This window comes from Hyphomonas chukchiensis, assembly GCF_000682695.1.
In the GTDB taxonomy this organism is placed as follows: domain Bacteria; phylum Pseudomonadota; class Alphaproteobacteria; order Caulobacterales; family Hyphomonadaceae; genus Hyphomonas; species Hyphomonas chukchiensis.
This window is the reverse complement of the sequence record NZ_AWFG01000019.1, coordinates 114,730-226,862: the sequence shown is the minus strand read 5'-3', so window position 1 is coordinate 226,862 and position 112,133 is coordinate 114,730. Positions and strand designations below refer to the sequence as shown.

At 62.4% G+C, this 112,133-nt stretch carries 114 protein-coding genes, 2 tRNA genes and 2 pseudogenes (2 of these 118 only partly in view); 57 read left to right on the top strand and 61 right to left on the bottom strand.

What is annotated here, in order from left to right:
• Window positions 1-1,303, top strand: partial view of a bifunctional diguanylate cyclase/phosphodiesterase gene (locus HY30_RS08425; protein WP_034738969.1) — the 3' portion only. It extends 1,052 nt beyond the left edge of the window; 1,303 of the gene's 2,355 nt are visible here — the last part of the coding sequence; the start codon falls outside the window, past its left edge; it ends in the stop codon at window positions 1,301-1,303.
• A gap of 11 nt (window positions 1,304-1,314) precedes the next feature.
• Here the strand turns inward: HY30_RS08425 and HY30_RS08420 are convergent, their stop codons facing one another.
• A complete protein-coding gene (locus HY30_RS08420) occupies window positions 1,315-2,211 on the bottom strand; it encodes a DnaJ C-terminal domain-containing protein (RefSeq protein WP_034738967.1) in 897 nt (298 codons plus the stop codon).
• A gap of 6 nt (window positions 2,212-2,217) precedes the next feature.
• On the bottom strand, window positions 2,218-2,538 hold the full coding sequence (locus tag HY30_RS08415) for a hypothetical protein (protein ID WP_034738966.1): 321 nt from the start codon (window positions 2,536-2,538) through the stop codon (window positions 2,218-2,220).
• A 279-nt stretch (window positions 2,539-2,817) separates the two neighbouring features.
• Between HY30_RS08415 and HY30_RS08410 the strand changes: the two genes are divergently transcribed.
• The gene (locus HY30_RS08410) at window positions 2,818-3,261 is read left to right on the top strand and encodes a hypothetical protein (protein WP_034738964.1); all 444 of its coding nucleotides are present in this window, start codon (window positions 2,818-2,820) and stop codon (window positions 3,259-3,261) included.
• Window positions 3,262-3,419: 158 nt separating this feature from the next.
• Here the strand turns inward: HY30_RS08410 and HY30_RS19985 are convergent.
• Window positions 3,420-3,587: pseudogene (locus HY30_RS19985) on the bottom strand (IS481-like element ISHne2 family transposase); the annotation flags it as partial.
• A gap of 311 nt (window positions 3,588-3,898) precedes the next feature.
• On the opposite strand from HY30_RS19985, the gene HY30_RS08400 reads away from it, so the two are divergent.
• A complete protein-coding gene (locus HY30_RS08400) occupies window positions 3,899-4,783 on the top strand; it encodes a ParA family protein (protein WP_051615123.1) in 885 nt (294 codons plus the stop codon).
• Window positions 4,780-5,256, top strand: coding sequence for a hypothetical protein (locus tag HY30_RS08395; RefSeq protein ID WP_034738959.1), 477 nt, complete (start codon window positions 4,780-4,782; stop codon window positions 5,254-5,256). Before HY30_RS08400 ends, HY30_RS08395 begins: the two co-directional genes overlap by 4 nt.
• On the opposite strand, the gene map is transcribed toward HY30_RS08395, so the two are convergent.
• The 4 genes from map to HY30_RS08375 form a co-directional block, all read right to left on the bottom strand.
• The gene (gene map, locus HY30_RS08390; protein WP_034738958.1) at window positions 5,253-6,029 is read right to left on the bottom strand and encodes a type I methionyl aminopeptidase; all 777 of its coding nucleotides are present in this window, start codon (window positions 6,027-6,029) and stop codon (window positions 5,253-5,255) included. The genes HY30_RS08395 and map overlap by 4 nt on opposite strands.
• Window positions 6,013-6,237: a ParD-like family protein gene (locus tag HY30_RS08385; RefSeq protein ID WP_034738956.1), complete on the bottom strand. Its 225-nt coding sequence runs from the start codon at window positions 6,235-6,237 to the stop codon at window positions 6,013-6,015. The genes map and HY30_RS08385 overlap by 17 nt, the downstream gene beginning before the upstream one ends.
• A gap of 83 nt (window positions 6,238-6,320) precedes the next feature.
• Window positions 6,321-7,439 (bottom strand): FAD-dependent oxidoreductase, encoded by a 1,119-nt coding sequence (locus tag HY30_RS08380; RefSeq protein ID WP_051615121.1) that lies wholly within the window; start codon window positions 7,437-7,439, stop codon window positions 6,321-6,323.
• A 96-nt stretch (window positions 7,440-7,535) separates the two neighbouring features.
• Window positions 7,536-8,210, bottom strand: a complete 675-nt coding sequence (locus HY30_RS08375; protein WP_034738954.1) for a glutathione S-transferase family protein — start codon at window positions 8,208-8,210, stop codon at window positions 7,536-7,538.
• A 60-nt stretch (window positions 8,211-8,270) separates the two neighbouring features.
• Between HY30_RS08375 and HY30_RS08370 the strand changes: the two genes are divergently transcribed.
• Window positions 8,271-8,717 (top strand): MarR family winged helix-turn-helix transcriptional regulator, encoded by a 447-nt coding sequence (locus HY30_RS08370; protein WP_034738952.1) that lies wholly within the window; start codon window positions 8,271-8,273, stop codon window positions 8,715-8,717.
• Window positions 8,718-8,801: 84 nt separating this feature from the next.
• On the opposite strand, the gene HY30_RS08365 is transcribed toward HY30_RS08370, so the two are convergent.
• Window positions 8,802-9,488 carry a helix-turn-helix domain-containing protein gene (locus HY30_RS08365; RefSeq protein WP_034738950.1) on the bottom strand — a complete coding sequence of 229 codons (687 nt, stop codon included), beginning with the start codon at window positions 9,486-9,488 and terminating at the stop codon, window positions 8,802-8,804.
• 318 nt (window positions 9,489-9,806) lie between these two features.
• Between HY30_RS08365 and HY30_RS08360 the strand changes: the two genes are divergently transcribed.
• Window positions 9,807-12,383 (top strand): TonB-dependent receptor, encoded by a 2,577-nt coding sequence (locus HY30_RS08360; RefSeq protein WP_051615119.1) that lies wholly within the window; start codon window positions 9,807-9,809, stop codon window positions 12,381-12,383.
• Window positions 12,384-12,574: 191 nt separating this feature from the next.
• Complete coding sequence (locus tag HY30_RS08355) at window positions 12,575-14,803, top strand: marine proteobacterial sortase target protein (protein WP_051615117.1); 2,229 nt, start codon at window positions 12,575-12,577, stop codon at window positions 14,801-14,803.
• 182 nt (window positions 14,804-14,985) lie between these two features.
• Here HY30_RS08355 and HY30_RS20670 read toward each other — a convergent pair.
• A pseudogene (locus HY30_RS20670) lies at window positions 14,986-15,309 on the bottom strand (endonuclease domain-containing protein); the annotation flags it as partial.
• Window positions 15,310-15,437: 128 nt separating this feature from the next.
• Here HY30_RS20670 and HY30_RS08350 point away from each other — a divergent pair.
• Together HY30_RS08350 and HY30_RS08345 are read left to right on the top strand one after the other, a co-directional pair.
• A complete protein-coding gene (locus HY30_RS08350; protein WP_081812129.1) occupies window positions 15,438-16,025 on the top strand; it encodes a class GN sortase in 588 nt (195 codons plus the stop codon).
• Window positions 16,026-16,052: 27 nt separating this feature from the next.
• The gene (locus HY30_RS08345) at window positions 16,053-16,898 is read left to right on the top strand and encodes an SMP-30/gluconolactonase/LRE family protein (RefSeq protein ID WP_034738947.1); all 846 of its coding nucleotides are present in this window, start codon (window positions 16,053-16,055) and stop codon (window positions 16,896-16,898) included.
• Between the two features lie 61 nt (window positions 16,899-16,959).
• Here the strand turns inward: HY30_RS08345 and HY30_RS08340 are convergent, their stop codons facing one another.
• The 3 genes from HY30_RS08340 to HY30_RS08330 all read right to left on the bottom strand — a co-directional run bounded on the left by HY30_RS08340 (window position 16,960) and on the right by HY30_RS08330 (window position 19,397).
• Window positions 16,960-19,029, bottom strand: a complete 2,070-nt coding sequence (locus tag HY30_RS08340) for a catalase (RefSeq protein WP_034739166.1) — start codon at window positions 19,027-19,029, stop codon at window positions 16,960-16,962.
• Window positions 19,030-19,205: 176 nt separating this feature from the next.
• Window positions 19,206-19,279: transfer RNA gene (locus HY30_RS08335), tRNA-Gly, on the bottom strand.
• Window positions 19,280-19,312: 33 nt separating this feature from the next.
• Window positions 19,313-19,397: transfer RNA gene (locus tag HY30_RS08330), tRNA-Tyr, on the bottom strand.
• 112 nt (window positions 19,398-19,509) lie between these two features.
• On the opposite strand from HY30_RS08330, the gene HY30_RS08325 reads away from it, so the two are divergent.
• The gene (locus HY30_RS08325; RefSeq protein WP_034738945.1) at window positions 19,510-20,328 is read left to right on the top strand and encodes a TrmH family RNA methyltransferase; all 819 of its coding nucleotides are present in this window, start codon (window positions 19,510-19,512) and stop codon (window positions 20,326-20,328) included.
• 46 nt (window positions 20,329-20,374) lie between these two features.
• Window positions 20,375-21,397: a hypothetical protein gene (locus HY30_RS08320; protein WP_034738943.1), complete on the top strand. Its 1,023-nt coding sequence runs from the start codon at window positions 20,375-20,377 to the stop codon at window positions 21,395-21,397.
• Window positions 21,398-21,401: 4 nt separating this feature from the next.
• Here the strand turns inward: HY30_RS08320 and HY30_RS08315 are convergent, their stop codons facing one another.
• Entirely contained in the window at window positions 21,402-21,815 is a 414-nt protein-coding gene (locus HY30_RS08315) for a hypothetical protein (protein WP_034738941.1), read from the bottom strand.
• Between the two features lie 171 nt (window positions 21,816-21,986).
• Between HY30_RS08315 and HY30_RS08310 the strand changes: the two genes are divergently transcribed.
• The 6 genes from HY30_RS08310 to HY30_RS08285 all read left to right on the top strand — a co-directional run bounded on the left by HY30_RS08310 (window position 21,987) and on the right by HY30_RS08285 (window position 30,745).
• A complete protein-coding gene (locus tag HY30_RS08310) occupies window positions 21,987-24,809 on the top strand; it encodes a phosphoenolpyruvate carboxylase (RefSeq protein ID WP_034738939.1) in 2,823 nt (940 codons plus the stop codon).
• A gap of 95 nt (window positions 24,810-24,904) precedes the next feature.
• On the top strand, window positions 24,905-25,279 hold the full coding sequence (locus HY30_RS08305; protein WP_034738938.1) for a hypothetical protein: 375 nt from the start codon (window positions 24,905-24,907) through the stop codon (window positions 25,277-25,279).
• 217 nt (window positions 25,280-25,496) lie between these two features.
• Window positions 25,497-26,741, top strand: a complete 1,245-nt coding sequence (locus HY30_RS08300; protein WP_034738935.1) for an acetyl-CoA C-acetyltransferase — start codon at window positions 25,497-25,499, stop codon at window positions 26,739-26,741.
• Window positions 26,742-26,878: 137 nt separating this feature from the next.
• Window positions 26,879-27,814 (top strand): hypothetical protein, encoded by a 936-nt coding sequence (locus tag HY30_RS08295; protein WP_155839280.1) that lies wholly within the window; start codon window positions 26,879-26,881, stop codon window positions 27,812-27,814.
• The gene (locus tag HY30_RS08290; protein ID WP_034738932.1) at window positions 27,811-29,805 is read left to right on the top strand and encodes a hypothetical protein; all 1,995 of its coding nucleotides are present in this window, start codon (window positions 27,811-27,813) and stop codon (window positions 29,803-29,805) included. The genes HY30_RS08295 and HY30_RS08290 overlap by 4 nt, the downstream gene beginning before the upstream one ends.
• 58 nt (window positions 29,806-29,863) lie before the next feature.
• Complete coding sequence (locus HY30_RS08285; protein ID WP_051615113.1) at window positions 29,864-30,745, top strand: alpha/beta hydrolase family protein; 882 nt, start codon at window positions 29,864-29,866, stop codon at window positions 30,743-30,745.
• Window positions 30,746-30,748: 3 nt separating this feature from the next.
• On the opposite strand, the gene dnaJ is transcribed toward HY30_RS08285, so the two are convergent.
• Both dnaJ and HY30_RS08275 read right to left on the bottom strand, forming a co-directional pair.
• Window positions 30,749-31,906: a molecular chaperone DnaJ gene (gene dnaJ / locus HY30_RS08280; RefSeq protein WP_034738930.1), complete on the bottom strand. Its 1,158-nt coding sequence runs from the start codon at window positions 31,904-31,906 to the stop codon at window positions 30,749-30,751.
• Window positions 31,907-32,000: 94 nt separating this feature from the next.
• Window positions 32,001-33,299 (bottom strand): penicillin-binding protein activator, encoded by a 1,299-nt coding sequence (locus HY30_RS08275; RefSeq protein ID WP_081812128.1) that lies wholly within the window; start codon window positions 33,297-33,299, stop codon window positions 32,001-32,003.
• Between HY30_RS08275 and rsmI the strand changes: the two genes are divergently transcribed.
• A complete protein-coding gene (gene rsmI / locus HY30_RS08270; RefSeq protein ID WP_199286281.1) occupies window positions 33,293-34,216 on the top strand; it encodes a 16S rRNA (cytidine(1402)-2'-O)-methyltransferase in 924 nt (307 codons plus the stop codon). The genes HY30_RS08275 and rsmI overlap by 7 nt on opposite strands.
• On the top strand, window positions 34,209-34,385 hold the full coding sequence (locus HY30_RS20180; protein ID WP_162176907.1) for a PDDEXK family nuclease: 177 nt from the start codon (window positions 34,209-34,211) through the stop codon (window positions 34,383-34,385). Before rsmI ends, HY30_RS20180 begins: the two co-directional genes overlap by 8 nt.
• Before the next feature lie 28 nt (window positions 34,386-34,413).
• Here the strand turns inward: HY30_RS20180 and HY30_RS19210 are convergent, their stop codons facing one another.
• Window positions 34,414-34,836, bottom strand: a complete 423-nt coding sequence (locus HY30_RS19210; RefSeq protein ID WP_051615110.1) for a c-type cytochrome — start codon at window positions 34,834-34,836, stop codon at window positions 34,414-34,416.
• A gap of 193 nt (window positions 34,837-35,029) precedes the next feature.
• On the opposite strand from HY30_RS19210, the gene HY30_RS08260 reads away from it, so the two are divergent.
• The 3 genes from HY30_RS08260 to HY30_RS08250 are packed head-to-tail and all read left to right on the top strand — an operon-like array spanning window position 35,030 to window position 38,805.
• Window positions 35,030-37,021: a transglycosylase domain-containing protein gene (locus HY30_RS08260; RefSeq protein WP_081812127.1), complete on the top strand. Its 1,992-nt coding sequence runs from the start codon at window positions 35,030-35,032 to the stop codon at window positions 37,019-37,021.
• Between the two features lie 45 nt (window positions 37,022-37,066).
• Window positions 37,067-38,107, top strand: a complete 1,041-nt coding sequence (locus HY30_RS08255) for a class I SAM-dependent methyltransferase (RefSeq protein ID WP_034738922.1) — start codon at window positions 37,067-37,069, stop codon at window positions 38,105-38,107.
• Entirely contained in the window at window positions 38,104-38,805 is a 702-nt protein-coding gene (locus HY30_RS08250; protein WP_034738921.1) for a pseudouridine synthase, read from the top strand. The genes HY30_RS08255 and HY30_RS08250 overlap by 4 nt, the downstream gene beginning before the upstream one ends.
• On the opposite strand, the gene HY30_RS08245 is transcribed toward HY30_RS08250, so the two are convergent.
• A complete protein-coding gene (locus HY30_RS08245) occupies window positions 38,797-39,288 on the bottom strand; it encodes a winged helix-turn-helix transcriptional regulator (RefSeq protein ID WP_034738919.1) in 492 nt (163 codons plus the stop codon). The genes HY30_RS08250 and HY30_RS08245 overlap by 9 nt on opposite strands.
• 99 nt (window positions 39,289-39,387) lie before the next feature.
• Here HY30_RS08245 and HY30_RS08240 point away from each other — a divergent pair, with 99 nt between their 5' ends.
• The 6 genes from HY30_RS08240 to HY30_RS08215 all read left to right on the top strand — a co-directional run bounded on the left by HY30_RS08240 (window position 39,388) and on the right by HY30_RS08215 (window position 45,447).
• Window positions 39,388-40,122: an SDR family oxidoreductase gene (locus HY30_RS08240; RefSeq protein ID WP_034738917.1), complete on the top strand. Its 735-nt coding sequence runs from the start codon at window positions 39,388-39,390 to the stop codon at window positions 40,120-40,122.
• 11 nt (window positions 40,123-40,133) lie between these two features.
• Window positions 40,134-40,736 (top strand): 2-hydroxychromene-2-carboxylate isomerase, encoded by a 603-nt coding sequence (locus tag HY30_RS08235; RefSeq protein ID WP_034738915.1) that lies wholly within the window; start codon window positions 40,134-40,136, stop codon window positions 40,734-40,736.
• A gap of 175 nt (window positions 40,737-40,911) precedes the next feature.
• A complete protein-coding gene (locus HY30_RS08230) occupies window positions 40,912-41,589 on the top strand; it encodes a type 1 glutamine amidotransferase domain-containing protein (RefSeq protein WP_034738913.1) in 678 nt (225 codons plus the stop codon).
• 47 nt (window positions 41,590-41,636) lie between these two features.
• On the top strand, window positions 41,637-43,013 hold the full coding sequence (locus HY30_RS08225) for an NAD-dependent succinate-semialdehyde dehydrogenase (protein ID WP_034738911.1): 1,377 nt from the start codon (window positions 41,637-41,639) through the stop codon (window positions 43,011-43,013).
• A gap of 96 nt (window positions 43,014-43,109) precedes the next feature.
• Window positions 43,110-44,936, top strand: a complete 1,827-nt coding sequence (locus HY30_RS08220) for an ABC-F family ATP-binding cassette domain-containing protein (RefSeq protein ID WP_034739157.1) — start codon at window positions 43,110-43,112, stop codon at window positions 44,934-44,936.
• A 64-nt stretch (window positions 44,937-45,000) separates the two neighbouring features.
• Entirely contained in the window at window positions 45,001-45,447 is a 447-nt protein-coding gene (locus HY30_RS08215) for a PAN domain-containing protein (protein ID WP_034738909.1), read from the top strand.
• Here the strand turns inward: HY30_RS08215 and HY30_RS19980 are convergent.
• Complete coding sequence (locus HY30_RS19980) at window positions 45,444-47,042, bottom strand: peptide chain release factor 3 (RefSeq protein ID WP_034738907.1); 1,599 nt, start codon at window positions 47,040-47,042, stop codon at window positions 45,444-45,446. The genes HY30_RS08215 and HY30_RS19980 overlap by 4 nt on opposite strands.
• Window positions 47,043-47,189: 147 nt before the next feature.
• Here HY30_RS19980 and HY30_RS19675 point away from each other — a divergent pair, with 147 nt between their 5' ends.
• The gene (locus HY30_RS19675) at window positions 47,190-49,397 is read left to right on the top strand and encodes a vWA domain-containing protein (protein WP_162176912.1); all 2,208 of its coding nucleotides are present in this window, start codon (window positions 47,190-47,192) and stop codon (window positions 49,395-49,397) included.
• 5 nt (window positions 49,398-49,402) lie between these two features.
• Here HY30_RS19675 and HY30_RS08200 read toward each other — a convergent pair whose 3' ends face one another.
• The 3 genes from HY30_RS08200 to HY30_RS08190 all read right to left on the bottom strand — a co-directional run bounded on the left by HY30_RS08200 (window position 49,403) and on the right by HY30_RS08190 (window position 51,860).
• Window positions 49,403-49,777 carry a hypothetical protein gene (locus tag HY30_RS08200; protein WP_034738904.1) on the bottom strand — a complete coding sequence of 125 codons (375 nt, stop codon included), beginning with the start codon at window positions 49,775-49,777 and terminating at the stop codon, window positions 49,403-49,405.
• Between the two features lie 107 nt (window positions 49,778-49,884).
• The gene (locus tag HY30_RS08195) at window positions 49,885-50,223 is read right to left on the bottom strand and encodes a DUF1491 family protein (protein WP_034738901.1); all 339 of its coding nucleotides are present in this window, start codon (window positions 50,221-50,223) and stop codon (window positions 49,885-49,887) included.
• 50 nt (window positions 50,224-50,273) lie between these two features.
• Window positions 50,274-51,860, bottom strand: a complete 1,587-nt coding sequence (locus tag HY30_RS08190) for a sensor histidine kinase (protein ID WP_034738898.1) — start codon at window positions 51,858-51,860, stop codon at window positions 50,274-50,276.
• A 183-nt stretch (window positions 51,861-52,043) separates the two neighbouring features.
• Between HY30_RS08190 and HY30_RS08185 the strand changes: the two genes are divergently transcribed.
• Both HY30_RS08185 and HY30_RS08180 read left to right on the top strand, forming a co-directional pair.
• Complete coding sequence (locus HY30_RS08185; protein WP_155839278.1) at window positions 52,044-53,021, top strand: hypothetical protein; 978 nt, start codon at window positions 52,044-52,046, stop codon at window positions 53,019-53,021.
• Window positions 53,022-53,111: 90 nt separating this feature from the next.
• Window positions 53,112-53,531 (top strand): SufE family protein, encoded by a 420-nt coding sequence (locus HY30_RS08180; RefSeq protein ID WP_034739151.1) that lies wholly within the window; start codon window positions 53,112-53,114, stop codon window positions 53,529-53,531.
• Here the strand turns inward: HY30_RS08180 and HY30_RS08175 are convergent.
• From HY30_RS08175 to HY30_RS08105, 15 genes are all read right to left on the bottom strand, one after another.
• The gene (locus tag HY30_RS08175; protein WP_081812124.1) at window positions 53,521-53,886 is read right to left on the bottom strand and encodes a helix-turn-helix domain-containing protein; all 366 of its coding nucleotides are present in this window, start codon (window positions 53,884-53,886) and stop codon (window positions 53,521-53,523) included. The genes HY30_RS08180 and HY30_RS08175 overlap by 11 nt on opposite strands.
• A 101-nt stretch (window positions 53,887-53,987) precedes the next feature.
• Window positions 53,988-54,479 (bottom strand): PAS domain-containing protein, encoded by a 492-nt coding sequence (locus HY30_RS19200; RefSeq protein WP_081812123.1) that lies wholly within the window; start codon window positions 54,477-54,479, stop codon window positions 53,988-53,990.
• 145 nt (window positions 54,480-54,624) lie between these two features.
• A complete protein-coding gene (locus HY30_RS08165) occupies window positions 54,625-55,041 on the bottom strand; it encodes a Ros/MucR family transcriptional regulator (protein ID WP_034738894.1) in 417 nt (138 codons plus the stop codon).
• 130 nt (window positions 55,042-55,171) lie between these two features.
• A complete protein-coding gene (locus HY30_RS08160) occupies window positions 55,172-56,920 on the bottom strand; it encodes a Na(+)/H(+) antiporter subunit D (protein WP_034738893.1) in 1,749 nt (582 codons plus the stop codon).
• Window positions 56,920-57,357, bottom strand: coding sequence for a hypothetical protein (locus tag HY30_RS08155; protein ID WP_051615105.1), 438 nt, complete (start codon window positions 57,355-57,357; stop codon window positions 56,920-56,922). Before HY30_RS08155 ends, HY30_RS08160 begins: the two co-directional genes overlap by 1 nt.
• Window positions 57,354-58,862 (bottom strand): proton-conducting transporter transmembrane domain-containing protein, encoded by a 1,509-nt coding sequence (locus HY30_RS08150; RefSeq protein ID WP_051615104.1) that lies wholly within the window; start codon window positions 58,860-58,862, stop codon window positions 57,354-57,356. The genes HY30_RS08155 and HY30_RS08150 overlap by 4 nt, the downstream gene beginning before the upstream one ends.
• Window positions 58,859-60,394: a monovalent cation/H+ antiporter subunit D family protein gene (locus tag HY30_RS08145; protein WP_034738891.1), complete on the bottom strand. Its 1,536-nt coding sequence runs from the start codon at window positions 60,392-60,394 to the stop codon at window positions 58,859-58,861. Before HY30_RS08145 ends, HY30_RS08150 begins: the two co-directional genes overlap by 4 nt.
• Window positions 60,391-60,906, bottom strand: a complete 516-nt coding sequence (locus HY30_RS08140) for a cation:proton antiporter subunit C (RefSeq protein WP_034738889.1) — start codon at window positions 60,904-60,906, stop codon at window positions 60,391-60,393. Before HY30_RS08140 ends, HY30_RS08145 begins: the two co-directional genes overlap by 4 nt.
• Window positions 60,907-60,909: 3 nt before the next feature.
• Window positions 60,910-61,362 (bottom strand): Na(+)/H(+) antiporter subunit B, encoded by a 453-nt coding sequence (locus tag HY30_RS08135; RefSeq protein ID WP_034738888.1) that lies wholly within the window; start codon window positions 61,360-61,362, stop codon window positions 60,910-60,912.
• A complete protein-coding gene (locus HY30_RS08130) occupies window positions 61,359-62,003 on the bottom strand; it encodes a DUF4040 domain-containing protein (RefSeq protein WP_081812122.1) in 645 nt (214 codons plus the stop codon). Before HY30_RS08130 ends, HY30_RS08135 begins: the two co-directional genes overlap by 4 nt.
• Window positions 62,000-62,374 carry a monovalent cation/H(+) antiporter subunit G gene (gene mnhG, locus HY30_RS08125; RefSeq protein ID WP_034738885.1) on the bottom strand — a complete coding sequence of 125 codons (375 nt, stop codon included), beginning with the start codon at window positions 62,372-62,374 and terminating at the stop codon, window positions 62,000-62,002. The genes HY30_RS08130 and mnhG overlap by 4 nt, the downstream gene beginning before the upstream one ends.
• Window positions 62,374-62,670, bottom strand: coding sequence for an MrpF/PhaF family protein (locus tag HY30_RS08120; RefSeq protein WP_034738883.1), 297 nt, complete (start codon window positions 62,668-62,670; stop codon window positions 62,374-62,376). The genes mnhG and HY30_RS08120 overlap by 1 nt, the downstream gene beginning before the upstream one ends.
• Window positions 62,667-63,155, bottom strand: coding sequence for a Na+/H+ antiporter subunit E (locus HY30_RS08115; protein WP_034738881.1), 489 nt, complete (start codon window positions 63,153-63,155; stop codon window positions 62,667-62,669). The genes HY30_RS08120 and HY30_RS08115 overlap by 4 nt, the downstream gene beginning before the upstream one ends.
• 95 nt (window positions 63,156-63,250) lie before the next feature.
• A complete protein-coding gene (locus tag HY30_RS08110; RefSeq protein WP_241765678.1) occupies window positions 63,251-64,453 on the bottom strand; it encodes a DUF2336 domain-containing protein in 1,203 nt (400 codons plus the stop codon).
• 81 nt (window positions 64,454-64,534) lie between these two features.
• The gene (locus HY30_RS08105) at window positions 64,535-64,990 is read right to left on the bottom strand and encodes a DoxX family protein (RefSeq protein ID WP_034738879.1); all 456 of its coding nucleotides are present in this window, start codon (window positions 64,988-64,990) and stop codon (window positions 64,535-64,537) included.
• Between the two features lie 417 nt (window positions 64,991-65,407).
• Here HY30_RS08105 and HY30_RS08100 point away from each other — a divergent pair, with 417 nt between their 5' ends.
• From HY30_RS08100 to HY30_RS08035, 14 genes are all read left to right on the top strand, one after another.
• Window positions 65,408-65,707 (top strand): hypothetical protein, encoded by a 300-nt coding sequence (locus tag HY30_RS08100; protein ID WP_034738876.1) that lies wholly within the window; start codon window positions 65,408-65,410, stop codon window positions 65,705-65,707.
• Between the two features lie 175 nt (window positions 65,708-65,882).
• A complete protein-coding gene (locus HY30_RS08095; RefSeq protein WP_034738873.1) occupies window positions 65,883-66,074 on the top strand; it encodes a NepR family anti-sigma factor in 192 nt (63 codons plus the stop codon).
• An 89-nt stretch (window positions 66,075-66,163) separates the two neighbouring features.
• Window positions 66,164-67,615, top strand: coding sequence for an MFS transporter (locus tag HY30_RS08090; RefSeq protein ID WP_241765677.1), 1,452 nt, complete (start codon window positions 66,164-66,166; stop codon window positions 67,613-67,615).
• Window positions 67,616-67,646: 31 nt separating this feature from the next.
• Window positions 67,647-68,702, top strand: a complete 1,056-nt coding sequence (gene alr, locus HY30_RS08085) for an alanine racemase (RefSeq protein WP_034738870.1) — start codon at window positions 67,647-67,649, stop codon at window positions 68,700-68,702.
• Window positions 68,680-69,492 (top strand): MlaE family ABC transporter permease, encoded by an 813-nt coding sequence (locus HY30_RS08080; protein WP_051615103.1) that lies wholly within the window; start codon window positions 68,680-68,682, stop codon window positions 69,490-69,492. The genes alr and HY30_RS08080 overlap by 23 nt, the downstream gene beginning before the upstream one ends.
• A complete protein-coding gene (locus tag HY30_RS08075; RefSeq protein WP_034738864.1) occupies window positions 69,489-70,253 on the top strand; it encodes an ABC transporter ATP-binding protein in 765 nt (254 codons plus the stop codon). Before HY30_RS08080 ends, HY30_RS08075 begins: the two co-directional genes overlap by 4 nt.
• 5 nt (window positions 70,254-70,258) lie before the next feature.
• Window positions 70,259-70,459 carry a hypothetical protein gene (locus HY30_RS08070; RefSeq protein ID WP_034738861.1) on the top strand — a complete coding sequence of 67 codons (201 nt, stop codon included), beginning with the start codon at window positions 70,259-70,261 and terminating at the stop codon, window positions 70,457-70,459.
• 67 nt (window positions 70,460-70,526) lie between these two features.
• Window positions 70,527-70,889, top strand: coding sequence for a DMT family protein (locus HY30_RS08065; protein WP_034738859.1), 363 nt, complete (start codon window positions 70,527-70,529; stop codon window positions 70,887-70,889).
• A gap of 26 nt (window positions 70,890-70,915) precedes the next feature.
• Complete coding sequence (gene radA / locus HY30_RS08060) at window positions 70,916-72,298, top strand: DNA repair protein RadA (protein WP_034738857.1); 1,383 nt, start codon at window positions 70,916-70,918, stop codon at window positions 72,296-72,298.
• Window positions 72,291-72,860: a CvpA family protein gene (locus HY30_RS08055; protein WP_034738856.1), complete on the top strand. Its 570-nt coding sequence runs from the start codon at window positions 72,291-72,293 to the stop codon at window positions 72,858-72,860. The genes radA and HY30_RS08055 overlap by 8 nt, the downstream gene beginning before the upstream one ends.
• Before the next feature lie 42 nt (window positions 72,861-72,902).
• Window positions 72,903-74,354: an amidophosphoribosyltransferase gene (purF, locus tag HY30_RS08050; RefSeq protein WP_034738854.1), complete on the top strand. Its 1,452-nt coding sequence runs from the start codon at window positions 72,903-72,905 to the stop codon at window positions 74,352-74,354.
• Between the two features lie 21 nt (window positions 74,355-74,375).
• Window positions 74,376-75,098, top strand: coding sequence for an SDR family NAD(P)-dependent oxidoreductase (locus tag HY30_RS08045; RefSeq protein WP_034738852.1), 723 nt, complete (start codon window positions 74,376-74,378; stop codon window positions 75,096-75,098).
• 12 nt (window positions 75,099-75,110) lie between these two features.
• Window positions 75,111-75,569 (top strand): GNAT family N-acetyltransferase, encoded by a 459-nt coding sequence (locus HY30_RS08040; RefSeq protein ID WP_034738850.1) that lies wholly within the window; start codon window positions 75,111-75,113, stop codon window positions 75,567-75,569.
• Window positions 75,562-75,912 (top strand): DUF3088 domain-containing protein, encoded by a 351-nt coding sequence (locus HY30_RS08035; RefSeq protein WP_034738848.1) that lies wholly within the window; start codon window positions 75,562-75,564, stop codon window positions 75,910-75,912. The genes HY30_RS08040 and HY30_RS08035 overlap by 8 nt, the downstream gene beginning before the upstream one ends.
• 6 nt (window positions 75,913-75,918) lie before the next feature.
• Here HY30_RS08035 and HY30_RS08030 read toward each other — a convergent pair whose 3' ends face one another.
• The gene (locus tag HY30_RS08030) at window positions 75,919-76,764 is read right to left on the bottom strand and encodes a hypothetical protein (protein ID WP_034738846.1); all 846 of its coding nucleotides are present in this window, start codon (window positions 76,762-76,764) and stop codon (window positions 75,919-75,921) included.
• Window positions 76,765-76,840: 76 nt separating this feature from the next.
• Here HY30_RS08030 and HY30_RS08025 point away from each other — a divergent pair, with 76 nt between their 5' ends.
• Window positions 76,841-77,518, top strand: a complete 678-nt coding sequence (locus tag HY30_RS08025; RefSeq protein ID WP_034738843.1) for a Fe2+-dependent dioxygenase — start codon at window positions 76,841-76,843, stop codon at window positions 77,516-77,518.
• Here HY30_RS08025 and HY30_RS08020 read toward each other — a convergent pair.
• Window positions 77,515-78,531 carry a 2'-deoxycytidine 5'-triphosphate deaminase gene (locus HY30_RS08020; RefSeq protein ID WP_034738839.1) on the bottom strand — a complete coding sequence of 339 codons (1,017 nt, stop codon included), beginning with the start codon at window positions 78,529-78,531 and terminating at the stop codon, window positions 77,515-77,517. The genes HY30_RS08025 and HY30_RS08020 overlap by 4 nt on opposite strands.
• Before the next feature lie 64 nt (window positions 78,532-78,595).
• Between HY30_RS08020 and metZ the strand changes: the two genes are divergently transcribed.
• A complete protein-coding gene (gene metZ / locus HY30_RS08015; RefSeq protein WP_034738836.1) occupies window positions 78,596-79,798 on the top strand; it encodes an O-succinylhomoserine sulfhydrylase in 1,203 nt (400 codons plus the stop codon).
• Between the two features lie 24 nt (window positions 79,799-79,822).
• Window positions 79,823-80,239 carry a Co2+/Mg2+ efflux protein ApaG gene (apaG, locus tag HY30_RS08010; protein ID WP_034738833.1) on the top strand — a complete coding sequence of 139 codons (417 nt, stop codon included), beginning with the start codon at window positions 79,823-79,825 and terminating at the stop codon, window positions 80,237-80,239.
• Here apaG and HY30_RS08005 read toward each other — a convergent pair.
• The 8 genes from HY30_RS08005 to HY30_RS07970 all read right to left on the bottom strand — a co-directional run bounded on the left by HY30_RS08005 (window position 80,236) and on the right by HY30_RS07970 (window position 88,228).
• Window positions 80,236-81,255: a hypothetical protein gene (locus HY30_RS08005; RefSeq protein ID WP_034738831.1), complete on the bottom strand. Its 1,020-nt coding sequence runs from the start codon at window positions 81,253-81,255 to the stop codon at window positions 80,236-80,238. The genes apaG and HY30_RS08005 overlap by 4 nt on opposite strands.
• Before the next feature lie 46 nt (window positions 81,256-81,301).
• A complete protein-coding gene (locus HY30_RS08000; protein WP_034738829.1) occupies window positions 81,302-82,441 on the bottom strand; it encodes a zinc-binding dehydrogenase in 1,140 nt (379 codons plus the stop codon).
• A 133-nt stretch (window positions 82,442-82,574) separates the two neighbouring features.
• Window positions 82,575-84,101, bottom strand: a complete 1,527-nt coding sequence (gene der, locus HY30_RS07995) for a ribosome biogenesis GTPase Der (RefSeq protein ID WP_034738827.1) — start codon at window positions 84,099-84,101, stop codon at window positions 82,575-82,577.
• A gap of 49 nt (window positions 84,102-84,150) precedes the next feature.
• Window positions 84,151-85,500, bottom strand: a complete 1,350-nt coding sequence (locus HY30_RS07990; protein ID WP_034738825.1) for an outer membrane protein assembly factor BamB family protein — start codon at window positions 85,498-85,500, stop codon at window positions 84,151-84,153.
• Window positions 85,497-86,249 carry a hypothetical protein gene (locus HY30_RS07985; RefSeq protein WP_034738822.1) on the bottom strand — a complete coding sequence of 251 codons (753 nt, stop codon included), beginning with the start codon at window positions 86,247-86,249 and terminating at the stop codon, window positions 85,497-85,499. The genes HY30_RS07990 and HY30_RS07985 overlap by 4 nt, the downstream gene beginning before the upstream one ends.
• A 69-nt stretch (window positions 86,250-86,318) precedes the next feature.
• On the bottom strand, window positions 86,319-87,155 hold the full coding sequence (gene panB / locus HY30_RS07980; RefSeq protein WP_034738820.1) for a 3-methyl-2-oxobutanoate hydroxymethyltransferase: 837 nt from the start codon (window positions 87,153-87,155) through the stop codon (window positions 86,319-86,321).
• 61 nt (window positions 87,156-87,216) lie between these two features.
• Window positions 87,217-87,579, bottom strand: coding sequence for a DUF805 domain-containing protein (locus HY30_RS07975; protein WP_034738817.1), 363 nt, complete (start codon window positions 87,577-87,579; stop codon window positions 87,217-87,219).
• Window positions 87,580-87,652: 73 nt separating this feature from the next.
• Window positions 87,653-88,228, bottom strand: a complete 576-nt coding sequence (locus tag HY30_RS07970) for an NnrU family protein (RefSeq protein WP_034738813.1) — start codon at window positions 88,226-88,228, stop codon at window positions 87,653-87,655.
• A 190-nt stretch (window positions 88,229-88,418) separates the two neighbouring features.
• On the opposite strand from HY30_RS07970, the gene HY30_RS07965 reads away from it, so the two are divergent.
• A complete protein-coding gene (locus tag HY30_RS07965) occupies window positions 88,419-89,045 on the top strand; it encodes a sulfotransferase family protein (protein ID WP_034738812.1) in 627 nt (208 codons plus the stop codon).
• 12 nt (window positions 89,046-89,057) lie between these two features.
• Here HY30_RS07965 and HY30_RS07960 read toward each other — a convergent pair whose 3' ends face one another.
• The 3 genes from HY30_RS07960 to HY30_RS07950 form a co-directional block, all read right to left on the bottom strand.
• Window positions 89,058-90,230, bottom strand: a complete 1,173-nt coding sequence (locus HY30_RS07960; protein WP_206741436.1) for an acyl-CoA dehydrogenase family protein — start codon at window positions 90,228-90,230, stop codon at window positions 89,058-89,060.
• 66 nt (window positions 90,231-90,296) lie between these two features.
• Window positions 90,297-91,445 (bottom strand): NAD(P)/FAD-dependent oxidoreductase, encoded by a 1,149-nt coding sequence (locus tag HY30_RS07955; protein WP_034738809.1) that lies wholly within the window; start codon window positions 91,443-91,445, stop codon window positions 90,297-90,299.
• Window positions 91,446-91,483: 38 nt separating this feature from the next.
• Window positions 91,484-91,741 carry a hypothetical protein gene (locus HY30_RS07950; RefSeq protein WP_034738807.1) on the bottom strand — a complete coding sequence of 86 codons (258 nt, stop codon included), beginning with the start codon at window positions 91,739-91,741 and terminating at the stop codon, window positions 91,484-91,486.
• A gap of 202 nt (window positions 91,742-91,943) precedes the next feature.
• On the opposite strand from HY30_RS07950, the gene HY30_RS07945 reads away from it, so the two are divergent.
• The 5 genes from HY30_RS07945 to HY30_RS07925 all read left to right on the top strand — a co-directional run bounded on the left by HY30_RS07945 (window position 91,944) and on the right by HY30_RS07925 (window position 98,022).
• Window positions 91,944-93,008 carry an extracellular solute-binding protein gene (locus HY30_RS07945; protein WP_034738805.1) on the top strand — a complete coding sequence of 355 codons (1,065 nt, stop codon included), beginning with the start codon at window positions 91,944-91,946 and terminating at the stop codon, window positions 93,006-93,008.
• A 5-nt stretch (window positions 93,009-93,013) separates the two neighbouring features.
• Window positions 93,014-94,627 (top strand): ABC transporter permease, encoded by a 1,614-nt coding sequence (locus tag HY30_RS07940; RefSeq protein WP_241765676.1) that lies wholly within the window; start codon window positions 93,014-93,016, stop codon window positions 94,625-94,627.
• A complete protein-coding gene (locus HY30_RS07935; protein ID WP_034738803.1) occupies window positions 94,624-95,643 on the top strand; it encodes an ABC transporter ATP-binding protein in 1,020 nt (339 codons plus the stop codon). The genes HY30_RS07940 and HY30_RS07935 overlap by 4 nt, the downstream gene beginning before the upstream one ends.
• Window positions 95,644-95,736: 93 nt before the next feature.
• Complete coding sequence (locus tag HY30_RS07930) at window positions 95,737-97,182, top strand: M48 family metalloprotease (RefSeq protein WP_034738800.1); 1,446 nt, start codon at window positions 95,737-95,739, stop codon at window positions 97,180-97,182.
• A gap of 96 nt (window positions 97,183-97,278) precedes the next feature.
• On the top strand, window positions 97,279-98,022 hold the full coding sequence (locus HY30_RS07925) for a DsbA family protein (protein WP_034738797.1): 744 nt from the start codon (window positions 97,279-97,281) through the stop codon (window positions 98,020-98,022).
• Here the strand turns inward: HY30_RS07925 and arfB are convergent.
• Window positions 98,019-98,453, bottom strand: coding sequence for an alternative ribosome rescue aminoacyl-tRNA hydrolase ArfB (arfB, locus tag HY30_RS07920; protein WP_034738794.1), 435 nt, complete (start codon window positions 98,451-98,453; stop codon window positions 98,019-98,021). The genes HY30_RS07925 and arfB overlap by 4 nt on opposite strands.
• Before the next feature lie 139 nt (window positions 98,454-98,592).
• Between arfB and HY30_RS07915 the strand changes: the two genes are divergently transcribed.
• Window positions 98,593-99,126: an RcnB family protein gene (locus HY30_RS07915; RefSeq protein ID WP_034738791.1), complete on the top strand. Its 534-nt coding sequence runs from the start codon at window positions 98,593-98,595 to the stop codon at window positions 99,124-99,126.
• A 443-nt stretch (window positions 99,127-99,569) separates the two neighbouring features.
• On the opposite strand, the gene HY30_RS07910 is transcribed toward HY30_RS07915, so the two are convergent.
• The 7 genes from HY30_RS07910 to rfbF are packed head-to-tail and all read right to left on the bottom strand — an operon-like array spanning window position 99,570 to window position 107,349.
• Complete coding sequence (locus HY30_RS07910) at window positions 99,570-101,765, bottom strand: hypothetical protein (RefSeq protein WP_034738789.1); 2,196 nt, start codon at window positions 101,763-101,765, stop codon at window positions 99,570-99,572.
• Entirely contained in the window at window positions 101,762-102,721 is a 960-nt protein-coding gene (locus HY30_RS07905) for a lysylphosphatidylglycerol synthase transmembrane domain-containing protein (protein ID WP_034738786.1), read from the bottom strand. The genes HY30_RS07910 and HY30_RS07905 overlap by 4 nt, the downstream gene beginning before the upstream one ends.
• Window positions 102,718-103,563, bottom strand: coding sequence for a sulfotransferase family protein (locus HY30_RS07900; RefSeq protein WP_034738784.1), 846 nt, complete (start codon window positions 103,561-103,563; stop codon window positions 102,718-102,720). Before HY30_RS07900 ends, HY30_RS07905 begins: the two co-directional genes overlap by 4 nt.
• A 22-nt stretch (window positions 103,564-103,585) precedes the next feature.
• The gene (locus HY30_RS07895; protein WP_034738782.1) at window positions 103,586-104,560 is read right to left on the bottom strand and encodes a glycosyltransferase family 2 protein; all 975 of its coding nucleotides are present in this window, start codon (window positions 104,558-104,560) and stop codon (window positions 103,586-103,588) included.
• Window positions 104,553-105,500: an NAD-dependent epimerase/dehydratase family protein gene (locus tag HY30_RS19195; protein ID WP_051615102.1), complete on the bottom strand. Its 948-nt coding sequence runs from the start codon at window positions 105,498-105,500 to the stop codon at window positions 104,553-104,555. The genes HY30_RS07895 and HY30_RS19195 overlap by 8 nt, the downstream gene beginning before the upstream one ends.
• On the bottom strand, window positions 105,497-106,597 hold the full coding sequence (gene rfbG, locus HY30_RS07885) for a CDP-glucose 4,6-dehydratase (RefSeq protein WP_034738780.1): 1,101 nt from the start codon (window positions 106,595-106,597) through the stop codon (window positions 105,497-105,499). The genes HY30_RS19195 and rfbG overlap by 4 nt, the downstream gene beginning before the upstream one ends.
• Entirely contained in the window at window positions 106,582-107,349 is a 768-nt protein-coding gene (gene rfbF / locus HY30_RS07880) for a glucose-1-phosphate cytidylyltransferase (protein WP_034738778.1), read from the bottom strand. The genes rfbG and rfbF overlap by 16 nt, the downstream gene beginning before the upstream one ends.
• A 307-nt stretch (window positions 107,350-107,656) precedes the next feature.
• Between rfbF and kdsA the strand changes: the two genes are divergently transcribed.
• Together kdsA and HY30_RS07870 are read left to right on the top strand one after the other, a co-directional pair.
• Entirely contained in the window at window positions 107,657-108,505 is an 849-nt protein-coding gene (gene kdsA / locus HY30_RS07875; RefSeq protein ID WP_034738776.1) for a 3-deoxy-8-phosphooctulonate synthase, read from the top strand.
• 4 nt (window positions 108,506-108,509) lie between these two features.
• Entirely contained in the window at window positions 108,510-109,058 is a 549-nt protein-coding gene (locus tag HY30_RS07870) for an rRNA large subunit pseudouridine synthase E (RefSeq protein WP_034738774.1), read from the top strand.
• Here the strand turns inward: HY30_RS07870 and HY30_RS07865 are convergent.
• The 4 genes from HY30_RS07865 to clpA form a co-directional block, all read right to left on the bottom strand.
• Window positions 109,055-109,795, bottom strand: coding sequence for a class I SAM-dependent methyltransferase (locus HY30_RS07865; RefSeq protein ID WP_034738773.1), 741 nt, complete (start codon window positions 109,793-109,795; stop codon window positions 109,055-109,057). The genes HY30_RS07870 and HY30_RS07865 overlap by 4 nt on opposite strands.
• Window positions 109,792-110,994, bottom strand: coding sequence for a serine hydrolase domain-containing protein (locus HY30_RS07860; protein ID WP_034738770.1), 1,203 nt, complete (start codon window positions 110,992-110,994; stop codon window positions 109,792-109,794). The genes HY30_RS07865 and HY30_RS07860 overlap by 4 nt, the downstream gene beginning before the upstream one ends.
• A gap of 125 nt (window positions 110,995-111,119) precedes the next feature.
• Window positions 111,120-111,713, bottom strand: coding sequence for a calcium-binding protein (locus tag HY30_RS07855; RefSeq protein WP_081812120.1), 594 nt, complete (start codon window positions 111,711-111,713; stop codon window positions 111,120-111,122).
• A 195-nt stretch (window positions 111,714-111,908) separates the two neighbouring features.
• A protein-coding gene (gene clpA, locus HY30_RS07850; RefSeq protein ID WP_034738767.1) for an ATP-dependent Clp protease ATP-binding subunit ClpA crosses the window boundary here: on the bottom strand, window positions 111,909-112,133 show its 3' end. It continues 2,091 nt past the right edge of the window; only the last 225 of its 2,316 coding nucleotides appear in the window; its start codon lies beyond the right edge, outside the window; its stop codon occupies window positions 111,909-111,911.

The window sequence follows — 112,133 nt, the reverse complement described above, 5'->3', positions numbered from 1 at the left end:
CCTCGCCTATCGCGACACCCTCACCGGCCTTCCCAACCGGACCGCCTTCAACATGACTCTCGAAACCGCCATCCGGGACAAACCCTATGCCTGTTCAGACCTCGCCGTCCTCATCATCGATGTCGATGAATTCAAGGAAGTGAACGACCAGTTCGGCCACGCCACGGGCGACAGCCTGCTGAAGGTCGCCGGGCGCCGGATTTCGTCCTGCCTGTCGCCGAGCGACATGGTCGCCCGCCTCGGCGGCGATGAATTTGCCATCATCCTGCGCGGCCGCGCCAGCATCCATCAGATCAAATGGACAGCCAACAAGATTCTCAAGGCCTTTGCCACGCCGATAACGCTCGGCACGCGCACCCTGTCCATGGGGGCCAGCATCGGTATCGCCATGGCCGAGCCCGAGGCCACCGGCACCGCGCGTGTGCTCACCGCGGCCGACCGCGCTCTCTATGCCGCCAAGGAGGCCGGGCGCGGCTGCTACCGTGTCTATGACGCCGCCCTGCACGAAGTGCATGAGCAGAAGCGTGACCTGGAAGCAGCCCTTCACGAGGCAATTGAAGGCGATCAGTTCGTGCTCCACTTCCAGCCGAAAGTGTGCAGCCATACCCGCGCCATTGTCGGCCGCGAAGCGCTGATCCGCTGGAACCGGCCGGGCCGCGGCATGGTCTATCCCGACACATTCATTCCGGTGGCAGAGCAAAGCCTGCTCATCAACGACATCGGTCGCTGGACCATCCGCGCCGCCTGCGAAGCCGCCGTCAAATGGGATGCAACCGAGACCGTCGCAGTCAACCTCTCCGCCCGCCAGTTCCTCGATCCGGATCTGGTGGCAGATGTGCGAGACGTGCTGCGCGAGACGGGCCTGAATCCCGCACGCCTCGAACTCGAGATTACCGAAACGGCGCTCATCCTCAACAAGCAGCTCGCCGCGACCATCCTGATGGAACTGAAAGCGCTGGGCATCAAGATCGCCCTGGACGATTTCGGCACTGGCTACTCATCCATGAGCTATGTCCAGTCCTTCCCGTTCGACCGGCTCAAGATCGACCGCTCCTTCGTGGCCGCCATGAATGGCGACCGCAAGTCGCGCGCGATTGTCGAAGCGATCATCAGCCTCGCCCATTCGCTCGACATCCCGGTCGTTGCCGAAGGCGTCGAGACGGAGGAACAGGCCAGCCTGCTGCGCAGCCTTCTGTGTGAGGAGCTTCAGGGCTTCCTGATCGCCCGCCCGGAGCCGTTCACATCGCCAGACCAGGCCGAGCCGAAATCCGACAAGGCCCACGCCGCGCTCTCAGCCGCCTGACCTGACAGGGCTCAAGCCTTGCCTTCGGCCCATTTCCTCAGGCCGGGGTCTGCCGGGTCGTCCAGCATAATCTTAAGCTTGGCATAGAGGTTGCCCGGCGTGCTGGTCTGAACACCCTTGCCGCGCAGCCTCAGGGTCGCATCCGTGTTCGATCCCGCTGGCACTTTCAGCGTCACCGGGCCCGACGGCGTCTTCACTTCCACACTGCCACCCAGAATCGCCGTCTTCAGGCTGATCGGCACGCTCATGCGCAGATCCTTGCCGTCACGCTCCCACACATTGCTCGGGCGCACTTCCACTTCCAGCAGCGCATCGCCGGGCGCCCCGCCATTCGGCGATGGCTGACCCTGGCTTTTCAGCCGCAAAGTCTGGCCGGAATCAATGCCCGCCGGAATGTTCACATCCAGCGCTGTGCCGTCCGCCATGGTCATGCGGCGACGCGCGCCGGCCACGGCATCCTCGAACGATATCTCCACGCGGTAGCGGATATCGCGGCCCTTTTGCGGCCCCGGATTGCGCCGGCGCCCGCCGCCGCCAAACATGCCGCCCAATATGTCCTCGAAGGGGTCGCCCTGTGCGCCGTCAAACGGATTGCCGCCGCCGCGCGTCTGCCAGCGCGCTCCGCCACCGCCCGGAAAGCCGCCACCCCCACCACCGGGATAGCCGCCAGCAAAGCCTGCCGGATTGCCGTCGCCGTCGATCTCGCCGCGGTCGAATTTCGCCTTCTTCTCCTTGTCGCCAAGGATATCCCAGGCCTGCGACACCCGCTTGAATTCCTCCATCTTGGCATTGTCATCGGGATGCAGGTCAGGGTGCAGGGCTTTCGCCTTGTTGCGATAGGCTTTTTTGATCTCGGCCTCGCTCGCTGTGCGGGGAACGCCGAGCACGCTATAGGGATCTAGGGCCAAGGGCGGTTATTCCTCTGAAAAGGGTGAAATCACTGTCGCGACAGAGTTAGGATGTTCCGGCGCCGATTGAAACCCATCCCTGTGATTGCCAGCCGCTTCGGCCATATCGCTTGTGTCCGGGTCCGGCGCGCGAACCCGGCCAAATAGCAATTCGCGGGCCGTCAACACGGTTCTCACCAGAATGACGAGAGCGCCAGCCGACAGGGGATACATGCCCCAGTTACTGTCCATCATCAGGCCTTTTCCGCCGACAACGCCCAGCAAGTATCCAGTGGCCACCGTTACGATCACATCATACGGAAACCCGCTGCGTGCCTCGATATGCATGTCTCTCCCCAGCCACGTCCGCGTGAACGCGACCGGCAGGCACAGGAGTCAATCACATCCCCCGCGCCGCACTCAGTCCAGCGCATCCTCGCCATCCGTCCCGATGCGCAGATAGTCCTTCGCCACATCAAGGGACAAAGCTTCCCCGTACGGCGGTGTCATCACCGTCAGTGTCATTTGAAATTCCTTTTATATAGCCCGCCTCTAGCGGCCCGTTTGCTTTTGGTTCAGCACTTGCAGTCTATACTTCCGTCCAGTTCTTCACTCCGGAGCCACCCCGTGTCCCTGCGCGTCATCGTCCTCGCCTCCGCGCTCATCGCCCTGCCCGCCGCCGCGCAGAGCACGGACTATATGAACGGCTACTACCAGCGCGGTGTGGAATCCGGCGTCACGCCCGAAAACCCGTCAGACATGGTCCGCTGCGCCTCCTATTGGGCCGTCTGGTCACAAAGCGCTGGCCAGGACTGGGACGCCGCCTTCATGGAGCGCCTCAGCCCGGACCTGCGTCCCGCCGAAAGCGAACTCGCCGCCGGCTACTGGGCCCAGATGGCCTCGGACCTCCTGGAGGATGATACCGGCGACAGTGCCCGCTTCGAAGAAGAAGTCGACGTCGCCACCCCCATTGCCCTGCAGGCCTATTCAGACCTGCGCACCGCCCCCGACGCACGTGACCGCTACCACATGTTCCGCGTCCTCGGCGCCTGCCATCTCACATTTGAGTAGCCCCTTATCTTCCCCCGATTGCGGGGGAAGTGGGCCTGACGCGCCAGCGACCGGTTCGAAGAGGGCCTCCCCCCTCCGGCCCCGGTGTGCAACCGGGAACATAGGTAACGTTTCAGACCGGGCAGATGGGTTACAGTTTTCATGATGTGTTCCGTGTTTCATGGTGTGTTCCGTGGGTGGGTAGGCTTGATACGGTTCATGCGTTTCTTTCGGTCGATGTGTCCGAACAGGATGGGACCGAAGTAGACTTGGTAGTGATCTTCGCCTGTCCGGAAGATGCCCAACCGCTCACCGGTAAGGACTTTGGAGATGAACGGTTCAGCGCCGCTAACCCCAATTGCGACAGTGCAATCAGAGGTGCCGCCGCTTTCGATTCGCGCCGCGCGCCTGTAAATGGCCACCCCCAGTTCATGCTTCGCCTTGCCTCCATGGAACTTCATCCGATGGCTCAAATTTACCGACGCCAGCATGGCGGTCGGACGGAAGATAAATTTCCTGAGCGTTCCCCGGGCACTAGGCTGAAAAGTTGAGAGAAACAGGGTGTCCTGCCCTGCTTTTTTAGCCAGACAGGCAATAGCCATGCAGACCCAAATCTGCTTTGTGCCGCGCTTGTGACAGGGGAAGAGGAGCTAGCAGAATGTCGGCACGTGTCATCTCGATCGCCAACTCGAAAGGCGGCGTCGGCAAGACCACCACCTGCGTCATGCTGGCCGAGGCCTTCGCGGCCTCAGGCCGACGAACACTGGTCGTCGATCTGGATACGCAGGCCAACGCATCCCTGCTCGTCTACGGCCATGAGGGCGACGAACATCTCTTCCAGGCGATCAATGATTACGCCACAATTTCCGACTGGCTGCTTGAGAATTTCTTCGCCAATGAGCAGAAGCGCCTCGGCGAATTCGTCGTTACCAATGCCAGCGACGTCACGCATGAGGGCAAGCCGCTGCCGCTCGACCTGATTCCCTCGTCCCCGCGCCTGCGCAAGACAGAGCGCGAGCTGATCTACGAACTCACCGCCAAGAAATATTCCATGCAGGCCCTCGAAGGCCAGGTCGGCCGCCGCTTGCGCGATGACTTTGACCTGCTCAAAAGCGAGTTCGACATCATCATCTGCGACTGCCCGCCCGGCATTTCGGTCATGACCGAAAGCGTGCTCGCGGCCAGCCACCTCATCATCGTCCCCACGATCCCGGATTTCATGTCCACGCTCGGCCTCGATCTTTTCACCGGCGACATCATGAAAAACCTGCGCGATCGTGATATCGAGAACCTGCCCGTTGTCCTCGCCACCCGCTTTGACAACACGCCCCACCAGCAGGTCGTGCTGCAAGCCATGCGCGATGCCGCCAATTCGAAGGAAGCCGAATTCCGGATGTTCAAGACCGTCGTCCCGCTCAAGACCGGCTTTGCGACCAACCCGATCGAACTTGGCCCGGACCCGACCCTCTCGGCCAAATGGCCCGGTGAGGCCCTCGGCATTATCGACGCCCTCATGAAGGAAATCCTGGAGCTATTGAAATGAGCGCCCTGACAGCCACCGGAGGGGCCGGCGTGCTGGCAGCCCTGCTCGACAATCGCGACCGTTTTGCCAAGCTTGGCGACAAGGACTTCACTGCCGCTGCGGGCCTCCTCGTGCGTAAGCTCATGATTTCCGCCGGCCAGACGACGGAAGACATGGTCCTCCTGCGCGAGACTGTCGGCAATGATCTCTTCGAAACCGAGCTGAAGCGCCTCACGGCCCACCAGGCCCGCCTCCTCGCCCGCCGCCTCGACAAGCATGTCGACGATTTCGAGGTCTCGACCGCCGCCGCCGCCGCCGCGCACATCCGCCAGCTCCTCAACGGCACCCTCGCGCCCGCCGAGGCCAGCGATGCCACCGCGCAGGAAGCCGCCCCGGAAGAGACGCCGCCCGCAGACGACACGCCCCCCACCGGCAGCGACGACGCCCCCAAGAACGCCTATTTCGGCCGCAAGTCCTTCCGCGCCGGCAATTAGGCTGCCGCGCCCCGTACCATTTCCTCCGTGCGCAGTGTCAGCACTGACACACCATCCGACGTGACCGCCACCGTATGCTCGAACTGGGCAGACAGCGCGCCGTCCTTCGTCACCACCGTCCAGCCGTCATCCTCCGTGCGCACATAGCGGCGCCCCTGATTGATCATCGGCTCGATCGTGAACACCATGCCCTCGCGCAGCACCAGTCCCGTGCCCGGCTTGCCATAGTGCAGCACCTGCGGGTCCTCATGCATCTCGCGGCCAATGCCATGGCCGCAATATTCGCGCACAACACTATAGCCGTTCTTCTTGGCATGCCGCTCGATGGCCCAGCCGATATCGCCGAGCCGGGCGCCGGGGCGTACCGCCTTGATGCCTTTCCACATGGCCTCATAGGTCGTCTTCACCAGACGCTTCGCCGCCGGGTTCACCTCGCCGATCAGGTAGGTCTTGCTGGAATCCGCGATGAAGCCGTTCTTCTCCAGCGTGATGTCGAAATTGACGATATCGCCATCCTTCAGCACATCCGCCTCCGATGGCACACCATGACAGACCACATGGTTCACGGATGAATTCAGCACGAAGCCATAGTCATACTGCCCCTTGCTCGCGGGCCGCGCCTTCAGGTCTTCGACAATGAATGTCTCCACCATCGCATCGACCTCAAGCGTGGTGAGACCCGCCAGCGGCGTGCGATCCAGCAGGCCGAACACCGAGGCCAGCAGCCGCCCGGACTCCGCCATCAGCGCCAGTTCTTCAGGCTGCTTCGTCATGCGCGCTTTCCGCCAGATCCGGCACCAAGACGCCTGCCGCTTCCATCTCCCGCGCGATCACCTCGCTGAAGCTCAGCGTCGGGTTGCGCTCGCACAGCAGGCCGATCTTGATCCAGTAAGCCGCCTGCGCATTGATCGACCGGCACGACACCTTGCTCGCCCGGCGCAGCTGGTCGTGCAGTTCGTCATCTATATTCACGATGCCCATTCAGGCCTCCATATACGATTCATATATAAATCGTATAGAGCCCTCGAAATGGCCTGCCAAGCGTCCTGACGCAGATGCCGCGTCTAGGCCTGCATCGGCCGCTCGAACAGCGCCCGGTTCTCCGCCAGGATCATCGCCGTGTCTTCCGCGCTCGGCTCCAGCGACCAGTTGCCTTTCTGGAACGTGCCGCCCAGCACAATCCCGTCGCGCCGCCCGAACATGTAGGCATGCTTCCCGGTGATGATGTTATAGTCGACCTCCTCCTGCGGCTGCAGGATCACCAGCTGCCCCCGCGCCGGCATGATCCCTGCGTCCCCGAACAGCGCGCCCGCGCCGAGCCCCGTACAATTGAACACGACCGACTCAGGCAACGCCGCCACCTGCGCCACGTCATCGAATGACTGCACGACAATCTTCCCGCCGCGCAGCCTTATGTCCCGCTCCAGCACCCGCAAATAATAGGGCGTATCCACCATCATCGTGTCGAAACTCTTCGCGAACGGCGCGTTAAAGCTCAGCTCGCCGGGTTCATACTCCCGCTCGTTGACGACAAACTCATGCATCGGGCTGCCCTTGGGCGCCGGCGTGTCCCGCTTCGCCTCATCCGACAGCACATAGTTCACTTCCCATGTGACGCCATATTCCGGCCCCGTCAGCAGCTGGAAGCGCTGGAAGGCAAAGCGCGACGCCGCCACATGTGTCGCGCGGTAGGCATCATCGACCATGCTCTCCTGATACACGGACGCCGGCCACCACTGCCCGCCCGCAATGTTCGACGTCGTCTCCGGCGACAGCGCCTTGGCATAGATCGTCACGTTCGCCCCGCGCTCCAGCAGCAGCATCGCCGTGGACAGGCCGACAATCCCCGCGCCCATCACGGCATAGTCCTTCACGTTCGGGTCCCAGCCCTCCTCCACAGCGAGATGTGCCGTGCCCCAGGACAGCGTGATCCCGCCGCCGCCATGGCCATAATTATGGATAACGGCCGTCTCGCCCAGCATCTCCCGCTCCACGCGGAAACCCGTCGGTCGGTAGGGCCGCAGGCCCACCACAACCCGCGCCACCCGGCCCGGATCCACGATCACCGGCGGCACCTGCTTCATCGCCACGCCCGGCCCGCGCGATGCCGGGACGCCCGCACAGGCCGTCGCCACCGCCGCCAGCCCCGTCGCCGCAAATGTCCGCCGTGTCAGCTGTGTCATCGCCCGTCTCTCCTGATTCAACTCAGGCAAACTCCGCCGCCCTGTTCAGGAGATCAAGCCGTTTCCGCCACCCGCCTGCGCGGACGCCCCACCTGCCTAAGCAGCCACCACCGGCCCTTCGGTAAAGCCCGCCATCTGCGCCGCCAGCGCGCGCTTGAAGGCTGGCCGTGCCAGGCACCGCTCCACATAAGCTGAAAGGTTGGCATGTTCCGCCACCAGCGGTGTGCGCGTGAGGTCGCGCAATACGCTCGCCATTGCGATATCCCCCACAGAGAACGCGCCCTCGAGATAGTCCTTGTCCCCCAGCCAGGCCGCCAGCCGCTTCAGCTTCTGGCGCACCAGAGCTTCCGACCCCGGCCGTCGCAGTTTCGCCCATTCGGCATCCGGCTCGAACAGGTTGATGATCACCAGTTCCATGCTGAACACCTCGATACTGTTCAGCGCGGCAAAGACCCAGCTCGTCACCCGCGCCTGCGCAACCGGGTCGCGCGGCATCAGCGTCTCGCTCTTGCCGGCAATGTAGAGCAGGATTGCGCCGGACTCGAACATCTGGATATCGCCCTCTTTCAGCGTCGGCACCTGCGCGAAAGGCTGTTCCTTCAGATAGGCCTCGGGCTTGTCCTCGGACGCATTGAACAGCCGCATCCGGTAATCCACGCCCGCCTCTTCCAGTGCCCAGCGCGCGCGGATATCGCGCACATTGCCCTTCGCAAAGTCCGGCACCCAGTTGTAGCCCGTAAGCTCGATAGCGGCAGTGGCGGTCTCGGGCATGGGTGTCTCCTCTTGCGTCCCCGGTCTTGACATTTACGTTGATATCAACATATATAAACCATGTCAAACAGCCAGACCGTCCCCTTCGAAACCACGCTCCACGTCCGCGACCATTGCCTCTGCCTCGCCGCGCAGCGGGCCGCCCGCGCCCTCTCCCGCCGCTTTGACGAGGCTTTCCGCCCCCTCGGCATCACGTCAGGCCAGTACTCGCTCCTCATGTCGCTGAACCGGCCGCAGCCGCCCAGCATCGGCGCTGTCGCGGGCCTCCTCGCCATGGATCGCACCACGCTCACCGCCAACCTGAAGCCGCTCGAAAAACGCGGCCTTCTCACCTCGACGCCCGATCCCGCCGACAGGCGCAGCCGCCGCCTCGCCCTCACCTACGAAGGCCGCCGCACGCTCGCCGCCGCCGTCCCCATCTGGCACCAGATGCATGCCGAGATCGACGCAGGCCTCCCGGATTCTTCCATCAAGGCCCTGCGCACCGGCCTCGCCGCCCTCGCCTAGAGCGCGCGCACAGCGGCCCGCCCGTTCGCTCCAGCATCAACGCCCACACCAGCGGGTCCACCCGGTCCGACGACCCGGTAAAGCTCACCGCCCCGAACCGGCACATCTGGTCTTCCAGCGTCGGCAGCATGCCGAGATGCGCGACCTTCCCCTGCTCGTACAGCAGCGCCACCGGCATCGCCCGCGCCCGCTCGTCGCCGCCCGCGTCTTGCCAGCGCCACGTCCGCCCATGAACACCCATGTCCGCCAGGGGCCCCGCGGCGGAACCTGTGTATCCCGTGCCGCGAACACGAACGGATTTTGTCTCAGATGGGCCTGAAGCTCCTCCGGAAGATTGTTCAGCCTCTCCCACATCGCCATCGCCCGCACCCGATAGTCCAGCGCAGTCCATCCCACGCTGGCGCTCAACGGCTTCAAGTCTTTCCCAGACAGCATCCTCATCCGGCTCACCTGCATCCCCCATATCCTTCTTCGGCGCGCCACGCCCGCCGCCCACATCGCCGCTTCCGTCAGCCGCATCTCGCTGTTCAGTTTTGCCAGCTTGCCCACGTCCCATTCGCGGCCGTCCGCCATGGCCTCGGCCAGCTCTTCATAGGCGTGGCGCAGCGTCAGCCAGGCCAGTTCCAGCGGCCGCTCCGGCGCCAAGAGCCCCTTCTCGCGGATGATGCGATCAACCGCCTTCCGGTTGCGCCCCAGCCATTCGGCAATCTCGCCATGGCTCATCCCTAGCAAGACAAGAAACCGGATGTCCCGCGCCTCCCGCTCGTTCATGTGTCTTCGGTATCGGGTCGTCTTCATGGGGCAAACTATACGCCCACCCGAATCGCGGTCGGAGACGATCGCGTCTCTCCACCGTCCGCCCACGCCGCAACGGCGCCGGAAACGCCCTCCGGCGTGTCGCATTTGCGATGATAACATGAACCTTTTTTGACAAAACGCGCCAGCCTGTTGCCGCGCAACCACACTTAACCTGAGTTAAGTTTCCCGAGGCAAAATTGTCGTATTTCAGCAGAAGAAGTGTCGCGTGACTGTCACGTTCGCCGCCTAATTGGGCCCCAATTCTTCTCAGGGGCCTGACAGGTAATACTCATGAAACTACGATACAAAACGCTTCTCCTCACCACAGCGCTCGCTTCGGCCAGCCTGTGCCTTTCCGCACCCGCCAATGCTCAGGTTACGGAAGTTGACGCCGACGCGCGCCTCGACACCGTCACCGTCGTCGGCCAGCGCGCCATGATGGAAAGCGCCATCGCCCGCCAGCGCGCCTCCGACACGATCCAGAGCGTCATCACCCGCGATGCCCTTGGCCAGTTCCCCGACCAGAACGTCGCTGAATCGACCCGCCGCCTCACCGGCATCAACATCCTCGACGACCAGGGCGAAGGCCGCTTCATCTCGGTCCGCGGCCTTGACCCGACGCTCAACGCCTCCTCCATCAACGGCGTCCGCCTGCCCTCGCCGGAAGCCGACACACGCGCCGTTGCGCTTGACGTCGTCGCCTCCGAACTCGTTGAATCGATTGAAGTCAAGAAGACGCTGACGCCCGACATGGACGCCGACACGATCGGTGCCTCCATCGAAATCAACACGACCAAGGCGTTCGACCGCGACGACCTCTTCCTCAGCACCAAGCTCGAAGGCTCCTATAACGACCTCAACGGCGAATATTCGCCAAAAGCCTCCGTCGATTTCTCCGTGCCGATCACCGACACGTTCGGCGTCGCCGGCGGCCTCTCCTTCTCCAACCGCAAGACCTCGACAGACAATATCGAGATGGGCGGCTGGAACACCACCGACGATGGCTTCACCTACGCTGAAGACCTTGAGTATCGCGACTATGATGTCGAGCGCGAACGCATCGGCGGCTCGCTCTCCTTTGACTGGAAAGCCACCGACACCACCACGCTTTATGCCCGCGCCATCTATTCCAAATTCGACGATACGGAAAAGCGCCAGCGCCTCGTCTTCACCTTCGACGAGCCGGTCAGCGCCGACGCGACTTCCGCCACCTTCGATTCCGGCAACGAGATCCGTGTCCGCCGCGGCCTGAAGGATCGTTTCGAAAGCCAGATCATCCAGTCCTACCAGGTCGGCGGCGAAACCGAGACAGGCCCCTGGAAGTTCGACTACAAGCTGGCCTATTCCGAAGCCCAGGAACACGAATACGACACGCAGGACCCGACCCGCTTCGAGAAGAAGTTCAAGGATGCCGGCGAGCTCGGCGTCAACGTGAATTACAGCAATCTTGAAAAGCCCGTCTTCACCATCCTGAACGGCGCGGAAGAATTCAACGATCCATCGACCTACAAGTTCAAGGAATTGTCGGTCAATGACGGCATGTCCAAGGACAAGGAATGGTCGGCCAAGGGTGACATCGCCCGTACGTTCGACCTCGACAGCGGCGAATTCGAATTCAAGACCGGCCTCAAGGTCCGTCTGAGAGAGAAGACCTATTCCGCCAACAACCTCATCTATGATGATTTCGACGGCGCCGACGGCTACACGCTCGCCGACGTGACGGGACAGCAGACCTACGACCTCGCAGACCTCGGCGTCCTGCCCGATCTCGGCAAGGTCCGCGCCTTCTATGCCGCGAACAAGAACCTCTTTGTCCTCAACGAAGATGACTCCTTCCTCGACTCCATCTCCGGCGCCTATGACGTCCAGGAAGACATCTATGCCGGCTATGCCCAGGGCAAGTATTCGACCGACCGGCTCACCGTCATCGGCGGTGTGCGCGTCGAACAGACCAAGGACGATCTCGGCGGCAACCTCGTCGACGAAGATGCTGTCACGGCCACGCCGCTCAACTTCTCCAACGATTATACCAACGTCCTGCCCAGCCTGAACGTGAAGTATGAAGCGATGGAAAACCTCGTCCTCCGCGCCGGTGTCTTCGCCAGCGTGGTGCGTCCCGGCATCGGCCAGATGGCCCCGCACTCCACGATCAACGAAGACCTCGAAGCCTCGTTCGGCAACCCCGACCTTGATCCCTACAAGGCCTGGAACGGCGATCTCAGCATCGAATACTATCCGAACCCCGGCACCGTCCTTCAGGCCGGCGTCTTCTACAAGGATATCAAGGACTTCATCGTCGAGCAGACCTTCGAAGATGACGTCGCTCCTTATAATGGCGTCTTCCAGGGCATTGAATTCTCCGAAGCCACAATCGCCGTGAACGGCGACACGGCAAAAGTGAAAGGCCTTGAGCTGAACTACCAGCAGGCGCTGGACTTCCTCCCCGGCCTGCTCGACGGCGTCCTCGTCGGCCTCAACTACACCTATACCGATGCCGAAGGCGACGTACCGGACGGCGACGGCGGCTTCCGCTCCATCTCGCTGCCGGCCGCCGCAGAGAACACCTACAACGCCATGCTCGGTTACGAGAAGGGCGGCCTCTCCCTTCGCCTCACCGCCGCCTATCGCGACGAGTATCTCGACGAACTGGGCTCCGATGCCGAGACCGACCGCTTCGTGAAGGATCACCTCCAGATCGACGCCTCGGCCAAGTATCGCTTCACCGACCGGGTCCAGGGCTTCGTCGAATTCGTGAACATGGGTGACGAGCCCTATGTCGCCTTCCAGAAAGGTCCGAACGGGGATCGTCTCCTTCAGTACGAAACCTATTCCTGGACCGGCAAGTTCGGCATCCGCCTGACCTACTAATCCCGACACCTCCAGCGGCCTTCTCCCACCTCACATTATGGGGAAGGCCGTCGATTGGGGCACAGGCCTGCCGCAATCCCATCGGGAAATGGCCCAGAACACGTACCGGGCCTGCCTGAAAGCGAGACCTTTCCTGCCTTATTCGGGGCGCAGCTTCCAATCATTGCAAACACGCAATGAAAGGAGCCCCCATGTTCGCCGCCGTCAGGATCCGTGCCCGTGTCTCAGACTGGAGTCCCCTGTTCTCCCGTTCAGGTCAGTGGCTCGGCGCGACCCTGACGGCGGCGGCATTTGCCGCCGGTGCCGCCTGGGCCGATCAGGAACCCCGCCTCGTCACGCCGAATGATGCCACAACCGGCACGCTGCTCTTCAAGTCATCCACCCCCGGAAAATACGTTCAGGCCCCGTCTTTGTTGACGGATGTGCAGATCGACATTTCCGGCCCCATCGCCCGCACCCGCGTCACCCAGCGTTTCGAGAACACATCCGATGGCTGGGTCGAAGGCGTCTATGTCTTCCCCCTGCCCGACGAAAGCGCCGTCGATACGCTCCGCATGCAAATCGGCGACCGCTTCATCGAAGGCATGATCGAAGAGAAGAAGAAGGCGAAAGCCATCTACGAGCAGGCCAAGGCCGAAGGGAAAAAGACCGCCCTGCTTGAACAGGAACGACCCAACCTCTTCACCAATTCCGTCGCCAATATCGGCCCCGGCGAGACGATCATCGTCCAGATCGAGTATCAGGAAACCGTCCACCTCGCCGACGACACATTCTCCCTCCGCTTCCCGATGGTCGTCGCCCCGCGCTACATGCCGGCCCCTGAAATCCTCACCGCCTCCCTCGGCGAGGACGGCTGGGCCGTCAGCGACCCCGTGCCGGACCGGGCCCGCATCTCCCCGCCCGTCCTCAACCCGGAACTTGGCAATACCAACCCGCTCACGCTGAACGTCTCCCTCAATGCCGGCTTCCCGGTCGGCAAGCTCGAGTCGACCTACCATCCAATGGACACGGAATGGTCCGTCAACGGCGCGGCAAACCTCACCCTGTCCTCCGGCAGCATCTATGCCAATCGCGACTTCGAACTGACCTGGACCCCCAAGGCCTCCAGGGCCCCCAGCGCCGCGCTTTTCACTGAAACCATTGCAGGAGAGCCCTATTACCTCCTCATGGTCACGCCCCCTGTCGCCGCCCAGTCCGCGCCGCCACCACCCCGCGAGATCACCTTCATCATCGACACATCCGGCTCCATGGGCGGCGAGTCCATAAGGCAAGCCCGCGACAGCCTCGCCCTCGCCATTGCCCGCCTGAAGCCAGAGGACCGCTTCAACGTCATCGAGTTCAATTCCGTGACCCACGCCCTGTTCGACCACCCCCTTGAGGCCAGCACGACCAACCGCGCCCGCGCCACACGCTGGGTGAACAATCTGGAGGCCAATGGCGGCACCGAAATGCTGCCCGCCCTGCGCGAAGCCCTCGCTGACCATGGCACCGGCGACGGCCGCCTGCGGCAGGTCATCTTCCTGACAGATGGCGCCATAGGCAACGAGCAGCAGCTGTTCGAGACCATCACCCAATACCGCGCCGACGCCCGCATCTTCACCGTCGGCATCGGCTCGGCCCCCAACAGTTTCTTCATGTCCCGCGCCGCCGAACTTGGCCAGGGCAGCTACACATACATTGGCGATATCGACGAAGTCGCCGCCCGCATGGGCGCCCTCTTCACCAAGCTTGAAAGCCCTGCGATCACCAGCCTCGCGGCCACATGGCCGGACGGCACACAGGTCGAGGCCTGGCCCTCGCCGCTGCCGGATGTCTATTCCGGCGAGACGCTCGTCATCGCTGCCCACGCCGCCGCGAAAGACGGCTTGGTCTGGGTGTCCGGCGTCAATGGCGACCAGCCCTGGAAAGTCGGCCTGCCGTTGAAACAGGCGGCCCAGCGCGAAGGCATTTCGAAACTCTGGGCCCGCAAGAAAATCGCCTCGCTGGAACTCGACCGCGCCCGCGCCGACACGTTTCCGGACCTGATCGACGACCAGATTCTCAGCGTCGCCTTGGCCCACCATCTCGTCTCGCGCCTCACCAGCCTTGTGGCTGTGGACGTAACGCCGAGCCGCCCGGATGGGGCTGAGCTCGGAAGCGCTGAGGTGCCGCTGAACCTCCCCGCAGGATGGGATTTCGGCAAGGTCTTCGGCCATGAGGGCATCCGCTCCGACGCCCCGATGATCCCCATCGACGCCCTTGCCATCCGCAAGCCCGACCCACAGAAGATGAATGCCCCCATGCAGGTCGACCGCGGCGTTCCGCTGCCGAACACGGGCACACTGTCAGACCTGAAACTGCTCGCCGGTATCATCCTCGTCCTGCTCGGCTTCATGGTGAAACTCGTCTTCCGCCGCATTCGGTTGCGCCATGCCATGTGAGGCTTTGATGACTTGCTCCGTCGGCGAGTCCGGATTGACCCCCACCCAGCCTCCCCCTTGCAGGGGGAGGAGTCCCCTTCCCGTACACCGATCTCTCCAAACAGAGCGGGCTGTTCTCCCCCCTGAAAGGGGGGAGTTAGAGGGGGGGTCCGCTGCGCTTTCAGCAATGCAACTTCCGTCCAGATTCGCTCTGCCACTGCCTCACGGGACTCATCAATGTCGGACACCGGAATCCGCAACACCGAGATGCCCCGCGCCATCAGGAATGCATCCCGCACCTCATCACTGTGCGCATCATGCCAAGGCCCATCTACTTCCACAGCGAACTTCAGTGCCGCGCAATAATAGTCGAGAAAATAAGGCCCGACGGGATGTTGCCGCCTGAACGATGCGCCCAATTTGCCAGCGCGCAGATAGAGCCAGAGCTTGTACTCGGTCGCGCTCACTTCGCGCCGAAGCATACGGGCGCGCTCTGTTTTCCTCGGAGTGCGAGCGAACTTGGGCATGACGCGAGATTATCGTCATCACATTCAGGTTGCGAGTCCGGATTGACCCCCACCCAACCTCCCCCTTGCAGGGGGAGGAGTCCCTTTCCCGGGCACCGATCTCTCAAAACAGAGCGGGGTCTGGCGCCATGAACTGGATGCGGTTTTCCCTCACCTCGGCCCTCCTCCTCACCGGCCTCTTCCTGTTGGGGAACGGCATGTACATGAAGGCCAAGGCGCAGCTCAGCCAGGTGCTGCTCAGCCACGCATGGGAGAAGACGCTGCAAGGCTCAGCCGATGCCCGCCCGTGGCCGTGGGCCGATGTGACGGTCGTCGCGAAGCTGCAACTCCCGCGGCTGCACGCCTCAGCCATGGTCCTCACAGGCACCAGCGGCGAGGCGCTCGCCTTCGGCCCCGGCCTGATGGCCGGCTCAGCCGCGCCGGGCCAGCCGGGCCTGACGCTGCTTGCGGGCCACCGCGACAGCCATTTCGCCTTCCTGCAGCACGCCCGCATCGGCGACGCGATAAGCCTCACAGGGCCGGACGGCACGCCTTATACCTACACGCTGACTGAAACCCGCATCGTCGACGAGGATGCCAGCTTCCTTACCCCCGGGGGCACCGGCACGGCCACACTCGCCCTGACCACCTGCTATCCCTTCGGCGGAATGACACCCACGCGGCAGCGCTTCGTTGCCATCGCTACGCTGGATGACTCGGGCGCGCTTCCGCACTAGCCTCGCCAAAAAGACGAGGAAACGGCAATGACACCCACCACACTTTACGACGGCTTTGCCTTTATCGAAGGCCCGCGCTGGCACGATGGCGCGCTCTGGTTTTCCGACATGCATGATGACAGCGTCTGGAGCGCCGCGCCCGGCAAGGCGCCGGAGAAGATGGCGGATGTTCCGGCCTATCCCTCAGGCCTCGGCTGGCTGCCGGATGGGCGTTTGCTGGTGGTTTCGATGATGGACAAGCAGGTGTTGCGGCAGGAGGCCAGCGGCGCACTGGTGCCGTTCGCAGACCTTTCCGCTATTGCCGCCCGGCGCACCAATGACATGGTCGTCTCCTCCACGGGCCATGCCTGGGTCGGCAATTTCGGGTTCGATTTCGACACGGGCGAAGCGCCGGCCCCGGCCGCGCTCGCGGGCATCGCGCCGGACGGCACGGTGACAAAGGCTGCCGAGGGGCTGCTCTTTCCGAACGGCATGGTGATCACGCCGGATGGCAAGACACTTATCGTGGCTGAGACGTTTGGCGCGAAGCTCACCGCCTTCGATATTGGAAGCGACAATACACTCTCCAACAAACGCGACTGGGCCGCACTGCCGGAAGGGGCGGTGCCGGATGGCATATGCCTCGATGCGGAAGGCGCAGTCTGGGCGGCTTCGCCCACGACCGGCACCTGCATTCGGCTGGAGGAAGGCGGCGCAGTCCTGCAGACCGTCACGACGGGTCGCCAGACCATCGCCTGCGCGCTCGGTGGGCCTGACGGCACGACACTCTACCTGTCGACCGCCGAAACCACGCATCGCGTGAAGTGCCAAGCCCTGCGCTCGGCGCGCATCGAAACGGTGCAGGTGAAAGTGCCCGGAACGCCGACGTACTGAAACAGAAAGACCCGCCAGCTGTCAGGCTGGCGGGTCTTGTTGGTGTTCAAGCCCTTCCGGTTCAGGCGCCGTCGCGATCCCAGAAGCGCAGCTTGGCGATCTCGGAGGCGAAGCCCTTGATGCTTGCGGCCGTGCCCAGCTCGACACAGCCGTCATCCATATGGTCGGCCATGCCGATGGCTTCGAAGAGCTTCATAGAATCCGGTGTGTAGCCGATATATTTGTAGTGTGCGAAGGCATCATTGAGGAAGTCCTTGGCCAGTGGCTTCGTCGCCATGTCGTCGGCACACTCCTCGGTCAGCATCAGTGCCACCGCGTCGAACAGGACCGATGGCCCGCCATCGATCTTCTCGTCGGCGGGAACGTGCGTGCCGTCATCAAGGTCCACGCCATTGATGGTCGGCGCCACGACGGCCACCATGCCGCCGGCCTTCTCGACCGCGTCTTTGAGCGCATTGAACGAGTCCGCCGATGCGTCATCGCACAGGAACACGCCAAGCTTGCGGCCTGCAAAGCTCTTCGGCGGGTTCTTGAGCATGCTGAGCGCGTCGGAGGCAGGCAGGTCCTGCATCGTCGGACGGGCGGCCTTCATGGCCATGGGCGTCTTGATGCCGAGGCCCTCGGCCACCGTATCGGCGAGGCCCTTGTCAATGTTGACAAGGTGAGCCACCATCCGCTCACGGATTTCGGCCTTCTCGACCTTGCTCAGCTCGAACACGAGCGCGTCGCCCATATGGGCCTGCTCGACCTCGGTCTGGCTGATATAGAACTGGCGCGCCTGACTGTAATGGTCAGCGAAGGATTCAGGCCGCAAGGCCTCCTTCTTGCCGTCGATGGGCTCGGCGAAATGCTGGTAGCCATTGTCCGGATCTTCGCGCGGGCCGCCATCCTTGGTGCCCCAGCTATTCGGCTCGTAATTGGCGCGACCGACAGGGTTCTTCATGGCCATGTGGCCGTCCTGCTGGAAGGTGCGCATGGGGCATTTGGGGGCGTTGATCGGGATATGCGTGAAGTTCGGTCCGCCGAGGCGTTTGATCTGCGTATCGAGATAGGAGAAGTTGCGCCCCTGCAGCAGCGGGTCGTCGGAAAAGCCGATGCCCGGCACCACGTTGCCCGTGCAGAAGGCGACCTGCTCGGTCTCGGCGAAGAAATTGTCGACGCGGCGGTCGAGCACCATCCGGCCGATGATACGGACGGGAATTTCCTCTTCGGGGATCAGCTTGGTTGCATCGCGCACGTCGAAGGCAAACTTGTCGGCAAAGGCATCGTCGAAAATCTGGACGCCGAGTTCCCATTCCGGGAAGTCGCCCATCTCGATGGCGTTCCAGAGGTCGCGGCGGTGGAAGTCCGGGTCGGCGCCGTTGATCTTGACCGCCTCGTTCCAGACGACCGACTGCATGCCCATCTTGGGCTTCCAGTGGAACTTCACGAACGAGGATTTGCCCTTTGAGTTGATCAGGCGGAACGTGTGGACGCCGAAGCCTTCCATGAAGCGCAGCGAGCGCGGGATGGTCCGGTCCGACATGATCCACATGACCATGTGCATCGCTTCGGGCGAGAGGGAGATGAAGTCCCAGAAATTGTCATGCGCCGTCTGCGCCTGCGGGAAGCCGCGATCCGGCTCGGCCTTGGCGGAGTGGATCAGGTCCGGGAATTTCATCGCGTCCTGGATGAAGAAGACGGGGATATTGTTGCCGACGAGATCCCAGTTGCCTTCATCGGTGTAGAATTTGACCGCAAAGCCGCGCACGTCGCGCGCAAGGTCCGGCGAGCCCTTGTTGCCGGCGACGGTGGAGAAGCGCGTGAACAGCGGCACTTTCTTGCCGGTTTCGGTCAGCACCTTGGCGCTGGTGAATTCCTCAAGGCTGTCGGTCAGCTCGAAGAAGCCATGGGCCGCATAGCCGCGTGCGTGGACCACGCGCTCCGGGATGCGCTCATGGTCGAAGTGGAACATCTTTTCGCGGAAGTGGAAGTCGTCCATCAGCATCGGGCCGGGCGTTCCGGCCTTCAAATGGTTCTGGTCGTCGCGGACAGGCACACCCTGCTGGGTCGTCATGGCTTCGTAGCCGTCCTTGGTGGTCTGATGGGGCGCACCGCCCTTGTCGAGGGGGGCTCCGGGCTTCATCGGCATGGGGAAATCCTTTCGCTGGAAAAGGCGGCGCAGGGCGGGCCGCATCTCTCAGCTACGCCGCCCCAAGGCTTTCGTTGCACGCTTCATGGGAAAATCGGCAAAGCCATAACCTAAGTTAAAACAAAGGCTTCGGTGGCGCGATTCATGGCCGGGTTGTAATGAAACGGGGACGATTCTGGAGCGGGTACACGGGATCGAACCGAGATAGCTAGCTTGGAAGGCTAGTGCATTACCATTATGCTATACCCGCGCCTGACGCGTCGCTCGACCATAACACAAACAGTGGTGGAGGGGACAGGATTCGAACCTGTGTACGCTATGCGGGCAGATTTACAGTCTGCTGCCTTTAACCACTCGGCCACCCCTCCAAGGGCTGCCTGCGACTTACGATAATTGACGCCGTCGCCCCGAACCGCCTAAAGGCACGTCAATTACGTGCCCTCATCCGCTTCAGGAGACGGCCTTATAGGGACGAACGAAATGGCGCGCAACCATCCAAAACGCCGAAACACACAAGCGCCTGCCGGAGCGGACGGATCGCCGCGCCCACGGCAGGACCGCCCGCGCGAGCGCAGTGGCGGCGGGGACGGCGAAGGCTGGCTGTGGGGCACCCATGCGGTGACCGCTGCGCTGGCCAATCCGTCGCGCACGCTGCACAAGCTGCTGGCGACCGAAAACGCGGCGGCGCGGCTGGGCGCGGCCCGAATCACGCCGGAAATCATCCTCGGCAAGGACCTCGACAACCGCCTGCCCGCTGGCGCGGTGCATCAGGGCCTGGCGCTGAAGGCCGCGCCGCTGAACCCGGCGAGCCTGGAAGACCTGATTGACCGGGGCATCAGCCATATCTGCGTGCTCGACCAGGTGTCAGACCCCCATAACCTGGGCGCGATTTACCGTTCTGCGGCCGCTTTCGGGTTTCAGGGCCTTGTTTTGCAGACCCGCCATGCGCCGCCGGTGACCGGTGTTGTGGCCAAGAGCGCGGCGGGGGCTGTGGAAACCGTGGCCGAGGCGCGGGTGGTCAATATTGCCCGGGCGCTGGAGCAGCTGGCCGACGCGGGCTATCACACGGTGGGCCTTGCCGGGGAAGGCCGCCGCAGCCTCGCCGATGCGGTCGCGGGCACGGCAAAGCTCGCCATCGTGATGGGCGCCGAGGGATCGGGCCTGCGCCCGGCCGTGGCCAAGGCCTGCGCCGAGCTGGCGCGCATCCCGATTGCCCCGGAAATGGAAAGCCTGAACGTGTCCAATGCTGCCGCAATTGCATTTTACGAAGCGAGTCGGGATCGTTTCCCAGCCGCGTGACACTCTGCTAGGGTTAACGCGATGAATCGCCAATCGGGAGCGCGCGATGCTTAGACTTATCTCCATTCTCCTTCTGCTGGGTGGCATAGCGGCCGCTGTGTTTGGCGGCGCCGCTGTCATGAACAAATATGGCCCGCCTCAGAGCATGGACATGGCGACCGAGAGCGCGCCGGCCACCATGGAGGAGATGGCCGAAGCGCCCATGCCGGAAGCGGTTGAGGCGGCGCCGGCGCCCGAACTGGCCATGGAACCCGAACCTGAGGCTATGGAAGCGGCGCCGGAAGCGATGGCGAAAGCCGCGCCCGAGGCCATGGACGACGCGCCGATGGCATCGGCCCCCGCCCCCGAAACGCGCTCCATGTCGACTTCGCGTTCGCTGTCGCCGCCGATCACCGCCGATGACGAGACGGCCAGTGTCGCCTCCGTTCAGGATGCGTTCGACGAGGCGGGCGACGTGGCCGAGGAGGCTTTCGCCGACATAGGCGACGCGGCCGATGCGGTGGCTGAAGCCGCTGGCGTTGCGGCCCCGCCGCCGCCTTCGAAGTCCCATGCCGAGGCTTTCATGGAGAGCCTGCAGACCGTTCCGGTGGCGCACGAGACCCCCAGGACGGCCGAATACAAGCGCGCCTTTGATGTGACCCTCGCCCTTGATGCGACGGGCGACGACACGGCGGTCGATGCCCTGCCGAACCGGGGCGGCAATATCGTGACCGGCGAGGCCAAGGTGTCCGAGCGGGTCGAAGCCCGCCTCAGTGGCGCGAATTTCGAGATTGTCGAAATGTCGCCCGGCATCCAGAAACTGTCGCCGCTGACCGAGAATGTGTGGCGCTGGTCGGTGATGCCGCTGTCGGCCGGCGACCATGACCTCGTGTTCGAGATCTATGCCATAGATCAGGATTCGGTGGTGCCGCTGCGCACGTTCCGCGACACGGTGACGGTGCAGGTGTCGGGCCTCAACCGGGCGATTGCCTTTGCCGACCAGGCCAACCCGCTGTTCGTGCTGCTGGGCGGTCTCGGCTCAGCCATTGCCGGCCTGCTTGGCGCGGTGAAATTCTTCGGGCGGCGCTAGGCGCTCAGCACTTGCCCGCAAGGCATTGCTGGAGATCCGAGGCACAGCCGCGGGCGCCTTTTTCCTGCGCATCGGACATGCCGTCCTGCACGCGCACGACGACCGGGGCCCCGGAGCGCCATTCGACTCCGTAGAGATGGCCGATGGCGCGTGCCTTCAGGCAGGCTGCGGCGGTGTGCACGCATTCGTCGCCCGTGCGGATGCGGCAAACCTCTGGCTGCGTGATGATATTATGATTGGCGGCAGGCACCTGGCTGGTGAGGGGCGCAGGCGCAGGTTCGACGACGCGGGACGTTTCCGACGCCGGAATGAGCACCTTGTCCGTGCTGCCGACCGCTGGCTGCGCAATAGCAGGCAGCATGGCCAAGCCAAGGCTGGCCACGCTTGCCAGGATCATCCCTGTTGCGCGAATCTGCATCTACACTTGCCCCTGTAACGGCACATTACTGATACGACATATCGTTTTCATGTACCACTCCATAAGGACAATCTCGCGGGGAATAGCATTCGATGCCTTGCTGAAATGCAGGGCTAGTCTGACGTCGGGGCGCTTTGACATCGGTCTCAAAGGAGGCTTTGTGGTGAATACATGACGAACACAACCGAGACACCGCTCACACTCGCCGCTGCGCAGGACTTCCTGCGGGCCCAATCGGCCCGTATTGCCGTCGATCCGATGACCAATTCGGTCTTCGCGCTGGCCCAGTCGCTGTTCCAGGATATCGAGGCAGGCCGCACCAGTATCAATGAGCTGTCGCGCTTTGCCGGCGACCTGCACCTGACGCTGATCAGCGAGCGCGCGGACCGGTTCCGCGAGCAGCATTATGACGCCGACGCCAAGGCGGCCTGGGCCGATGTGCGCGGCATGCTGGAAGTGCTGGCCGAAGAGGGCTTTGACGCGTTCAAGGCCAGCGTCGAGCAGAATACCGGCGGCATCGTGTTCACCGCCCACCCGACCTTTGCCCTTTCCCGGGCCCTTCGGCAGGCCTTCACCGCGCATGTGACGCGGCCCAACAAGTCCACCCGCGCGGCGCTGCTGAAACATATCCGCGAGGATAGCCGCGAGTGGAACAAGGGCATCAACCTGAACGGCGAGCATGACGAAGTGCAGGAGGCCCTGCTGAACGCCGCCGGAGCGCAGCAAGTGTACGCGAGCGTCATTCTTGATGTCGCGCGTACGGCCTTCCCGGACCAGTGGCGCGCGTTGCGGCCCTTCCTGCCGACGCTGGCAAGCTGGGTCGGCTATGATCTTGACGGGCGCACCGATATTCACTGGTCGCAATCGCTGACCTTCCGCCTGCGCGAGAAGGCCGACCAGCTCGCCCGCTATGGCGAGCGGCTGGAGACCATGTCGGGCAGCGCCAAGATCGGGCCGCTCGCGCGCCTGATCGTGCGCCTGCGCGGGGCGGCCAAGGAGACGGCCGGCGACGCCAAGCTGTTTGACCAGGACCTGACCGATCCGGAGAAACTGGTCGCTGCTGCCAATGCGCTAAGCAATCACAGCAAGCGCATGATCCTCGATGCGACCGAGATCACCGCCGTGCTGGATGACGTGATCCCGGACGCCGATGACGCGCTGGCCGCGAACCTTATCGCCTTCCGGGCGGAAGTGGAGTCGCTCCAGCTCGGCACGGCGCGCATTCACTTGCGGGTCAATGCTGCGCAGGTGCGTACCGTCATCAACCGCGACCTTGGGCTTGAGACCGAGGACCGCCAGCTTGGCCGTCTCGCGCTCGCGCAGCTGTCGCAGAAGGCACGCAATTCCAAGCCGGTGGACGTGAACTTCGCCGACCTCTTCCTTGAGCAGTCGACCGCGCGGCGCCAGTTCATGATGTGCGCGCAGATCCTGAAGCATATCGATTCCGGTTCGGTGATCCGCTTCCTCATCGCCGAGAGCGAGAACCCGGCCACCGTGATGGGTGCGCTCTACCTCGCCCGGCAATATGGTGTGGCCGACAAGCTCGACATCTCGCCGCTGTTCGAGACGCCGGAGGCGCTGGAGACAGGCGGCCGCTTCATCGAGCGCCTGCTCGAGGAGCCGGAATTCCTGCGCTATGTGAAGGAGCGCGGCTATCTGTCGATCCAGCTTGGCTTTTCCGATGCCGGGCGTTTCATCGGGCAGGTCGCCGCCGACATGGCGATCGAGCGCATCCATAACCTGATCGCCCGCGCGCTGGCCGCGAAGAAGGCCGACGTGGCGCTACTGATCTTCAACACGCATGGCGAGTCCATGGGACGCGGCGCCTGGCCCGGCACCTTCGGCCAGCGGTTTGACCATGTGCTGACGCCGTGGACGCGCAATGGCGCAGCGGCGCGCAAGCTGCCCCTGATGCACGAGGTCAGCTTCCAGGGCGGGGATGGCTTCCTGCACTTTGCCAATCCGGTGATGGCCGAGACGACCTATGCGGCCTGGTGCCGGCGCTCGCTGTCGCTGCCGCCGGACACGTCGAAAGACCCTTTCTATACGCGCACCGACCTTGTGTGGGATTTCTACCGGTCCCTCAGGGCCTGGCATGAGCGCCTGTTCGTTAATCCTGACTATGGCCGACTTCTGGGCGACTTTGCCGCCGGGCTGGTGGTGAAAGCCGGGTCGCGGCAGAAGCGCCGCACGGGCGGGCCGACCGGTCCGCGCGCGCTGCGGGCGATCTCGCACAATGCGACGCTGCAGCAGCTCGGCATTCCGGCGAATACGGCGGCAGGCATCGGCTCGTCGCTGCAGCGCGAGAATGACCGGCTGGTGGAGCTGATCAATACGAGCCCGCGCATGCACAGCCTCATCCTGCTGGCGCTGAATGCCCGCGTGGTGACCAGCCTGCCGGCGCTGCGGGCCTATGCCAATGTGTTTGACCCGTCGGTCTGGATTGCCAATTCACGCATGGTCGATCCGGAACGGGCCGGCGCCTATCGCGCCGTCTATTACGGCCTGCGCGATGACGAGACGGCGATCTCGATCAACCGGATTGCCAACCTCCTGTCGATCGACCTTGGCCGTTTCGACCGCCTTCTGGCCCAGCTCGACGATGCGCCCTCGCCAGAGGAGCGCCATGAGGGCCGGCTCGACCTGCACGCGCTGCATGCCATCCGGCAGGCGCTGATGATGCACGCTTTCGTTCTGGTGGGGCAATTGCCTCGCATTTCCGAGCGCCACGATGCCAGTACGCGCGACCTGCTGCGCATGGTTCTGGACATGCAGATCGGCGATGCGGTGGACATGCTGGTGAAGATCTTCCCGCGCGGGCGGGACGAGGATACGCCGTTCAAGGAGCTGACCGAGCCGGGCAGCGAGGCGAAGTCAAACGCCTATGGCTATGACCGCATCCATCGCAACATCATCGGCCCGCTTGGCGAGATCGACCGCGCCCTGCACGGCATCAGCCTTGCGATCACCCATGCGTACCGGGCGTTCGGCTAGGCGCTGCATTAAACTCCCGTCATTGTACAGATAGTCGCGACGGACGCGGCGGCCGCGCTCGTTAGAGGTGTGTTGTACAGTACAGGAGACACGCCATGGCCCCATCCCTTATCCTCAAGGCCGCCTGCCTCGGCGCGCTGGCGCTCGCTGGCGCCGCTAATGCCTCGGCAGGCGACTGGCGGCTCAATCCGAAACTCTGCCCGGACATCGTGAAGGAACGGCTCGACGAGCGCGTGTCTTCCGCCCGGCCGGACAGGCCGGATGACATTGACCATATGCGGCAGGTGAATTGCCCGGCCTCGGCCTGGACCTACACGCCCTCAAAGGACGAAAAGTTCAAGGACGGCCCGCGCATCTATACCGGCTCGTCGATCGTCTATGTCGGCTTTGGCGGCTATTACCAGCTGCCGCCCGCGCAGCCCGGCCAGAGCCACGCCCAGCCTTCGCGCATCAAGATCGTGTCCCGCTAAGGGACTCCCCGGAACCGCCGCCGTCGTTTCCTCCCTCCCTGGCGGCGAGGGCCCGTCATGCCGGGATGGTCCCCCCGGCATGGCGGGTCTACCCTTACGCAGCGGCGCGACGTGACATCTTCACACCCTCTCCTAACGTCATCCCTTCCATTGACGCTTACGTGCGCGTAAACCTGCGCCAAGCAATCAATATTGATGCAAACCGGGAGAAACCCACATGGCTGAAGCCTATATTATCGACGCCTGCCGCACACCGCGCGGCATTGGCAAAGTTGGCAAGGGCGCCCTTGCTCACATCCACCCGCAGCAGCTGGCAGCCACCGTGCTGAAAGCCCTCGCCGAGCGCAACAAGCTCGACACGGCCACCGTGGACGACATCATCTGGGGCACATCGAGCCAGCGCGGCGCACAAGGCGCCGACCTTGGCCGCATGGCTGCACTCGATGCCGGTTATGACGTGAAGGCCTCCGGCGTCACGCTCGACCGTTTCTGCGGCTCGGGCATCACGTCTGTCTCGCTGGCCGCTGCGCAGGTCATGTCGGGCATGGAAGACTGCGTCATCGCAGGCGGCACGGAGATGATGAGCTACACGGCTGCCTCTGCCGACCCGAAAACACCGCCTGTCATGGATGCCGGCAACACGCGCCTGCGCGCCAGCCACCCGCAGACCCAGCAAGGCGTTTGCGCCGATGCGATCGCCACGCTGGAAGGCATCGACCGCGAAGCGCTCGACCGCCTGGCCTATGTCAGCCAGCAGCGCGCGGCCCGCGCCATCGAGGAAGGCCGTTTCGACAAGTCTGTCGTGCCGGTTTACAATGAAGACGGCACACTCGCCCTCGACCATGAAGAATTCCCGCGTCCGTCGACCACGATGGAAACGCTGGGCGGCCTGAAAACCGTGTTCAACATGTACATGGACATCCCGGTCGACGACCAGGGCAACACGTATGGTAACCTCCTGACACGGAAATACCCGCAGCTCGAAGGCAAGATGAACCATGTTCACCATGCCGGTAACTCGTCCGGTGTTGTCGACGGTGCAGCCTGCCTGCTGATCACGTCGAAGGAATATGCGGATGCACATGGCCTGAAGCCACGTGCCCGCATCGTCGCTACGGCGAACATGGGCGACGACCCGACCCTGATGCTCAACGCACCGGTGCCTGCGGCGAAGAAAGTGCTCGAGAAAGCCGGCCTGACCAAGGACGACATCGACGTCTACGAAATCAACGAGGCCTTCTCGGTCGTTGCCGAGAAGTTCATCCGCGATCTCGACCTTGACCGTGAGAAAGTGAACATCAATGGCGGCGCCATGGCCCTTGGCCACCCGATCGGCGCAACCGGTTCGATCCTCATCGGCACCGCGCTGGACGAGCTTGAGCGCTCCGGCGGCCGTTATGGCCTGATCACGATGTGTGCCGCTGGCGGCATGGCCCCGGCCATCATCATCGAACGCATCTAGGCTTTTACGCCGGACTGAATTTGAGCCCGCTCCCGGCCACCGGGGGCGGGCTTTTTCGTGCGCGCTGTTTGCCGGGGCCGATTGCCAACGGTGCAGCCACCTGCCACAATTTGACGGTGCCAGCCGCAGGTCCATCCATGTCCCACTCCTCTCACGCCCTGCAACCGCGCTGTGCCGGGTACCAGACATGGGAAACGGAGACGGCCGCCGGACTAAGCGCGCTGGTGACGACCGATCCGCAGGCGCCCGCGCTCGAAACCTTCTACACAGCCTATGACGCGGCCTTCGTGTTGCCCTCGGAAAAGGAAGACCTGGAGGGCTTCCGCGACTGCCTGGCGCTGAATGGCAGGGCACCCTACCAGCGGCTGGAGAAGCGCTACGGCGCGTTCCGCGAGCTGGTCATCCTGCTGCAGCAGGGCGATGGCAAGGTGCTCGGCGGCGCGAATTTCATCGCGCTGAGCGGGGCGGACGCGATCACGGTCAACCTGAACTATATCTTTGTTGCCCGGGAGGCGCGGGGCGCCGGCCATTTTCGGCGGCTGATGGCGCTGGTGGAGCGCGAAGCGCGCGCGGCCTTCGTGGCGCCGGCGTCGCTGCCGGTTCTGATCTTCATCGAGCAGAATGACCCGCTTCGCCTTGACCCGGAGAGCTATGCGCTCGACAGCGCCCATTCGGGCCTCGACCAGTATGACCGTCTGCGCATCTGGCGCCACCTCGGCGCGCGGCTGGTGGACCTGGACTATCTGCAACCGGCCCTTTCGCCCGATCAGGAGCCCGACACGGGCCTCCTCTATGGCGTGCTCGGCGCATCGGGCAACAGCCTGCCGGCCTGCCTGCTGGCGCGGCACTTGAGACAGTTCTTCGGCATTTCCGTCCTCAAGGGCCGCAAGATTGAAGATGACGCCGACGCCCTTCGACAGGTGTCGGCGCTCGATGCGCGTTGCCAGCGCGGCGAACGTATCGCGCTGATCGACCCCGGCGCAGCACTTGCGCAGGGCGCGCCGGGGCGAACCGACCAGTCCTTTCTTGACCTTGCCCGCCGGGCGGCCGCGTCGGCCGCGAGCGAACGATGACGACGATCTCGCTTGGACAGATGCCGAAGGGCTACCAGGCGAACGAGCCGCAATCGGTCTACTGGACGCTGTCGCTCTATGTCGACCGCGACAACCTGAAGGACATCCTGGGATTTCATCCGCAGCCCGAGCATTACCGCGCCGTGCAGATGGCCTCCAGCGACAGCCTGGAACTGCGCAACGCGATGGAGCCGCTGTTCAATGACATAGCCGACCGCGAGCGCGAGGGCCGGGTCGATGATATCCTCCTTGCAGCTTCGACGCCGCGCCAGGGGGAAACGATTGCGATCACGGCGCCAGGCCAGATCGAATGGGAAACGGAGGGCAGTGTCTTCTGCGCCTCGCCGCCCGGCCTCGACACGCCGCGAGCGGTGGACTTCCGGCGCTTCTGGTACAGCCATCTCGATGGTGCGGTGAGCTATCACCTTTCCTTCCGCATCGCCTATGAGCACACGCCGGCTGACTTCTACTTCCTCTCCCTGCTGCAAAAGGCAGCAGCGCCCAAGGAATTCTCCCGCAACAATGCCCATTCGCTCGAGAAGGGAAAGGCCCGCAGCCGGCGCCCCACCGATGCGCGCCTGACGGGCGTCCAGCCACTCGACGAGATGCTGGTCAGCGATACGGACGTCAAGGACGCCCGCTTCTGGCACTTCGTCAAACGGCGTTTCGAAGCCGACGCGCGCGCGCTGATACCCCGCCTGCAGCGCGCCGGGCACGGCCAGTCCGTCGAGCCGGACCCGGCGCACGCGCCGCCTTTCTGGGACAAATACCTGAACCCGCCCCTGAGCCTTGAATCCATCCAGTTCGAGACGCTGGTGGTACACAGCCCTTTCATAGAAGTACCGGGACTGGAGATGCCGCTGGCACGCTTCATGTTCTTCTTCAATGACGAGACGCTTTTCGAGCGCCTGATGCCGCCGCTTTCTGAAGGGGAGACGGCCCGCGCACCCCGTTCGCTGATGTGTCAGGAGCGGTGCTACGTGCGCTATCCCGCCAAGATCGAGGAACTTGTCGAAAAGGGCCGCCACCACAATCCGCCGCGCGTCGACATGGACAGGGACTATTGGGACTGGCTGGCGAGCGACAAGTACACGGATGAAGAGTTCAATCGGCTGAAGACGACACGCCCGGCCATGCAGGACAAGGCCCGGACCGACTGCCTGCATTATCTTTTCATGGCGGGCTTCTGCCAGAACATCATCGACTTCATGAACCAGGATGCGTCCGAAGTGCAGGACAGCCTGGACCCGGTTTACCCCACGAATGACCGCCAGGACGAGGAGAGCTTCTTCGTGCGCTTTGCCAATCCGCGTGCGCTGGTGACGTTCGTCAAACGCTCGCGCAGCCTCGACACCGGCAATGACTATATCGGCACCTGTCCCTATGCCTTCCTCATTCACGTCGCGGCGCTGCACAATGAATATCTCGCCCGGCAATACGAAATGTCGACGTTCAGCCTGATCAAGGATGTCCAGAAGCTGAACAGCAAACGACGCCTGAAAAAGGCGGCCGACACGTTCTACCGGTTCCGGACGGGGCCTTTCGCCAATTATGGCCGGTTCCGCTATCGCAACATTTTTCGCTACGACACCGAAGGCGATGTATTCGAAGCGCTGGACAAGCGGCGCGGAACGGTGCGGCGCGACGAATACCTTGAGGGCCTTGTCGCGAACATGGAGAGCCAGACCCGCGACCTGGAGGCCCGTATCACCAAGGAGGATGAAGGCCGGGTGAACCTTGCGCTTGGCGCCCTCGGCTTTTTCGGGCTGCTGCAGCTTGTGTTCAGCGTGGCGGATATTTTCACGCCCTCCGGCGAAACCCCGGCGCGATTCACCGTGGATGGCATGCCGCCGTTCCTTCACGCGGCCCAGTCCGAACACACACTGGGCGACCAGCTGACCTATCTGGGCCTTTACCTGTCGGCGCTGGCAACGGTGGGCCTGATCGTGTTCGTGTGCGTCATTCTGGTGTTCCGGATTCTGCGAAGGTAGCCGGACTTGCCGATTCCGCCGTGCGGCCTAGTGTGCGGCAAAGCCAAAGGGGACTGCCATGAAGACAATGATCTCGACCGCCGCGTCGCTGGGCGCGCTGATACTTGTCGCTGCCTGCGCGAGCGCGCCGACGCTTGATGCTGATCCGGCGCCTGCCTTCGATGCGGATTTCCCGCCTTCGCTCGTGGAGCTGAATTTCCAAAGCCATGGCGACCGGCTGAACGGGCATGCCTATCTGGCCGACGGGCCGGGGCCGCACCCGACCGTGGTGCTGCTGCACGGCTTTCCCGGCAATGAGCGCAACCTGGACCTGGCGCAGGACCTGCGCAGCGACGGGTTCAACGTCCTGTTCTTCCACTATCGCGGCGCCTGGGGCAGCGAAGGCACGTACAGTTTCACACATGTGATCGAGGATGTTGCGGCGGCGACGGATTACCTGCGCGCCAATGCCGGGGCGCTGCGCACCGATCCGGACAAGCTGATCCTTGTCGGCCATTCCATGGGCGGCTTTGCGGCGCTGGAGGCGGCGGCGCGGGACGAAACGATTGCCTGCGTGGCGGGCATCGCACCGGCCAATATGGGGCCGCTTGCGGATGCGCCGGCGGAGCGGACGGACGGCTTTGCGGCCTATGCCGACACGATGCAAATGCTGGCGGGCCTGACCGGGGAGAACGCGATTGCCGAGGTGAAAGCGAACCGCGAGGCCTTCGACACACGCCTGCTGGCGCCGAAGCTCGTTGGCAAATCCGTGCTGATTATTGGTGGCGACAAGGACACGTCCGTCCCGGTCGACAGCGTTATCGCGCCTCTGGTCGCGGCCTATGAAGCCGAGCCGGGCATCGACCTGACAGCCATGATCCTCTCCGGCGACCACTCGTTTTCATGGTCACGCCAGGAACTGATCGACGAAGTGGTCGGCTGGGCGGAGGGGTGCCGCTAGGCCCTAGTTCGGGTGTTTCTCGTCTTCGTGGCCGTTCCAGAAGCGTTTGATGCGGCCGAGGAAGCCTTCGCTCTCGGGGTGGCAGTCGGCGCCGGAACAGTCGCAGAATTCGCGCAGGATCTCTTTCTGCCGGGCTGACAGGTTCTGCGGCGTCTCGACGAACATCTCGACATAGAGGTCGCCTGTCTGGGCCGACGAGCGCACCGAGGGCATGCCCTTGTTGCGCAGGCGCAGCTTGCGGCCGGTCTGGGCACCTTCGGGGATGGCAACGCGGGCGCGGCCACCATCAATGGTCGGGATTTCGATTTCGCCGCCGAGGGCGGCCGTGGCCATGGGCACGGGCGCGCGGCAATAGAGGTTAGGCCCGTCGCGCTCGAAGATGTCATGTTCGACCACGTCGACGAAGATGTAGAGGTCGCCCTTGCCGCCGCCCGCCGTACCGGCTTCGCCTTCACCCGAGAGGCGGATGCGCATGCCGCTTTCGACGCCTGCGGGGATTTTTACCGAGAGCTGGCGCTCTTCGCGGACCTGGCCGGCGCCGCCGCATTCCTTGCAGGGCTTGCGGATGACCTTGCCCTTGCCGGAACAGCGCGGGCAGGTGCGCTCCATGGTGAAGAAGCCCTGCTGCGCGCGGACGCGGCCATGGCCGTCACACATGTCGCATTGTTCGGGCGTGCTGCCCTGCGCAGCGCCTGTGCCCGAACAGGGCTTGCACGGCACGGCCTGGGGCACGTGAATGGTTTCGTCCTTGCCGAAATAGGCTTCGGCCAGCGTGATCTCGAGATCGTAGCGCAGGTCTGCGCCGCGCTGGGGGCCGCCGCGGCGGCGCCCGCCGCCGAAACCGCCCGCGCCAAAGACCTGGCTGAACAGGTCCTGGAAAATGTCTTCGGGGTTGCCGCCGCCCTGGCCGAACGGGTTTCCACCCGGGCCGCCATTCTCGAAGGCGGCATGGCCGTAGCGGTCATAGGCGGCGCGCTTGTTGGCATCACACAGGATGCCATAGGCCTCGCCCACTTCCTTGAACTGGGCTTCCGCTTCCGGATTCCCCTGATTCTGGTCAGGGTGGTACTTCATCGCCAGCTTGCGATAGGCGGATTTCAGCTGTTTTTCGTCTGCGTCGCGTGCAACGCCAAGTACTTCATAATAGTCACGTTTTGCCATGATCTACTGCCGTCTTCCCGAATTCCCTGTCGTGCGCAGTCATGTGGGGCGAAGTGGCCCTGCCCGCAAGGGATAGCTGCAGATTGTGCGTAGCTTAACTGGACCCCGGGCCGAAGGCGGTGATGCCTTTTTCGACCACGGAGGGGCCTGATGACTGGATCTGCATCACGGCCAGGCCGCGCTGCGATGTGCCATCGATACGGAAGCGGAAGAGGCCATTGACGCCCATGAAGCCGTCAGGATCGGTCACGCCATTATAGCGGATATTGTCATCTGCCGCGAGGCGGACGGAAAGCGCCGCCGCGTCATAGGCCACAGCGGCCAGATCAGTGGGGTTGCGGCCGTAAATGCGTCTGTAGGTCTGCTTGAAGCCAGCGAGGTTTGACGGATCCGGCGCGGCATAGACACCGCCCGCAAGGGTCGGCTCGCGCCAGATGCTGGAATCGTCCCACAGGCTGGTGCCCATCAGCATGACATTCTGCATGGGGGCGCCATTGTAGGGCAGCAGCGGGGCCACGGAGAGCAGCTTCACGCCGCGTTCCGGGATCATCACGCCGACCTTGCCACCGCCGCCCTGAGCTTTCAGCACGCTGGCCACCTGACGAGCGGCAGACGTGCCACCGTCGGACGGATCATAGAAGGCGGATGAGGCCACAACACCGCCCTGCTGGGCTGCCTGGTAGCGCATGGCGGCTTCGACCTGCTTGCCATATTCGCTGTTCGGGCCGAGGAAGACGAAGGTGCGTACGCCGCGCGAGGCAGCGTATTCCATCACGCGCGTGACCTCCTCTTCCGGAGAGATCGAGGCAAGATAGGCGCCGCCGCCAGCGGCCGTGCGATCGTTCGAGAAGGCAATGACGGGAACCTGCTTCTTGCTGGCTTCCGGCTTGATCGCTTTCACATTGGCGCCGAACAGGGGCCCGAGAATGATATCGGCGCCTTCCTTCAGGGACTCGTCGAGGCGGGCCTCGGTGACCGACTGCTTGCCGGCGGTATCTTTCGGCATGATCAGGAAATTGTCGCCCGCGTATTCGAACAGGGCCAATTCGATACCGGCCAGCATGCTTTCAGCCTCGGCGCGGACCTGCGCATTGGGGTGCGAGAACGGTAGCAGCACGGCGGCGCGTTTGACATCGCGGCCTTCCATGAAGGGCGGCGTGAGGCCCCCATCGCCACGGACAGGCCGCTGTGGGTTGAGTTCATTCAGCCGGGCATCGTCGATTCCGCGTGATGGCATCGGCTCGCCGGTGACCGGATCGACGCGCGGTTCGCCGGTGCCGATCTGGACTGGCGGGCGGGCCGGCGCTGTGGCACAGGCCGTTGCCAGAAGGAGGGAAGCCAGAACAAGGCTTGGCGCTTTGAGCTTCCTGAGCAATGGTTGAAGCAATGTCATCTCCTGATCCTTCTGAGCCCGAAGCGATTCACGCCTTAGGCGACTCTACGGGCAGCCACCGCGCCGGGCAACCGGCGCAGACACTTCATCCCGGCCTTTATGTTGTCTCCACCCCCATCGGCAACCTGCGGGACATCACGCTGAGGGCGCTGGATGTCCTGTCTGGTGTCGAGGAAGTGCTGGCCGAAGACACGCGCGTGGCCGGAAAACTGATGTCTGCCTATGGGCTTAGGGTGAAGCTGAGCCCGTACCATGACCACAATGGGGCGGAACGGCGACCGGGCCTGATTTCCCGCATGCAGGCGGGGGCGAAAATCGCGCTGATTTCAGATGCGGGGACGCCGCTTGTGTCCGATCCGGGCTGGAAACTGGCGCATGATGCGCTGGAACAAGGCGTGCGTGTTTTCCCTATACCGGGCGCATCGGCCATGCTGGCGGGGCTTGTGGCCAGCGGCCTGCCGAGCGACCAGTTCCTGTTTGCGGGCTTCCTGCCGCCCAAGAGTGGCGCCCGCCGGGCCGCCGCGGAGGCTTTAAGGACCGTTCCGGGGACATTGATCTTCTATGAGAGCGGGCCACGCCTCGCCGCATCGCTGGAAGACCTGGCCGTGGCGCTGGGTGGCAACCGGCAGGCCGCCGTGGCGCGTGAGCTGACCAAGCTGTTCGAGGAGACGCGCCGGGGCACGCTGGCCGAGCTGGCCGCGCATTATGCCGGGGCCGGGCCGCCGCGCGGCGAAATCGTGCTGCTGGTCGGGCCGCCGCTGGACACCGAGATCTCGCAGGAAAACCTGGACGCGGCCCTGCTGGACGCGCTGAAGGACCAGCCGACCAAGGCCGCGGCCAATGCCGTGGCCGACGCGCTGGGCCTGCCTAAGCGTGATGTCTACCAGCGGGCGCTGCAACTGAAAGCCAATGGCTGAGGGCGCGCGGCAGCGGGCTGAACGGCGCGGACGCGCCGCCGAGACGCGCGCGGCGCTGTGGCTGCGCCTCAAGGGCTATCGCATTCTGGAGACACGGCTGCGCATGCCGGTCGGCGGAAGTGGACCTGATCGCGCTGCAGCCCGGCCCCCTGCCCGTGCTTACGCGTGATGCGTGATGGCCGCGGGTGGCGTAGAGGCTATTCCGGTACCGGCTCGGGCTTCGGTACCGGGTCGGCCTCGGGCGGCTCCTGCTGGATCGACACGAGATAGGCCAGCATCACGTCCGCCCCCAATGGGCCGAACACGAAATCGGGCATCATCGGGTGTCCGACATGGATACCCGCCTGAAAATCCTGGGACAGTGTATAAGGATTGTACTGCGCAAGGATGTAACGCAGCGGCGGCGGGTCCTCCGGGCGGATTTTCGGATCATTATCAAGCGCGTGGCAATTGGAGCATTGCGCCTCTGCAATCTGGCGACCGTCGGCGATCGACTGGGCGTCTGTCGCGATGGGCTCCAGTAAGGGGAGTCCGCTCTCGCTGTCATAGCAGGCGGTCACGAAGAGCGGGGCGATCAGGGCAGAAGCCAGTAGAACTGGCTTGAACAGTCGATGGAGCATGCCGGTTTGCCTTTACTGATTGGACGCCGATCTTGAATACGTCTTGCTCATGTTGACCACCTGTGCCGTCATCACCTTTGATCCTGATCAAGGCGGCCAAAAATCCGACTGCGCGGCACATGAACAATGCCTTCACCCTGCCGTAATCAAATTTCATGTAGACTTTCGCTCATGATTCGATCCACAGGCTGACATGGCTAGATCCCCTGCCCCAAACGGGCCGCGCACGATAAAAGTGCCGCGCCCTCCGATTTTCACGCTGCCCACGACCGTGCGCGGCTGGATCATCCTTGTCGTGCTGGGCGTGTTGCTCGCCGTGGGCGGTTTTGCCTTCTATAAGTGGCAGTCGCTGTATTTCGGCATGCCGAAACTGCCAGACACGGCCGAACTGTGGGAGACGCACCGCGAACCCGCGATGGAATTCGTCGATCGGGATGGCAATACGGTGGCCGTGCGCGGCCCCCGTTATGGCCGCGCCACCAATGTCGCCGCCCTGCCCGCCTATGTGCCGCAGGCCTTCATCGCCGCCGAGGACAAGCGCTTTTACGAGCATGACGGCGCAGACGATGCCGCGATTGCCCGCGCCGCCTTTTCCAACCTGCGCGCGGGGGAGACCGTATCCGGCGCCTCGACCATCACGCAGCAGCTGATCAAGAATCTCGTGCTCGACAATCGCCAGACGCTGAAGCGCAAGGCGCAGGAAATGAAGCTCGCCCGCGAACTGGAGAAACAGCTGAGCAAGGACGAAATCCTGTCGCTTTACCTGAACCGGGTGTATTTCGGCGCGGGCCTCTATGGGATCGACGCGGCGGCGCGCAATTATTTCGGCAAGCCACCGGAAAAGCTGGAAATCCAGGAGGCGGCGCTGCTCGCCACGCTGCCCAAGGCGCCCTCGAAACTGAACCTGCGCGAGAACCTCGCCGGGGCCCGCGAGCGCCAGCAATATGTCCTGGCGGAAATGCTGGATCAGGGCTTCATCACCAAGGAACAGGCGAAAGTCGCCCGCGAAGCCGATGTGAAGATCATCGACGCGCCGACCTATGACCCGCAGATGGGCTATGTGATCGACGCCTCCGCCGAGCGGGTGAAGGCCATGCTGCCGAAACTGCCGGGCGACCTTGTGGTGACGGTCTCCATCGACACCAAGATGCAGGAAGCCATCGAGAAGATGCTGATCGCGCGCATGGCCAAGGACGGCAAGGCGCAGGGCGCAAGCCAGGTGGGCGCGCTGGTGATGGGCAAGGATGGCCGCGTGATCGCCATGGTGGGCGGCACGGACTATGCGACATCCGAATTCAACCGCGTGACTCAGGCGAAACGCCAGCCGGGATCAAGCTTCAAGCCCTTCGTTTATGCTGCCGCACTGGAAGACGGATTCTCGCCCTATGACGTGATGGTGGACAAGCCGGTCACGATCGACAAGTGGCAGCCGACCAATTATGGCGGCGGCTATCTCGGCCCGATGACGCTGAGCGAGGCGCTGACGCGCTCGACCAATACGGTTGCCGCGCAGCTGGCGCAGGAGAGCAGCGAAGAGCGCGTGATTGCGCTGGCCAAACGCTTCGGCATGACCAGCGACATGGAGCCTTTCCCGTCGATCGCGCTGGGCAGCCAGGCGGTGACCATGTGGGAACTGGTGCGCGCATTCGGCGCCTTCCAGTCCGGCGGACTGCGCATGGACCCGTACCTGATCGACAAGATCGAGGATTCCCGCGGCATGGTGCTGTACCAGCGCCCGGATTATGAGCGCGAGCGCGTGTATCCCTATGACCTGGCAGAGGACATGAACGCCATGATGGCCCGCGTGGTGAACGCGCCCATCGGCACGGGCGGACGCGCACGGATCAAGAACTGGACCGTGGCCGGCAAGACGGGCACGTCGCAGGACTGGCGCGATGCCTGGTTTGTTGGCTTCACGGCGGCCTATGTCGGCGCGGTCTGGGTGGGCAATGACGATGACAGCCCGATGAAGCGCGTGACCGGCGGCGGCCTTCCGGCGGACCTCTGGTCGGACATGATGGAACTGGTGCATGCGGGCAAGCCGCCGGAAAGCCTGATCGGCGCCGAGAACGGCATGGTGATCAGCGAAGCGGCCGAGCAGCGCATCTCGTTCTATCGCGGCCTGAGCCAGGCGTTCAGCGTGGCGGCGGCCAACCGGGCAGCAGGCGTGTCAGCGCCGCAGTAAGTGCGGGCTTTTCAGGGCGCTTCATTCCGCCTAACAGGCTGACGGATGGATACTGATGTTCTTGAAACCCTGAAGCTCGCCCTTGATGGCGGTGGTGTAACCGTGCCGGAAACGGGGGACGTGCTGTTCCTGCGGGCTGAACCCGGCCCGGCGATTCCGCTTTTGCCGAAAGACCGGCTGACCTGCCAGCAGACGTTCAAGCCGCCTTATGAAGCGCTGGCCGCGATGGGCCTGACCCTTTTGCCGGCCGGCACGGAGACGTTCACGCCGGCTGAGCTGACGCTGATCCTGCCGCCGCGCCAGAAGGATGAGGCCCGCGGCCTATATGCGCGCGCGATGCTGTCGGCGCCGGAGGGCGGCGTCGTGCTGGCCTGCCTGCCAAACACGCTGGGCGCGAAGACCGCCGAGAAGACGCTGGGCGAGATTGCCGGCGAGACCGAGAGCCTGAGCAAGCACAAGTGCCGGGCCTTCTGGGCACGCAAGGACAGCGCGACCTTCAACAAGACGCTTGCCGAAGCCTGGGTCGCGGCTGACCAGCCGCAACCTGTGGCCGATGGCGCGATGTGGAGCCGGCCGGGCCTCTTCTCGTGGGACCGCGTGGATGCAGGATCCGAACTGCTGGCCGAGTGCATTCCGGAAGACATCAAGGGCATGGGCGCCGACTTTGGCGCGGGCCAGGGATACCTTTCGAAAGAAGTGCTGTCGCATTGCCCGAAGGTGACACACATTGACCTTTACGAGGCCGAGCACCGCGCGATCGCCTGCGCCGAGAAAACGCTCGAAGGCTTTGAGAATGTCACGATCAGCTGGGCCGACGTGACACGCGACGTGTCTGAGACGCGCTATGATTTCGTGATGATGAACCCGCCCTTCCATGTGGGTCGTGCCGATGCGGCGAACCTTGGCCAGTCATTCATCCAGGCAGCCTCGCGCGCGCTGAAGCCGGGCGGCAGTCTCTACATGGTGGCCAACCGCCACCTGCCCTATGAGGCGACGATCAAGGCCTGCTTCAAGCAGTTCGAGATCATCGAAGATGCCGGCGGCTACAAGATCATCCGCGCGGACCGGCCGAAGCGCCAGAAATGAAAGACATCCGTGCGCTAACAAAGTATCTCGCCGGCCTCGGCTATGGCAGCCGCAAGGAGGTTGAGAATGCCGTGCGGCGTGGGCGCATCGGGGGCATTGAGGCGGGTGGCAAGAATCTGGCGCCGCCTTTCGAGGGCGTGACCTTTGACGGCGAACCGCTGGACCCGCCGCCCGGCATGGTGATCCTGATGAACAAGCCGGCGGGCTATACGTGCTCGCGCGCCGATGGCGGTCAGCTGATCTATGAATTGCTGCCGCCGCGCTACCTGGCGCGCACGCCAGCGCTGTCGACCGTGGGGCGCCTGGATGCAGCGACGACGGGCGTCTTGCTATTCACCGATGACGGACAATTTTTGCACAAGCTGATTTCGCCGAAATCGGAGATACCGAAAGTGTACGAGGCGACGCTCGCCCGGCCGTTGGAGGGGCACGAGGGCGAGGCCTTTGCCAGTGGCACGCTCATGCTGCGCGGCGAGGACAAGCCGCTGAAACCGGCCGGACTGGATGTGACCGGCGAGCGCAGTGCGCACGTCACGCTCACCGAAGGCCGCTACCACCAGGTGCGCCGCATGTTCGCCGCTGTCGGCAACCATGTGGAGGCGCTGCACCGCGCCCAGTTCGGCCCGCTGACGCTCGAAGGCCTCGCCGAGGGCGAATGGCGGATATTGGGCGCGGATGATATTGCACAGCTAGGCTAACGAAGCATCGGCCTCCGCCAGGCGACGAACAGTGGCTTTGCTTGCACCCGGGCCGGGGCGGGTGAGGATGTCGGCGCGGGTGAGGCGGCGGCCGTTGCGGGATGTGGGGGCGAGCGGCTGGAGGGGCTTGCCGGTGGCGCGCTCCAGCAGCAGGACGGGCTCGTTGCCGGGGCCGTAGACATGCTCATTGCCCCACTGGTGTAGCGCCAGCAGCACCGGGTGGAGGGACTCGCCCTTTGCCGTTAGCCGGTAGGCATAGCGCGTGCCGTTTTCGCCCACGTCTTCGCGAGCGAGGATGCCCTCATTGACGAGCACATCCAAGCGGTCACTCAGCACGTTCTTGGCGATGCCCGTGTTGCGCTGGATCTCGCTGAAACGCGTGGCGCCGTAGAAGGCCTCCCGGATGACGAGCCATGTCCAGTTGTCGCCGAAAATGTTCAGGACACCCGCAATCGGGCAAGTGTGCGTGTGGCGTTTGGCCATGAGCGGCTCCTTCTATTCAGCTACGATATATTGGTTGCAAATTAAAACCAAATGAATAATGGTCCTATTTAGCAACCAAATAAATAGGGAGGATATTTCATGGCCCACAAGTCTGCCTGTCTCGTGATTGGCGCCGGGGATGACACCGGCGCCGCGATTGGCCGGGCCTTTGCGCGTGAGGGCATGACCGCCTGCCTCGTGCGGCGGCCTCGCCATGCCGATGCGCTGGAAGCGCTGGCGGCGAGCATCCGCGATGACGGGCATGAAGCGGTGGCCATGCCCACGGATGCGCGCGACGAGGAGGCGATGATTGCGCTGGTCGAGCGGATCGAGGCGGATGTCGCGTCGATCGACGTGGCCGTGTTCAATATCGGCGCGAATGTGCGCTTCCCGATCACCGAGACGACGGCGCGCGTGTATCACAAGGTGTGGGAGATGGCGTGTTTCTCGGGCTTCCTGATGGGACGCGAAGTCGCGAAGAAGATGCTGACCCGCGGGCATGGAACGATCATCTTCACAGGCGCGACGGCCAGCACGCGCGGGCGCGAGCATCTCGCCGCATTTGCGGGGGCAAAGGCGGCGCTGCGGGCGCTGGCGCAATCCATGGCGCGCGAGCTGGGCCCGAAGAACATCCATGTGGCGCACACGATCATCGATGGCGCCATCGATTCCAATTTCATCCGCGAGAATGTGCCGAATGTCGACGCCTTGCGCGAGGAGGACGCTGTTCTGAACCCGGATCATATCGCGCAGAATTACGTCATGCTGCACAAGCAGCCGCGCACGGCCTGGACGCACGAGCTGGACCTGCGGCCCTGGAAAGAAACCTGGTAGGAGGAAACCCCATGAGCAAGAGTATCGACTTCATTTTCGACTTCGGCAGCCCGAATGCCTATCTCGCGCACATGGCCCTGCCCGGCCTCGTGGCGCGCACCGGGGCCAGCGTGAACTACATTCCGTGCTTGCTGGGCGGCATCTTCAAGGCGACCGGCAACCAGTCGCCTGTGATGGCCTTCGGCAATGTGAAGGGCAAGCTCGCCTATGACAATCTGGAGATGATGCGCTTCGTAAAAAAGCACGGCCTGTCGAAATTCAGAATGAACCCGCATTTCCCGGTCAACACGCTGGTGCTGATGCGCGGCGCGGTGGCGGCCGAGATGCGCGGTGAGCTGGCTGCCTATATCGAGGCAGGCCTGAAGGCCATGTGGGAAGACGGATTGAAGATGGACGACCCGGCCGTCTATGTGGAAGCCATGAATGCGGCGGGCCTTGACGGCGCCGCGCTTCTGGAAGCGACGCAGGACCCGGACGTGAAAGCGAAACTCGTCGCCAATACCGAAGCCGCCGTCGCCCGCGGGACCTTCGGTATACCGACTTTCTTTGTTGGCGACGAAATGTTCTTTGGCAAGGACCGGTTGGGTCAGGTTGAGGAAGAGGTCGCGCGATAGGTGTGGGCGCCGCGCTAGCCCGCGCCTCACCATGCGGAGCGGTGTGTATCCACTGACCCAGCTTTGGAACAAGTCGCTGACGGGTTCGTTGGTGTGGCTCAGTAATTCAATCTCTGACCCACGCGCATCCAAACACATCGGTGCCCGTGTTCATTGAACACAAGGCGACTCTCCTATGAAAATTCTCATGATCCTGACATCCCACGACAAGCTGGGCGATACCGGCGACAAGACCGGCTTCTGGCTGGAGGAGTTTGCTGCGCCCTACTATGTGTTCAAGGATGCAGGCGCCGACATAACCCTCGCCTCGCCCAAAGGCGGCCAGCCCCCGCTTGATCCAAAGAGTAATACAGACGACGCGCAGACCGAGGCAACCAAACGCTTCAAGGGCGACAGCGACGCGCAAAAGGCGTTGGCCAATACTGAAGTGCTTAACACCGTTTCCGCTGATGGCTTTGATGCGATCTTCTATCCAGGCGGCCACGGACCGCTCTGGGATCTGGCGAACGATGCCGACAGCATCTCGCTGATCGAGACCTTTGCCTCCAGCGGTCGGCCCATCGGCGCTGTTTGCCACGCACCTGCCGTGTTCAAGTATCCAAAGGGGAAGGACGGCAAGCCGTTCGTGCTGGGCAAGACCGTAACCGGCTTTACCAACACTGAAGAGAAAGGCGTCGGCCTCACCGATGTTGTGCCCTTCCTCGTTGAAGACATGCTGAAAGAGAATGGCGGACACTACAGGAAGGGCGACGACTGGGCCTCCTTCGTGGTGACGGATGGCAAGCTGGTCACCGGGCAAAACCCGGCCTCATCGGCGGAGGCCGCCGAAAAGCTGCTGGCATTGCTCAGCTAATCGCGCCCTGCGCGCACCCCTTCTCTAGAATACCAGGACATTTTATCATGACACAGATTACCACGACCAATCCCGCGACGGATGAAACCCTTACGCACTATGACGTAATGAGCGCCGAGGATTCCTTCAGGATAGTTGAAGCGTCACATGCCGCCTTCACCGACTGGAAGACGACAAGCCATAGCGAGCGGGCAAAGAAACTGCGCGATATCGCGGCGCGACTGCGCGACAATGCCGACAAGTTTGCCAACCTGATGACGATGGAAATGGGCAAGCTGCTACGTGACGGCAAGATGGAAGTTGAGCTGTGCGCCCGCATCTTCGAATACACAGCCGAGAATGGTCCATCCGAGCTTGCCGATGAAGAGCGCAAGCATACAGGCGGCAAGAAACGCGGCATCGTCACCTACTCACCAATAGGCGTGATCTACAGCATCCAGCCCTGGAACTTTCCGCTCTACCAGCCAGTGCGTGTGCTCGCTGCAAACTTGATGGCAGGCAATGGCGTCATCCTGAAGCACGCCAGCATATGCACCGGTAGCGGCCTGCTGCTGCGCGACGTGTGCATTGAGGCGGGCCTTCCCAAGGGCCTTTTCGACGTGCTGGTGATCGACCATGACACATCGGACAAGATTATCGAACACAAGCTGGTGCGCGCTGTGACCATGACGGGCAGCGACGGCGCCGGACAGCACATCGGCCAGCTCGCCGCGAAGAATCTGAAGAAAACCGTGCTCGAGCTTGGCTCGAATGACGCCTATCTCGTGCTCGACGACGCGGACATTTCGCTCGCCGTGAAAACGTGCGTGCAGGGGCGCCTGTTCAACAATGGCGAGACCTGCGTATCGGCCAAGCGCTTTATCGTGACCGAGGCGAATTACGATGCCTTCGTTTCCGCTTTTGTCGACGCGATGAAAAACGTGAAGATGGGCGATCCGATGAAGGACGATACCCAGCTCGGCCCCGTCTCCAGCAAGGACCAGTTCGATACGCTGTGCGAACAGGTTTCGAAAAGCGTCGACGGCGGCGCGGACCTGCTCTGCGGCGGCAAGCCGCCCGAGGGCAAAGGCCAGTATTACCCGCCGACCGTGCTCGCCAATTGCAAGCCGGGCACGCCCGCCTATGACGATGAATTGTTCGGCCCCGTGGCCTCAATCATCAGGGCCAAGGATGACAAGGACGCGATGCGCATCGCCAATGACAGCCGCTATGGCCTCGGCGGCGGCATCTTTACGAAGGACGAGGAGAAGGCGATTGCGCTCGCCCGCGACCACTTCGATACCGGCATGGTCCGCATCAACTCCTTCGGCACGGCCGATCCGAACATGCCCTTCGGCGGCGTGAAGGATTCCGGCTATGGCCGCGAACATGGCGGCTTCGGCATGAAGGAATTCGTCAACGCGAAGGCGATCTATCTTCCATAAAACTGAAATACTCTCACACGCGGCTAATCTCGGCCGCGTGTGTTGCCTTTTGGGCAAAACATCCACCCCCTTCCTATTCCGCCCCGCACACGCTATCTGGCGCGGATGGCTCAACCTCCCCTGATTTCATTGTCCGATGTGCGTCTGTCGCTTGGCGCGAAGCCCCTGTTCGAGGGGGTGACGCTTAGCCTGTCCAAGGGCGAGCGGGCGGCGCTGGTGGGGCGCAACGGGGCGGGCAAGTCCACGCTGATGCGCATCATCTCGGAGCAGCTGGAGGCCGATAGCGGCCAGGTGTGGCGCCAGCCGGGCACGACCTATGCCACCGTTGTGCAGGAGCCGCGCTTTGACGGCTATGACACGGTGCTGGCCTATGTCAGCGACGGGCTGGAATATGACTATATGGCCGAGGCCGAGCTGATGGAATTCGGCGTCGATGGCAGCACGGACCCGAAAACGCTTTCGGGCGGGCAGCAGCGGCGCGTGGCGCTGGCGAAAGCCTTTGCGGCCGAGCCAGACGTCATCCTGCTGGACGAGCCGACCAACCACCTCGACGTGCCGATGATCGAGTACCTCGAAGGGCGCCTGAAGGCGTTCAACGGCGTTGTTCTGGTCGTGAGCCACGACCGGCGCTTCCTTGAGAATATCTCGACCAATACGCTGTGGCTGCGCCAGGGCGTCGTGCTGAAATCGCCCGATGGCTATGTGAAGTTCGACGAATGGGCCGAGGCCATCGAAGTGGAGGAAGAACGCCAGCTGAAGCGCGTGACCACGCAGCTGAAGGCCGAGCAGCACTGGCTGGCGCGCGGCGTGACCGGGCGCCGCAAGCGCAACCAGGGCCGCCTCGCCAAGCTGCACGACATGCGCGCCCAGCATGGCGCCATGCGCGCGGCGCTGAACGATCGCAAGAACACGGCCGAGTTCAGCGCGGGCGTCGGCGACTCGATGAGCAAGAAGGTGATTGAGGTCAAAGACCTGTCGAAGACGTTCGACACGCCGAACGGGCCGCTGGTAATTGCCGATGGCCTGTCGATCAAGATCCTGCGCGGCGACCGGATCGGCATAATCGGCCCGAACGGCGCGGGCAAGACGACGCTCGTGCGCCTGTTGCTCGGCGAGATCGAACCAGACGCGGGCATCGTGCGCCACGCCAAGACGCTGGACGTGACGTATCTGGACCAGACGCGCGACACGCTGAACCCGAAGGACACGATCTGGGAGGCACTGGCGCCATCCGGCGGAGACTCTCTGATGGTGCAGGGCCAGCAGCGCCACATTGCGGCCTATGCGAAGGACTTCCTGTTCAAGACCGAACAGTTGCGCCAGCCTGTTGGCGCGCTTTCGGGCGGGGAACGCAACCGGCTGGCGCTGGCGATTGGCCTTGCGAAGCCATCCACCCTTCTCGTGATGGATGAACCGACCAACGACCTCGACCTGCAGACGCTGGACCTCTTGGAAGACATGCTGCTGGCCTATGAAGGAACGCTGCTGCTGGTGAGCCACGACCGGGCCTTCCTCGACTCGACGGTGACGAGCTGCCTCTGCCCGCTCGGCGCAGGCAAATGGGTGCAGACTGCCGGCGGCTGGACCGACGCGCAGGACCAGCTGGCGCAGGTGCGCCGTTCTGGCGAGGATGAAGCGCGTTCCGCCAAGGCCAGGCCAGCCGAGGCACCGAAACCCAAGCCGCAAAACAAGCTGTCGTTCAAGGACGAGCACCGCCAGAAGGAAATCGACGCGCTGATCCCCAAACTGCATGCGGAGATTGCGAAACTGGAGAAGGAACTGGCTGACCCGGACCTCTATTCCCGTGATCCGAAAGCCTTCAACGCCAAATCCGAGCGTATCGGCGCGGCGCGCAGCGAGGCCGAAGCCGCCGAGATGGAATGGCTGGAGATCGAGGAAAAGCGCGAGGCGCTGACCAACTGAGCGTAAAAGCTTCCTTAACCGGCGAAGCCTAGCCTAAAGGGCTTGAGACTGGGGAGCGAAACCGATGCGCCATATCAAACTGCTTGCACTGGCCGCCTGCCTTGTAGCGCCCGCCTTTGCCGAAGCGCCAATGTCGCTGAAAGCCGAGGCTGTAGCCGCCCCTACCCCCGTGGGATACGAGCAAGGCTTTTACCGCTTTGGCGCAACCTATAGCGTGATGCCATCAGAAGATGCGCTCAGCTGCCAGAGTGCCTGCGCCGACAATGACATGTGCAAGGCCTGGAGCTTTGTCGAGACCGTGGGCGAGACGCCTGCACGCTGCGAGCTGAAACGCGGCGGCGGACGGCTGGAGCGCAATCCGGCGGCCACATCCGGCTTCTCACCAACGCATGAAGCCTTCTTCTCGCCCGTACTGGAAACGCCCGTGGACGAACTGATGGGCGATGACAGCGCGTCGACCGATGACCATTTGCGGGCCATCATTGTCGAGCGCGAAAAGGTCGTCGACTAGAGCGAACGCTCTTTGGTAGCGGTAAAGCGGATCGATGGGTTCTTTTCCTGCGCGTAGCCGACATCCCATGCATTCTTCGCCAGATAGACCGGGGCGCCATCAAGGTCCGTACCCGACGCTGACTTGTTCCGATCAAGGAATTCTTCCAGCTTGGCCGGATCATCGCAGGCCATCCAGCGGGCGACGTTATAGGGCGCCATTTCAAACACGACCTCGAGGCCGTATTCAGCCGCGACCCGCTCGATCATGACTTCGAACTGAAGCTGGCCGACGGCGCCTACGATCATGTCGGAGCCGATGGCAGGCTTGAAGAGCTGTGTGACGCCTTCCTCGGCGAGGCTTTCGAGAGCCTTGCGCAGATGTTTCGCCTTCATCGGGTCCTTCACGCGTGCACGGCGCAGCAGTTCGGGCGCAAAGTTCGGAATGCCCGCGAACTGGATCTCGCCGCTTTCCGAGAGGCTGTCGCCAACGCGCAGCTGGCCATGGTTGGGCACGCCGATCACGTCGCCCGCATAGGCCGTTTCGGCGATCTCGCGGTCCTGCGCCAGGAACATCAGCGGATTGTGAATGTTCAGCTGCTTGCCTGTCGCGCTCTTCAGGCGCATGCCGCGCTTGAACTCCCCGGAACAGAGACGAAGGAAGGCCACGCGGTCGCGGTGGTTCGGATCCATGTTCGCCTGGATCTTGAAGACAAAGCCGGAGACATCACTGTCAGATGGCTGAACGCTTATCACCTGGCCCTTGCGCTCGGCCTTCTGTACGCGCGGCGCCGGCGCGAAGTCGCGCAATGTGTTCAGGAGTTCGGCCACGCCGAAATGGCGCAGGGCCGAGCCGAACACGACGGGCGTCATGTTGCCGGCCTTGAAGGCCTCTTCATCGAATTTGGGCAGCAGGCCCGTGACCATCTCGACGCCTTCGACAAGCTCCGCATAGACATGGTCATCCAGCTTGCCGATGAGGTCTTCGTCGCTGCCCGGAATGCGCGTGGCGGGACCAATATGCGGCGGCTCGCCGGGGCGGCGGTCGAACTGGCAGAACTCGCCGGTGGTGAGATCCTTCATACCGGCAAAGCGCTGGCCCGAGGCGGCGGGCCAATAGAGCGGCGCGGTATCGAGCTGGAGCTTGTCCTGCACTTCGTCGAGCAGTTCGATCGGCTCAAGCGCCTCACGGTCCATCTTGTTGATGAAGGTGATGATCGGAATGTCACGCATGCGGCAGACTTCGAAAAGTTTCAATGTCTGCGGCTCGATACCCTTCGCGGCGTCGAGCACCATGACGGCGCAGTCGGCTGCTGTCAGCGTGCGGTAGGTGTCTTCGGAAAAGTCTTCGTGGCCCGGCGTGTCGAGCAGGTTGAAGACGAGATCGCTGTATTCAAACGTCATTACCGAGGCCGAAACCGAGATGCCCCGGTCGCGTTCGATCTTCATCCAGTCAGACCGTGTCCGCCGCTGCGCACCGCGTGCGGCAACCTCGCCCGCCGCACGGATGGCACCGCCTGCGAGCAGCAGGTTCTCGGTCAGCGTCGTCTTGCCGGCATCGGGGTGCGAGATGATGGCAAAGGTGCGCCGGCGGGCGGCTTCGGCGATATGGGACATGGTATTTCCGGACAATTCTGTTTCAGCCGCCAGCCACTAGCCGATTTGCCTGAAGGAATGAAGGGGCTGAAGGCGGCTTTGCGCCCAGCGATTGCGTTGTATAAATCGGACGGGGGACAAACCGTCATGAACAAGGGGACGCTTTTCATGCTCAATCCACGTATATTTCTCGCCAGCTGCGCTGCTGCAGCCCTGCTTGTGTCTGCCTGCAGCAAGAGCAAGGCGGCGGACGCCGATGCGCCACAAACACTGGCCACGGACGCTGCCTTGCCTGCCAAGACAGCCGATGCAGCGCCCACTACGACTGCAGAACTGGCCACGATGGACAGCGAAAGTGGCGCCGAGCCCATCGCGGTGAGCCTTGAGGCCCCCACCAGGTCGGAAGACGCGGTGGTGGAAACGCCCAAGGGCCCCATGAAAGTCATGGTGGTGATGGATTCTTCGGGCTCCATGTGGGGCCAGATCGACGGCAAGTCGAAGCGCGACATTGCCCGCGAGGCCGTGCGAACCATGGTGGCCAGCAATCCGGACATCGGATCGGCGGGGCTGATTGCTTATGGCCACCGCCGCAAGGGCGACTGCAAGGACATCGAGCTGCTGCGCAGCCCCGGCGCCACGACGCCCCTGCCCGATGTGGTCGACAAGCTTGTGCCGATGGGCAAGACGCCTCTGACGGCAGCCGTCGAGACGGCGGCGAATGCCATGAAGATCGAGGAGACGCGGGCGACCGTGATCCTCGTCACCGACGGCATCGAGACGTGTGACGCAGACCCCTGCGCAGCGGGCGCGTCGCTGGAGGCGCGCGGCCTCGACTTTACCGCCCATGTGATCGGCTTTGGCCTCAGCGCCGATGAAGGCCGGCAAGTCGCCTGCCTCGCCGAACAGACGGGCGGCAAATATATTGAAGCATCGAACGCGGGCGAACTGGCAGACGCGCTGAGCACGGTCGCCGAGGCGGTCGAATCCGGCCCGCCGGAAGCGGCGACCGCGACGGCCACGATCACCGGCCCTGAAACGGTCGAGATCGGCTCCCTGTTTGAAGTGTCATGGGACGGCCCCGGCGCTGACGAAGACTATATTGACCTTGTTCCGCCCGGCTACACCAAGACCCATGGCGAGCTGTCCTATGGCTACACAGAGGACGGCAACCCAGTCTCCATGCGCGCGCCGGGCACGCCCGGTGATTATGAGCTGCGCTATGTGTGGAACGCGCCGCAGGGGCGCACCGTGATCGCGAACACCAGTATCAAAGTGGTCGAAGCGGCTGTCGCGATTGTGGCCCAACCTTCCATCGGCATCGGCCAGAATCTCTCGGTCAAATGGCGCGGCCCCAACAATGATGGCGACTATGTCGACCTCGTACCCGAAGGTTACACGAAGACGAGCGGGGAGAAGTCCTATGCCTATACCAAGGATGGCGAGACGCTGAAGCTGCGTGCCCCCGGCACACCGGGCGCGTATGAGTTGCGCTACGTCGCCAAGGCCAGCGATGGGCGCAAAGTGCTGAAGACCGTACCCCTTGAGGTGATGGACGCGCGGATCGAGCTGGCCTTCAACCCGTCCGTGACACTCGGCAAGTCACTGGTGGTCGACTGGACCGGGCCGGGCACGGATGGCGACTATGTCGACATTGTTCCGCGCGGCTACAAGCAGACAAGCGGCGAGAAGTCCTACGCCTATGTATCTGACGGCAATCCGGTCGAGCTGAAACTGCCGGGCGAGCCGGGCGATTATGACGTGCGCTATGTGCTGCAATCGGCCGACGGGCGCACAGTGCTGAAGGCCGTGCCGCTGACTCTCAGCGATATTCCCTTTGGGGTGAAGCCTGCCAAGGCAAGTGCGGTCGTGGGCGAAACCTTCGCGGTCGAATGGACCGGCCCAGCCAATGATGGCGACTATGTCGACATCGTGCCGCGCGGCTACAAACTGACGAGCGGGGAGAAGTCCTACACCTATGTGAAGGCGGACAATCCACTGAATATCCGGGCCCCGGGCGAGCCAGGCGCATATGATGTGCGCTATATTTTCACGTCATCGACAGGACGCGCCATCAAGGCCGTCGCGCCGCTGACGCTGACGGCCGCGAAAGCCACGCTGGACGCGCCGGCGAGTGTCGACAAGGGGACGAGCTTTGATGTCGCCTGGACAGGCCCTGCCTATGACGGGGACTATGTTGATCTCGTGCCCGAGGGCTACAAAAACACAAGCGGAGAGCTCTCCTATGGCTACACAACAGGTGGCCCGACGCTGACGCTGAAGGCACCGGACAAGGCGGGGGCATATTCGCTGCGTTACGTGCTGCAGGCGCAAGGCGGGCGCTCGGTCGTGGTCACCAGGCCTATTTCGGTGAAGTAGGCGCCTCAGGCCGCCAGCGGCCAGATCTCGGCAATATTGGGCGGCGTACCTTCCTGTTCGGTACGCTGCTTCAATGCCCTGAGGATGGCTTCCGGCAGGATGGTCAGGCGGGGCTCGCTGACCGTTGAGTCAAACACCGGGAACAAGGCCGCGTTGGCGCCGGTCTTCGCGATGATCAGTGAGCCGAGATCCTGGATCAGGATTTCGTCCATCGGCATACGCTCGCGCACATGGTCGGCAACGACGCGTGTGACGAATTCCAGTGCCTCGCGGGCCCGCATGCTGTGCGGGTCGCCGCAGCCGAGGCTTTTCCAGCGTTTGGACAGGTGAATCTCCGGGATATCTATCTCGGCGATCGTATCGTTGAGTAGAAACAACATGGTCTGCGCGCCCCCGGCAGTGGATTTGAGCCGAGGCTGCCTTCGTCGGGTTAACAGCGGGTTTACCTGAACGGCCTTGCCGCAAAATCAGGGCGGAAGGGGCAAAACTAGTCTTCAATATCCTCTGTGAGGAAATGACGACCCTCACGGTCCTCGATCTCGACCACCCAAAGGTCGCTGTCGCGCGACCGGGCGCGTTTGATATAGGCGTCCACACTGGCCTCATCCGGGCCGACGCCCTGGGCCAAAAGGTTGCGGAAGACGCGCTCGCCTTCAAGGTTTGTGCTGGGCGTGTAGGCGGCGGCGGTGCCATCGAGGCGGGAGACCTTGATCAGCGTGTCGCCGCGCTCGGCATCACCCTTCTGCACGACGAAGGCAGACGAGCCCGCTACTTCCACTGTGCGGATCAGGGCTTCGACCCAGAGTTTGGACGGCAGACGGACCATGAACGGACCTTTGCGTGAATTGCAGCGGCCCGCAAGCGGCGACGCCCAGCCTATTGGGCGGCATCCTCGAGCGGTGCGATATCGGCCGGGTCAGCCAGCGGCAGTGTCACCTCGGCGCGCGTGCCCTTGCCGGGCCGCGAGGTGAGGTTGAGCAGGCCGCCATGCAGCTCGGCAAAGCTGCGCACCACGGCGAGACCGAGACCTGTCCCCGCGCGACCGCGCGCATTGCCACCCTGGGCAAATGGCTCTGTGACCTTCTTGAGGTCATCTTCAGTCATTCCGGCGCCCCGGTCGATGACGCTGATCACCGCCGCGCCGCCCGCCTCAAAGGCATCGAGCGTCACGGTGCCGCCGCGCTCAGAATACTTGATCGCGTTGGAGACCAGGTTCTGCCAGATCTGACGCACGGCCCGGGCATCGGCTTCCGCCCAGACTTCCGCGTCAGCCTTCATCTTCAGCTTCACGCCGGCGCGCTCGGCCTGATTGTCGAGCTGGCGGATGATCGACTGGGCAGAGGCCACAAGGTCGACCGGTTCCGGCTCAAGACGCTGGCGATCGGCATTGGCCTTGGCGAGATCGAGAATATCGTCGACCAGCAGGAGGAGGTCCTGCCCACTTTCGTGGATGATGTCCGGATAGTCCTTGTAGGCATCCGGCAGGGGACCGCGAATCTGCGCGCGCATCATGTCGGCATAGCCTAGGATGGCGTTCAGCGGCGTTTTCAGGTCATGCCCGAGCGAGGCGAAGAAGGCCGTGCGGTCCTGAAGTTTGCTCGCGGCCGTTTCGAGGGCACGGGAGGCTTCTTCACTCTGCCGCTGGGCGGCGCTGATATCATGCAGGAGCAGGTGCGTGCCGCCATCATGGGCCTCTGCCGTATAGGCGGCGAGGCGGCCATCGGCCAGCATGATCTCGCCCTGCGCGAGCCCGCTTTCGGGACGCAGAGCGGCCACATCAGCGTCAGGGCCAAACAGGCTGCTCAGCGCTGCGCCTGTCTTCAGGGATGAGAGGCCCAGCCGATCGCCCGAGAGACTGCGCACGCGGCCCTCAGGAGCGATGTCGAGCAGCAGGAGGCCCGATGCTGTGGGAAAGACCGGCAGCGGCGCAGGCGGCGTTTCCACCGCGGCCTCAGCCACGGGCTCTGCCAGCACGGCTGCGCCATTCGCATAGCGGTCCCGCACAAGAACCCAGACCAGCAGCCCCGCGAGGGCGAGCCCGGCAAAGGCAATCGCAACGGTCAGCGGCAGGTGCTCGGCCAGCGCCGGCGGCAGGAGACCGAAGCGGCCCATGATGAGGACGGCGAAATAGGCGATGACGCCGAAGATGGCGGCCTCGGCTGCCATGTCGGTGTCTGAAAGGTTGAGCGCGACGAGCGGGGCCAGCGCGAACAATATGGTTAAGGGAGAGGACGGTCCGCCCGTCAGCGCAACGCCAAGCACAGCGACGAGCGTCCAGCAGATGACGAGGAGCGGCGGCGCAAAGCTGGACGCGTCCCGGCCCGGCCGGAGGAAGACAAGGCCCACGCAGGCTGGCAGAATCGCAATCACGCAACCGATTAGCAGCGGAATGATTCCCACGCCGCGCAGCACCGCAATCAGTGCCGCAGCCGCAATCAGCGCCAGCCAGGTAACATTAACCAAGTTTAATCGGCGATGCGTCATGCGGGGGGACTCGTTAACATCCCATAGAGATTCATTAGGCATTCTGAAGCTGGTTCCCATCCCTTGCTGTATTTGTAATGCTTTCGACAGGCAAGGTGAGGTTCCCCCGGTGGGGAAGATGGGGCAAGACTATCGCGTATCGCGTGAGGGAGAGTTGAGACCATGAAAACCATCAGAATGATCGGGGCGGCATTTGTCGGATTGGGACTGGCAGCAGGCGCAAGTGCGCAGGGTACCGATCCGATTTCGGATACAGCTGCAGTATATGCCACGTACCAGTCGGACGTCACAGACGTGAAAGACAAACCACTGTCTTCCGCTGGGGACATCGACCATGCCCTCACTTCGCTGGGCGGCCACAATCCCGACCAGCTGTCAAAAGGCTGGATCGCGTATTCCGCGCTGATCGCTTCGCAAAACCCGGAATATCGAGCTGCCGTGCACGACATCGAAAGCTTCTACGGACGGGACGCACTGGAAAGCGGCATGCGTAACGACGTGCGATATGCCCGCACACTCAGCGGCGGCGACAATGCCGTCAGCTCGGCCCTGACAGCCACGGAAGCGGACAGCCGACGCCTCAACAGCGCAGCCGCCTATGTCAAGGAACAGGCCTATTCGCTTCAGGCCTCCGGCTGGGCCAAGGCAAAGATCGGTAATTCCGGCGCCAAGGCACGCGGCCTCGATTTGAGCCAGTCGGCCGGCATTCCAGCCAAGCTTGGCCTCGTTACAGCCATGAACGCTACGGATTTTGATTCGGTCCTCGTTCAGGCCGGCAGCACGGGCGCCCCTTCGCTGTGGGACAACGTGTCGGGCGCCGCCAGCGCCATTAAGTTTCCGGCCGCTGTCACATCGGGCCTCACCGGCAACCGCAAGCGCGTGAAGTTCGGCAAGGAACCTGTGGCCGACCAGATCGCCACGCTCGCTGCCTATCGCGTGCTGGGTGCCAGCACCGAGAAGAACTCAACCCAGATCAACTCGGCCATGGCAGAGCGCGAGACCAAGGGCTGCCTCAACATGGCAAACCTTAACCTGCAGCAATGCGTTGCCGCCGCGAACCAGCAATATGAAGTGCCGTTCTGCATCGGCGAGCATGCCCTGTCGGATGTCGGTAAGTGCATCGGCGGCGTCTACCAGTAGACCAAACCGCCCCTTGAAAAGACCAGACCCCCGGTGGCCATTACGGCGCCGGGGGTTTTCTTTTGCCGCGCGATGCCCCATCTCCGGCACATGAGTATTGAATCGGCTGCCGCAGAGATACGTGAAGAGTTTTCCTGGCTGGAAGACTGGGAGGCGCGGTATGCCCACATCATCGATCTGGGCAAGGCGAACCCGCCGCTGGCACCCGGCGAAAAATCAGACGAGACAATTGTGCGGGGCTGCGCCTCACAGGTCTGGATGGTGACGCATATGGAAGACGGCCGGCTGATCGTGCGGGCCGAATCCGATGCGATGATCGTCTCCGGCCTGATTGCGCTTCTGATCCGGCTCTATTCCGGCGCGACACCGGCTGAGGCCGAGGCCTTCGATGCCAAGGCCCTGCTCGACGAAATCGGCGTGTCGGGCGCGCTGACCGCCCAGCGCTCCAACGGCCTTGCCTCCATGCTGGAGCGTATCCGTAACGATGCCCATGCGGCCCTCACCGCCTGAGCGAATTGGAACAGGCCAGTCGCGGCGCAATGCCCAGCAGCACAACACTCGACAGGCCCAGCGACAGCTGATCGAGCCAGTTATCGAAGTCCGCATCATCGCGTTTGTCTTCCACGAGGTGGCAGGCGTAGGCGACCGTTGAACGGTCACGGTCAAAGGCACGCGCCACCCGGGCGAGGCTCATGCCCAGCGCCACATGTGTGAGATACATCGCGATGTGTCGGGCGCGGGCCTCTATCGGCCTGCCGCGTTCTGGCGACAGCACGGCCTCAAGCTTCAGGCCCAGCGCATAGGCCGTCAGTGCCGCCGCCAGATAGGCGCGGTCCTCGTCTTTCTGGGGATCGAATTTCGCCATCACTGTCTCCTTCTGGTTGGCAGGCAGAAGACTACCCGGCCCCGGAAGGTGTAGGATAACTTTCCTATGTCATCAAGACGACATCAGGCTGTGCAGGCGATTCAGGCGGCCGCGCGCGGGGAAGACGTGTGGACGGAGTCGCTGTTCGGCGTGATCAGACGGCGGCTGGGCAGCATCTCGTCATGGCAGAGCACCATGGTGAGCTGACCGTTTGAGTCCAGCAGCGGCAAACGCAGCCAGGCATGCATGCCGTTCGCCTGCTCGATGACGCCGCCAACTGGCGCACGCCGTTCAAGCGCGACTGACAGGCCGAGCGCGAAAGCATCGCCATACTCGCCGATGACATCGGCAACCCGGCGCCCGCGCGCCTCCATGCCGAAAATGTCTCGAAGGCGTGAGCCGGCGATCCGGAAGCGACCATCGCCTGACTCGTCAAACTGGACGATGGAAATACTGGCCAGCATGCTGCGGAGCGCGCCGGGATCGATTGCCTCGCGCCGGACGCAGCCGCCTTCGTCGCGCAGCTGTTTCCAGTAATTTATCAAGGCTTGCTGGGCGATCGTTACGCCCTGGAATACAGGTTTCTTAGACATCGTGGGCCACCCCCAAGGTGATTCGACAGAATCACCTATCGCGCGAGTGGAGTCGCAGATCAAGAGTCAACTACAGGATTTGTTAACCAGTCTTACAAATTTATTTCGTTGCGACACCGTAACGAACAGTATTCGCAACCAACAACTAGACTTTCTCGCCTTTACCCAGGCCCATCTTTTTGGCCAGCATTGAACGATGCTTGGAATAGCCCGGCGCGACCATGGGATAGTCAGGGGGGAGGTTCCATTTTTCCCGATATTCATCGGGCGACATGTCATACTTGGTCCGCAGGTGGCGCTTCAGCGACTTGAACTTCTTCCCGTCCTCAAGGCAGACGAGGAAATCCTCACCGAGGGAGCGCTTGACCGAAACGGCCGGTTTCTGGCGGCTCTGGTCCGCATCTGGCGTGCCCAGTGCAGACAGCGAGGCATGAACACTTCGGATCAGATCTGGCAGTTCGGCTGCCGAAACAGAGTTGTTCCGCACGAAAGCAGATACAATCTCGCTCGCAAGTTCGATGACCACACTATCCCGCGCAGTACTCTTAAGAGCATCAGTCATTAGCTTCTCCCCAGCCACGATCTATTCTGGCGTAGCTGAAGAAAACTAATAGTAAATAATAAAATGCAGCCCTCGGTATGCAGAGACAACTCTGCGTACACATGCAGGCACTTGCGCTGCCAATAGATAACTAGCCGACAGTCACAAAGGCGAGCAGTAGCACCAGCCCCAGCAACGCAGCCGTCCAGATCGCCATCGCGCCCGTCAGCGCCCCGCGAGCGAGTTCGCCCCGCGGACTGAAAGCGGCCTCGATCCGGTCATAGGCCCGTCCTGTGATGCCGAAGAAGACCGCCGTCATGGCCGGACCAACCTTGCCCCAGACCGTGCCAAGCCACTTGGCCATGCCGAAGCCGATCTTGCGATAGGCCCAGTCGGTATCGAGGATCGTGCCGGGCTTTTCGGGCGGGTAGAGGCCGAACCGCTTGAGCACGACGAAGGCGAACGTGGCGAGCACGAGCAGCTGCATCTGCGTCAGGATATGATCGAAGGTGAACGGTTGGTACGACATCGCCTCTTCGCGATAGGGCAGCAGGTTGTAGAGCCATTCATAGCCAAGGCCGGGCACGATGGCCGGAATGCCGATGGCGATGCAGATGAACGCCGCCATGCCCATGGCGAGCAGCATGTTGAATGGCGCCTCTTTCACGCGGCGGCCACTGTCATGACCGAAGAAGGCGAAGTACGGGATCTTGATGCCCGAATGCTCAAGCACACCGGCAGAAGCAAACATCAGCATCAGCCAGATGATCGGCAGGCCGGCATGGGCCACGGCGCTTAGGATCATGGACTTGGTCACGAAGGCCGAGAAGAGCGGCATGGCCGAGATCGAGATGGCCCCGATGAGGCAGAACACGGTCGTCCATGGCATGGAGCGGTAAAGGCCGCCCAGTTCGGAGGCCTTGGTCGTGCCCGTCCGGTAGAGGACAGCGCCCATGGACATGAACAGCAGGCCCTTGAACATGATGTCCGCAAAGGCGTGGGCCACGGCGCCGTTCAGCGCCAGCGGGGTGCCGACGCCGATGGCGCAGATCATGAAGCCGATCTGGTTGTTCGTCGAATAGGCCAGAACCTTGCGCAGGTCGTTCTCGAGCACGGCAAAGAAGACCGGGAAGCAGGTCATGACGGCGCCGATCCAGATCAGCGCATCCTGACCGGGGAACATGCGCGCGCAGGCATAGACCGCGAGCTTCGTCGTGAAGGCCGACAGGACCACAGCGCCGACAACAGAGGCCTTCGGATAGGAATCCTGCAGCCAGTTGTGGAGGAAGGGGAAAGCCGCCTTGATGCCGAAAGCGATGAAGATGAGCAGTGCGCCCGGCTCCGCCAGGTTTTCGAACACTTTCAGGCTGATGCTGCCTGTATCCTTATAGACATAGGCGATGCCCGCAAGCAGCAGAACGCCCGACAGGATCTGGACGCCGAGATAGCGCATGGACGCAAAATAGGACGCGCGCGTCCCGGCCCCAAGCACCATGAAGACCGAGGTGACAGCCGTGATTTCCCAGAAGATGAACAGGGTCATCAGGTCGCCGCAGAAGGCCGCCGCAACAGCCGCGCCCCCATAGGCCAGTGCCATACCGTCCTGCACGCGGTCATCGGTGTGCCAGGCATAGATGGCGTTCAGTAGCGCAGCGATCAGGAAGGCGAGACCGAATACGAAGCTCAGCCCGTCGACGCGGTAAAGCACAAGGTCCATGCCCATGACGCTGGCCGTCAGGTGGTTCACATTCTGATCGGCCATCGCCAGAAGCGCGATGCCAACCAGGGGCGCGGCAATGGCAATGCCCTGACGCGCGCGGCGCATGGGTAGAAAAATCGCCACGACGCCTGCAAGGATCAGCAGCCAGCCGGGGTTCAGGGCAGTCAGGAAGGCGGGCATCAGTCGTCTCCCTCATAGGTCGGATGCGCATTTTCAGGCGGCATGGGCCTGTCCGGGTCGACATCAGCGGGCGGGCCGCCGGCATCGCCATAATAGTTCTCGCTGCGACGCAGCAGGTTACCCAGCGGCCAGCCCATCAGCACCACGAAGGCGAAGCAGGCAAAACCGTAAAGGCCATAGAAGCCGGTCGAATTGGCAAAGGTGAAATAGTCATGCCGGTGCACGAAAACGTCGAGCACGATGAGGAAGGCGCCGAGGATGCCGAGGCCCCAGAACATGATGGCGCCGATATTCTTGGCTTCCGTCCAGCCGAACAGGATCTTCGCCATCGGGTGAACGCCCTCATCGGAAACGGTGTGCAGGTCGTGCGCCTTTTCGGCGGCACGGCTGAGGAAACGGCCGGACTTGTCGCGGGTTTCAGGCGTGTCATTGCTCATGGCTGGACTCCTGTAACGATGGGCGCAGCGCTGCCGCCAACGGAGGGCGCGAGGAAATCAGCCAGCGGCCCCATGAGGAAGAAGAGGATGATACACAGCGCTGCCGTGAAGACAGGTGCCGCGACGGTCAGCGCTGGCGCGCCCCCGGGACGCTTGAACGCCTTAGGCTCGGGCGATCCGGGCGGCGGCATCAGCGCGAGGATCGGGATCGGCAGCAGGTAGGCGATGTTCAGCAGCGACGAGCCGATCAGGATCCACGGCACATAGGTGTCACCACCATCAATGGCGCCCTGCATCAGCTCATATTTCGCCCAGGCGCCGGCCATGGGCGGAATGCCGATGATCGAGAGGGAGGCGATGAAGAAGGCGATGAAGACCATGGGCATGCGGCGGCCAAGGCCGCGCATCTGGGAAATGTTGGTCGCGCCGGTGGCGACGTAAATGGCACCCGCACACATGAAGAGGGTCATCTTGCCCACAGCGTGGGCCGCGATCTGGATGCTGCCGCCGAGGAAACCGGCCTGGTTGGCAATCATAGCACCGGCCGTCACATAGGCGAGCTGGGCAATCGTCGAGTAGGCAAGCCTTGCCTTGAGGTTGTCTTTGGTCATCGCGACAAGCGAACCGACAATCATGGTGAAACAGGCGACCCCGAGAATGAACTCACGCCCCGGCGTGGCCTGGAGCAGGTCTTCGCCGAAGATGAAGATGGACACTTTCATCACGGTGAATACGCCAGCCTTCACAACGGCCACGGCGTGCAGCAGCGCCGACACGGGCGTCGGGGCGACCATGGCATTGGGCAGCCAGAAATGCACCGGCATGAGCGCCGCCTTGCCGATACCGAAGGCGAAGAGCAGGAGCAGCGCGGTCGAGACGGCCGGGCTGATGTTCAGGCCCGCCAGAAGGCCGCCCTGCACGAAGTCGAGGTTCTGGCCGGCCAGCGTCCAGGTCCACATCACAGCGGTGAGGAAGAGGCCGATGGAAGTGCCGAGGAGCGTCAGCAGGTAGATGCGTCCACCGCGCTTGGCCGCCGCATCGCCCTTGTGCGCAACCAACGGATAGGTCGACAGGGTCAGCACTTCATAGAACACGAACAGCGTGAACAGGTTGCCCGACATGGCAACGCCCAGCGCGCCGAAAATGGCGAAGGCAAAGCAGATGTAGAAGCGCGTCTGGTTACGTTCGCGGTTCCCGCGCATGTAGCCGATCGAATAGAACGAGTTGACGATCCAGAGCCCGCTGGCGACCAGCGCAAACAGGGCGCCGAGCGGTTCGAGCTTGAACGTGAAGGACAGGCCCGGCGCCGCCGCACCGAGATCTAGATAAGGCGTCTCACCATTTGACACGGCCACGGCCAGCGCAATCACCACGCCGAGGAGGATCACGGAGCCGACAAGGGTCACGCCCTCGCGCACGTTCGGGAAACGCCCGGCAGCGGCAATGCCTGCAGCGATCAGCAGCGGGATGCAAAGGGCAGCAAGGATCAGCATGTCAGGGCTCATCGGAATGCCTCCAGTCCGAAGGCGGCCGCCGCTGCATCACGGGCGAGGCCGAGCGGGATTTCGGTGGTAATGCCGAAATAGATGTTGGCCAGGGCCAGTATCCAGAGCGGCACGAGCAGCACGATGGGCGCTTCCTTGTGCGTCTTGCGCGGATTGACCGGCGGCTGGAAGAAGACGGCTTCGAGGATGCGACCGACATAGATCACGGCCAGGAAGCTCGAGAACACGACCAGGATAACGGCCCACCACCAGCCATGCTCAAACAGGGCATAACCCAGCTGCAGCTTGGACTGGAAGCCAGCCGTCAGCGGCACACCGATCAGCGAGAGGCCGGCAATCGCGAAAGCTGTCATCGTCCAGGGCGCTGAGCGGCCAAGGCCGGCAAAGTCACGGATATTGGTGCCCTTGTAGGTGAGCACGACACCGGCAACCGCCATGAAGAGGGCGCCCTTGATCATGGCATGGTTCAGAAGATGGAACAGGCCTGCGCTGAGGCCCGCTGCCGTACCGACCGAGATGCCAAGGATCATGTAGCCGACCTGCGCAACCGAGGAGTAGGCCAGCACGCGGCGCACATCGGTCTGGAACACGGCCTGGAAGCTGCACGCCACCATGGCCGCAATGCCGAGTGGCATGAGCAGATAGGTGAAGGCCGCATGCTCGAAGGCAAAGGTCGGGCTGAAGACGAAGAACAGGAAGCGGATCAGCGCGTAGAGCGCCACCTTGGTCGCCGTTGCCGACAGGAACATGGTGACGAAGCTCGGGCTGTAGGAATAGGCATTTGGCAGCCACTGGTGCAGCGGCCACATGGCGGCCTTGAGGCCGAGGCCAACGATGATGAAGGCAAAGCCGGCCTGCACCGTGCGGCTGCCATCAAGCGCGGGCAGCTTGGATGCGATGTCGACCATGTTGAGCGTGCCGGTCGCGGCATAGAGGAAGCCGACGCCGATGATGAAGAACGTGGCGCCGATCGTGCCCATGATCAGGTAGTTGAAAGCGGCATGCAGCGCCCGGCGATCCCGCGACGCGCCCAGCGCCACCAGCACATAGGTCGAGATCGAGCTGACTTCGAGGAAGACGAAGAGGTTGAACGCATCCCCCGTACTCGCAACACCGCAGAGCCCAGCGAAACAGGCGAGGAAAGCGGAGTAGAAAAGCGCCGTCTTCTCCTTGCGCACTTCGGCCACAACCGTCGGGTAGGACATGATCGACGCAAGCAGGCCAATCGTCGTGACCAGGACAAGGATCATCGCGTTCAGCGCATCGATCCGGAACTCGATGCCAAGCGGCGGCAGCCAGTTGCCCATGGCATAGCGTACTTCGCCGCCAGATTCAGGCGACTGGATGATGCCCAGCAGGATCAGCGCAAAGACCAGCGATATTGCGGTCGCGGCGACGCTGATCAGCCACGCCACGCGGCCGCTGGGCACAAGCGCCAATAGCGGCGCCAGCATCAGCGGCACCATCACGAGCAGCGGCGCAGCATGCGTCAGCGCCCATTGCGGCGCAGAACTCAACAACATTTCGATCATGCGCCCGCCTCATTGAGCCATTGGTCAATCTCGGCTTCCTGCGCGAGGGCCGTCTCAAGGTCGATCTCGCGCACTTCATCGCTCTCGATCGAGCCATAGGCTTCACGGATGCGAACGATCAGGGCGAGGCCCACAGAGAGGGTCGCCACGCCGACGACGATGGCCGTCAGCATCAGCACGTGGGGAAGCACGTTGGAATAGGTGTGGACGAGTTCCACCGGCGCGCTGGCATTGCCGAGCGCATGGCCGCCGACCACTTCAGTGGCGTGGTGAGCCGCCTCTGCGCCATGGCCGCCGCCATGCTCGATGGCGTCCTCGCCATAGAGGATCGGCGCGGTGCCGCCGGCGACCTTGCCCAGTGTCACGTAGAACAGGCAGACCGAGGTCTGGAACAGGGACAGGCCGACGAGGCGCTTGATGAGGTTTCCGCTGGCAAACGTGATGTAGAGGCCGATCATCATCAGTCCGATGATGGCCCAGTAATTTGCCCGTTCGAGAATGAATTCCAGCATGGCTTACCAGTCTTTGTCGCGGATTTCGGCAACGCGGCCGGCGAAGGCGTAGAAGATGGTCAACATGGCGCCCGACACGCCGCAAAGGACGCCGATCTCGATGACCATTATACCGATATGCTGGCCGTGATGCTCGCCCGGCGGCTCGTTGAAGAGCGCCTGATATTCGAGGAAATGACCGCCCTTGAAGAGGGCCCAATAGCCGACACCCGCATAGATCATGACGCCAATGGCAGCGAGCGAACGCGTGAAGGCGGGTGGCACGGCGCGCATGGCGGCCGGAACACCTGCGACCAGCGCATAGAGGATCACAGCAACAGCGATGATGACCCCGGCCTGGAAGCCGCCGCCGGGCCCAAAGTCACCGTGGAACTGCGTGTAGAACGCAAACATCACGATGATCGGCAGAAGCATCTTCGAGACAACCCGAAGAATGACGTGATGATCACTGTTCACGAAGCGTCCTCCTCTTTGCCGGTTTCAGAAACAGACTTGCCGTTACTGCCCGGCAGCTTGCCTTCGCGCTTGATCGATTCAGCCAGCGACCGCTCGCCGAATCCGAGCAGCAGCGCGACCGCGAGACCGGCCAGGAACACAACCGTGGTTTCGCCGAGCGTATCGAATCCCCGGTAGCTGGCCAGAACGGAGGTGACGACGTTCGGGATGCCCGTGTCGGCCCAGTTGATCTGCATATAGGTCAGGCCGACGCCCTGGTTCACGGCAGAATCCGGATCGCCAAGCGCCGGCAGGTCGACCGTCGCATAAATCAGCATAACGCCGGTCGCGATAACCACGAGAAGCGGCCCGAGACGCGCGAATTTCTTGTCCGGCTTGGCTGTGCGCGACGTGAGCAGCATGGCGCCCAGCAGCACGACCGTGGACATGCCCGCGCCGACTGCGGCCTCGGTAAAGGCCACGTCGACCGCATCGACCACGACATACCATGTCGCCGAAACCAGCGAATAGATGCCCGACAGCATGACGATGGCAAACAGGTTCCGCAGGCGCGCAATCGCGATGGCGACCACGAACAGCACCGCCAGAAGCAGGATATTCACCAGTGCGATACCGATATCGCCCTCAAGCACGCCGGTCATGCTGCGCCCTCCTCATCATCGGTCTTTTTGCCGATCCGGCCGATCAGCGGCTGCAGGCCCGCCGTGTGCGCGGCGTTGACGACAGCGTGGGACGCCGCCGGGCTGGTCAGGAACAGGAGCCAGAAAATCGTCACCAGCTTGGCCACGATCAGCCAGCCCGGTGCCATCAGCGCCATGCCGATCAGGATGACCGTCGCGCCGGATGTGTCCGTGATACTGGCAGCATGCATGCGTGTGTAGAAATCGGGAAAGCGCATCACGCCGATCGTGCCGATAACGCACAGGATCGCGCCGACGAGGCACAGGGCCGAACCGGCCGGATAGCGCACCATTTCGAAGAATTGCGCCAGGTTGGCGAGAAGGTCAGACATCAGCGCTTGCCTCCCTGAGTGCCGCCACGGCGCACGAGCGGCACCTGGAAGGACCGGTAGCGGAAGAACTTGAGGATCGCGATGGTCGAGACGAAGTTGATCATCGCGTAGAGGATCGCGATGTCGAGAAACTCCGGACGGCCCATGACATAGCCCAGCAGACCGAGCGCAAGCACGGTCTTCGTGCCGAACGAGTTCACCGCGAGCACGCGGTCATAAAGCGTTGGTCCGATCAGCGTGCGAATAAGCAGGAGGACCATGCCAAGCAGGATGGCAATGAGGGCAGCGGCGGTCATGCGGCGGCTCCCTTGCCGTCTATGGCGCGGGCAGAACGCCGGTCCATTTCAAGGAAGGCTTCCGGCTGGGAATCCTGTTCGTAGAGGCCGTGAACGAGCAGCTTGTCGCCATCGATCTCGACCGTAACGGTTCCCGGCGTCAGCGTGATGGAATTGGCGAAGGTCACCTTGGCGAGATCGGATGTGCAAATCGTCTTCAGCTTCACAAGCGTCGGCGCAATGTCGAGTTCGGCACGCAGGCAGGCCCGTATGACGGTCCAGTTCGCCTTGACGATTTCCTTCATCAGCCACGGAAAGTACATCGCGAAGCCTATGAGGCGCACATAGGGCGCGCCTTCACGATCAAGAATATCAAGCCGGTAAGCGAGGATCAGTGTGAGAACGAGCGACAGGACGCCAAGTCCCAGCAGGAGTGGTTCGAAATGGCCGGACATGCCGATCCAGAACGCAACCAGTGCAAACAAAAGCCCTAGAAAGTACGCCACTATGCGTCTCAGCTCCCGTATCAACCCAATCCACGAGTGCCTGACCTAAATGGCTCGAGGCCCCTTGGGAAGCCTCTTTGATGCTTTTTCGCAGACTAGCTACCAAAAACCAGTCGGGCGGTGCGCTGGGATGTCGAGAACGCCGCTTCTTCGTTCGCCGGTGCCCCGGATGCCTGCGCTTCGCGCAATGCTTGCGGCGAAAACGCCGATGACAGGGACCAGTTCCAGTAACGCAAGGTGGTCTGGGCCTTGGCGACGGTCAGGATCTCGTAGGTTTCCGCCACAATGGCGAACTGCGGGTGGATTTCGTTATCGCCGATTTCCAGCGGCCGGCGCAGGGCTGCCCAGAGAACGGGCAGGAAGTCGCGCTTCACGCCCGTCGCCTTGCACAACACGGCCAGGCCTTCGCCGCCCTTGTCGGACAGGATCTTGGCAATCGTCACCGGTTTGATGCCACAGAGATAACCGATCTCCTGGGCGAGTTCCGCATTCATGCCCTCCAGGCCGGCTGAGTTGATGGCGCTTTCCAGGCTGTCGAACGGGCTGCGCTCAAGCGCTTCACGATTGCGCTGGCGCCGCTCGATCAGCTGCAGCGCCTTGCGCGCGACAGGGTCAGCCCATTTCTCGGCCGCCATCATCTCGAATACGTCCTTGCAGGTCTCGATGACTTCAAGACGGTCGGCGGAATGGCGCTGGAGGATCTTGCGGCGCGTGGCGCCATCCGACCACCAGAACATGGCCATGGCCTGCGACGGCCGAAGCTCGAGCCGCTCGACCAGAAGCGCACAAAGCTGGGATTCATCGCGCGACCGCGTGAGCAGCTTGTCGACCGCGGACTCAGGCAATACAGCGCCGGCATTCGCCACAAGGTCACGCACCACATGCGGCTCGCCATGTTCGGCCAGCGCCGCGCTGACACCGGGCGGCACAACCTTGCGGCGGGCAATGGCAAGACGGTGTTCGGTGGACGTGGCCTCCACAATCTCGCTCAGGTCGCAGGCGTCGAAGGCCTCATTCTGTTCCAGAAGCGGCTGGGCGATTTCGTAAGAACACTGGGCGAGATACCGCAAAAGGCGGCGCGGCGCCTCGCGGCTCGTGGCCAGCCGGCTGGCGCACAGGCTGCGCTCCTGCGTTGTGGCATGAAAAAGCATGTCCAGCAGGATGTCGCCCACCATGTTCCGGTCCTGGTGGGCAAGACGCGAGGCCGGCATGGCAACAAGGTCCAGCAGGCGCCTGAAAAGGGCATCCCGGGCACGCCCTCCTTGCGGCGTATTCATCTGCGCTTCCATATCGTCCATCGGCTTGCCTGTATCGCAACGCCGTTAGATTGAACGCAAACCGTTAACGACCCGTACAGGCGCCTATTTCAATTGTGAGGGTCAGTCGGCCCGTCCGGGATGCACCACCAGCACAAGAAGGCTGGAGACCAGCATGATGATCGCCAGCATGAAAAGCATCCCGCCATCCGTTGCCGTCTCGCCGGGCGCCAGCGAGAGCGGAACTTCACGGCCTAGCCAGGGCGAAAGGTGAAACGCGACCGCCGCGCCGAGGATCGTCGCGGAAATGATAGCGCCAAAACGGCGGGTAAACGGAAACAGCAGGAACAGGGCCGCCACAAGCTCGAGAACGCCAGTGAGAATGCGCCCTGCAGGCTCGAACAGTGTCTGTCCCGAGCGCTCGGCAAGGGTCTGGAAAACGATATTGGTGCCGGGCGGATCGAAGAACTTCACGGAGCCCTCAGGCGGGTTGGGCAGCGGATAGATGGTCGCCTGCACAAACATGGCGATGAGGAAGAGGGCGAGCGCCCAACTGACGAGGTGCCTGAACAGTCTCATGATACTCCACCCTTGGCATCTGCTTGAGGCAACGCGCCAAAATGGAGGCTACAAACACTCAGGCTTCAAGGCAACTGACCCTGCACTTCCCTGATCATCCCGTCGCTACACGCCGCGATCGGGAATGGTCCGCGTGAGTGGGCTGGAGGGGGTGAACCGCACCTGGGCAGGAACAAAAGCGCGCCCTAAAGGTTGGTTAGCGATCACTAAACAAGAGGCGCCGTACCAAGTATGGAATCCGGTAAAAAAATACCAGTGCGACAGAATAAGTCTGATCGCGGTAAGGTCATATGGCCCGGAATCCGGACAGGGTCCGGCTTAGGCCCATCCAGTTCTGTAGTGACAGGTACAGGCGCAAGACGTGAGCCTGCGCCTGATAGACGCAATCCCGGTCTCTCGGAGGCCCTGGAACACCTTTTGCCCCGTTTCCGCGCGATAACCAGCCTGCTGGCGACCGATGGCAAGCCTCAGGATGCGCACATCCACCGATTCGTGCAATCGCTGATGACCATCGTTGTCACCGACGAAGGCGTCAGCCCGACAGAGCTCGAGGCCCGGTTTTTTGACTTTCTGGACGCAGAACAACAGAACCACTTACACGCGATTTACTTGCCGAGGGGCGGTGCGATGAACTTGATCGGGCAAATGACACTGCGTGAATTATCCAAAATACTGGAAGTGATTTCCGAAATTCACTCATCAGACACCGGACAATGAGATTCTATACTACATGACGCGCCTGCCAACCAAGCATGTTATGCTATTCACGCATTTTCTTACTTGCTTCAGCGCAATGTAGAAATTGAATATTCAAATTTCACGAAAGGCGAGTTGAGTATTCGCGTCCTGAACGGTAAAGCACTGCCGGGATGAATAAAGACATGGCGCGAACGTGACAAACGATCAGGACAAGAGCCAGAAGCGCGGGGACATTGCATCATTCAATGCAGATGGCAGCGCTTTGTCCAAACGACTCAGAGACGCTCTGCGTGAGCGCTATCAGGAAACCCTCAACGAACCTGTACCCGACAAGTTGCAAAGCCTCATTGACCGCATCAAGGCCGCTGAACAAAAAAAAGGGTGAGCCTGCATCTACTGGCAAGCGATGCAGGCTGATTTACTTTCACTCCGCGTAGGCCGTAGATACAGTCGCCATGATCCACGGGAGCGGAAATGAGCGACAGGATCGAAGAACTCGTCGACGATATGGCCGAGGGTGCAGCCGGTGACGTGACCTCTCCGGTCAGCGGCGTCAGCGAAGCGCTCGGTGCAGGCGCCTCCCTTCTGTCCACGGCAACACACTGGCGCGCGAAACAGCTGCGCCGCGGCGTGAAGATCGAACTGCCCGCCTATCTGATGGTTCAGTGCAGCTGGTTCATGGCTTTCGGCCTGCAGATGGTGCTGTTCCCCTACCTGATCACCGGCCGCGACCATCTCCATCTCGACGGTCTGGCCCTCGGCCTCGCCAACATGGCGCTCTCTGGCCCCTCGGTGATCTTCCTGCTGATCGGCGGCGTTGTGGCCGAACGCGCGGATGGGCGCCGCCTGCTGATCATCCTCCACCTGCTGGCGGCCATCCCTGCCCTCTTCCTGGCTGTCGCCGTGGCGCGCGGCCAGCTCACCTATGTCGGGATGATCCTGTACGGCCTGACCATCGGCACGGTTGGCGCCTTCATGATGCCGGCCCGGGATTCCATCGTGAACGAAGTGGTCGAGCGCCGCATGCGGGTCGGCTCCGGTGTCACGCTGCAGCTCGGCGTGACGCTGGCCACGATGGCGCAGTTCCTGGCCCAGATCGCAGGCCTGATCCTGGCCGGTTATGCCGACAAGATGACCCGCATGCCGCAATGGTTGGGCGGCTTCGGCGTCGGGCCGATCGCAGCCGAGAAACTCTTGCTGGCACAGGGGATCGTCCTCGCCGTGGGCACCCTGTTCGCGCTCAACCTCGCCAAGGGCCGGCAGGTGCGCACCGGCCGCACGGGCATCAGTGCCGCCTTCGGCGACATTGCCGAAGGCTTCCGCGCCGTGCGGGCTGATGGCAAGCTCTGGGCCATGACGGCGCTCATGTTCGGTGTCGGCATCTTCGTGATCGGCGCCTTCCTTGTCGTGCTGCCCATCATCAATCGCGACGTCTACCATCTCGGCTCCGACGGCATCCGGGACATGTTTGTCACCTTCTGGCTGGGCGCGTTCGTCTCTTCGGTGGTCCTGTCGATCTTCCGCCGGATCAAGCGTCAGGGCCGCCTCCTGCTGATCGCGCAATTCCTCGGCTCCAGCAGCATCCTCGCGATGATGTGGGATATTCCGCACTGGGGCTTTCTGACCATTGTTTTCGTCTGGGGCCTTGCCGCCGGCATCTCGATCGCGATGAGCCGCTCGATCGTCCAGGATGCCGCCCCGAAGGAAAAGCTCGCCCGCGTGCTCTCCATCTACCAGCTCGGCTTCATGGCTGGCGCGCCGTTCGGCGCGGCCCTAATGGGCGCGCTGGTCGACATATTCGGCCCCCAGAAGATTGCCATTGTGCCCGCCGGCGGCATGACACTGATCATTCTCTGGATGGTCTTCTTCACGCCCGTCTGGAACATGAAGGGCGAGGCCTGGAAAGAGCACGCGGCGAGGAAGTGACTCCCGCGGCGAAGCGTTTTAAATCGCAGGCATGAGCCAGCTCCCCCGCGCCACGATTCATTTGTCGAATATCGTCGCCAACTGGCGGGCGCTCGACGGGCTCCACCCGGGCGCAACGACCTCAGCCGTCGTCAAGGCTGATGGCTACGGTCTCGGCGCCGGCCCTGTTTCACGGGCCCTGATGCGCGCCGGCTGTTCCAGCTTTTTCGTGGCCTATCTTGAAGAGGGCCTGGCCCTGCGCAAGACGCTGGGCCTCGGTCCGCGCATTTTCGTGCTCAACGGGCCGACGCGCAAGGAAATGTCGGCCTATGTGACGGCGGGCCTGACAGCCGTCCTCTCCTCGCCGGACCATGTGAAAGCCTGGGCCAATGCGCCCAAGGGCACGTCGGCCCTGCATTTCGACACCGGCATGAACCGTCTCGGCCTCAAGCCGTCGGTACTGGCAACCGCCCTGCCCGCACTCCACAAGCTGCAGCCTGTTCTCGTGATGAGCCATCTCGCCTGTGCTGACGAAAAAGCCAATCCGATGAACGCGGCGCAGCGCAAGGCTTTCGACGACATAAGCGCCGTCTTCCCCGATACGCCGGCCAGCCTCGCCAATTCCGACGGCTGCTATCTGGGAAAGGCCTTTGGCTACGATCTCATCCGGCCGGGTCTCGCGCTCTATGGCGGCACCCATCCGCCCAAGGGCTTCCGGATCAATGCCGGCCTGACGCTCGACGCAGCCATTCTCAGCGTCTTTGACGCCGAAATGGGGGAAAAGGTCGGTTATGGGGCCACGCACACGCTGGCGCAGGACGCCGTGCTGGCGACCGTCGGCATCGGCTATGCAGACGGCCTGTTGCGCGGCGGCGCCAACGCCCTGATAGCCTATCTCGACGGTATTGCCTGCCCCGTGCTGGGCCGGATTTCGATGGACCTTGTCACCATTGATGTTTCAAAGGCACAGGATAAGGCAAAAGCAGGCGCGCGCGTTGAATTCATCGGCGAGCATGCCAAACTCGAAGACCAGGCCGCCCGCGCGGGCACGCTTGGTTATGAACTCCTGACGGGACTGAGCAATCGTGTCGAACGTGTCTACGCATAAAAGCGGCTTCCCCAATCCCCTGCGCTGGATCGGCGCCGGCATCCTCGGCACCTTTGCCGAAATCGGCCGCCTGTCGACATTCGCCGGGCGGATGACTTTCGCAGCCTTCACGCCCCGCTGGTTCTTCGGCCAGATCTGGCGCCAGATGATCCAGATCGGCTTCTATTCATTCCCGGTCGTCGGCATGTCGGCCGTCTTCATCGGCGCCGCCCTCGCCCTCAACATCTATAGTGGCGGCAGCCGCTTCGGCGCCGAACAGTTCGTGCCGAACATCGTGGTGCTCGGCATCACGCGCGAGCTTGGCGCCGTGATTACAGGCCTGATGCTGGCCGGGCGCGTCTCCGCAGGCATCTCCGCCGAGATCGGCGCCATGCGCGTCACCGAGCAGATCGACGCGCTCGAAACCCTGTCGGCCTCTCCGTTCCGCTACCTTTATGCGCCGCGCCTTCTGGCCGCCATCATCTCGCTGCCCATCCTTGTGGCAGCCTCCGATATTATCGGTGTCATGGGTGGCTGGCTGGTCAGCGTGTTCAGCCTCGACTTCGATTCAGCGACTTACCTGCGCAACACGCTCGATTTCGTGACGACTGACGACATTATCGTCGGCCTCACCAAGGCCGTCGTCTTCGGCGCCGTGATTGCCATCATGGGCTGCTACCAGGGCGACAGGTCACAGGCAGGCGCCACGGGCGTCGGCCGTGCGGCGACCCTCTCCATGGTGGGCGCCGCCGTTCTGGTTCTGGCGACTAATTACATCATGTCCAACCTGTTTGCGGAGCTGGGCTTTTGAGCGAACCGATCCTGAAACTCGAGAATGTCGTCAAAACATTCGGTCGGAACGAAGTGCTGCGCGGCGTCGACCTCGATGTGGCCCCCGGCCAGAGCCTTGTCGTCATTGGCGGGTCGGGCTCCGGCAAGTCTGTCATGCTGAAGAACGCGCTCGGCCTGATGACGCCCGATTCCGGCAAGGTCTTCTTCGACGGCCATGACGTGACACAGTCCACCGGCAAGCCGCGCGAGATGATGCGTGCACGCGTCGGCATGCTGTTCCAGTCCGGCGCCCTGTTCGACAGTCTCACGGTCTGGGAAAACGTGGCTTTCCGCCTGATCCACAAGGAACGCCTCAAGCGCAGCGACGCGAAGGAACGCGCCATTGCCACGCTGAAAAAGGTGCGGCTAGGCTCCGAAGTCGCCGGGCTTTACCCAGCAGAGATTTCCGGCGGCATGCAGAAGCGCGTCTCGCTCGCCCGCTCGATCATTTCCGAACCGGACCTGATCTTCTTTGACGAGCCAACAACGGGCCTCGACCCGATCACCGCGGATGCCATCAATGACCTGATCCTCGAACAGGTGCGCGACCTCGGCGCGGCAGCTGTCTCGATCACGCATGACATGCCGTCGGCCCGCAAGATCGCCGACGAGATCGCCATGCTGTTCGAAGGCAAGATCATCTGGCGCGGCAAGGCCGCCGATGTCGAGCACAGCGGCAATGAATATGTCGACCAGTTCGTCCACGGCCGCGCAAGCGGCCCGATCCAGCCAGCGATGTAGCGGCCGTGTATATCAAGTCCAAGCGTTGGCTGATCTATGCCGCGATCGTCCTGTTGATAAATATCTTCGGCTTCCTGGCGCTTGCGATGACGCAGATCATGGGTCCAACAGGCGAAGTTGAGCCTCTGATGCTGTTGCCGTCTCTTTTGCTCGGTTCGGTTGGCTTTTGGTTCTGTTGCTGGAAGGCTGTCGGGTTGCGGCACTAGGCTTTCCCGCATTCCAGCGCACACAATATCAGTCTATGAATCTGCGGCCCCTTCCGGAGATTCCCTTATGCCTTCGCTTCTGTCCTGGCCGGCCCTCGCGCCCATCGGGCTCCTGCTCGCGTCCAACGTCTTCATGACCTTCGCCTGGTACGGCCACCTCAAGCATACCGACAAGGCCCTCTGGCTGGTGGTGCTTGCCAGCTGGTCCATCGCCTTCTTCGAATACTGCCTCGCGGTGCCCGCCAACCGGATAGGTCATGCGGTCTGGTCGACGGCCCAGCTAAAGACCATGCAGGAAGTGATCACCCTCGTCGTCTTCGCCGTGTTCTCGGTGCTGTACCTGAAAGAGGCGTTCACGCTGAACCACGCCATCGGCTTCGGCCTGATAGCAGCTGGCGCCTACTTTGTGTTCGCTGGCCCGTTCCGTTGACGGCCAAACACCGCTAGGTCTGCGTCATGGCCAAAGCTCCCACCTCCGCCTTCATTTGCCAGTCCTGCGGCGAGGTCCATTCCAAGTGGACCGGCAAGTGCAATGGCTGTGGCGAGTGGAACACGCTCGTCGAGGAGGCTGTCGCGGCCGTACCCGGCGGACTCGCCCCGGCCAAGGTCGGCACCAAGCGCTCCGGCAAGACAGAATTCGTCGCCCTCAATGACAAGACCGAAGCGCCGACGCGCATCGTTATGGGCGTGGACGAACTCGACCGCGCCTTTGGCGGCGGGCTCGTTCCCTCCTCCGCGACGCTGATCGGAGGCGATCCGGGCATAGGCAAGTCCACACTGCTCCTGCAAGTGGCCGCACGACTGGCACGGAACGGACTCAAAACGGTCTATGTGTCGGGCGAGGAAGCCGCCGCCCAGATCCAGGAACGGGCCGTCCGGCTCAAGGTGGCTGAAAGCCCCGTCCAGCTCGCCACCGAGACCGACCTGCGCAAGATCCTGTCGGCGCTAAAGGCCGCCCAGCCTGATTTCGTCGTCATCGATTCCATCCAGACCATGTGGTCCGACAGCCTTGAAGCCGCGCCCGGCTCCGTCAGCCAGGTCCGCGCCTGTGCCCAGGAACTGACCTGCTGGGCCAAGAAATCCGGCGCCGCACTCGTCCTGGTTGGCCACGTCACAAAGGAAGGCACGATCGCCGGCCCACGCGTTGTCGAGCATATGGTCGACACCGTCTTCTATTTCGAAGGCGAGCGCGGCCACCAGTTCCGCATCCTGCGCGCCGTGAAGAACCGCTTTGGCCCAACCGACGAAATCGGCATTTTCGAGATGCACCAATACGGCCTCGCGCCCGCCAAGGAGCCTTCGGCCCTGTTCCTGTCGGCTGACGGAGGCGCCGAGGGCGGCGCCGCCGTCTTCGCCGCCATGGAAGGCTCGCGCCCCGTGCTGGCCGAAGTACAGGCCCTTGTCGCCAAGAGCGCCTATGGCACACCCCGGCGCAGCGTTGTCGGCTGGGATACCGGCCGCCTCGCCATGCTGCTCGCCGTGCTGGAAGCGCGCTGCGGCATCGGCTTTGCGGGCATGGACGTCTACCTCTCCGTCGCTGGCGGCTACCGCATCGGCGAACCGGCCGGCGACCTTGCCGCTGCCGCCGCCCTGCTCACCTCGCTGTCAGATAATGCTGCGCCGGAGCGCTCCGTCTTCTTTGGCGAAGTGTCCCTTTCTGGGGCAATCCGGCCCGTGGCCCGCATCGAGCAGCGGCTGAAGGAGGCCGCCCGACTCGGCTTCGCCCGCGCCTATGTGCCCGAAGGCAGCCCTGCGGCAGTCGATGGCTTGACGATCATACCGATTAAGAGGCTTATCGAACTCGTAGAGTTGCTCGCCCCGGACGCCCTTAATGCTTGATTCTGTTACAGCTTTCGACGCCATCGCCGTCGCTGTCATCGTCATTTCCGCGATCATGGCGTTTGCCCGTGGGTTTCTGCGCGAAATCGCGACAATGGGCTCTTTCATCGGCGCCCTCACGGCGGCTATCTACGCCCGCAAGTTCTTCAGTGCGCCGCTCAAGGCCATGCTGCCGGAAAACCTGGCCCAGCTCGATCTTGGCATATTCACCATCCCGCTGGCCGATGCAGTCCTGATCGTGACCGCTTTCATCGGCGTCTATGTCCTGGTCGCCTGGTTCGGGCAGCGCCTGTCAAAAAACATCCAGGGCGCCGAGGGCATCGGCCTGTTCGACCATTTCGCCGGTCTGGCTTTTGGCATCGCGCGCGGCGCAATCGCCCTTGTATTCTTCGTTGTCCTTCTCCACCTCGCGCTCGATGAGAGCCGGGTCCCCGGCTTCATTCAGAACGCAGCCTGCTACCCGCTTCTCAGCAGTGTTGCCGATTATGTGAACGAGAACGCCACGAAAGTCGGTCAGGATGTGCATTCGACCCTTCCCTCAAAGGCCGAAACAGGCCAATAGACGTCACGAACCTGTCACGCAAAAAGGAGGCTCCGGTCTCATATGATCCTGTTCGATCATGACGATGACAAACCCCGTGAAGAATGCGGCGTTTTCGGAATCTACGGTAACCCCGAAGCCAGTCTCTATGCCGCGCTGGGGCTCCACGCCCTCCAGCATCGCGGACAGGAAGCCTGCGGCATCACCACATATGACGGCAAGCGCTTCCCTTCGGAACGCCATATGGGCCTTGTCGGCGAGCACTTCGGCGGCGACCTGCGCACCCGCCTGCCCGGCTATGCCGCGATCGGTCACAACCGGTACTCGACGCAGGGCCGGCCGATGCTCCGCAATATCCAGCCGATCTTTGCCGACCTGTCCTTCGGCGGTTTCGCCGTCGCGCATAACGGCAACCTGACCAATGCCCGCGAATTACGTCACCAACTGGTGCGCGATGGCGCGATCTTCCAGTCGACGATGGATACCGAAGTCATCCTTCACCTCGTCGCCCGCAGCCCAAAGCCGCGCTTCATGGACCGTCTTGTTGACGCCCTCCAGCAGATCGAAGGCGGCTATGCCCTTGTCGGCCTGACCGGCAAGAAGCTGATCGGCGCACGCGATCCCATCGGCCTGCGTCCGCTCGTCATCGGCAAGCTCGGCACGGCCTATGTGCTCGCGTCGGAAACCTGCGCCCTCGACATTATTGGCGCCCAGTTCGTGCGCGAAGTCGAGAATGGCGAGATGGTCGTCATTACCGATGAGGGCATTGAGTCGATCCGGGCCTTCCCGCCCCGCGCGTCCAGCCCCTGCATCTTCGAATATGTCTACTTTGCGCGCCCTGACAGTATTGTTCAGGGCCGTTCCATTTATGAAGTCCGCCGCCGCATGGGCCACCAGCTCGCCGCGGAAACGCCGGCAGATGCCGATGTGATCGTGCCGGTGCCTGACAGTGGCGTGCCGGCCGCGCTCGGCTTCTCTGAAGCCTCGGGCATCCCGTTCGGGATGGGCATCATCCGCAACCACTATGTCGGGCGGACCTTCATCCAGCCGACGCAGATTGGCCGTCAGGCCGCGATTTCCAAGAAGCACAGCCCGAACCGCGCCGTGCTCGAAGGCAAGCGCGTAATCCTGGTCGACGATTCCATCGTGCGCGGCAACACGTCGAAAAAGATCGTCCAGATGGTCCGCGAAGCCGGCGCCAAGGAAGTTCACCTCCGTTCGGCCAGCCCACCCATCGTGAACCCGGATTTCTACGGCATCGACATGGCCGCCAAGTCCGAACTCTTCGCGGCGATCCACACGCACGAAGAAATGGTGGCGGAACTGAAGGTCGACAGCCTCGGCTTTCTCTCCGTACCTGGTCTCTACAAGGCCATCGGCGAGCCGGTGCGCAACAACATGCAGCCCCAGTTTGCCGACCATTGCTTCACGGGCGACTATCCGACCCCGCTGGTCGACCACCAGCATGACGAGTCGGACAAGGAACGCCAGCTCTCCCTGCTGGACGACACGTAGGCCCTGCGCTAAGGGCCCGGCATGACTGACCAACCCAGACTCGTTCTCGTCACCGGCGCCTCGCGCGGTATCGGCCGCGCCGCTGCGCTGCATCTTGCGCGCCGGGGCGACCTCGTCATTGCCATCGCCCGCTCGAAAGCGGCGCTTGAAAAGCTCGACGACGAAATCCGCGCCATGGGCAATGAGGCGATCCTCGTGCCGATGGACCTGAAAGACGCAAAGGGCATCGACACGCTGGGCAAGGTGATCGCCGACAGGTTCGGCCGCCTCGACGGCTTTGTGGCCAATGCCGGCATCCTCGGGACGCTTGGCCCGCTGGAATCAGTTGGCCCGCGCAGCTTCGAGGAAACGATCGAGGTCAACCTGACCGCCAATTGGCGTCTCATCTCTGTGCTCTCTCCTTCGCTGCGCAAGTCGCCTGCGCCACGCGCCGTGTTTGTCACGTCGAGCGTTGCTGCCAAGCCCGTGGCCTTCTGGGGCCCTTATCAGGCCTCCAAGGCTGGCCTTGAAGCCATGGTCATGGGCTGGGCTGACGAGACCGAGAACATGGGCCTGAAGATCAACATCTTCGATCCGGGCGGCACGCGCACCGACATGCGCGCCAAGGCCAAGCCGGGCGAAGACCCGATGACCCTGCCGTCACCGGACGAAGTGGCCGCCGAACTGGTCAAACTGGTCTCGCCGGATGAAACCCGCACCGGCCAGCGCATCGCCTACCGGCAACTGGTCGCTGCCCGCTCGTAAGGGAGGCATCCCGTGAAAGTCAGGTCAGCCACGCGCGACGACCTCGAAACGCTGAAGGCCTTCGAACAGGGCATCATCGCTGCCGAACGCCCCTATGATCATACGATCAAGCCCGATCCGGTGAATTACTATGATATCGGCGAGCTGATCGATTCAGATGATGCGGAAGTTGCGGTGGTGGACGTGGATGGCCAGCTTGTCGCGTCGGGCTATGCCCGCACGAAAGAGTCGAGGTCATACGTACAGGACACGCACCACGCCTATCTCGGCTTCATGTATGTGCACCCGGACTATCGCGGCCGGGGCCTCAACAAGCTGCTGATGGCCCACTTCTTTGACTGGGCGAAAGCCAAGGGCCTGCCGGAAGTGCGCCTCACCGTCTATGCCGGCAACACGCCCGCGATCAGCGCCTATGAGAAGGCCGGGTTTACCCAGCACATCGTGGAGATGAGGCTTAATCTCGATGAGTAGGAAGGATCAATTGTTCCTGCTGCAACCGGGCTTTTCAGATCCCGCCTATCCTGGCGACGTCTTCTATTGCTGGCACTGCGCGCTGATGGAAGGCCTGCTGGCATCTTTTCCCGAACTCGCTGTGCGTGTAGCCGTGCACCGCATTGGGTGGCCGCGCCCGCGCAAGGAACTTCTGAGCTTGCTTGGGCCGGACAACCAATCATGCCCCGTCCTGATCCTTGCGGACGGAACGGAAGATGGACTGGATATAAAACACCACGGTAACATCGCCTTCATTGACGACAAGGATGCCATCCTGCGTGCCCTGTCCGACCGTCACGGTATCCCGATCCCGCATCCTTGAAGCCTACTAGTTGACCGACAGGGTCACGTCGGAGGCCAGCACCGTCAGTTGCGAAATATCGGCCATGAGCGCGTCCTGCGGGGCAGCGCTAGGATAGGCTTCCGCCAGCGCTGCGATGGCGTTGCCAATGGAGGCAGCCGCCTCCGGGTTACTCGCCGCAATCTCGTCCTTCGCCGCCGCGAACTGCGTCTCGGCCACTTTGTGGAAGCCATAGCCGTCGAGATATGGCTCATACACGCCGCTCGCTGCAGCGCTGCGATACATGGCAACTGCCCGTTCGATCATGTCGGCGATGACATGCATCTTGACCTCGGCGGGGGCAGTGCCGTTATCGGGAGCCTTGAGGGCTGCGGCGCGCAGGGCAGCAATGATCGCATCCGTGCGAGCCGAAATCTGCTCCGGCGTCTCGCCAGCAGATGCCGCAATCGACGCATCCGTCAGCAGGCCATCGAACAGCGTCACACCGCGCGCTTCAAGCACAGGCTCCATGTCGAACAGGACTTCACTCACCGGATGAGCAAACATTTCTGCCGCCGCTTCGGTCTCGCCATCGGCATAGGCGTCGCGGGCCGCCAGGATGTGTGCCTCAGTGACAGCCAGCGCGATATTGAACACGACCGGGTCCGTCGCGGCCTGCTCGATGGCCACGCCGCCCTCGCCTTCGCCACCAACTGAGCCGACGGGCGCAGGATCGGCGGCGAGTGCTTCAGCCGCGAAAGCTGGCGCCTCAACCGCCGCCGATTCAGCCGCAGGCGTCGGTGTTGAGGCCGACTGGCCGCAACCGGCAAGCGCCGTCGTGCCCATCAGGGCGCCCAGTCCAAGACGTGTCCAGCTGTGATAGATGTGTGGCATTTGCGACCCTTACGCTTGTCCGAGTAATGGGCTACACGCCTTACAGAAATGAAACTCATTCGCAAGTAGGAAGAACATGTTCCTCACCCTTTCGGGCGTTCTTGACGCAGGCCAGCTGGCCACAGCCACCGAACTCGCCGCCACACTGCGCTGGATCGACGGCGCAGCGACGGCTGGCCCCGCCGCCCGCACCGTGAAGCATAATGAGCAGGCGGACCTCTCCTCGCGCACCGGCGCGAAGCTGCGCGACATGCTTGGGGAAGCGATCCGCGCGCATCCCGTTCTGGCGGCCACTGCCCAGCCGCGCCGTTTCTCGCCCCTGCTCGTCAGCCGCACGCAGGATGGCGGCACCTATGGCCTCCACGTCGATAACCCGTTCATGGGCACGGGCGAGGCGCGCCTGCGCACAGACCTCTCCTTCACGCTCTTCCTGTCCGAGCCGGGCAGCTACGAAGGCGGCGAACTCGAGATCCACCATGCCGGCAACACGCACCATGCCAAGACCGCTGCGGGAGATCTGGTCCTTTACCCCTCAACCAGCCTGCACCAGGTGTGTCCCGTCACATCCGGCCAGCGCATTGTCTGCGTCGGCTGGATCGAAAGCAGCATCCGTGATGCCGCCGCGCGCGAAATCCTGTTCGATCTGGAAAACCTGCGCGCCACGCTCGGCCAGACGCACGATGTCCGCTCGCCGGAATACCTCACCCTGTCGAAATCCATCGCCAACCTGATGCGGCTTTGGGGCGAAGCCTAAAGCGCGAAATGCTTCGACAGTTTCAAGCCCTGCCCCTGATAGTTGGAGCCCTTGCCGCCATAGAGCCCTGACGGTTTGGCCGCCATCGGCTCGTAGATCAGTTTGGCCACCGGCTGGCCGTGCTCCAGGATGAACGGCACGTCGCGCGAGCGAACCTCAAGAACGGCCCGGCTACCGCCCTTGTTCACCCCAAAGCCCGGGTCGAAAAAGCCCGCATAATGAGCCCGGAACTCCCCCAGCTCGGGTGCAATTGGGGCCATCTCGGCCGCTTCCATGGGCGCGACTTTCACCGTCTCGCGGCTGACAAGAATGTAGAAGTCTTCAGGGTTGAGCACGATACGGCCGTGGCGGGGATAGACCGGCTCCCAGAACTGGCCCGCTTCATGCGCACCAATCCCGCGCAGGTCCACGACGCCGGAGTGAAGCTTGGCGCGGTAACCCGCTGGCTGGCCTTCAGGCGGCTCCAGATCAATCGAGACGACACGTTCTTTCAGCGCATCAGGCCGCTTGCGCTTGAACCGCACCTGCGCCAGCCGGTCGCCCGGCCGCACCATGATCGGGAAGGTGCGCGGGCTCACTTCCAGGTAAAGCGGCCCGGAATAACCCGTGGGCACATCGTCAAACGCCCGGCCCCGGTTGGTCACCAGACGCGTGAACACGTCGATACGGCCTGTCGAGCTTTTCGGATTGGCCCGCGCAGAAATGCCGGCAGGCAAGCGAAGATGCTCCTGCAGTGGCACGAGATAGACGCAGCCGGTTTCCAGAACAGCGCCTTTGTCGGTCAGGTCGATGCGGTGCATGTGCACGCCCGGTTCCTGCAGCATCTCGGCCACGGTCCGGTCCTTGCCCGGCAGGAAGCTCGCGCGCAGGCGGTAAGCATCCTGCGCAAGACGCAGGTCCAGGCTCGCCGGCTGCACCTGTCCCGCCTCAAGCGCCAGGTCGCTGCGGATCGCCCCTTCGGCGACCAGCACCTCGATTTCATGGTCGGGCAAAACGCCCGTTTCCTGCACCATCACTTGCACCCCTTGAGCTCTCAGGCATAAGACCCGGTACAGGAAAGACAAGGACTATACTACAATGGCAAACGGGTCAGACTCATCAGGCAAGGCCAACTGGAAAGCCGCGACCAAAGCGGTGCGCGGTGGCCTGATGCGTTCAGAGCATGGCGAGATCTCCGAGGCGCTCTACCTGACGTCCGGCTATGCCTATGACAGCGCCGAACAGGCGATGGCCCGCATGAAGGGCGAAGAGCCCGGATTCGTCTATTCCCGCTATGGCAGCCCGACCTGCGAAATGCTGCAACAGCGCATCGCCCTTATCGAAAATGCCGAGACATGCCGGGTCACAGCGAGCGGCATGGGTGCCATTTCCTCGGCGATTCTTGCGCCCCTCAAATCTGGCGACCGCGTTGTGGCCGCGACAGCCCTGTTCGGCTCCTGCCGCTGGATCATTGCCAACCTGATGCCGAAATACGGGATTGAGACCGTTTTCGTGGACGGCGCAGACCTTGATGCCTGGGAACGCGAGATCGCCAAGGGCTGCCAGCTGGTCCTGATTGAAAGCCCGGCCAACCCGCTACTCGACGGCGTCGATATCGAAGCCGTGTCAAAGCTTTGCAAGAAAGCGGGCGCCGTTCTGGTCGTGGACAATGTGTTTGCGACGCCCATCCTCCAGAAACCGCTGGAACTCGGCGCCGATGTTGTTGTCTATTCGGGCACCAAGCACATGGACGGCCAAGGCCGCGTCATGCTGGGCGCCATCCTGACCAGCGCCCAATATATGGAAGGAGTGTACGATCCGTACCTGCGCCATGTCGGCCCGGCCGCAGCTCCATTCAACGCATGGGTCGTGCTTAAGGGTCTCGAAACCCTGAAATTACGCGTCGATGCGCAAAGCGCGAGCGCGGCCCGTATCGCTGACACTATCGGAGCCCATCCGAACGTCGCCGCCGTGCGCTACCCTCATCGCAAGGACCACCCACACTACGACGTCCACAAACGCCAGATGACGAGCGGCGGCACGATGATCGCCCTGTCGGTCAATGGCGGTCAGGAAGCGGCATTCAAGTTCCTGAATTCATTGGAGCTTGTCGATATCTGTAACAATCTCGGCGACACCAAGTCCCTCGCCTGCCATCCGTCCAGCACGACACACCGCGCGCTGACGGACGAAGAGCAGGCAGCCATGGGCCTTGACCGCAGCTGGATCCGCTTTTCGGTCGGCCTTGAAGATCCCGACGATCTTGAAGCGGATGTTGTTAACGCTCTTAACAGTGTGTGAAGGAATTCGGATCAATTTCGCATAATGGCCAGGCGACACGCTCCCCCCCTCTATGAACACACCACGCAAGGCGTGCGCATCCGCGTTCGCCCGAAGTTCATGCATGACGAATCCGAGCCCTCGCGCGGACGTTTCATGTGGTCCTATACGGTCGACGTGGAGAATGAGAGCGACCAGGCCTGGACCATCGTTCGCCGCCACTGGCAGATCGTCGATGCACAAGGCCGCATGCAGGCCGTCGATGGCGAAGGCGTGATCGGGCAGACGCCGACGCTGCAGCCCGGCGAACGTTTCAGCTACACATCCGGCGCGCCGCTTGCCGCCCCATCCGGCATGATGAGCGGCACATATGACCTGCAGGATGAAAGCGGCTTCGAGATCGTGGCGACCATTCCGGTCTTCTCGCTCGACAGCCCTTATGACACCTCGCTGCCGAGCTAAGGCTGCGCAGGCACAGGCTCTGCCGGCAGGGCCTCGCCCATATCGATGACGCGGAATTGCTTGGCCATCATCTCAGCCGAGAAGACGCCTGCCAGATCATCGGCTTTCAGCAGGCCGGGCCACTCGGCCAATTGCTCCGGCCCCGCCTCGGCAAACAGGATATTGGCCCCGGCCTGATCGCCGACAAAGGCGCCATAGGTCTGTAGGGCGCGCGCAATGATCTTGCCCGAAGGTGACAGGTCTGACTTTTCGACATTGAAATCCGGATCAAGCTGTATGCGTGCACCAAGCGGCAGGCCGGTCGTACTGGGCGTGAAACCGCTGCGCTGCAGGCGCGCCGTGCTTGCGGGGCGAACAAAAACGTCCGAGCGAATAGTCGGGCTGGCAATCATCAGCGCATGCGGTATGCGCCCACTCTTTATTTCCTCGACACGGATCAAGCCCGCGACAAGCGGAAAGCCGGACGGCAGCGCGCTGGCCGCCTCATTCGGCGTCTCCGCTTCATTCCAGGCCGGGTAAACGCCTTTGCCGCGCAAGCTGGAGACCACGCCGAAGCCGGTCATCCACTTGCCGTCTTCGCTCTTGCTTGCCTGGTTCAAGTCCCATTCGAGGGCGCTGTTCCTGTCGACAATTGCGATATAACCCGCGCTTGGTTTCTGCGTGGCCATATCTTCCGGGATCGGAATTTCACGCGGCATTTCGAAACCACGACCATATTCACCCGGATAATAATCATAGACGGTCTGCGTTGGCGTCTCGGACATGTCGATATAATAAACCGGCACAGACCATTGATCGATATTGATAAAAAGACTGCCCGCCGCAGCAAGCCCCTCTATCAATTCAGCAGAATTGGTGTCTGCCACAGCATCGGCAGGGATCGGCGTGTTCCACGGACTATCATCGGTGAACGGACGCCAGGCGACAGGCGCCTCCGACACGTCTTGCGTCGGGGGGGCCTTGGAACAGGCCGCCAGAAGGGCGGTCATCGCGATCAATACGTGAAGCTTTGCCATACCCTATACCTCGCCTGCCATCTGCCTTCGCTAAAGTTACGGGCGTCTATTTGCTCGGATTGATGAGATATTTCTCGCCGGTTGCGCGGCGGTTATAGGCTTCGATCACGGGCAGTTGCAGCGCCTCTGCCAACGAGATTTCAGACGTATAATGGCTGGCGAACGTCGTCTTCAATTCCTTGCCCACTCGCGCGCGCAGCTTGGCGCGGCCTTCGGCGCCGACCTTCTGCAGGAACGGCGTCAGCAGGAAGCCACCCACGCCCCACGCCATGCCAACGCCTGGCGGCAGTGTGGTCGGGCTCATGTCGAGGCGGCCATAGATATAGACCTGCTTGTGGGTGGCCGAACCGTAGCGGCTGTATTCCTTGGCATTCATGTTCGCCGCCGCTTCCATCGCGACGAGGATCTGCCCGGCCAGGGGGCCACCGCCGATAGCATCAAAGCCAAGCGTCGCGCCCGTCGTGGCCAGCGCCTGGATCAGGTCGTTCATGAAGCCGAGCGAGGTCGAATTGACGACATGTTTCGCGCCGATATCGCGCAGGATTTTCTCCTGAGCGTCAGAGCGGACAATGTTCACGAGATCAATACCGTCAGCGATACAGATCTTGTTCAGCATCTGGCCAAGGTTCGACGCCGCCGCCGTGTGCAGCAGGGCCTTGTGACCCTCCATATGCATGACTTCCGTCATGGCCAGCGATGTCAGCGGGTTCACGAAGCACGAGGCGCCATCGCGCGCGGTTGCACCTTCCGGCAGCTCCATACACTGCGCCACGTTCAGCGTGCGATACTGGGAATACATCTCGCCGCCGAGGCCGGCGACCGTCTTGCCGAGCAGAGCCTGCGCCGCAGGGGACGACCCCGCCGCCACAACCGTGCCTGCGCCCTCATTGCCCACCGGCATGGACTCATCCACACGGGGCGCCATGGCGCGCATGCCGGCAGCGGGCACTTTGGCTGTGACAACAGGACGATCTGCCGTGCCGGATGCTTTCGCGCTGCTCATGTCAGCCGCGCCGAGCAGGAGGCCAAGATCAGATGGGTTGATCGGTGTCGCTTCGACACGCACGATCACGTCGTCAGGGCCGGGTGCCGGAATATCGACCTCTACCAGCGAGAGCTCCAGCTCCCCGCCAGACTTTACGTGTGAGCGCAGTTGTAGCCCTTTAGCCGGAACATTCGTCGCCATGCATTTCTCCCTGATGTGTTGTCATATCTGCATTTCGCATATGACTACACGCAGGAATGGCTCCCGTCCAAGACTTGTATATTTGGCGGCTCGGCCTGGCAGGCGGCGACCAATCCCCAAAATGGCCCGTATGCTATTCTTTTGACTTATAGCGCTTTGATGGGCGTTGCTGCGCAACCTTGTCGGCATAGGGATTCTTGCCCTGCCGCACGAACAGGCGGATCGGTACGCCGTTCATGTCGAAGGCTTCCCGCACACCATTGACGAGGTACCGCTTGTACTGATCCGGCATCTGCTCACCGCGCGAAGCGATCAGCACGAACGTCGGCGGGCGCGCCTTCATCTGGGCCATGTAGCGCGGCTTGATCCGCTTGCCATGCACGGATGGTGGCGGGTGGCGTTCCACCGTATGGCGTAGCCAGCGATTCAGGTCGCCGGTCTTCACCCGCGCTGTCCAGTTGGCATAGACGCTCACGACGGCTGGCATTAGTTTCTCGATATTCCGACCGGTAAGGCCCGACAGGAACACGATTGGCGCGCCACCGGCATTCGGCATCAGGCGGCTAGACAGGTCGCGAATATGCTTCGCAGCGGCATCCGGGTCCTTCACCTTGTCCCACTTGGAGATCACCAGCACGATGCCACGGCCTTCGCGCAGAGCGAGGTCAGCAATCTGCAGATCCTGTTTCTCCATCGCTTCGTCGGCGTCCATCACCAGGGCGACGATGTCGGCATATTTGAGCGAGCGGATCGTCTCGCCCGTCGACATGCGCTCCAGCTTTTCCTGCACGCGCGCCTTACGGCGCAGGCCCGCCGTATCGACGAGGCGGATGCGGCGGCCTTCCCATTCCCAGTCAATGGAAATGGAATCGCGCGTGATCCCCGCTTCAGGGCCGGTCAGCAGGCGATCTGATTGCAGAAGCTGGTTGATCAGGGTCGACTTGCCCGCGTTCGGTCGGCCGACAATGGCCAGCTTGATGGGCTTGTCGGGCCGCACAGGCTCTGGCTCGATATCGACATCGGCTTCTTCAATCGCCGCGACGAGATCATCGTCTGACAGCGACATGTCATCAATGTCGATATGGGAGAGTTTCTCGAGAATGTCCTCGCCGCCAAAGCGCGTATAATCAGGTTCGGCCTCTTCCAGCGCGCGCTCGAAGGCTTCCTCGCCGAGCGCCTGACGGATCGCCTCAAAGAGGTCGGCCATGCCCTCGCCATGCTCGGCCGAAAGGCCCACAGGCTCGCCAAAGCCGAGTTCCCAAGCCTCGTTCAGGCCATCGCGGCCCGCCTTGCCTTCGGCCTTGTTCGCTGCCAGCACGACCGGAATATTGGCCTTGCGCAGCAGCTGGGCAAAGCTCTGGTCCTCGATCGTGACGCCAACACGCGCGTCGATCAGGAACAGCGCCACTTCGGCCTCGGCAATCGCCGCTTCCGTCTGCTCGCGCATGCGCGACTGCAGGCTGTCATCGTGCACGTTTTCATAGCCAGCCGTATCGACAAGGATCAGCGGCAGCGACGCAAGGCGCCCTTCGGCTTGTTTGCGGTCACGCGTAACGCCCGGCTGGTCATCGACCAGCGCGATTTTCTTGCCGGCAAGCCGGTTGAACAGCGTCGATTTTCCGACATTCGGACGCCCGAGAATGGCGAGTTTCAGCGGCATAAGCCTGCCCGTTCACTAAGTTACGGGCGGGCTTTGGGGGCCGTGCGCCCTATTGGATGGCGATCAGCTTGGCCTCATCGGTGAGGATAAGCAATTTGTCCTGTACGGCGATGGGTTCGAGGTAGGCCGTCGATCCCAGCTTCACAGAGCCGGTCTGCTGCCCGGTTTGAGGCGAAAAGGCAAGCAGTTCTCCCAGCGACGAGACAATCACGATGCGCCCGGAGGCGATGATCGGCCCGGCATAGCTGATCCGGCCCTTCTTCTTTTTCTCTTTTTTGAACTTCCGCAGCGGGGTGACCCAATAGGCTTCGCCATTGGCCGGGTTGATCGCCGAGAGCGTATCATCGGTCCCGAGAAGGAACATGAACTCGCCCGCAAGGGCCGGGGCCTGTGTCGAACCGGTCGGGATCGACCAGATCCGCGTGCCGCTACGCCCGTCAATGGCGACCGTGACGCCCGACTGGCTGGATGCGAAAACGAGCCCGCCCGACAGGATCGGCCGCGAGCCAATATCGTTGATCTCGGAAATTGGCGTGAACCGGCCAGCCTGAGAGATGGCATCCGTCCAGAGGCGGCGACCGTTCGAGGCGAGATAGGCGATGATCTCGCCCGAAGAATAAGGTGCGATGATGAAGTCTTCGACGGCTGCGGGGCTGGAACTGCCAAGCACACGGGCCGATTCCGATATCGCCTGATCGCTCCACTCGGTCTCGCCATTTGCCAGCGACATCGCGAAAATCTCGTTATTGTTCGAGGCGACAAAGATGCGACCATCCTTGATGGTCGGGGCGCCCGTCATCGGTGCGCCCATCTCACGCTTCCACTTTTCCGTGCCATTCGCGGCATCAAGCGCCGAAACGAAGCCGTAGCCGCTGGCCACGATCAGCGTGTCTCCCGTCACGGCGAGACCACCGCCGAGCGCCTGCTTGTCACGCTTGGTGAGGCCTTTCAGCTTTTTCTTCCAGACCTGTTTGCCGTTCGAAAGGTTCGTCGCAACCACGGTCTGGTCGGCGTCCATCGTGAACACGGTGGTTTCATTGGTCACCGGCGGCGTGGTGATGGCCGATTTCTTGTCGGACTTGGCGCCGACATCGGCTTTCCATGCAATCTTCAGATCCGCACCGGCGGCGACATTGCCCACCACTTTCGTGGCATTGGAGCCCGCCTCGGTCCACGCCTTGATAACCTGTGGCTCCGGCAGCTCGATGGCGACGTCCGCCAGTTCAGGGTTTGGCTTTACGGCCTCATCGGCCAGAACCATCGTGATCCTGCCAGCCTTGTCCTCCGCCGATTTTTCCTTGGCCTTGTTGCCCCCAAAGCTCGGGAAGCTGCTGCACGAAGCAAGCGACAGGGTCGCACCAAGGGCGATGGCGACAGCCAGTTTACGCGATGAGCTCATTGGCCAGTCTCCTCAGACTCTGCAGGGGCGGGCGCGGGAGCCGGCGCTTCGGTTACTGTATCAAGTGTTTCAGGCGCTGCTTCCGCAGGCGCCTCCAGCGTCTCGGCGGCGGCAGGAATGGCCGCCAGCGCAAGTTCGGCGCGTCGCTTGACACCCTCCGGTGCGGCCGCATCGTAGCGGAGCCGGTTGAATTCGGTGCGGGCGCGGGCGTTGTCGCCGGTCGCAAACGCCTTGGCGGCAACCAGTTCACGCGCCAGGGCACCTAGCGGACCTTCATCATCAACCAGGCTGCCCAGAGTGGCTTCCAGCTCGACCATGGACTGCCCGTCAGCCAGGAAATAGGCATTCTTCAGCAGGGCCAGGCGCTCATAAGGGCCGCCCTCGACTGTTCCGATCGCAGCCAGGGCATCCGCAGCCCCCTTGGCATCGCCGCCGCCCTCATAGAGCGTCTGGGCCAGATAGTTCGCTGCGAGCGGCGCCATCTTGCTGCCACCCTCGGCAAGGTCTGAAAACGCCGACTGGGCCTCGACATAGGAGCCATTGTGCAGCTCTGACAGGCCTTTTTCCAACTCCAGGGCGCGTGCGGCACGTGCCGCCTCGGTGCGCGGGATGAGCACAAACTCATTCACGGCCACCGCGACGAGTATGAGGCCAAAGGCGCCATACACGAAATACTGGTAGCGACCCCACCAGCCTTCCAGTTTATCCTGTCGAAGGCTTTCGTCGACTTCTCCGAAAATATCGCTCAATTCAGTCGCTCCGGTGGCTTTGGTGACTCGGTCAGGAACCTAGACGCGCTATTGGCAGGCTGCAACGTGTCAGCGCTGTTCCGGGTCAGGTTTTCGCAGGGCATAGGTCTCAGCGTCTCCGGGAAAGCGACGCGTGCGGACATCGTCGGCATAGGCCGCTGCCGCTTCGCTGATCGTCTTGCTGAGATCGGCATAGCGGCGCACGAATTTCGGTGTCCAGTCAAACAGGCCGAGCATGTCATGCGTCACCAGCACCTGCCCGTCACAGGCCGCTGATGCACCAATACCGATGGTCGGGCAGCTCACTTCAGCCGTAATCTCGGCTGCGAGGTCTTCGGCGACGCCCTCAATCACAATGGCAAAGGCGCCCGCATCAGCAGAAGCGCGGGCTTCGGCAATCACCCGGTCGCGCTCGGCATTGGTGCGACCCTTGGCGCGGAAACCGCCGTCTACGTTCACCGCCTGTGGGCGCAGGCCGATATGGCCCATCACCGGCACGCCGCGCTCCACAAGGTGAGCGATCTGCCCAGCCGCATAGGTGCCGCTTTCGATCTTCACCGCCTGGCAGCCTGTTTCCTTCATGATACGCGCCGCATTCAGGAAGGCATCATCATTGTTCGTCTCGTACGAACCGAATGGCATATCCACCACGACAAGCGCCTGCTCAGCGCCGCGCATGACGGCCTGGCCATGCAGGATCATCATCTCCATCGTCACGCCGACAGTGGATGGCAGGCCGTGGACGACCATGCCCACGCTGTCACCGACGAGAAGAAGGTCGGCATGCGGGTCCAGCAGGCTCGCCATGGGCGCATCATAGGCCGTGAGGCAGACAATCGGCGTCTTCCCCTTGGCAGCGGCGATGTCCTTGACGGTCTTGCGACGGGTCTGTGTTTGTTTCGACATGGGCCGCGACTTAGCCTGACCGCGCCCGGCGAGCAAGACAAGTCAACGCGCAGGGGCTTGTTCAGGCCTTTGCAGGTTCCGGTCCGAAACGGTTGGTTCCCGGCGTTCCCGGCTGACAGGCAAGGTAAATATTGTAGAGCGGGATCAGCACCATGATGCCGCTCTGCTCGATATCGTGCATCCGCCGGATGGCAATGCCGATGCCGGGCAGCAGCAAGGCCAGGCTGACAAGCAGGCTCAACAAGCTGAAAATCGCACCGAGATACGGGATCGCAGACAGGATGTTCAACGCGATCGAGATCATGAAGGCGATCGACACATAGTGCCAGAATTCCCGGCGGCTGGTCCTGCCCTCAAAGGCCGCATAGCGATTCATTACATTGTCGAGAAACACCGCAAGGGCATAATTGAAATCATAATTCATGGGTCACACTCCTGCAGGGGTTTACGCGGATAGTGAACCAAACCCGCCAAACAGACGGGTTCAGCCGGAAATATCAAACAATCGGTACGCCGATCAGGATTTGGTGCAGCCAAAGCACGAAAGCCACGTAGACCCCCGCCCCGATCAGCACAGACCCGACATCTGCCATCACCGAAGATGGCGCATCCCTGGCCGGGCCGAGGTCACCGCGCTTCTTGACTGCGATCCGGTCAATCACGGCATAGGCCAGGAAAACAGTGAACAGGATGACCGAGTTCAACTCGCCATTGGCCAGTAAATGCCCGAAGGCCCAGAGCTTCACGGCCACCAGCATCGGGTGCTTCGCCGCCTTCTTGATCGCCCCGGTCGGCAATTGCGAGGCCACCAGCAGGATCAGCGCCGGTAGCATCAACAGCATGTTCACATGCTTGCCCCAGCTGGGCGGCGTATAGAGGATGCCTGCCCCGCGCGATGCGCCATACCCGTAGCAGATCAGCACAAAACCGATAATCGAAACAAGGCTGTAAAGCCCCATATACGTCGGATAGCCAAGTTTGACCTTGATATCCTTGCTCGGCTCGCGCGACCTGAAAGTCGTGAACAGGTGCGCCCCGAAAAAGATGACCAGACCGAGTATCAGATAAAGCATGCCAACGCCCTCCCAAGGCTTTTGCAGAGCCTAGTCCGAATTGCAGGTTTGAGGAAGCCAATCGGCACGTAGTGCGCAAAGTCCCCTATCCGCCTCCGCCGGAAGAAGGACGAAGACCCCGCTACAGAATGATCCGTAATCGTGCTAGCCTCCTGAATGAGACCCGGACAACCGGGCGTGGGAGGGACACATGACACTTTCTGTTATCAGCGCCGGATTTGGCCGCACCGGCACAATGTCGCTCAAGCTGGCGCTTGAGGAACTGGGCCTCGGCCCGTGCCACCACATGATCGAAGTTATCCATAATGGCGAGGCACAAGTCCCGCTGTGGAACGCCGCGCTGGCCGGCAAGCCAGACTATGCGGCCATCTATGACGGCTACAAATCGGCTGTGGACTGGCCAACCGCCGCCTTCTGGCAGGACGTGGCCGAGACCTATCCGGAGGCCAAGATCATCCTCTCAACGCGCTCTGCCGAAAGCTGGTATGACAGCATCTCCGAGACCATCCTCGCCGCGGTCTGGGCGCCCGAGACATGGCCGCCACAGGCGACCGAATGGTTCAAAATGGTGTCGCAAGTCCTCGAGCGAAGCTTCGGCGACGCCAAGGAGAAGGACGAACTGATCGCCACCTTCCACGCGCACGAAGCAAACGTGAAGGCCACCGTGCCGCCCGAACGCCTGCTCGTTCACTCCGCCAAGGACGGCTGGGGCCCGCTTTGCGCCTTCCTCGAAGTCCCTGTTCCGCTCACCCCCTATCCGCGCACCAACAGCAAGGAAGAATTCTTCCAGCACATGAAGGACGCGGATGAGATGTAGCGATGAGGCCCTTTAGTAACTCTTCGGCAGGCCGAGGACGCGTTCGGCGATGAAATTGAGGATCATCTCGCGGCTTACGGGGGCGATGCGGGCGAGCATGGCTTCGCGCATCATGCGCTCGACATGGTATTCTTTGGCATAGCCCATGCCGCCGTGCGTCAGCACAGCGGTTTCGCAGGCCGTGAAACCCGCTTCCGTGCCGAGATATTTCGCGGCGTTGGCTTCGGCGCCGCAATCCTCGCCTGCGTCGTAGAGCGAGGCAGCCTTGTAAGCCATCAGTTCAGCCGCCGAGAGCTCAGCCCAGCTGCGCGCCAGCGGATGCTGGATGCCCTGGTTCTGGCCAATCGGCCGACCAAACACGACCCGCTCCTGCGCATAGCGCGCGGCGCGCTCCAGCGCGGCAAAGCCAAGGCCAACGCTCTCCACGGCAAACAGAACGCGCTCGGGGTTCAGGCCCTGCAGCAGGTATTTAAAGCCCGCGCCTTCTTCGCCAATGAGGTGTTCCTTGGGCACTTCGAGCCCGTCGATGAAGAGCGTGTTGCACTCCACCGCCTTGCGGCCCATTTTCGGGATCGGATTGGCTTCGATCTTGCCCCGGTCAAGGTCGGTATAAAATAGCGACAGGCCAAGATGCGGCTTGGCGCACTGGTCCTTCGGCGTGGTGCGCGCAATGATCAGGATCTTGTCGGCGCGCTGCGCACCGGTCGTCCATATCTTCCGGCCATTGATGACATAGCCATTATTGGTGCGCTCGGCCTTGGTCTCCAGCGATGACGTATCGAGGCCGGAGTTCGGCTCGGTCACGGCAAAGCACATCTTCTCCTTGCCCGAGATGATCTTCGGCAGGTTTTCCTGCTTCTGTTCCTCGGTGCCGAATTTCTCCAGCGGCTTTGGCCCGAAAATGTTGAGGTGGATTGCCGAGGCGCCCGAATAGCCTGCGCCAGATCGCGTCACCGTCTGCATCATCAGCGCCGCTTCGGTCAGGCCAAGTCCCGCGCCGCCATATTCCTCGGGGAACGCAATACCCAGCCAACCGCCCTTGGCCATGGCATCGCAGAACTCTTCGGGCCATTTGCCGGTCTCGTCTGTCTTGCCCCAGTATTCGTCATCGAAGGGGGCGATCGTCTTGGCGACCGCATCCTTGATGGCCATCTGGTCTTCGCTCATGGGGGCGATCTGGTGCATGCGTTTCCTCCTGCTTGTCAGGAGACTTAGGCGCGGCAGGGGCCCCCGTCCAGCATGAGCGCGGCGTCAGGCGGTCGCAGCCGCAAAGCGGGCCGGGCTGAACGCTGCCGCCAGTTCGCTGGTTTTCCCATCGAGCATAGCATCCACCATGATCTTCGCGGTGACAGGGGCAAGCAGGATGCCATTGCGGTAGTGGCCTGAGGCCACGAACAGCCCATCGGCCCGCGTTTTCCCGAGCAGCGGCGCGTGATCCAGCGTGCCCGGCCGCACTCCGGCCCATGTTTCCAGTTCAGGTGCATAGGCAATCGCCGGGCACAGCCGGGCCGCTTCCGCGCGCAGCTCGGCAATCGTGTCCTCATCAGGTTCAAGCGTCGCCCTGCCCGGCTCCATCGTCGCCCCAATAATCACCCTGTCCGGCTTCGGCGCGATATAGATGGCGCCGCAGCGCAGTGTCATGGTCGGCAAGCCCGGCTCGCGCGCGACCGACAGCATCTGGCCGCCATAGCAATCGATCTCGTCGAGCGCCGTGTCCCAGTTCACGAGACTGAAATCCTCGCCATTCTGGCGCACCTTGATCGCCGCCGTGTTCCACCCCGCTGCCGCGAGGATCATGTCATGCCCCTCGATGCAAAGCCGCCCGTCGCGGTCTTCCAGTGGGGCGGGAACGGTCACGAAACGGACAGCCTCGTGCTCGCCGAGGGCCGCTATGAGGGCCGAGACGATCGCGCGATTGTCCACCTGTCCGTCCGTTGGCAACCGCAGCGCGCCATGCACACCCCGCGAAACGGCAGGCTCGATGTCCCACACCGCCTCGGGCAGCAGCATCTCGCTTTCCACACCATGCCGCGTCAGGGCTGCTGAGAGACGGTGCAGGCCAGCCGCCTCGGCCCCGTCAAAAGCCAGCGCCAGCGACGGCCCCGGCGAAAAGCCAAGATCGCGCCCTGATGCCTGGCTGACGGAGGCGGCAAAGGCTGGCCACAGGGCCGCGCTTTCCATGCAAAGATCGAACAGGCGCGGATGCGCGCCGTCTTCGGCTGCGGCCTCAAAGGCAGGTGCCAGCATGCCGGCAGCGGCCCAGCTCGCGCCGCGCCCGGGTGTTTGCGTGTCATAGATCGTCACATGCGCGCCGCGCTGCACCAGTTCCCAGGCACAGGCGAGGCCAATAATGCCGGCGCCAAGAATGGCGACATGCGCAGAACGGGGGTTCGGGGTCATCCCGGCTCTCTAGGCGACTTGGCCGTGAAGCGAAACGCCTAGGCGGCGGCCGCCTGCATTTTCTGCTCTTCCCAGAAGTTCATGAAGGCATCTGCCCACGTCCTGTCCTGGAAGATAAGTTTCTTGCTGATGCGGCCGTTCGGCTTGAAAGCCGTGTGCACCATCATGTCCGGGGCATCCCCACCCGCGGAATTATCGTTGGAACTTAGCATGTTGACGAAGAAGTCGACAGCCATTTCCCACAGTGCCTGTTCCTCTGGCGTCCCCAGATCCAGGTCTAATACGATGTCATTCATGTCCCACCACCCCTGTTATTCTGACCGGAGTTAATCCCTGATTTACCGAAGAAACCGCCATCCGCAGAGTCATTTCGGCCAAAAAACCATTTCCTGTAAGGCGCTGTGCAAGATTCGGGCAAAACGTCGCTACCCTCACTTGTTGCGATCCATTCTCAATTATGTTTGATAGGCCACAGCCAGACAAGGATCGTTCCATCTCATGAAGTTTCCCGTTCTATTCACCGCTATCGCTTTGTTCGCGGTCGCTTGCGGCAAACCGGCTGAACCTGCGGCAACAAATGCTGAACCCGTTGCCGCGCCTGCGGTTCCCAGCGCGGGCGTGCTGAATGTGTATTCCGCCCGACACTATGATTCCGACAAGGTGATGTACGACACGTTCGAGAAGGAAACGGGCATCCATGTCCGTTTCCGCGAGTCCGGCGCGCCTGAACTGATCGAAACCATGAAGGCCGAAGGCGACAAAAGCCCGGCAGATGTCATCATTTCCTCCGATGTGGGCACGCTCTACCGCTTTCAGGAAGGCGGCTTCACGCAAGGCATTCATTCCGAGACACTGGAATCCCTGATCCCGCCGCATTTCCGCGAGCCCGATGGCAACTGGTTCGGCCTCGCCCGCCGCGCCCGGATCATCGTGTACGATCCGACCCGCCTGAAACCCGAGGACGTGGCCCATTATCAGGACCTTGCTGATGGCAAGCTGCACGGCGAAATCTGCATGCGCTCCAGCTCCAACGTCTACAATCTCTCGCTTATGGGTGAATTCATCGGTCGTTGGGGCTCTCACAAGGCTGCTGAATGGGCCCGCAACGTGGTTGCCAACTTTGCCCGTCCACCCCAGGGCGGTGACACGACGCAGATCGAGTCCATCGCCGCGGGTGAATGTTCAGCGGCCCTGATCAACCATTATTACTGGGTGCGCATGGCAACCGGCACGGACGCAGAGAAAGCCGTCACGGCAAAGACCGCGCTTTCCTTTCCCGAGCAGGACGACGTCGGCACGCACATCAACATTTCCGGCGCTGCCGTCGCTGCGCATGCGCCCAACAAGGAGAACGCCATCCGCTTCATCGAATGGCTTACGACCGCCGAAGGCCAGCAGATGCTGACCAGCGCCACCAAGGAATTCCCGATGGTCGCCGGCATGCCGCTGCCCGCTGGGCTTGAACAGCTTCCTGATTTCAAGCCGAGCGAATTCCCGCTTCAGGAACTGGGCGAGCACCAGGCCGAGGCGCAGGAAATCTACGACCGGGCCGGCTGGAACTAACCCGTTTGGCCCGCGTCGCCCCCTTCCGAAACCTTGCCATTCGCGCAAGTGACGGGCCCGCCTTTCTGGCGGGCCTTGTCATTGCGGTGCCAGTCGCCGCCACGCTTGTGGCCGGTCTGGTCTTTGGTGGCGGCGACGCGTGGGACCATATTCGCACCACACTCCTGACGGGCTATCTACTCGGCACGATCGGCACACTCGCGCTGACAGGCCTGTTCATTCTCGCCTTTGCCGTTCCGGCTGCATGGCTCGTCACCATGTATCGCTTTCCGGGCCGCGCGATTTTCGAATGGCTACTGATCCTGCCCCTCGCTGCACCGGGCTATGTTCTGGCCTATGCCTATGGCGACCTGATGGGCGTCGGCGGGCCGATACAGGCGGCCCTGCGCTCGGCAACAGGTTGGCGCGCGCGCGACTACTGGTTCCCCGATATCCATTCCCTGCCGGGCCTCGCTTTCGTGCTGGCGCTGACGCTCTACCCTTATGTCTACCTCACGGCCCGCGCGGCCTTCATCTCGCAATCGGTCTGCTCGCTGGAAGCGGCACGCAGCCTTGGCGCCAGTGCCGCCCGCAGTTTCTGGCGCGTCGCCTTGCCCGCTGCACGCCCGGCCATCGCCGCAGGCCTCTCCCTCTCGCTGATGGAAGCCGCTGCTGACTATGGCGCCGCTGAATATCTCGGCGTACCGACGCTGACCTATGGCATCGTGCGCGCCTGGACGAGCTTTGGCGAACCGGCCACCGCCGCCCGTCTCGCGCTCGTCCTGCTGACACTCGTGCTCAGCCTCGTCCTGTTCGAGCGATGGAGCCGGGGCCGCCGGGGCAGCGAGCAGAATTCCCGCCGCTGGCGCGCCGTCGCCCGCGCGCCGCTTACGCCACTGGCCGCTGCCGGGGCAACCGCGCTCTGCATCGCCATCTTTCTGATGTCCTTTGGCCTGCCTGTCGGTCGCCTCATCTGGCGCAGCGTGGAAACGAGCGAAACGCTTGCTCCGATTGGCCCTGCGCTGATGAACACACTCATGCTCGCAGGCGCAGGCGCCGCGCTCGCCTTCGTTCTGGCCCTCGTGATTGCTCTTTCCCAGCGCGCTTCTGGCGTGCTGCCGCGCGTTGCCCGCCTTACCGCTTCGTCGGGCTATGCCATTCCCGGCGCCGTTCTCGCCATGGGCGCGCTAGTCGTGCTGGGGCTGCTACCATTCACGCTGACTGGCGCCTCGGCCCTGATTGCACTGGCCTGGGTCTATGCCAGCCGCTTCACCGCTGCCGGGGCAGAGCCCATGGTCGCCGCGCTCGCGCGTGCGCCGGCCTCCCTCAGCCAGGCCGCCGGCAGCCTCGGCGCCTCGCCGCTGCGCCGGGCCCGCGAGGTTGACCTACCCATCGCCCTCTCAGGTGCAACCGCCGGCGCCCTCATCCTGTTCGTGGAATCGCTCAAGGAACTCCCCGCAACGCTCATGCTGCGCCCTTTCAACTGGGACACGCTGGCCGTACGCGCCAATGCCTATGCGACCGACGAGCGCCTTGCCGCCGCCGCTTTACCCGCCCTGCTGATCACGATGGCCGGGCTGCTGCCCGTCATCTTCCTGTCCTGGCGCCTGTCCCGTGCGCGCCCCGGAGCCCCTGAATGACCCTCGCCCCAACCCCTCTCTCGGCGCAGGATGTCAGCCGCGTCTATGACGGCCTTGCGGTCGTATCCGGCGTGTCGCTCGACCTGCAGCCCGGCGCCATTACAGCCCTGCTCGGTGGGTCCGGCGCCGGCAAGTCCACCCTGCTGCGCCTGCTTGCGGGCCTTGAGCCAGTCGACACCGGCAAGGTCTGCCTCGGCGAGACCATACTTTCCGAACCCGGCCGCACGCTAGCGCCCGAGAAACGTCGCATCGGCCTGATCTTCCAGGATTTTGCCCTGTTTCCCCATCTGACAGCCCTGCAGAATGTCGGCTTTGGCCTCGCCAACCTGCCAAAAGACGAGGCGCGCGCCATTGCCACACAATGGCTCTCACGCCTCGGCCTTGGAGCCCGCAGCGGTGCCTATCCGCACGAACTCTCCGGCGGAGAGCAACAGCGTGTCGCCATCGCACGAGCCCTTGCCCCGCGCCCGGCGGCAATCCTGATGGACGAGCCATTCTCCGGCCTCGACCCGTCGCTTCGCGGAACGGTCCGCGAAGAAGCCCTCGATGCCATTCGCGCGGCCGGCGTGCCTGCGCTGCTGGTGACCCATGACCCCGCCGAAGCACTCGAAAGCGCCGATCATATCGCGATCATGAAATTAGGCCGCATCCTGCAACAGGGCAAGGCCGCCGATGTCTACCTTAAGCCTCAGGGCGCCGACATTGCCGCCGCGCTCGGCCCCGTGAACATTATCGCGGGTCATGACCTTCCCGCAGGCCTGCTGAAAGAGGCCATCGCCCCTGACGCCATCATTGTCATCCGCCCCGAAGGCGTCATCCCCGATGCGACGTCTCCTGTAAGCGCCACTATTGTTTCCAGCCGACTGACCGGGCCGATGGCGCGCCTCGTCATGAATGTCGGCGACCTCCAGCTCACATCCCTTGTGCCGCGCGCCCTGTCCCTACCCGCCGGAACCGAGACAGGCATCCAGCTTGATCCGGCGCTTTCATTCATGTTCGCCTCAGGTAATTCCTGACATTACTGTCATGGATGTGCCTACCCCCTCGCCAATACTGGCGTAGCTGCTTAAGCTTGGCATGTCTGGTTCCACGAAGAGGAGACGCCTGACATGGCGCGACAATTGCTGCGTCTTGCTGCTACGGCCCTTGCCGCTGCCGCCTTTGCCTTCACCGCATCGGCGCAGAGCCTGATCCGTGATGCCGAAATCGAGGAAACCCTGCGCGAATGGACCGACCCGATTCTCACCGTCGCGGGCCTCAACCCCAAGGATGTAGGCTTCTACATCATCAACGATCCCAGCCTGAACGCCTTCGTCGCCAACGGCCAGAACATCCACATCCATACCGGCCTGATTATCGCTGCCGACTCGCCTGACGAGATCAAGGGCGTCATCGCGCACGAAACCTGCCATATCGCGTGTGGCCACAGCGTCAGCCGCCAACGCGCCGCCGAAATCGCCTCGCGCCCCGCGCTCATCTCGATCGGCCTCGGCATCCTTGCCCTCGCCGCAGGCGAAGGCGGCGCCGGTGCAGCCCTGATCGGCAGTTCGCAGCAATTCGCCGCGCTGAACTTCTTCGTCCACACGCGCGCGGAGGAATCCATGGCCGACGCCGCTGCCGTGGAATACCTGAGCCAACTGCACGAATCGACGGGCGGCATCGTCCGCTTCTTCGACAAGTTCCGTTACCAGGAAGTCCTCTCGAATGCCCGCCGCTACCCCTATTTCCGATCCCACCCGCTGGCCTCTGATCGTATCCGCGCCGTGCGCCAGCTCGCCGAGCAATCCGGCCTGATGGACGAACCGCCGACCGAGCGCGAGAAGTATCAATATGACATGATGCGCGCGAAGCTGATCGGCTTCCTCGATACGGCCAACAAGGTACGCAACGAATATCCCGCGACCGATGACGGCGAGCCGGCGCACTATGCCCGCTCCATTGCAGCGCTGCAGGTCTCAGACATCGATGTTGCCCTTAAAGAGGTCGACATCCTTCTCGAGCGCGAACCCGACAATCCCTATTTCCACGAGCTGAAGGGCCAGATCCTGTTCGAGAGCGGTCGCACGGCCGAATCGGTTGCCCCGCACAAGCGCTCGCTGGAGCTGAAACCCGGCCAGCCGCTACTACTCATCAACTATGCCCGCTCGCTCAATGCCCGCGATGAACCAGGCGATGTGGAAGCCGCCGAAGCCGCCCTGCGCGACGCACTGATCGCCGAGCCGGATAATGCTTTCGCGTGGGCCCAGCTCGCCATCACCCTGGACAAACAGGGTCGCCGCGCCGAGGCACAGCTCGCCACAGCAGAATCCGCCTATGCAATCGGGGACATCGTGCGGGCCAATGCCTTCGCCCACCGCGCTGCCGACCAGCTTGAGCGTGGCACGCCAAACTTCCGCCGGGCGGACGACATCATGCTGATCACCGATCCAAACAATCCGGACAATCGCAGTTTCTATGACCGCGCCAACCGGGGCCCTCGCCTGTCCATCCAGAGCAGCGGTCGCGATATGCCTTTCGGCAATTTCGCAACCGACATCACGACTGACGGGCGCTGATCAACTTTCTGTCAGGAGTGATGGACGCTGACACCGCTGGCCGTATACAGGACGGTTAGCGACGACATTGTATCGAATACTGAAAAGGCCCACCCCATGATACGCAAACTGTTCACCGCAGCGGCGATGACCGCCATTGCCCTGACCCCAGCCTGCGCGCAGGGCAAGCCCACCAGCCAGATGACCAAGGCCGAGATCGAAGTGATCGTCCACGAATATATTGTCGAGCACCCTGAAGTCATCGAAGACGCCCTCGTGGCACTCGGTGAGAAACAGCGCGCCGAGGCGGCAGCCTCTCAGCAAGCAGCCATTTCGAGCCAGAAAGACAAGCTCTACAGCCTCGCCAGCGATCATTCGATCGGTCCTGCCGATGCAAAAGTGACGGTTGTCGAATTCTTTGATTACCGTTGCGGTTACTGCAAACGTTCGGTCGAGACCGTGCAGGGCCTGCCAGCCCAATATGATGGCAAGGTGCGTGTCGTCTTCAAGGAACTGCCGATCTTCGGCGGCATCAGCGAAACGGCCTCCCTTGCCGCGCTCGCCGCAGGCAAGCAGGACAAGTACAACAAGATGCACGTTGCCCTCATGGAGCTGAAGTCGAACGACGACCTCACCGACAAGCGCATCGATGCAATCGCTGAATCGCTTGGTATCGACGTGAACAAGATGCGCGCCGACATGAAGTCGATGGAAATCCAGAAACAGCTCTCCGACATGAAAGACCTGGGTCGCAAACTCGAAGTCGGCGGAACGCCAGGCTTCTTCGTTGGCGGCACGCACATCGAGGGCGCCGACATGGCAAAGCTGGATGCCGCCATCAAGGCCGAGCTGGAAAGCTAGTCCTCCGGCGTTACATCGCCTCGCAGCGACTTTATCTCGCCCCGGCGCTTCTTGGCCTTGATGCGCCGGCGCACGCTGCCAGCCGTCGGCCGTGTCGCAATGCGGCGCTTGGGGCGGATGGAAGCCTTCTGGATCATCTGGGCAAGACGCTTGCGAGCGGCCTCCCTGTTCATCGGCTGGCTGCGGTATTCGCTGGCTTCGACAATGATGCGACCATCATTCGTCATCCGGCTGCCATAGAGCTTGGCGAACCGCGCCTTCACCTCGGCCGGAATGGACGACGCCTCGACAACCCAGGTCAGCTGAACAGCCGACGAAACCTTGTTGACGTTCTGCCCTCCGGGGCCCGAAGCGCGTACGAAGGCTTCGCTCAGTTCCCAGGCGGGAACCGTCAACTCGCCTGATACGTGAAGATCGCCAAAATCTGCCATGGCGCTTCCTTAACATGGTGTTCAGGCACAGTTCAGCCCGAAAGGCTTAATTCTTGCTTCAAGGTCGCGCAGGTGTGCGGCAACTTATCGGTGGTTCCGGCATTGGTCAGGACTACCGAACATCGGAGGCAAGAGTGCCATGAAACTGTTCAAGAATATTTCCCGTCTTGTAGCGGCAACTGCAGCGGTTGGCTTGTTGATCGCCCCTATGGCCAACGCAGACCAGGGTCGCCGGGGCCATGATGACCGTGGAGGCCACTATTCACGCGGCAATGATCATCGGGGTTATGACCGGCGCGATGATCGCCGGGATGGCAGACGTGACCATCGCCGCGATGACCGCCGCGACTACCGCCATGACAATCGCCACAACAACTACAAAAACTATTACAGCGGCCCGCGCTATTACGGCCGCGCGCCAGCACGCGTCTATTATACCCCGCCGCGCTACTACGCGCCGCCCCCGCGCTACGTCCCCCGCTATGCCGTTGGGGGTTATTACCACCCCCATCCGCAAACCGTTTATATCCGCGACTATGGCCGCTATGGCCTCTACGACCCACCGCGTGGTTACTATTGGGCCCGCGATTATGACCGGGGCGATGCGATTCTCGCCTCCGTGGCGACCGGCGCGATCATCGGTCTCGCGATTGGTGTCATCGCCACAAACTAGCTAAGTGCCTGAAATTTCATCACTTGATTCACGCCCGGACATCACGTCCGGGCGTTTTTTCTTTTCAACCAAAAAGATCACGCAAAAAGCGCGTTCTTAACTTGGTGTTGGCGCAAATCATGCTTAACTTCGTCTTGTTCTGGATGGTCCGGGACAAAGTCCGTGCAAGCAGCACGTTTGAAAGGAGGTGATCCATGTCGAGTGAGAAACCAGGTGAGGCCGTTGGGTCTGTGTCCTATGGTGTCTGGCTGGAGCAGCCTCCAATCAACACCTAGAGACGCGGTAGGGCCGCTGTAACGCCGCCCGGACCTGACTAGCCCCATGGGCTCACGGAAGCCGCCCCTCGACAGGGCGGCTTCTTTGATTCCGGGACCTAGAAGATTTTTGTAAAATGTCGTGTGAAGGGCAATACGGGTACCAGTGCCTGCAGGCCAAGGTTCTCTCTACTCCAATCTTGCGTCGCGTTCGTCTTTCACGTCCAGCATACCGGGTTTCCAGTCGCCATCGACCGCCAGCGCGAGCGTTAGCGCGCCAGCCCACGACCGCTCGCGAAAGCCTTTGCCCAGCAACAGGCCGTCCTTGAGAATTGAAACCGGAAGCGGGTAGCTGTAGCCGCCCGCATACATTTCCGCCCACCGGCCGGCCTTGCCGTAAATGACGATTCGGAACGTTTGATCATCTCCGCCATGAACAAGCCGCACCTCCTCGCCTGTGTCCCGCAAGATAACGGAGTAGTAGGTGTCCTTCTGGGAGACCGCCAAGGCGTTCCCAAGCATCGGCATGGGCGGCGTATTTATAGTGTTGGCTATTGGCCCCGTGACGGGCGTCGCCGGACGTCCCACGATTTCAAGGCTGAAGCACGCCCCCTCCGGAATGCCGGCCCTCATGTCATGGCGTTCACCGCCAGCGGTGGAATACGTCCTGACATCTTTCGGAACGCGCGCCGCAGGAAATTCACCTGCGCAGCCGGCGCGCGAGACAAACCCTTTTTGCGCAGGCCGCCAGAGGAAGGCTGTCGCGGGGACGGGCCCCGTCGGACGGGCATCGCCTACGGACGCACGCGTCTCGCCCGGCGCCATGACGACAAGGTGATCGCCCGCCGGGAATGCGACGGGAATGGCCTCCGGCAGGGCGTCGCCGCGCTTAATATAGTACACGAATGTCGGCCGATCGCGCTCAAGGCCGACCATCTTGAGCCGGCGGGAATGATTCGCGTTCCAGTATTCGTCGCCGTGATCGCGGTAGGCGTCCACGAATGGATCCTCGGTCGCCCATTTGTCGAAGCCGACAAGGCCGAGAAGGTCGTCGCGCCCCGCAAGCGCGCGGACATACCAGGTGCTCCAGTGGTTCAGGCCGCCCGTGGTGGTGCCTTCCCCCGTCCCGAGGAGGAATACGACCTGTGCATTCTGGGGCCAGAGGGCGGCATCGCGGTGGGCGATCTGACTCATCTGCTGATGCGTCGCCAACGCCCTGCCATGTCTGAGATAAGCCGCATCCGAACGGATCGACATGTTCCAGGCAGAGGCCACCAGGAGAATAGCCGCAATCCCCATCAAGACACGCGGCGCCGTGCGGGGAAGCGACATAGACGCGAATGCGGCCAGGCCGAGGCTCGTGAAGAACACGACAGTCACCGAATAGCGGTCGAGAAAATTGGCGGCGAGCGCGGACGGCCCAAAGGCCAGCCCGCCGGCGATGGCGCACGCCAGGAAGACGAACAGCCTCATCCGGTCCGGCTCCGTCAGGGGCCCCTTGCGCGCGTTGAAAGCCCGGCCAACCCGTATGGCGGAGATGGCCGATAGGCCGACCATGACGAATGCCAGCGCCGAATAGACCACGAACGCCGCACCGAAGTGGCCTTTCAGTCGCAGGAACGGCTGGGTCACGGCCTTGATGAGGTTTGTGAACACGCTCGCCTCTGGCGCCGAGCTCCAGTTGGAATTGCTCGTATAATGCGCTGTCTGATAACCGAGCCATGCGAGCAGCACGCCGAGCAGGATCACCGGAACGCAATAGAAGAGCAGGTATTTGCGACCGAGCTTTCCAACCAGAACGCCCGCCGCCGCCCATAACGCTGGCGCGATCGGCATCAGGAACATGGTCGGTGAGAAGCGGAAGGCGACGACGCTGATGATCACCGCGCCCACCAACGCAGCATTGATCCTGCGTCCCGAATGGAGGCTTAGCGTCACCCATGCCAACGCGCCCATCACCATGGCCACACCCATCGTGGGATGCGCGCCCGTCAGGAAGTAGGGCTGGTCTACGGCAACGGGGAAAGTCGTGATGAAAAGCGCCACGCCCGCGCGCAGGAGGCGGCTGTCAATGAGAGGCTTTAGGACCAGATAGATGAACGCGGCACTCAGGCCAAAGAACACGAGCGTCAGCGACTTCACGAACGCTATGGACCCCGTCAGCGACCCCAGCATGATCACGTAGAACTTCCCCGGAGAATCGTTGACCGTCTCGACCTGGTGGAAAATCCCGCGCGCAAGGTGCCGGTTGTCATCCTCGATCAGGAAGGTCGATAGAATGAAGTCATGGTAGAAAGCGAGGTAGGCAATCACCGTCACCAGAAACAGGATGGCGGGAATCGCAAAGCCCGGCAGATTCGAAAGGCGCAGCGATTGGCGGGTCATGCTTTCCTCAACGAACGCATGGCAATGATCGCTCTGGCGACCGACCCGGTCACAAGCGTCACGACAAGACCGATCCCCTGTATCAGCACGGCAGCCATGAATCCTGTTTCAGGCCCAAAACCATAAAGCGCAAGCATTGCGATCATCGCCGCCTGGAAGCTACCAAGGTTTGCAGGCGCAACCGACAGGAACGCCGAGAGATTGACCGCAGCTACGCATCCCAGCGCCACCGCAAAAGATACCCCTCCGCCAAAGGCAGCATTCAGGACAACCCAGAACCCGAAGGCGAGGATAAGCCAGATGGCCACTGTGAGCCCAACGACCGTGCCATGAACCTTGGGGGAGTCCATGTACCGCAACGCATTGAGGAACCGCCCTGAGAGGTCGGCCCCAACCGGCAACTTCTCGCCCAGTCGTCCCAGCACAGGGCGCGCAACGAGCCAGAGCACGAAATACCCTGCGATCATACTGCCCGCGACCAGCCATGCCCAGAGGCCAAGACCCGCAACGGCCGGGGCGGCAACGATGCCGATAAGCGCAAACGCCGCGAGCATGATCAGGTCTGTCCAGCGCTCTGCAAACCAGTAGCCGATGGCGTCAATGCTCGCACCGCCATGCTGCCGGATCCACACCGCGCGCAAGCCCTCGCCCAGACGCAGCGGTGTGATCGCACCGATCATGAACAGCCATGGAAAAGCCAGTGTGATCTCGCTCCAGGGCACGGGACTCGACAGGCGCAGCAGGTATCCAAATCGAAAAGTCCTGAGCGCCGTGCAGACAAGGAAGCATGCGCCAAAGACGAGGCCGGCCGAAATCGCATCGCCATGCAGGAAGCGCCCCCATTCATCGAGCGACGGAAGCCGGTTCAGGGAGCGGACAAGGAAATAGATCAGCGCCGCCCAGCCCAGCGTGAGCAGAGCCAGTTTCCAGGCGCGCCCCTTTCCCCCGAACGTCATGACCGCATGATCCGCTCCCGGATATCCTGATGATCGGCCATCCTGACGGGCGCGTCTCCGCATCGCTCGCACAAATCCACGAGGGCGGCATAAACCCGCGCCTCACGTGTAGGCAGGTCGTCGACAGGATCTGCCTGCGTGCGCAGGCGCAGGTCCAGTCGGCTTTTCAAGTCAGCCTCAGCTGCGCCGCCGTCGGGCGCGCCCATGAAACGGCGTAACCTGGCAAATGCCGCGTCCTGCTGTTCGGCAAGGAAGAAGGCATCGAAATCGACCACATACAAAGGTGTGTCGCCCGGCAGGTCTGCGAAAAAGCCCTGGATATGGTAGAGCCAGTACTTGTGGCCGAACCAGCGCGGCAGGCCTTCGCGGCGCCGGATCGAACCGGCAACGGCGCCCGGATTGCGAAAGCTGAACACAACACTCTCGACTGCGCCAACGGCATCCCAGGCGCCAAGCGTCAGACAGAAGCGCGGATCCTTGACGTAAGTCCCCGCATAGACTTGCGCCAGCCGCTTCATCTCTGCCTCAAACTGGCGGCTGCGCTGCATGATCGCGCGCTTGCCCGGGAACAGGAAATATTTCCATTTCATCGACTTGAAGCTGTTGATCGCTCGCCCGAACAGGTCTTCCGGCGCATTCAGCCAGTTATCGATCTTTGCCGACTTGCCAAGGATGAGCTTGTTGTCGATGTCGATCAGCTCGACATTCTCGAAATAGCCGGCCTGGTTCCACTTGTCGGCCGGAAACAGGAGTGCTGGATCACCGAATTCGGCGCCGAGCGACGATAGACACTGGCACACAAATGACGTGCCGCTGCGATGCATACCTGTAACAATGCGCATAAGTGTACCGATACCCTAATGTTCAGTGATCGATCTTTTGATCGACAATGGAAACCGGAAAACCCTTCTGGGCGTTGTAGATCATGCTGATATAGGCGCCGATGATCGACATCAGGAACGCGTTCATGATCATTGAAACGAGGATCAGGAAAGCGAGACTGGCGAAGCCGCTTGGCCAGGTCTGGCCGACCTGCACATATCTCCAGCCAAAGTAGACCAGTAACAGCATACTGATGATCGAGATAAATATCGCGATAAAACCGGCAAGCCGCAATGGAAGGGTCGACTGGTGCAGCATGGCATCAATTGCGAATTTCACCAGCGGAAAGAACCGGAACTTGCTCTCGCCAGCCAGTCGCTCGGACCTGTCATAGGGGATACCGATCTGCGGGAAGCCGATCTCGCTGATCGTACCGCGGATATAGGGCACCGAACCTTTGATGTTTCCAAGAATATCGATCACGCGGCGCGAGATCAGGCGGAAGTCACCCGCGTCACGCGGCAGGGGATGATCGCTGATCTTGTCGAGGAACCAGTAGAAGAAGCGACGACAGCCGGTAATGAAAGCGTTTTCCTTCCGTCGACGGCGTATACCGTAGACCACGTCGTATCCCTTCCGCCATGACGCAAGCATTTCCGGGATGAGTTCCGGTGGATCCTGCAGGTCTGCGTCGAGCTGGATGGCAACATCGCCCTTGGCATTCAGCAGCCCGGTCAGGATTGATCGCTGGAAGCCGAAATTGCGCGAAAAGCGGAACACCCGGATACGCTTTTCCTCGGCGGCCGCAGAGGCAAGCAATTCAAAGGTCGTGTCAGAGGAACAATTGTCGGTGAAGACAAATTCAAACCGGTATTGGCCAACAAGCCCGTCAGCAACATTCTGAATCGCGGGTATCAGCCGGGGTATGTTGGCGGCTTCGTTGAGCACGGGAATGATAATCGACACGAGCGGCAGCTCGTCGGCGACGGAGGTGCGCGGCAGGGGTGTATCAGTCATGCTGTATTCCGGTTCCAAGCGTGTAGGACACTAGCCGTTGAATGCCTGCCGAGATAGGCGTTTTCGGCGACCATCCGGTCAGATCCTTCAGGCGCTGCGGATCCCCAGTGATCTCCATCGGCTCGTCATTGCGTTGCGGCCGGGCGCCAAATCGCAACAGGCCTGGATCCCCGCCAGCAGCCTCGGCGGCCGCCAGAACCAGCGTCTTTACCGGCACGCCAACGCCGCTGCACACATTATAGACCGGATGTTCCGGCGCGGCGCTCCGCAGCGCCAGTTGCACAATCGCTTCCACCGCATCCTCAACGAACACGAAGTCCCGCTTCTGTTCGCCCGACGTTAGCTCCACCGGTTTTCCGGCTGCCAGCTGGCGAACGCAATACGGGATGAGGCGCGCCTCATGCTCGCCGGGCCCATAAATATTGAACAGTCGCGCCGAGACGAATTCGGTGCCGATCTGGCTCGCCCGCGCATGAGCGATCAGGTAGGCCGCTGCCTTGTGGGCGCCATACATGTTGCCACTCTCAAGGGGGTGCGCCTCATTGATCAAACTGCCTGTCGGCCCGGTCGGCGGCGCATACTCGCTCCAGCTTCCAAGCATGACAAAGCGTTTCGGTGCCTGCCCTGCCAGCGCATCGAAAAGGTGATGCACATAACTGATGCAGCCCTCGGACAGCACCTGCCACGTCCTGTCCGCAGGCCGGGTCCCGGGCGCCGCCGCATGAATGACAATGTCCGCCCCTATGCCTGCAAGTGCCGCCGCAAGGTCTTCCGGTTTGGCCGCAATCCGCTCCTCGTATCTGGCCGAATTCGATGAAGGCGGCACCGACGGCGAGCGATTGAGCGCGATCACCGAATGGCCTGCGCCAAGCAGATTGGCCACCAGCGCACGACCGATAAATCCGGACGCCCCCGTTACCAGGATGCGTTGATCGCTCATGTCGCCGGGCGGCTACCGAGCAGGCCGCAATAGGTGTCGAGGTCTTGCTGCAACAGGCGCTCGGCGTCGCCGGGACGCTCAATAATCGCCTTGTAGAAATGCGTCGTCAGGTCCACCGTTTGCCGGAAACCCATGAGCGGCGTCCAGCCAAGCTCTCCACGCGCCTTCGTGATGTCGAGGCGCAGGAGGTTGGCCTCGTGGACCGTCGAGGAATCCGGATCAATCACGATCAGGTCCTGTCCCAATGTGTCCTGTATGGCTTCCGCGAGGCGGCCGACCTCGACAACGTTCTCGCTGTCAGGCCCGAAGTTCACGGCGGCAATGTCCGTCTTGCCTTCAGACAGCGCGATCGCCAGCTGGAAATATCCGCGCACCGCTTCCAGCACATGTTGCCACGGCCGAACGGCATTCGGGCGCCGTATCGTCACGTTATTGCCCGCGCGATAGGCGCGCGCGATGTCGGGGATCAGGCGGTCTTCAGCCCAGTCGCCGCCGCCAATGACATTCCCCGCCCGTCCGGTTGCCAGGCGCATGTCGCCCTCCTTGCCGCAATAGGACAGCCGGAAAGAGGTCGCGAGAATATCGGCGCAGGCCTTGGAAGACGAATAGATATCATGCCCGCCGAGCTGGTCGTTCTCCCGGTATCCCCAAACCCATTCGCGGTTCAGGTAGGCCTTGTCGCTCGTGATGTTCACGAGGATCTTCGTCCCGGCGGCATGCGCAGCCCGCAACACGTTCATTGTGCCCATGACATTCGTCGAATAGGTCATTTCCGGCTCGACATAAGACCGGCGCACGAGCGGCTGGGCGGCAAGGTGGAACACAATCTCGGGCTTCACGCGCGCAAGACAGGCTGCGATCGCCGTTTCGTCACGAATATCACCGATCTCGCTCGCCATACGCTCACCAAGGCGGGAGACGGTAAACAGATTTAGGTCCTGGCCTTCTTCCGGCGCGAGGGCAAAACCGTGCACATCGGCGCCGGCATGGATAAGCCACTGGCACATCCACGCGCCGGTGAAGCCGGTATGCCCGGTCACGAGCACGCGCTTGCCCTTGAAAAATGACGACGGATCCGGGTTCAGGAGGCGAGCCAAGGCGCGGTCCCTTTCTCCCAGAGTTCTTCCAGAACGGACTTGTCGCGCACCGTATCCATGGGCTGCCAAAATCCATCATGACGGTACGCCATCAGCTGGCCGTCCTCTGCAAGCTGGTGCAGCGGATCTTTCTCGAAGGGCTGGGAATCGCCATCGATGTAATCCAGCACGCCCGGCTCCAGCACAAAGAAGCCGCCATTGATCCAGCCTTCCCTGAGCGGGTTCTTTTCCTCAAATTCGGTGACTTGTTCGCCGTCGATAATGAGGCTGCCGAATCGCGCCGGCGGGCGAACCGCGGTAATAGTGGCCAGCTTGCCGTGGCTCTTGTGGAAGGCGACCAGTTTGCCGATGTCCACACTGGCGACGCCGTCGCCGTAAGTCGCCATGAAGGGCTCATTGCCAATATAGGATTTTAGCCGCTTGAGGCGCCCACCCGTCATCGTGTGGAGACCCGTATCGATCACCCAGACTTTCCAGTCGGACTTGGCCTCGCCCAGACGCGTGATGGTACCAGCGCCAACATCGACCATGAAGTCCTGGTGACGCATCGGGAAACCCGAGAAGTATTCGCGTATATAATCGACCTTGTAACCGCCCGCGATCATGAACTCGTTGAAGCCGTGGCGCGAATACATGTTCATGATGTGCGTGATGATCGGCTGCCCGCCGATTTCGACCATGGGTTTGGGGCGCAGCCCCGTTTCCTCGGAAAGGCGGGTGCCAAAGCCCCCTGCGAAGATCACGGTTTTCATATTTGATTCCCCCGGGGCACTTCACCCGTTGTTCGTCGCTATGTCAGTCTTTCACAACAGTCCCACACAGGGCCTCACTGCCTCGCACAGGCATGGCGCAGTTTCAAGGCTGGCCATCAAGCCACAGCCCGGATTTGGGCAAAGGAAGCCGTTGCACAAGCCCATTATGCTGACAGGCATAGAAACAGGCTCACGGGGCTCCGAGTGCAAGGTCTGGCTTGCCCGACCGGGCCTTTGACTGGTAGCCAGATGCGCAACTGGCCGTCGGATCCTGTCCAGCGGCAGCCTAGTCAGGATCGGATACAAGATGACCGTACTTTCGCTCAAAGGGTCCGGCTGGACCATCGGCACCGGCAAACCGCTGGCGATCATTGCCGGTCTCAACGTTCTGGAGAGCAAGGAGCTGGCGCTGACAGTTGGCGCCGAGCTGAAGGCCATCTGCGCCGACCTCGGCCTGCCCTATGTCTTCAAGGCGAGCTTCGACAAGGCCAACCGCTCGTCGATCCATTCCTATCGCGGCCCCGGCCTTGAGGAAGGCCTGAAGATCCTGAAAGCCGTCAAGGCCGAGCTGGACGTCCCGATTTGCACCGATCTTCACACCGCCGAACAGGCAGAGCCGGTCGCCGCCATTGCCGATATCGTCCAGATCCCGGCCTTCCTTTGCCGCCAGACAGACCTTGTTGTCGCCACAGCCCGCGCCACGGCCAAGGCTGGCGGCATCGTGCAGGTCAAGAAGGCCCAGTTCATTGCCCCTTGGGACACCAAGAACATTGTCACCAAGATTGGCGAAGCGGCCGATGTTGGCGTCATCCTTTGCGAGCGCGGCTCCAGCTTCGGTTACAATAATCTCGTGGTCGACATGCTCGGCATTCCCGAAATGCAGAAACTTGGCTGCCCGGTCACCATCGACGCAACCCACGCTGTCCAGCTGCCGGGCGCAGACCCCCGCACGGGCGGCGCGTCCACCGGCGGCCGCCGGGATGGCGTCGCGATCATTGCGAAAGCCGCTGTGGCCGCTGGCGCCGATGGCGTCTTCCTCGAATTCCACACGGACCCGGACGCCGCCCTCTGCGACGGCCCGAGCTGCCTGCCAGTCTCCGGTGCACGCGCACTGCTCGCCCAGCTGAAGGCACTCCACGCGGTCGTTCAGGACTAAGCGCGTGTCCCGGCTGATCCTGTTCAACAAGCCCTTCGGTGTGTTGTCGCAATTCACTGATGCCGGCACTGCAGGTTCGCCACGCAAGACCCTGTCTGACTTCATTACAGTGCCCGACGTTTACGCAGCCGGTCGGCTCGACCAGGATAGTGAGGGCCTCCTCGTCCTCACTGACGACGGCCAGCTGCAGAACCGCATCAGCGACCCGAAATTCAAGCAGCCGAAAACCTATTGGGTCCAGGTCGAAGGCGTGCCCGACGAGGCAGCGCTCAAGGCGCTCCGCACTGGCGTCATGCTGAAGGACGGCAAAACCGCCCCGGCCAAGGCCGAGGCCATTCCCGAGCCGGAAAACCTGTGGCCCCGTGATCCGCCCATCCGCGTGCGCAAGTCGGTGCCCGACAGCTGGGTCAGCCTGACCATCACCGAGGGCCGCAACCGGCAGGTGCGCCGCATGACGGCCTCGGTCGGCCACCCGACGCTTCGCCTCATCCGGGCGCAGGTCGGGGAATGGACTCTGAACGGACTCGGAACGGGCGAATGGCGGAAGGCCTAGTCCGTAAAAGCGGACTTTTCGTACACTGAAACATGCATTCCGCTCTCGGCAGTGAAGGGCTCGCGCTTCCAGCCGCCCCAGCGATTTTTCAGTCTGAGCCCCGCGAGCTGCGCCATCAGGTCTATCTCGGCGGGCCACGCATAGCGCATCACAAGCGGCACCATGCGGATGCCATCCTGCGTGATACGCATGCGCTGGAAATCAATCCGCTGTCCGACACGATCATGAAGGGCTGCTTCGATCCATACTGAACTGAACCCCACTTTCATCGTGCGTACATTCTGGCCGCTGCGGGCCTTCTCTTCATCAGGCACGAATGTCTCGACAAGGAATGTGCCGCCCGGCTTGAGGCGCTGGGCCACATTGGCGAAACACCGCACCTGCGCTGCCTGCGTTGTCAGATTGAACAGCGTGTTGAAGACGAGAAACACATGGTCGAACGGGCCCTCTATGGCGACATCCGCAAAGTCGCCGATGACGACAGGCACCGCATCGCCGCCGGGTTTCTCACGCAGCTTGGCCACCATCTCAGGGGAGCCTTCGATGCCGTGCACCTCCAGCCCCTGCGCCACCAGTGGCAGCGCCACGCGGCCGGTGCCGATGGCGAGTTCCAGCACGCGCCCGCCCGCGGCAATCTCGCTGATCAGCGCAACGGATTCGTCCGTCGTGCCCGGATCGTGGAGGACGTCATAATCCTCCGCATTCAGTTCGCCAAAAGTCTCCGGGCCGAACTTCACCTCACCCAGGCCCCCGGCGCATTCGTGCGATAGCCAAGCGCTTTATAGGCTGCGTCGATCAGCGGTTGGCCGCGATCATTCAGCAACAGACCGCCGCCCATCTGGTTCATCGTATAGCTGAAGGCCATGCCGCATTCCGGATCGGCAAAGCCGATGGAACCACCAGCGCCGACATGGCCGAATGCCTTGTCACCCATGATCGCGCTGGTGCCCGGGCCAAGGTTCAGCGCGCGGTTGTCCATCGACTTCATGAAGCCTGAGGCAAAGCGTGTGGGAATGAGCAGCGTCGCATCACGCTGAGTCGCAGTCGATACCATGCTCATATTGGCAACGCGGTCCTTCGAGACCAGGCTGCCATCATTGCAGGCGAGTGGCGTGTACATGGCCACCTGTCCGCGCGCATTGGAGAGGCCGCCACCTCCGCCGATCTCGGCGGCCTGGCTCTTGCGGTCATTGAAGTCCCATCCACCGCTGTTCATGAACGACTTGTGCTGGATCGAGTCCGGGTCCGTCATCAGCTTGATCGTGAACTCGGTGGGCACATCGCCGGGCTGCGGTGCATAAGTGTGGATGGGCGCAATATGCACGTCCTCGTCTTCCGGCAGACCGAGCCAGAATTTCGCGCCTGTCTTTGCCGCCACTTCATCGCGGAAAAAGGTGCCGAGCGACTTGCCCGATACGCGCCGGACGAGTTCGCCGACCGTCCAGCCGAAATTGATCATGTGATAGCCGTTGCGTGTGCCCGGCTCCCAGAAAGCTTCCTCGTCTTCGAGGCGCTTGATCATGTAGTCCCAGTCCGAATAGCCGCCCGGCTTCACCGGATCGCGCAACGTCGGCAGCGCGCTCTCATGGTTCAGCATCATCTGGACGGTGGTCTTCTCTTTGCCGTTCTTGGCAAATTCCGGCCAGTAGTCAGCGACAAGCGCAGCGGGATTCAACTCACCCCGGTCGATCAGGATATGGGCGCAGACGGAGGTCGCGGCCTTGGAGCACGAGAAGACGATCGAGATCGTATCTTCCTGCCAGTCCTCGCCGGTTTCCGGGTTGGCCTTGCCGCCCCAGAGGTCGACCAAAGTCTCGCCATTCACCGACAGGCAAACCGATGCGCCAACTTCGCCTCGATCTTTAAAATTGCGTTCGAATTCTTCCTTCAGCGCGCCGAATTTCGAGTCGCACTTTCCTTTGACCATGCCAGCCATTTCGTCTCTCCCATTGCGCCGTTCTGCTCACGCCAGGAACGGCACGGCTGACGCTTGGGCATAATTAGAACCACGCGAACATCAATGTCCACGCCAATCAAACGCAATGCTGGAGACTTTACGCGCTATTTGAACCTGAAATTGGCGACGGAAAGCGCCGAAGGTTTCACGCCCTGCAAACGGATTACGTTTGCATCATCGCCAGTGATCTTGATCAGCGTGTCTGGACCGTCAGCGGTGATGGACAATTTTGCGAAAGCGGCTTCCGGCGTTTCCGTGTCGGACTGGAGACCCAGGCGCGCCATATCCAGACGTTCCTTGGATTCAAAATCCGTCACCACATCCATTCCCCAGCCTTTGGTGAAGCGATATGTGTCCTTCCCGGCGCCACCTGTCAGCGTGTCGTTCCCGGCCCCGCCGATTAAAACGTCGTTGCCAGGCCCTCCGTCCAGCATGTCAGCGCCGCCCCCTCCGTTCAGGGTATCATTGCCGCCCAGACCATTTAACTTGTCTTTCCCAGCACCGCCTTCGATTGAGTCGCGCCCTTCTGTGCCGTCGAGCGTATCATTCCCGTCGGTTCCGGCAATCGCATTGATTTCGGCAACAGGTTTTGCGGCGACAATCTCGGAAGGCGCAGCTTCGGGCGCATCCTTCGCCCCGCCCTTGTCACAGGCCGCCAATGACGTCAGGGCGAGCGCAGCAATCAATATACGGTTCATTCAAACAATCCTTGCTTGGTAATTGGGAAGACGCCCAGCCGTTTGAGACGGGGGCCAATCGCGACATGCTTAGATTGGAAGTATGGAAACACAATGAGGTATTTCCATGCCCAAAACGCTCCAATTCAGTCGCAAATCAAAAGGGCCGCCCGGCATAGCGAGCGGCCCTTAATTCGTTTCAATTTTTGATGCCTATCAGGCCGGCTCTTCGGCATCGTCCTTCTTGGCGGAGCGCTTCTTGGCAGGCTCGGCGACGTATTTGAAAGCGAGCTTTTCCTCGTCCTTCTTGTCCACGTCGATCTTGACCACGCCGCCCTTCTGGAGCTTCCCGAACAGGAGCTCTTCGGCCATCGGTTTCTTGACGTGCTCCTGGATCGTTCGCGAGAGAGGCCGCGCGCCCATGTCGGGATCGAAGCCGCG

Bases quoted from the DNA above. Each gene is read 5' to 3' on its own strand.
- HY30_RS07950 (WP_034738807.1), bottom strand. From the start codon at position 91,741: ATGAATGACATCGTATTAGACCTGGATCTGGGGACGCCAGAGGAACAG.
- HY30_RS19210 (WP_051615110.1), bottom strand. From the start codon at position 34,836: ATGCTCCATCGACTGTTCAAGCCAGTTCTACTGGCTTCTGCCCTGATC.
- HY30_RS08035 (WP_034738848.1), top strand. From the start codon at position 75,562: ATGAGTAGGAAGGATCAATTGTTCCTGCTGCAACCGGGCTTTTCAGAT.
- HY30_RS08130 (WP_081812122.1), bottom strand. From the start codon at position 62,003: ATGACCGGCGTGCTTGAGGGCGATATCGGTATCGCACTGGTGAATATC.
- HY30_RS07975 (WP_034738817.1), bottom strand. From the start codon at position 87,579: ATGAATTATGATTTCAATTATGCCCTTGCGGTGTTTCTCGACAATGTA.
- rsmI (WP_199286281.1), top strand. From the start codon at position 33,293: ATGTCATCTCCTGATCCTTCTGAGCCCGAAGCGATTCACGCCTTAGGC.
- HY30_RS07925 (WP_034738797.1), top strand. From the start codon at position 97,279: ATGATACGCAAACTGTTCACCGCAGCGGCGATGACCGCCATTGCCCTG.
- alr (WP_034738870.1), top strand. From the start codon at position 67,647: ATGAGCCAGCTCCCCCGCGCCACGATTCATTTGTCGAATATCGTCGCC.
- HY30_RS08385 (WP_034738956.1), bottom strand. From the start codon at position 6,237: ATGGGCATCGTGAATATAGATGACGAACTGCACGACCAGCTGCGCCGG.
- HY30_RS07910 (WP_034738789.1), bottom strand. From the start codon at position 101,765: ATGACCCGCCAATCGCTGCGCCTTTCGAATCTGCCGGGCTTTGCGATT.
- HY30_RS08105 (WP_034738879.1), bottom strand. From the start codon at position 64,990: ATGAGACTGTTCAGGCACCTCGTCAGTTGGGCGCTCGCCCTCTTCCTC.
- HY30_RS08065 (WP_034738859.1), top strand. From the start codon at position 70,527: ATGCCTTCGCTTCTGTCCTGGCCGGCCCTCGCGCCCATCGGGCTCCTG.
- HY30_RS08235 (WP_034738915.1), top strand. From the start codon at position 40,134: ATGAGCAAGAGTATCGACTTCATTTTCGACTTCGGCAGCCCGAATGCC.
- HY30_RS08395 (WP_034738959.1), top strand. From the start codon at position 4,780: ATGAGCGCCCTGACAGCCACCGGAGGGGCCGGCGTGCTGGCAGCCCTG.
- HY30_RS07990 (WP_034738825.1), bottom strand. From the start codon at position 85,500: ATGAGCTCATCGCGTAAACTGGCTGTCGCCATCGCCCTTGGTGCGACC.
- HY30_RS08120 (WP_034738883.1), bottom strand. From the start codon at position 62,670: ATGACCGCCGCTGCCCTCATTGCCATCCTGCTTGGCATGGTCCTCCTG.
- HY30_RS07900 (WP_034738784.1), bottom strand. From the start codon at position 103,563: ATGCGCATTGTTACAGGTATGCATCGCAGCGGCACGTCATTTGTGTGC.
- HY30_RS20180 (WP_162176907.1), top strand. From the start codon at position 34,209: ATGGCTGAGGGCGCGCGGCAGCGGGCTGAACGGCGCGGACGCGCCGCC.
- HY30_RS08185 (WP_155839278.1), top strand. From the start codon at position 52,044: ATGAAAACCATCAGAATGATCGGGGCGGCATTTGTCGGATTGGGACTG.
- HY30_RS19980 (WP_034738907.1), bottom strand. From the start codon at position 47,042: ATGTCCCATATCGCCGAAGCCGCCCGCCGGCGCACCTTTGCCATCATC.
- HY30_RS19195 (WP_051615102.1), bottom strand. From the start codon at position 105,500: ATGAGCGATCAACGCATCCTGGTAACGGGGGCGTCCGGATTTATCGGT.
- map (WP_034738958.1), bottom strand. From the start codon at position 6,029: ATGACGAAGCAGCCTGAAGAACTGGCGCTGATGGCGGAGTCCGGGCGG.
- HY30_RS19675 (WP_162176912.1), top strand. From the start codon at position 47,190: ATGCTCAATCCACGTATATTTCTCGCCAGCTGCGCTGCTGCAGCCCTG.
- rfbF (WP_034738778.1), bottom strand. From the start codon at position 107,349: ATGAAAACCGTGATCTTCGCAGGGGGCTTTGGCACCCGCCTTTCCGAG.
- HY30_RS08215 (WP_034738909.1), top strand. From the start codon at position 45,001: ATGCGCCATATCAAACTGCTTGCACTGGCCGCCTGCCTTGTAGCGCCC.
- HY30_RS08365 (WP_034738950.1), bottom strand. From the start codon at position 9,488: ATGAACGAGCGGGAGGCGCGGGACATCCGGTTTCTTGTCTTGCTAGGG.
- HY30_RS08045 (WP_034738852.1), top strand. From the start codon at position 74,376: ATGACTGACCAACCCAGACTCGTTCTCGTCACCGGCGCCTCGCGCGGT.
- HY30_RS07855 (WP_081812120.1), bottom strand. From the start codon at position 111,713: ATGAACCGTATATTGATTGCTGCGCTCGCCCTGACGTCATTGGCGGCC.
- HY30_RS08025 (WP_034738843.1), top strand. From the start codon at position 76,841: ATGTTCCTCACCCTTTCGGGCGTTCTTGACGCAGGCCAGCTGGCCACA.
- HY30_RS08415 (WP_034738966.1), bottom strand. From the start codon at position 2,538: ATGCATATCGAGGCACGCAGCGGGTTTCCGTATGATGTGATCGTAACG.
- arfB (WP_034738794.1), bottom strand. From the start codon at position 98,453: ATGGCAGATTTTGGCGATCTTCACGTATCAGGCGAGTTGACGGTTCCC.
- HY30_RS08020 (WP_034738839.1), bottom strand. From the start codon at position 78,531: ATGGTGCAGGAAACGGGCGTTTTGCCCGACCATGAAATCGAGGTGCTG.
- HY30_RS08155 (WP_051615105.1), bottom strand. From the start codon at position 57,357: ATGAGCAATGACACGCCTGAAACCCGCGACAAGTCCGGCCGTTTCCTC.
- HY30_RS07970 (WP_034738813.1), bottom strand. From the start codon at position 88,228: ATGCTTTATCTGATACTCGGTCTGGTCATCTTTTTCGGGGCGCACCTG.
- HY30_RS08355 (WP_051615117.1), top strand. From the start codon at position 12,575: ATGTTCGCCGCCGTCAGGATCCGTGCCCGTGTCTCAGACTGGAGTCCC.
- HY30_RS08295 (WP_155839280.1), top strand. From the start codon at position 26,879: ATGTCCCACTCCTCTCACGCCCTGCAACCGCGCTGTGCCGGGTACCAG.
- HY30_RS08340 (WP_034739166.1), bottom strand. From the start codon at position 19,029: ATGCCGATGAAGCCCGGAGCCCCCCTCGACAAGGGCGGTGCGCCCCAT.
- HY30_RS08225 (WP_034738911.1), top strand. From the start codon at position 41,637: ATGACACAGATTACCACGACCAATCCCGCGACGGATGAAACCCTTACG.
- HY30_RS07955 (WP_034738809.1), bottom strand. From the start codon at position 91,445: ATGACCCCGAACCCCCGTTCTGCGCATGTCGCCATTCTTGGCGCCGGC.
- kdsA (WP_034738776.1), top strand. From the start codon at position 107,657: ATGACCGTACTTTCGCTCAAAGGGTCCGGCTGGACCATCGGCACCGGC.
- panB (WP_034738820.1), bottom strand. From the start codon at position 87,155: ATGTCGAAACAAACACAGACCCGTCGCAAGACCGTCAAGGACATCGCC.
- HY30_RS07945 (WP_034738805.1), top strand. From the start codon at position 91,944: ATGAAGTTTCCCGTTCTATTCACCGCTATCGCTTTGTTCGCGGTCGCT.
- HY30_RS08400 (WP_051615123.1), top strand. From the start codon at position 3,899: ATGTCGGCACGTGTCATCTCGATCGCCAACTCGAAAGGCGGCGTCGGC.
- HY30_RS07860 (WP_034738770.1), bottom strand. From the start codon at position 110,994: ATGGCTGGCATGGTCAAAGGAAAGTGCGACTCGAAATTCGGCGCGCTG.
- HY30_RS08250 (WP_034738921.1), top strand. From the start codon at position 38,104: ATGAAAGACATCCGTGCGCTAACAAAGTATCTCGCCGGCCTCGGCTAT.
- HY30_RS19200 (WP_081812123.1), bottom strand. From the start codon at position 54,479: ATGTCTAAGAAACCTGTATTCCAGGGCGTAACGATCGCCCAGCAAGCC.
- HY30_RS08160 (WP_034738893.1), bottom strand. From the start codon at position 56,920: ATGCCCGCCTTCCTGACTGCCCTGAACCCCGGCTGGCTGCTGATCCTT.
- HY30_RS07915 (WP_034738791.1), top strand. From the start codon at position 98,593: ATGAAACTGTTCAAGAATATTTCCCGTCTTGTAGCGGCAACTGCAGCG.
- HY30_RS07905 (WP_034738786.1), bottom strand. From the start codon at position 102,721: ATGACGTTCGGGGGAAAGGGGCGCGCCTGGAAACTGGCTCTGCTCACG.
- HY30_RS08290 (WP_034738932.1), top strand. From the start codon at position 27,811: ATGACGACGATCTCGCTTGGACAGATGCCGAAGGGCTACCAGGCGAAC.
- HY30_RS08245 (WP_034738919.1), bottom strand. From the start codon at position 39,288: ATGGCCAAACGCCACACGCACACTTGCCCGATTGCGGGTGTCCTGAAC.
- apaG (WP_034738833.1), top strand. From the start codon at position 79,823: ATGGCCAGGCGACACGCTCCCCCCCTCTATGAACACACCACGCAAGGC.
- HY30_RS08275 (WP_081812128.1), bottom strand. From the start codon at position 33,299: ATGACATTGCTTCAACCATTGCTCAGGAAGCTCAAAGCGCCAAGCCTT.
- HY30_RS08055 (WP_034738856.1), top strand. From the start codon at position 72,291: ATGCTTGATTCTGTTACAGCTTTCGACGCCATCGCCGTCGCTGTCATC.
- HY30_RS08200 (WP_034738904.1), bottom strand. From the start codon at position 49,777: ATGTTGTTTCTACTCAACGATACGATCGCCGAGATAGATATCCCGGAG.
- HY30_RS08305 (WP_034738938.1), top strand. From the start codon at position 24,905: ATGGCCCCATCCCTTATCCTCAAGGCCGCCTGCCTCGGCGCGCTGGCG.
- HY30_RS08030 (WP_034738846.1), bottom strand. From the start codon at position 76,764: ATGCCACACATCTATCACAGCTGGACACGTCTTGGACTGGGCGCCCTG.
- der (WP_034738827.1), bottom strand. From the start codon at position 84,101: ATGCCGCTGAAACTCGCCATTCTCGGGCGTCCGAATGTCGGAAAATCG.
- HY30_RS08310 (WP_034738939.1), top strand. From the start codon at position 21,987: ATGACGAACACAACCGAGACACCGCTCACACTCGCCGCTGCGCAGGAC.
- HY30_RS08300 (WP_034738935.1), top strand. From the start codon at position 25,497: ATGGCTGAAGCCTATATTATCGACGCCTGCCGCACACCGCGCGGCATT.
- purF (WP_034738854.1), top strand. From the start codon at position 72,903: ATGATCCTGTTCGATCATGACGATGACAAACCCCGTGAAGAATGCGGC.
- HY30_RS08005 (WP_034738831.1), bottom strand. From the start codon at position 81,255: ATGGCAAAGCTTCACGTATTGATCGCGATGACCGCCCTTCTGGCGGCC.
- HY30_RS08175 (WP_081812124.1), bottom strand. From the start codon at position 53,886: ATGGCGAAATTCGATCCCCAGAAAGACGAGGACCGCGCCTATCTGGCG.
- HY30_RS08370 (WP_034738952.1), top strand. From the start codon at position 8,271: ATGTCAAACAGCCAGACCGTCCCCTTCGAAACCACGCTCCACGTCCGC.
- HY30_RS07895 (WP_034738782.1), bottom strand. From the start codon at position 104,560: ATGACTGATACACCCCTGCCGCGCACCTCCGTCGCCGACGAGCTGCCG.
- dnaJ (WP_034738930.1), bottom strand. From the start codon at position 31,906: ATGGCAAAACGTGACTATTATGAAGTACTTGGCGTTGCACGCGACGCA.
- HY30_RS08380 (WP_051615121.1), bottom strand. From the start codon at position 7,439: ATGACACAGCTGACACGGCGGACATTTGCGGCGACGGGGCTGGCGGCG.
- metZ (WP_034738836.1), top strand. From the start codon at position 78,596: ATGGCAAACGGGTCAGACTCATCAGGCAAGGCCAACTGGAAAGCCGCG.
- HY30_RS08315 (WP_034738941.1), bottom strand. From the start codon at position 21,815: ATGCAGATTCGCGCAACAGGGATGATCCTGGCAAGCGTGGCCAGCCTT.
- HY30_RS08375 (WP_034738954.1), bottom strand. From the start codon at position 8,210: ATGCCCGAGACCGCCACTGCCGCTATCGAGCTTACGGGCTACAACTGG.
- HY30_RS07960 (WP_206741436.1), bottom strand. From the start codon at position 90,230: ATGCACCAGATCGCCCCCATGAGCGAAGACCAGATGGCCATCAAGGAT.
- HY30_RS08255 (WP_034738922.1), top strand. From the start codon at position 37,067: ATGGATACTGATGTTCTTGAAACCCTGAAGCTCGCCCTTGATGGCGGT.
- mnhG (WP_034738885.1), bottom strand. From the start codon at position 62,374: ATGTCTGACCTTCTCGCCAACCTGGCGCAATTCTTCGAAATGGTGCGC.
- HY30_RS08345 (WP_034738947.1), top strand. From the start codon at position 16,053: ATGACACCCACCACACTTTACGACGGCTTTGCCTTTATCGAAGGCCCG.
- HY30_RS08145 (WP_034738891.1), bottom strand. From the start codon at position 60,394: ATGATCGAAATGTTGTTGAGTTCTGCGCCGCAATGGGCGCTGACGCAT.
- HY30_RS07935 (WP_034738803.1), top strand. From the start codon at position 94,624: ATGACCCTCGCCCCAACCCCTCTCTCGGCGCAGGATGTCAGCCGCGTC.
- HY30_RS08230 (WP_034738913.1), top strand. From the start codon at position 40,912: ATGAAAATTCTCATGATCCTGACATCCCACGACAAGCTGGGCGATACC.
- HY30_RS07930 (WP_034738800.1), top strand. From the start codon at position 95,737: ATGGCGCGACAATTGCTGCGTCTTGCTGCTACGGCCCTTGCCGCTGCC.
- HY30_RS08195 (WP_034738901.1), bottom strand. From the start codon at position 50,223: ATGGTCCGTCTGCCGTCCAAACTCTGGGTCGAAGCCCTGATCCGCACA.
- HY30_RS08165 (WP_034738894.1), bottom strand. From the start codon at position 55,041: ATGACTGATGCTCTTAAGAGTACTGCGCGGGATAGTGTGGTCATCGAA.
- HY30_RS08000 (WP_034738829.1), bottom strand. From the start codon at position 82,441: ATGGCGACGAATGTTCCGGCTAAAGGGCTACAACTGCGCTCACACGTA.
- HY30_RS08140 (WP_034738889.1), bottom strand. From the start codon at position 60,906: ATGCTGGAATTCATTCTCGAACGGGCAAATTACTGGGCCATCATCGGA.
- HY30_RS08090 (WP_241765677.1), top strand. From the start codon at position 66,164: ATGAGCGACAGGATCGAAGAACTCGTCGACGATATGGCCGAGGGTGCA.
- HY30_RS08240 (WP_034738917.1), top strand. From the start codon at position 39,388: ATGGCCCACAAGTCTGCCTGTCTCGTGATTGGCGCCGGGGATGACACC.
- HY30_RS08180 (WP_034739151.1), top strand. From the start codon at position 53,112: ATGAGTATTGAATCGGCTGCCGCAGAGATACGTGAAGAGTTTTCCTGG.
- HY30_RS07965 (WP_034738812.1), top strand. From the start codon at position 88,419: ATGACACTTTCTGTTATCAGCGCCGGATTTGGCCGCACCGGCACAATG.
- HY30_RS08285 (WP_051615113.1), top strand. From the start codon at position 29,864: ATGAAGACAATGATCTCGACCGCCGCGTCGCTGGGCGCGCTGATACTT.
- HY30_RS08350 (WP_081812129.1), top strand. From the start codon at position 15,438: ATGAACTGGATGCGGTTTTCCCTCACCTCGGCCCTCCTCCTCACCGGC.
- HY30_RS08320 (WP_034738943.1), top strand. From the start codon at position 20,375: ATGCTTAGACTTATCTCCATTCTCCTTCTGCTGGGTGGCATAGCGGCC.
- HY30_RS08325 (WP_034738945.1), top strand. From the start codon at position 19,510: ATGGCGCGCAACCATCCAAAACGCCGAAACACACAAGCGCCTGCCGGA.
- HY30_RS08110 (WP_241765678.1), bottom strand. From the start codon at position 64,453: ATGGACGATATGGAAGCGCAGATGAATACGCCGCAAGGAGGGCGTGCC.
- HY30_RS08150 (WP_051615104.1), bottom strand. From the start codon at position 58,862: ATGAGCCCTGACATGCTGATCCTTGCTGCCCTTTGCATCCCGCTGCTG.
- HY30_RS08260 (WP_081812127.1), top strand. From the start codon at position 35,030: ATGGCTAGATCCCCTGCCCCAAACGGGCCGCGCACGATAAAAGTGCCG.
- radA (WP_034738857.1), top strand. From the start codon at position 70,916: ATGGCCAAAGCTCCCACCTCCGCCTTCATTTGCCAGTCCTGCGGCGAG.
- HY30_RS08360 (WP_051615119.1), top strand. From the start codon at position 9,807: ATGAAACTACGATACAAAACGCTTCTCCTCACCACAGCGCTCGCTTCG.